Source organism: Pseudomonas japonica (assembly GCF_013522925.1).
Taxonomy (GTDB): Bacteria; Pseudomonadota; Gammaproteobacteria; order Pseudomonadales; family Pseudomonadaceae; genus Aquipseudomonas; species Aquipseudomonas japonica_A.
In genome coordinates this window covers 288358-399287 of sequence record NZ_JAAMQU010000005.1, presented here as the reverse complement: position 1 = coordinate 399287, position 110930 = coordinate 288358, and the positions used below count along the sequence as shown (strand labels likewise).

At 62.1% G+C, this 110930-nt stretch carries 110 protein-coding genes and 1 tRNA gene (2 of these 111 only partly in view); 65 read left to right on the top strand and 46 right to left on the bottom strand.

What is annotated here, in order from left to right; translation table 11 throughout:
* The 4 genes in view from G7016_RS10935 to G7016_RS10920 are tightly spaced (at most 11 nt apart) and all read left to right on the top strand, a layout consistent with a single transcriptional unit that may run on beyond the window.
* A protein-coding gene (locus G7016_RS10935; protein ID WP_181113937.1) for a cytochrome ubiquinol oxidase subunit I crosses the window boundary here: on the top strand, positions 1-1079 show its 3' portion. It extends 520 nt beyond the left edge of the window; only the last 1079 of its 1599 coding nucleotides appear in the window; its start codon lies off the left edge, out of view; the stop codon is at positions 1077-1079.
* A gap of 10 nt (positions 1080-1089) precedes the next feature.
* Positions 1090-2232: a cytochrome d ubiquinol oxidase subunit II gene (gene cydB / locus G7016_RS10930; protein ID WP_181113935.1), complete on the top strand. Its 1143-nt coding sequence runs from the start codon at positions 1090-1092 to the stop codon at positions 2230-2232.
* Positions 2233-2243: 11 nt separating this feature from the next.
* Positions 2244-2360: a cytochrome bd-I oxidase subunit CydX gene (gene cydX / locus G7016_RS10925; protein WP_181113934.1), complete on the top strand. Its 117-nt coding sequence runs from the start codon at positions 2244-2246 to the stop codon at positions 2358-2360.
* Positions 2350-2637, top strand: a complete 288-nt coding sequence (locus G7016_RS10920; RefSeq protein ID WP_181113933.1) for a cyd operon YbgE family protein — start codon at positions 2350-2352, stop codon at positions 2635-2637. The genes cydX and G7016_RS10920 overlap by 11 nt, the downstream gene beginning before the upstream one ends.
* Positions 2638-2691: 54 nt before the next feature.
* Here the strand turns inward: G7016_RS10920 and adhP are convergent, their stop codons facing one another.
* Positions 2692-3717 (bottom strand): alcohol dehydrogenase AdhP, encoded by a 1026-nt coding sequence (gene adhP / locus G7016_RS10915; protein ID WP_181113931.1) that lies wholly within the window; start codon positions 3715-3717, stop codon positions 2692-2694.
* Between the two features lie 286 nt (positions 3718-4003).
* Between adhP and G7016_RS10910 the strand changes: the two genes are divergently transcribed.
* Positions 4004-5479, top strand: a complete 1476-nt coding sequence (locus G7016_RS10910; RefSeq protein WP_181113929.1) for a YdgA family protein — start codon at positions 4004-4006, stop codon at positions 5477-5479.
* Between the two features lie 260 nt (positions 5480-5739).
* Here G7016_RS10910 and G7016_RS10905 read toward each other — a convergent pair.
* Positions 5740-5816: transfer RNA gene (locus G7016_RS10905), tRNA-Arg, on the bottom strand.
* A 256-nt stretch (positions 5817-6072) separates the two neighbouring features.
* On the opposite strand from G7016_RS10905, the gene gabD reads away from it, so the two are divergent.
* The 3 genes from gabD to G7016_RS10890 all read left to right on the top strand — a co-directional run bounded on the left by gabD (position 6073) and on the right by G7016_RS10890 (position 10249).
* On the top strand, positions 6073-7515 hold the full coding sequence (gabD, locus tag G7016_RS10900) for an NADP-dependent succinate-semialdehyde dehydrogenase (protein ID WP_181113927.1): 1443 nt from the start codon (positions 6073-6075) through the stop codon (positions 7513-7515).
* Positions 7516-7635: 120 nt separating this feature from the next.
* Positions 7636-8913 (top strand): 4-aminobutyrate--2-oxoglutarate transaminase, encoded by a 1278-nt coding sequence (gene gabT, locus G7016_RS10895; RefSeq protein ID WP_181113925.1) that lies wholly within the window; start codon positions 7636-7638, stop codon positions 8911-8913.
* 127 nt (positions 8914-9040) lie between these two features.
* Positions 9041-10249 (top strand): HDOD domain-containing protein, encoded by a 1209-nt coding sequence (locus G7016_RS10890; RefSeq protein ID WP_181113923.1) that lies wholly within the window; start codon positions 9041-9043, stop codon positions 10247-10249.
* A 9-nt stretch (positions 10250-10258) separates the two neighbouring features.
* On the opposite strand, the gene G7016_RS10885 is transcribed toward G7016_RS10890, so the two are convergent.
* Together G7016_RS10885 and desA are read right to left on the bottom strand one after the other, a co-directional pair.
* The gene (locus tag G7016_RS10885; protein WP_181113921.1) at positions 10259-11251 is read right to left on the bottom strand and encodes a GGDEF domain-containing protein; all 993 of its coding nucleotides are present in this window, start codon (positions 11249-11251) and stop codon (positions 10259-10261) included.
* 150 nt (positions 11252-11401) lie between these two features.
* The gene (desA, locus tag G7016_RS10880; RefSeq protein ID WP_181113919.1) at positions 11402-12586 is read right to left on the bottom strand and encodes a delta-9 fatty acid desaturase DesA; all 1185 of its coding nucleotides are present in this window, start codon (positions 12584-12586) and stop codon (positions 11402-11404) included.
* Positions 12587-13027: 441 nt separating this feature from the next.
* Between desA and oscA the strand changes: the two genes are divergently transcribed.
* From oscA to G7016_RS10855, 5 genes are all read left to right on the top strand, one after another.
* A complete protein-coding gene (gene oscA, locus G7016_RS10875; RefSeq protein ID WP_181113917.1) occupies positions 13028-13210 on the top strand; it encodes a sulfur starvation response protein OscA in 183 nt (60 codons plus the stop codon).
* Between the two features lie 138 nt (positions 13211-13348).
* A complete protein-coding gene (locus G7016_RS10870; RefSeq protein ID WP_181113915.1) occupies positions 13349-14359 on the top strand; it encodes a sulfate ABC transporter substrate-binding protein in 1011 nt (336 codons plus the stop codon).
* 69 nt (positions 14360-14428) lie between these two features.
* Positions 14429-15247: a sulfate ABC transporter permease subunit CysT gene (gene cysT, locus G7016_RS10865; RefSeq protein ID WP_181113913.1), complete on the top strand. Its 819-nt coding sequence runs from the start codon at positions 14429-14431 to the stop codon at positions 15245-15247.
* Between the two features lie 12 nt (positions 15248-15259).
* A complete protein-coding gene (gene cysW / locus G7016_RS10860) occupies positions 15260-16132 on the top strand; it encodes a sulfate ABC transporter permease subunit CysW (RefSeq protein ID WP_181113911.1) in 873 nt (290 codons plus the stop codon).
* A gap of 3 nt (positions 16133-16135) precedes the next feature.
* Entirely contained in the window at positions 16136-17107 is a 972-nt protein-coding gene (locus G7016_RS10855) for a sulfate/molybdate ABC transporter ATP-binding protein (protein ID WP_181113908.1), read from the top strand.
* Positions 17108-17156: 49 nt separating this feature from the next.
* Here the strand turns inward: G7016_RS10855 and G7016_RS10850 are convergent, their stop codons facing one another.
* Positions 17157-17642, bottom strand: coding sequence for an Mpo1 family 2-hydroxy fatty acid dioxygenase (locus G7016_RS10850; protein WP_181113906.1), 486 nt, complete (start codon positions 17640-17642; stop codon positions 17157-17159).
* 106 nt (positions 17643-17748) lie between these two features.
* Between G7016_RS10850 and G7016_RS10845 the strand changes: the two genes are divergently transcribed.
* The 6 genes from G7016_RS10845 (at position 17749) to G7016_RS10820 (ending at position 25538) form a co-directional block, all read left to right on the top strand.
* Positions 17749-18330 carry an RBBP9/YdeN family alpha/beta hydrolase gene (locus tag G7016_RS10845; RefSeq protein WP_181113903.1) on the top strand — a complete coding sequence of 194 codons (582 nt, stop codon included), beginning with the start codon at positions 17749-17751 and terminating at the stop codon, positions 18328-18330.
* Positions 18331-18367: 37 nt separating this feature from the next.
* Complete coding sequence (locus G7016_RS10840; protein ID WP_181113900.1) at positions 18368-19315, top strand: sigma 54-interacting transcriptional regulator; 948 nt, start codon at positions 18368-18370, stop codon at positions 19313-19315.
* 95 nt (positions 19316-19410) lie between these two features.
* On the top strand, positions 19411-20196 hold the full coding sequence (locus tag G7016_RS10835) for a MetQ/NlpA family ABC transporter substrate-binding protein (RefSeq protein ID WP_181113898.1): 786 nt from the start codon (positions 19411-19413) through the stop codon (positions 20194-20196).
* A 169-nt stretch (positions 20197-20365) separates the two neighbouring features.
* Positions 20366-21439 carry an efflux RND transporter periplasmic adaptor subunit gene (locus tag G7016_RS10830; protein WP_181113894.1) on the top strand — a complete coding sequence of 358 codons (1074 nt, stop codon included), beginning with the start codon at positions 20366-20368 and terminating at the stop codon, positions 21437-21439.
* Positions 21436-22500, top strand: coding sequence for an efflux RND transporter periplasmic adaptor subunit (locus G7016_RS10825; RefSeq protein WP_181113892.1), 1065 nt, complete (start codon positions 21436-21438; stop codon positions 22498-22500). Before G7016_RS10830 ends, G7016_RS10825 begins: the two co-directional genes overlap by 4 nt.
* Positions 22497-25538: an efflux RND transporter permease subunit gene (locus tag G7016_RS10820; RefSeq protein WP_181113890.1), complete on the top strand. Its 3042-nt coding sequence runs from the start codon at positions 22497-22499 to the stop codon at positions 25536-25538. The genes G7016_RS10825 and G7016_RS10820 overlap by 4 nt, the downstream gene beginning before the upstream one ends.
* 171 nt (positions 25539-25709) lie before the next feature.
* On the opposite strand, the gene G7016_RS10815 is transcribed toward G7016_RS10820, so the two are convergent.
* The 7 genes from G7016_RS10815 to G7016_RS10785 form a co-directional block, all read right to left on the bottom strand.
* Positions 25710-26354, bottom strand: coding sequence for a methionine ABC transporter permease (locus G7016_RS10815; RefSeq protein WP_181113887.1), 645 nt, complete (start codon positions 26352-26354; stop codon positions 25710-25712).
* On the bottom strand, positions 26344-27459 hold the full coding sequence (locus G7016_RS10810; protein ID WP_181113884.1) for a methionine ABC transporter ATP-binding protein: 1116 nt from the start codon (positions 27457-27459) through the stop codon (positions 26344-26346). The genes G7016_RS10815 and G7016_RS10810 overlap by 11 nt, the downstream gene beginning before the upstream one ends.
* A gap of 3 nt (positions 27460-27462) precedes the next feature.
* Complete coding sequence (locus G7016_RS10805; RefSeq protein ID WP_181113881.1) at positions 27463-28272, bottom strand: MetQ/NlpA family ABC transporter substrate-binding protein; 810 nt, start codon at positions 28270-28272, stop codon at positions 27463-27465.
* A gap of 139 nt (positions 28273-28411) precedes the next feature.
* Positions 28412-29155 (bottom strand): L-cystine ABC transporter ATP-binding protein TcyN, encoded by a 744-nt coding sequence (tcyN, locus tag G7016_RS10800; protein ID WP_181113878.1) that lies wholly within the window; start codon positions 29153-29155, stop codon positions 28412-28414.
* A 3-nt stretch (positions 29156-29158) separates the two neighbouring features.
* On the bottom strand, positions 29159-29827 hold the full coding sequence (gene tcyL / locus G7016_RS10795; RefSeq protein ID WP_181113876.1) for a cystine ABC transporter permease: 669 nt from the start codon (positions 29825-29827) through the stop codon (positions 29159-29161).
* Positions 29824-30615: a cystine ABC transporter substrate-binding protein gene (gene tcyJ / locus G7016_RS10790; protein ID WP_181113874.1), complete on the bottom strand. Its 792-nt coding sequence runs from the start codon at positions 30613-30615 to the stop codon at positions 29824-29826. The genes tcyL and tcyJ overlap by 4 nt, the downstream gene beginning before the upstream one ends.
* A 28-nt stretch (positions 30616-30643) precedes the next feature.
* Positions 30644-31642, bottom strand: coding sequence for a D-cysteine desulfhydrase (locus G7016_RS10785; RefSeq protein WP_181113872.1), 999 nt, complete (start codon positions 31640-31642; stop codon positions 30644-30646).
* 220 nt (positions 31643-31862) lie between these two features.
* Here G7016_RS10785 and epsC point away from each other — a divergent pair, with 220 nt between their 5' ends.
* Together epsC and betT are read left to right on the top strand one after the other, a co-directional pair.
* Positions 31863-32810 carry a serine O-acetyltransferase EpsC gene (epsC, locus tag G7016_RS10780; RefSeq protein ID WP_181113870.1) on the top strand — a complete coding sequence of 316 codons (948 nt, stop codon included), beginning with the start codon at positions 31863-31865 and terminating at the stop codon, positions 32808-32810.
* 156 nt (positions 32811-32966) lie between these two features.
* Positions 32967-34931, top strand: coding sequence for a choline transporter BetT (gene betT / locus G7016_RS10775; RefSeq protein WP_181113868.1), 1965 nt, complete (start codon positions 32967-32969; stop codon positions 34929-34931).
* Between the two features lie 15 nt (positions 34932-34946).
* Here the strand turns inward: betT and G7016_RS10770 are convergent, their stop codons facing one another.
* The 6 genes from G7016_RS10770 to tauA all read right to left on the bottom strand — a co-directional run bounded on the left by G7016_RS10770 (position 34947) and on the right by tauA (position 40320).
* Entirely contained in the window at positions 34947-35687 is a 741-nt protein-coding gene (locus tag G7016_RS10770; protein WP_181113866.1) for an SDR family oxidoreductase, read from the bottom strand.
* A 73-nt stretch (positions 35688-35760) separates the two neighbouring features.
* Positions 35761-36771 (bottom strand): hypothetical protein, encoded by a 1011-nt coding sequence (locus tag G7016_RS10765; RefSeq protein ID WP_181113864.1) that lies wholly within the window; start codon positions 36769-36771, stop codon positions 35761-35763.
* Positions 36772-36825: 54 nt separating this feature from the next.
* Positions 36826-37659, bottom strand: a complete 834-nt coding sequence (gene tauD / locus G7016_RS10760) for a taurine dioxygenase (RefSeq protein ID WP_181113862.1) — start codon at positions 37657-37659, stop codon at positions 36826-36828.
* A gap of 36 nt (positions 37660-37695) precedes the next feature.
* Positions 37696-38523 (bottom strand): taurine ABC transporter permease TauC, encoded by an 828-nt coding sequence (gene tauC, locus G7016_RS10755; RefSeq protein WP_181113860.1) that lies wholly within the window; start codon positions 38521-38523, stop codon positions 37696-37698.
* Positions 38520-39308 carry a taurine ABC transporter ATP-binding subunit gene (gene tauB / locus G7016_RS10750; protein ID WP_181113858.1) on the bottom strand — a complete coding sequence of 263 codons (789 nt, stop codon included), beginning with the start codon at positions 39306-39308 and terminating at the stop codon, positions 38520-38522. Before tauB ends, tauC begins: the two co-directional genes overlap by 4 nt.
* Before the next feature lie 28 nt (positions 39309-39336).
* Entirely contained in the window at positions 39337-40320 is a 984-nt protein-coding gene (tauA, locus tag G7016_RS10745) for a taurine ABC transporter substrate-binding protein (protein WP_181113856.1), read from the bottom strand.
* A gap of 273 nt (positions 40321-40593) precedes the next feature.
* Between tauA and G7016_RS10740 the strand changes: the two genes are divergently transcribed.
* Together G7016_RS10740 and G7016_RS10735 are read left to right on the top strand one after the other, a co-directional pair.
* Entirely contained in the window at positions 40594-41232 is a 639-nt protein-coding gene (locus tag G7016_RS10740) for a peroxiredoxin (protein WP_181113854.1), read from the top strand.
* A gap of 262 nt (positions 41233-41494) precedes the next feature.
* Positions 41495-41797, top strand: a complete 303-nt coding sequence (locus G7016_RS10735) for a helix-turn-helix domain-containing protein (protein WP_181113852.1) — start codon at positions 41495-41497, stop codon at positions 41795-41797.
* A gap of 44 nt (positions 41798-41841) precedes the next feature.
* Here G7016_RS10735 and G7016_RS10730 read toward each other — a convergent pair whose 3' ends face one another.
* On the bottom strand, positions 41842-43446 hold the full coding sequence (locus G7016_RS10730) for an inorganic phosphate transporter (protein ID WP_181113849.1): 1605 nt from the start codon (positions 43444-43446) through the stop codon (positions 41842-41844).
* A gap of 201 nt (positions 43447-43647) precedes the next feature.
* Between G7016_RS10730 and ssuE the strand changes: the two genes are divergently transcribed.
* The 7 genes from ssuE to G7016_RS10695 all read left to right on the top strand — a co-directional run bounded on the left by ssuE (position 43648) and on the right by G7016_RS10695 (position 48990).
* Complete coding sequence (ssuE, locus tag G7016_RS10725; protein ID WP_181113846.1) at positions 43648-44241, top strand: NADPH-dependent FMN reductase; 594 nt, start codon at positions 43648-43650, stop codon at positions 44239-44241.
* A 74-nt stretch (positions 44242-44315) separates the two neighbouring features.
* Positions 44316-45278: a sulfonate ABC transporter substrate-binding protein gene (locus G7016_RS10720; RefSeq protein WP_181113844.1), complete on the top strand. Its 963-nt coding sequence runs from the start codon at positions 44316-44318 to the stop codon at positions 45276-45278.
* A 43-nt stretch (positions 45279-45321) separates the two neighbouring features.
* Positions 45322-46470 carry an FMNH2-dependent alkanesulfonate monooxygenase gene (gene ssuD, locus G7016_RS10715; RefSeq protein ID WP_181113841.1) on the top strand — a complete coding sequence of 383 codons (1149 nt, stop codon included), beginning with the start codon at positions 45322-45324 and terminating at the stop codon, positions 46468-46470.
* A gap of 9 nt (positions 46471-46479) precedes the next feature.
* The gene (gene ssuC / locus G7016_RS10710) at positions 46480-47271 is read left to right on the top strand and encodes an aliphatic sulfonate ABC transporter permease SsuC (RefSeq protein ID WP_181113838.1); all 792 of its coding nucleotides are present in this window, start codon (positions 46480-46482) and stop codon (positions 47269-47271) included.
* Positions 47268-48074 carry an aliphatic sulfonates ABC transporter ATP-binding protein gene (gene ssuB / locus G7016_RS10705; protein WP_181113834.1) on the top strand — a complete coding sequence of 269 codons (807 nt, stop codon included), beginning with the start codon at positions 47268-47270 and terminating at the stop codon, positions 48072-48074. Before ssuC ends, ssuB begins: the two co-directional genes overlap by 4 nt.
* Before the next feature lie 20 nt (positions 48075-48094).
* A complete protein-coding gene (locus G7016_RS10700; protein WP_168085268.1) occupies positions 48095-48310 on the top strand; it encodes a TOBE domain-containing protein in 216 nt (71 codons plus the stop codon).
* Positions 48311-48405: 95 nt separating this feature from the next.
* Entirely contained in the window at positions 48406-48990 is a 585-nt protein-coding gene (locus tag G7016_RS10695) for a TerD family protein (protein ID WP_181113831.1), read from the top strand.
* Between the two features lie 30 nt (positions 48991-49020).
* Here the strand turns inward: G7016_RS10695 and G7016_RS10690 are convergent, their stop codons facing one another.
* Both G7016_RS10690 and G7016_RS10685 read right to left on the bottom strand, forming a co-directional pair.
* On the bottom strand, positions 49021-49659 hold the full coding sequence (locus tag G7016_RS10690) for a TetR/AcrR family transcriptional regulator (RefSeq protein WP_181113828.1): 639 nt from the start codon (positions 49657-49659) through the stop codon (positions 49021-49023).
* Positions 49660-49709: 50 nt separating this feature from the next.
* Positions 49710-51086, bottom strand: coding sequence for a glutamine synthetase family protein (locus G7016_RS10685; protein ID WP_181113825.1), 1377 nt, complete (start codon positions 51084-51086; stop codon positions 49710-49712).
* A gap of 745 nt (positions 51087-51831) precedes the next feature.
* On the opposite strand from G7016_RS10685, the gene G7016_RS10680 reads away from it, so the two are divergent.
* The 8 genes from G7016_RS10680 to G7016_RS10645 all read left to right on the top strand — a co-directional run bounded on the left by G7016_RS10680 (position 51832) and on the right by G7016_RS10645 (position 61120).
* Complete coding sequence (locus G7016_RS10680; protein ID WP_181113823.1) at positions 51832-53190, top strand: glutamine synthetase family protein; 1359 nt, start codon at positions 51832-51834, stop codon at positions 53188-53190.
* A 46-nt stretch (positions 53191-53236) separates the two neighbouring features.
* Complete coding sequence (locus G7016_RS10675; RefSeq protein WP_181113821.1) at positions 53237-54601, top strand: aspartate aminotransferase family protein; 1365 nt, start codon at positions 53237-53239, stop codon at positions 54599-54601.
* A gap of 131 nt (positions 54602-54732) precedes the next feature.
* Positions 54733-55830, top strand: coding sequence for a polyamine ABC transporter substrate-binding protein (locus tag G7016_RS10670; RefSeq protein ID WP_181113819.1), 1098 nt, complete (start codon positions 54733-54735; stop codon positions 55828-55830).
* 178 nt (positions 55831-56008) lie between these two features.
* Positions 56009-57103 carry a polyamine ABC transporter substrate-binding protein gene (locus G7016_RS10665; RefSeq protein WP_181113817.1) on the top strand — a complete coding sequence of 365 codons (1095 nt, stop codon included), beginning with the start codon at positions 56009-56011 and terminating at the stop codon, positions 57101-57103.
* A 55-nt stretch (positions 57104-57158) separates the two neighbouring features.
* The gene (gene potA, locus G7016_RS10660; protein WP_181113815.1) at positions 57159-58301 is read left to right on the top strand and encodes a polyamine ABC transporter ATP-binding protein; all 1143 of its coding nucleotides are present in this window, start codon (positions 57159-57161) and stop codon (positions 58299-58301) included.
* A 32-nt stretch (positions 58302-58333) separates the two neighbouring features.
* On the top strand, positions 58334-59215 hold the full coding sequence (locus G7016_RS10655; RefSeq protein WP_181113984.1) for an ABC transporter permease subunit: 882 nt from the start codon (positions 58334-58336) through the stop codon (positions 59213-59215).
* Complete coding sequence (locus G7016_RS10650; protein WP_181113813.1) at positions 59212-60108, top strand: ABC transporter permease subunit; 897 nt, start codon at positions 59212-59214, stop codon at positions 60106-60108. Before G7016_RS10655 ends, G7016_RS10650 begins: the two co-directional genes overlap by 4 nt.
* 73 nt (positions 60109-60181) lie before the next feature.
* Positions 60182-61120, top strand: coding sequence for an alpha/beta hydrolase (locus G7016_RS10645; RefSeq protein WP_181113810.1), 939 nt, complete (start codon positions 60182-60184; stop codon positions 61118-61120).
* A 14-nt stretch (positions 61121-61134) separates the two neighbouring features.
* On the opposite strand, the gene G7016_RS10640 is transcribed toward G7016_RS10645, so the two are convergent.
* Positions 61135-61869 carry a DUF2059 domain-containing protein gene (locus G7016_RS10640; RefSeq protein WP_181113808.1) on the bottom strand — a complete coding sequence of 245 codons (735 nt, stop codon included), beginning with the start codon at positions 61867-61869 and terminating at the stop codon, positions 61135-61137.
* 137 nt (positions 61870-62006) lie between these two features.
* Between G7016_RS10640 and G7016_RS10635 the strand changes: the two genes are divergently transcribed.
* Positions 62007-62630 carry a 2OG-Fe(II) oxygenase gene (locus G7016_RS10635; protein WP_181113806.1) on the top strand — a complete coding sequence of 208 codons (624 nt, stop codon included), beginning with the start codon at positions 62007-62009 and terminating at the stop codon, positions 62628-62630.
* A complete protein-coding gene (locus G7016_RS10630) occupies positions 62627-63118 on the top strand; it encodes a DUF523 domain-containing protein (RefSeq protein ID WP_181113804.1) in 492 nt (163 codons plus the stop codon). Before G7016_RS10635 ends, G7016_RS10630 begins: the two co-directional genes overlap by 4 nt.
* Positions 63119-63150: 32 nt before the next feature.
* On the opposite strand, the gene serA is transcribed toward G7016_RS10630, so the two are convergent.
* Entirely contained in the window at positions 63151-64380 is a 1230-nt protein-coding gene (gene serA / locus G7016_RS10625; RefSeq protein WP_181113802.1) for a phosphoglycerate dehydrogenase, read from the bottom strand.
* A 202-nt stretch (positions 64381-64582) separates the two neighbouring features.
* Here serA and G7016_RS10620 point away from each other — a divergent pair, with 202 nt between their 5' ends.
* From G7016_RS10620 to G7016_RS10610, 3 genes are all read left to right on the top strand, one after another.
* Positions 64583-65248, top strand: coding sequence for a fumarylacetoacetate hydrolase family protein (locus G7016_RS10620; RefSeq protein ID WP_181113800.1), 666 nt, complete (start codon positions 64583-64585; stop codon positions 65246-65248).
* An 88-nt stretch (positions 65249-65336) separates the two neighbouring features.
* Positions 65337-66275: an SdiA-regulated domain-containing protein gene (locus G7016_RS10615; protein ID WP_181113798.1), complete on the top strand. Its 939-nt coding sequence runs from the start codon at positions 65337-65339 to the stop codon at positions 66273-66275.
* A 55-nt stretch (positions 66276-66330) separates the two neighbouring features.
* The gene (locus G7016_RS10610) at positions 66331-67242 is read left to right on the top strand and encodes an SdiA-regulated domain-containing protein (RefSeq protein ID WP_181113796.1); all 912 of its coding nucleotides are present in this window, start codon (positions 66331-66333) and stop codon (positions 67240-67242) included.
* A gap of 3 nt (positions 67243-67245) precedes the next feature.
* Here the strand turns inward: G7016_RS10610 and rpiA are convergent, their stop codons facing one another.
* A complete protein-coding gene (gene rpiA / locus G7016_RS10605; protein WP_181113794.1) occupies positions 67246-67917 on the bottom strand; it encodes a ribose-5-phosphate isomerase RpiA in 672 nt (223 codons plus the stop codon).
* Positions 67918-68061: 144 nt separating this feature from the next.
* On the opposite strand from rpiA, the gene ilvA reads away from it, so the two are divergent.
* Entirely contained in the window at positions 68062-69576 is a 1515-nt protein-coding gene (gene ilvA, locus G7016_RS10600) for a threonine ammonia-lyase, biosynthetic (protein WP_181113792.1), read from the top strand.
* Between the two features lie 34 nt (positions 69577-69610).
* On the opposite strand, the gene G7016_RS10595 is transcribed toward ilvA, so the two are convergent.
* A complete protein-coding gene (locus G7016_RS10595) occupies positions 69611-70267 on the bottom strand; it encodes a histidinol-phosphatase (RefSeq protein WP_181113789.1) in 657 nt (218 codons plus the stop codon).
* 140 nt (positions 70268-70407) lie between these two features.
* Between G7016_RS10595 and G7016_RS10590 the strand changes: the two genes are divergently transcribed.
* A complete protein-coding gene (locus G7016_RS10590; protein ID WP_181113787.1) occupies positions 70408-70887 on the top strand; it encodes an RNA pyrophosphohydrolase in 480 nt (159 codons plus the stop codon).
* Positions 70888-70909: 22 nt separating this feature from the next.
* Entirely contained in the window at positions 70910-73189 is a 2280-nt protein-coding gene (gene ptsP, locus G7016_RS10585) for a phosphoenolpyruvate--protein phosphotransferase (protein ID WP_181113785.1), read from the top strand.
* 51 nt (positions 73190-73240) lie between these two features.
* Here the strand turns inward: ptsP and G7016_RS10580 are convergent, their stop codons facing one another.
* On the bottom strand, positions 73241-73990 hold the full coding sequence (locus tag G7016_RS10580; protein ID WP_181113783.1) for an NRDE family protein: 750 nt from the start codon (positions 73988-73990) through the stop codon (positions 73241-73243).
* Between the two features lie 119 nt (positions 73991-74109).
* On the opposite strand from G7016_RS10580, the gene G7016_RS10575 reads away from it, so the two are divergent.
* The 3 genes from G7016_RS10575 to G7016_RS10565 are packed head-to-tail and all read left to right on the top strand — an operon-like array spanning position 74110 to position 76729.
* Positions 74110-74892, top strand: a complete 783-nt coding sequence (locus G7016_RS10575) for a sulfite exporter TauE/SafE family protein (RefSeq protein WP_181113781.1) — start codon at positions 74110-74112, stop codon at positions 74890-74892.
* A 13-nt stretch (positions 74893-74905) separates the two neighbouring features.
* Complete coding sequence (lgt, locus tag G7016_RS10570; RefSeq protein WP_181113779.1) at positions 74906-75715, top strand: prolipoprotein diacylglyceryl transferase; 810 nt, start codon at positions 74906-74908, stop codon at positions 75713-75715.
* Between the two features lie 42 nt (positions 75716-75757).
* Complete coding sequence (locus G7016_RS10565; protein ID WP_181113777.1) at positions 75758-76729, top strand: thymidylate synthase; 972 nt, start codon at positions 75758-75760, stop codon at positions 76727-76729.
* Between the two features lie 294 nt (positions 76730-77023).
* Here the strand turns inward: G7016_RS10565 and cadR are convergent, their stop codons facing one another.
* The gene (gene cadR / locus G7016_RS10560; RefSeq protein WP_181113775.1) at positions 77024-77473 is read right to left on the bottom strand and encodes a Cd(II)/Pb(II)-responsive transcriptional regulator; all 450 of its coding nucleotides are present in this window, start codon (positions 77471-77473) and stop codon (positions 77024-77026) included.
* A 78-nt stretch (positions 77474-77551) separates the two neighbouring features.
* On the opposite strand from cadR, the gene G7016_RS10555 reads away from it, so the two are divergent.
* Positions 77552-79831, top strand: coding sequence for a heavy metal translocating P-type ATPase (locus G7016_RS10555; RefSeq protein WP_181113773.1), 2280 nt, complete (start codon positions 77552-77554; stop codon positions 79829-79831).
* Here G7016_RS10555 and G7016_RS10550 read toward each other — a convergent pair.
* Positions 79798-81171 carry a GTPase/DUF3482 domain-containing protein gene (locus tag G7016_RS10550; protein ID WP_181113771.1) on the bottom strand — a complete coding sequence of 458 codons (1374 nt, stop codon included), beginning with the start codon at positions 81169-81171 and terminating at the stop codon, positions 79798-79800. The genes G7016_RS10555 and G7016_RS10550 overlap by 34 nt on opposite strands.
* Positions 81164-82534, bottom strand: a complete 1371-nt coding sequence (locus G7016_RS10545) for a DUF2868 domain-containing protein (protein ID WP_308812155.1) — start codon at positions 82532-82534, stop codon at positions 81164-81166. The genes G7016_RS10550 and G7016_RS10545 overlap by 8 nt, the downstream gene beginning before the upstream one ends.
* An 81-nt stretch (positions 82535-82615) precedes the next feature.
* Here G7016_RS10545 and G7016_RS10540 point away from each other — a divergent pair, with 81 nt between their 5' ends.
* Positions 82616-83134: a dihydrofolate reductase gene (locus G7016_RS10540; protein WP_181113766.1), complete on the top strand. Its 519-nt coding sequence runs from the start codon at positions 82616-82618 to the stop codon at positions 83132-83134.
* 39 nt (positions 83135-83173) lie between these two features.
* Here G7016_RS10540 and ilvD read toward each other — a convergent pair whose 3' ends face one another.
* On the bottom strand, positions 83174-85012 hold the full coding sequence (gene ilvD, locus G7016_RS10535) for a dihydroxy-acid dehydratase (RefSeq protein ID WP_181113764.1): 1839 nt from the start codon (positions 85010-85012) through the stop codon (positions 83174-83176).
* 480 nt (positions 85013-85492) lie between these two features.
* On the opposite strand from ilvD, the gene mgtE reads away from it, so the two are divergent.
* Positions 85493-86821: a magnesium transporter gene (gene mgtE, locus G7016_RS10530; protein ID WP_181113762.1), complete on the top strand. Its 1329-nt coding sequence runs from the start codon at positions 85493-85495 to the stop codon at positions 86819-86821.
* On the opposite strand, the gene G7016_RS10525 is transcribed toward mgtE, so the two are convergent.
* On the bottom strand, positions 86799-87989 hold the full coding sequence (locus G7016_RS10525; RefSeq protein ID WP_181113760.1) for an MFS transporter: 1191 nt from the start codon (positions 87987-87989) through the stop codon (positions 86799-86801). The two genes, mgtE and G7016_RS10525, sit on opposite strands and share 23 nt — an antisense overlap.
* A 254-nt stretch (positions 87990-88243) precedes the next feature.
* Positions 88244-89440, bottom strand: a complete 1197-nt coding sequence (locus G7016_RS10520; RefSeq protein WP_181113758.1) for a class I SAM-dependent rRNA methyltransferase — start codon at positions 89438-89440, stop codon at positions 88244-88246.
* Positions 89441-89578: 138 nt separating this feature from the next.
* Here G7016_RS10520 and G7016_RS10515 point away from each other — a divergent pair, with 138 nt between their 5' ends.
* The 3 genes from G7016_RS10515 to G7016_RS10505 all read left to right on the top strand — a co-directional run bounded on the left by G7016_RS10515 (position 89579) and on the right by G7016_RS10505 (position 91702).
* Positions 89579-90445: an HDOD domain-containing protein gene (locus G7016_RS10515; protein ID WP_181113756.1), complete on the top strand. Its 867-nt coding sequence runs from the start codon at positions 89579-89581 to the stop codon at positions 90443-90445.
* Between the two features lie 21 nt (positions 90446-90466).
* Positions 90467-91279: a bifunctional DNA-formamidopyrimidine glycosylase/DNA-(apurinic or apyrimidinic site) lyase gene (mutM, locus tag G7016_RS10510; RefSeq protein WP_181113754.1), complete on the top strand. Its 813-nt coding sequence runs from the start codon at positions 90467-90469 to the stop codon at positions 91277-91279.
* Between the two features lie 81 nt (positions 91280-91360).
* Complete coding sequence (locus tag G7016_RS10505; protein WP_181113752.1) at positions 91361-91702, top strand: multidrug transporter; 342 nt, start codon at positions 91361-91363, stop codon at positions 91700-91702.
* 6 nt (positions 91703-91708) lie between these two features.
* On the opposite strand, the gene G7016_RS10500 is transcribed toward G7016_RS10505, so the two are convergent.
* The 3 genes from G7016_RS10500 to G7016_RS10490 form a co-directional block, all read right to left on the bottom strand.
* Positions 91709-91960 (bottom strand): YfhL family 4Fe-4S dicluster ferredoxin, encoded by a 252-nt coding sequence (locus tag G7016_RS10500; protein ID WP_181113750.1) that lies wholly within the window; start codon positions 91958-91960, stop codon positions 91709-91711.
* Positions 91961-92053: 93 nt separating this feature from the next.
* On the bottom strand, positions 92054-92533 hold the full coding sequence (gene coaD / locus G7016_RS10495) for a pantetheine-phosphate adenylyltransferase (RefSeq protein WP_181113748.1): 480 nt from the start codon (positions 92531-92533) through the stop codon (positions 92054-92056).
* A 95-nt stretch (positions 92534-92628) separates the two neighbouring features.
* Entirely contained in the window at positions 92629-92847 is a 219-nt protein-coding gene (locus G7016_RS10490; RefSeq protein WP_181113746.1) for an acyl carrier protein, read from the bottom strand.
* A 186-nt stretch (positions 92848-93033) separates the two neighbouring features.
* Between G7016_RS10490 and G7016_RS10485 the strand changes: the two genes are divergently transcribed.
* The gene (locus tag G7016_RS10485) at positions 93034-93753 is read left to right on the top strand and encodes a TetR/AcrR family transcriptional regulator (RefSeq protein WP_181113744.1); all 720 of its coding nucleotides are present in this window, start codon (positions 93034-93036) and stop codon (positions 93751-93753) included.
* 30 nt (positions 93754-93783) lie between these two features.
* Positions 93784-94659, top strand: a complete 876-nt coding sequence (locus G7016_RS10480; RefSeq protein WP_181113741.1) for a sulfurtransferase — start codon at positions 93784-93786, stop codon at positions 94657-94659.
* A 9-nt stretch (positions 94660-94668) separates the two neighbouring features.
* Here the strand turns inward: G7016_RS10480 and G7016_RS10475 are convergent, their stop codons facing one another.
* Genes G7016_RS10475 through G7016_RS10460 form a run of 4 tightly spaced genes read right to left on the bottom strand, consistent with a single transcriptional unit; the run spans position 94669 to position 99059 of the window.
* Positions 94669-95661, bottom strand: a complete 993-nt coding sequence (locus tag G7016_RS10475; RefSeq protein WP_258195134.1) for a hydrolase — start codon at positions 95659-95661, stop codon at positions 94669-94671.
* Positions 95662-95669: 8 nt separating this feature from the next.
* Entirely contained in the window at positions 95670-96263 is a 594-nt protein-coding gene (rsmD, locus tag G7016_RS10470; RefSeq protein ID WP_181113739.1) for a 16S rRNA (guanine(966)-N(2))-methyltransferase RsmD, read from the bottom strand.
* Positions 96263-97711 (bottom strand): M16 family metallopeptidase, encoded by a 1449-nt coding sequence (locus G7016_RS10465; RefSeq protein WP_181113737.1) that lies wholly within the window; start codon positions 97709-97711, stop codon positions 96263-96265. The genes rsmD and G7016_RS10465 overlap by 1 nt, the downstream gene beginning before the upstream one ends.
* Positions 97704-99059 (bottom strand): M16 family metallopeptidase, encoded by a 1356-nt coding sequence (locus G7016_RS10460; RefSeq protein WP_181113735.1) that lies wholly within the window; start codon positions 99057-99059, stop codon positions 97704-97706. The genes G7016_RS10465 and G7016_RS10460 overlap by 8 nt, the downstream gene beginning before the upstream one ends.
* A gap of 230 nt (positions 99060-99289) precedes the next feature.
* On the opposite strand from G7016_RS10460, the gene ftsY reads away from it, so the two are divergent.
* From ftsY to rpoH, 4 genes are all read left to right on the top strand, one after another.
* Positions 99290-100711: a signal recognition particle-docking protein FtsY gene (ftsY, locus tag G7016_RS10455; protein WP_181113733.1), complete on the top strand. Its 1422-nt coding sequence runs from the start codon at positions 99290-99292 to the stop codon at positions 100709-100711.
* Positions 100708-101379 carry a cell division ATP-binding protein FtsE gene (gene ftsE / locus G7016_RS10450; protein ID WP_181113731.1) on the top strand — a complete coding sequence of 224 codons (672 nt, stop codon included), beginning with the start codon at positions 100708-100710 and terminating at the stop codon, positions 101377-101379. Before ftsY ends, ftsE begins: the two co-directional genes overlap by 4 nt.
* The gene (gene ftsX, locus G7016_RS10445; protein WP_181113729.1) at positions 101376-102401 is read left to right on the top strand and encodes a permease-like cell division protein FtsX; all 1026 of its coding nucleotides are present in this window, start codon (positions 101376-101378) and stop codon (positions 102399-102401) included. The genes ftsE and ftsX overlap by 4 nt, the downstream gene beginning before the upstream one ends.
* 107 nt (positions 102402-102508) lie before the next feature.
* A complete protein-coding gene (gene rpoH / locus G7016_RS10440) occupies positions 102509-103363 on the top strand; it encodes an RNA polymerase sigma factor RpoH (protein WP_181113726.1) in 855 nt (284 codons plus the stop codon).
* 68 nt (positions 103364-103431) lie between these two features.
* Here the strand turns inward: rpoH and mtgA are convergent, their stop codons facing one another.
* Positions 103432-104187, bottom strand: coding sequence for a monofunctional biosynthetic peptidoglycan transglycosylase (gene mtgA / locus G7016_RS10435; RefSeq protein WP_258195133.1), 756 nt, complete (start codon positions 104185-104187; stop codon positions 103432-103434).
* Between the two features lie 39 nt (positions 104188-104226).
* Here mtgA and G7016_RS10430 point away from each other — a divergent pair, with 39 nt between their 5' ends.
* The 4 genes from G7016_RS10430 to trmB all read left to right on the top strand — a co-directional run bounded on the left by G7016_RS10430 (position 104227) and on the right by trmB (position 106447).
* Positions 104227-104598, top strand: a complete 372-nt coding sequence (locus tag G7016_RS10430; RefSeq protein ID WP_181113724.1) for a DUF423 domain-containing protein — start codon at positions 104227-104229, stop codon at positions 104596-104598.
* Between the two features lie 78 nt (positions 104599-104676).
* Complete coding sequence (gene thiS, locus G7016_RS10425; RefSeq protein ID WP_181113722.1) at positions 104677-104877, top strand: sulfur carrier protein ThiS; 201 nt, start codon at positions 104677-104679, stop codon at positions 104875-104877.
* A 44-nt stretch (positions 104878-104921) separates the two neighbouring features.
* Positions 104922-105716 (top strand): thiazole synthase, encoded by a 795-nt coding sequence (locus G7016_RS10420; protein WP_181113720.1) that lies wholly within the window; start codon positions 104922-104924, stop codon positions 105714-105716.
* An 8-nt stretch (positions 105717-105724) separates the two neighbouring features.
* Positions 105725-106447 carry a tRNA (guanosine(46)-N7)-methyltransferase TrmB gene (gene trmB / locus G7016_RS10415; RefSeq protein ID WP_181113717.1) on the top strand — a complete coding sequence of 241 codons (723 nt, stop codon included), beginning with the start codon at positions 105725-105727 and terminating at the stop codon, positions 106445-106447.
* A gap of 139 nt (positions 106448-106586) precedes the next feature.
* Here the strand turns inward: trmB and G7016_RS10410 are convergent, their stop codons facing one another.
* The 6 genes from G7016_RS10410 to G7016_RS10385 all read right to left on the bottom strand — a co-directional run.
* The gene (locus G7016_RS10410; protein ID WP_181113715.1) at positions 106587-106910 is read right to left on the bottom strand and encodes a DUF3392 family protein; all 324 of its coding nucleotides are present in this window, start codon (positions 106908-106910) and stop codon (positions 106587-106589) included.
* A gap of 9 nt (positions 106911-106919) precedes the next feature.
* On the bottom strand, positions 106920-108059 hold the full coding sequence (gene hemW, locus G7016_RS10405; protein ID WP_181113979.1) for a radical SAM family heme chaperone HemW: 1140 nt from the start codon (positions 108057-108059) through the stop codon (positions 106920-106922).
* Between the two features lie 5 nt (positions 108060-108064).
* The gene (rdgB, locus tag G7016_RS10400) at positions 108065-108661 is read right to left on the bottom strand and encodes an RdgB/HAM1 family non-canonical purine NTP pyrophosphatase (RefSeq protein WP_181113712.1); all 597 of its coding nucleotides are present in this window, start codon (positions 108659-108661) and stop codon (positions 108065-108067) included.
* A gap of 99 nt (positions 108662-108760) precedes the next feature.
* Positions 108761-109381 (bottom strand): methionine biosynthesis protein MetW, encoded by a 621-nt coding sequence (gene metW / locus G7016_RS10395; RefSeq protein WP_181113710.1) that lies wholly within the window; start codon positions 109379-109381, stop codon positions 108761-108763.
* Positions 109382-109388: 7 nt separating this feature from the next.
* Positions 109389-110528 carry a homoserine O-succinyltransferase MetX gene (gene metX / locus G7016_RS10390; RefSeq protein ID WP_181113708.1) on the bottom strand — a complete coding sequence of 380 codons (1140 nt, stop codon included), beginning with the start codon at positions 110526-110528 and terminating at the stop codon, positions 109389-109391.
* A 111-nt stretch (positions 110529-110639) separates the two neighbouring features.
* Positions 110640-110930: the end of a YggT family protein gene (locus tag G7016_RS10385; RefSeq protein WP_181113706.1), read on the bottom strand. The gene runs 300 nt beyond the window's last position; 291 of the gene's 591 nt are visible here — the last part of the coding sequence; the start codon falls outside the window, past its right edge — the gene reads right to left on this strand; its stop codon occupies positions 110640-110642.

Sequence of the window (110930 nt, the reverse complement as noted above, 5' to 3'; positions counted from 1 at the left end):
CGGCGCTGGTATTCAACCCGGTGGCTCAGGTGAAGTTCGTGCACACCGTCGCCTCCGGCTATGTCACCGGTGCGGTGTTCGTGCTGGCTATCTCCAGTTTCTACCTGCTCAAAGGCCGCGACGTTGCCTTTGCCCGCCGTTCGTTTGCGATCGCTTCAGCGTTCGGCCTGGCCTCCATCCTGTCGGTGATCGTGCTGGGCGACGAGTCCGGTTATGAGATCGGGGACGTGCAGAAGACCAAGCTTGCCGCAATCGAAGCCGAGTGGGAAACCGAGCCGGCGCCGGCGGCGTTCACGCTGTTCGGGCTGCCGAACCAGGCCGAGCAGCGCACCGACTATGCGGTAAAGATCCCGTACGTGATGGGCATTATCGCGACCCGCTCGGTGGACACGCCGGTCACCGGTATCAAGGACTTGGTCATCGAGCATCAAAGCCGCATCCGCAACGGCATGACCGCTTATGAACTGTTGAGCAAACTGCGCGCCGGTGACCGCAGCACTGAAACTCGTGAAGCTTTCGACGCGGTGAAGGGCGACCTGGGTTATGGCCTGCTGCTCAAGAAATACACCGATAAGGTAGTGGATGCCAACGACGAACAGATCAAGCAAGCAGCCCTGGATTCGATCCCGGGTGTGGCCTCGATCTTCTGGACGTTCCGGCTGATGGTGCTGAGCGGCGTATTGATGCTGGCATTGTTCATCGTCGCGTTCTGGGCCTCTGCTCAAAAAGCTGAGCATCGCCGCCGGTGGTTGCTCAAGTGGGCGCTGTTCAGCCTGCCACTGCCGTGGGTAGCGACGCAGACTGGCTGGTACGTGGCCGAGCATGGCCGCCAGCCGTGGTCCATCGGCGAAGTGCTGCCCACGCATCTATCTGCCTCTACGCTCACCGCTGCGGACGTGTGGGGCTCGCTGCTGGCGCTGGTGGCCTTCTACACCGTGCTGCTGGTGATCGAGATGTACCTGATGATCAAGTTCGCTCGCCTGGGCCCAAGCAGCCTTCACACCGGGCGCTATCACTTCGAGCAGGGGCACTCGCCCGCGCCTGTGCCTACCCCGACCGACACGCTGGCTGCTGCCTGAGGAGCCGATCATGTTTGATTACGAAACGCTGAAGCTGCTGTGGTGGGTGATCGTAGGGGTATTGCTGATCGGTTTCGCGGTAGCCGACGGTTTCGATCTGGGCGCCATGCTGTTGCTACCGCTGGTGGGCCGCAACGATTGGGAACGGCGCGTGGTCATCAACGCCATCGCCCCCCACTGGGATGGCAACCAGGTTTGGTTGATAACGGCAGGCGGCGCGCTGTTTGCTGCCTGGCCGCTGGTGTATTCGGCGGCATTCTCGGGCTTCTACTGGGCGCTGCTATTGGTGCTCTTCGCATTGTTTGTACGGCCGGTCGGCTTCGACTACCGCAGCAAGGTGCAGAACACCCGGTGGCGGCAAAGCTGGGACTGGGCGCTATGCGCAGGGGCCGTGGTGCCTTCGCTGGTGTTCGGCGTCGCTTTCGGCAATTTGCTGCTGGGCGTGCCGTTCCGCTTCGATGACACACTGCGAGCCAGCTACCACGGAACTTTCTGGCAACTGCTGAGCCCCTTCGGCTTACTGGCCGGCGTAGTCAGCCTGGCGATGCTCGCCGCACATGGCGGTAGCTGGCTGATGATCCGCACGGATGGCGTGATGGCCGAGCGCGCACGCCGCGCGGTATTAGGGTTCGGCGCGCTGTATATGGCGGCCTTCATTGGCGCAGGCGTGTGGTTGGCGATGGGCTCGATCCACGGGCTGGTGTTAGGTAAGGGCCTCGACCTGGGCGCCGCGCTCAACCCAATGGCGAAATATGTACAAAGCGGCAACCCCGGCTGGATGGCCAACTACCGGCTATATCCCTACACCGCGGCGGCGCCCTTGCTGGGTGTACTGGGTGCTTGCCTGGCGCTGCTGTCTGCCACATTGAGGCGAGGGGCCATGGCCTTCCTCGGCACTACCCTCACTATTGTCGGCACCTTATGCACCGCCGGGTTCGCACTGTTCCCCTTCGTGATGCCTTCCAGCATCGACCCCGCCTCCAGCCTTACCGTGTGGGACGCGGTATCCAGCCGCACCACGCTCAGCATCATGACCGTCGCGGCGGGGATCTTCGTGCCGGTCATCCTGATGTACACCCTGTGGTGCTATTGGAAACTCTGGGGGAAAGTCACTCCCGCGCACATCGACCGTAACCCCCACGGCCTTTATTGAGGAGCCTGACCATGTGGTATTTCGCCTGGATGCTTGGCGTACTGCTCGCCTGCAGCTTTGGAATCATCAATGCCCTGTGGCTGGAGGGGGCGGGTTGCCTGGAGCGGGATGCACAGGATGAACGCTAGGTCGCTGGTTGCCCGCAGCCTGGCGTCCACGCCCAGCCGTGTACTGTCGTTGCTGCTGGCAGTGCCGCTTAGCCTGGTAATGCTGCTGCACCCGCTGGCGCTGCTCGACGCGGATGGCCGCTATAGCCATGGCCTGCTGGCCTTGGCGATGTGGGGTATCAGCGCAGGCTTTGTGCACGGTGTGGGCTTTGATCCACGGGCACTGGTTTGGCGTGGGTTGTTCAGCCCCGTGGTGGCTTGGCCGTTGATGCTGATGGGTTACCTGCTGCTTACCTGAACGGCTTGCGGGCGCCGCGGTTATTCAGCCGCAGCGCCGGTACAGCGGCAGGGGTCACTGCATATCGATCACCACGCGGCCCTCGATCTTGCCTTGGCGCATCTGCTCGAAAACATCGTTGATATTCTCCAGGCGGTCAGTGCTCACCGTCGCCCGCACCTTGCCTTCGCCAGCAAAATCCAGCGCCTCTTGCAGGTCCTGTCGGGTGCCCACGATCGAGCCCCTTACCGTGGTGCCATTAAGCACCATGTCGAAGATCGAAAGGGGGAAGTCACCGGGCGGCAGGCCGTTGAGCGCAATGGTGCCACCACGGCGCGTCATCCCCATGGCCTGCTCGAAGGCCTTTGGCGACACCGCCGTGACCAATGCCCCATGGGCGCCGCCGATCTGCTCCTTGAGGTAGCGCGCCGGGTCCAGCTCACGGGCATTCACGGTCACCTCGGCACCCAGGCGGCGAGCGAGCTCCAGCTTGCCGTCGTCGATATCCACAGCCGCTACGTTCATCCCCATGGCCTTGGCGTATTGCACCGCCATATGGCCAAGGCCACCAATGCCGGAAATCACGACCCACTGCCCAGGCTTGGTTTCGGTCATTTTCAGGCCCTTGTACACCGTGACGCCCGCGCACAGCACCGGGGCTATCTCCACAAAGCCGACGTTGTCGGGCAAGCGGCCCACGTAGTTGGCATCAGCGAGGGCGTATTCGGCAAAGCCACCGTTCACCGAATAGCCGGTGTTCTGCTGGGTTTCGCACAACGTTTCCCAGCCCCCCAGGCAGTGCTCGCAGTGGCCGCAGGTGGAATACAGCCAAGGTACGCCAACGCGGTCCCCTTCTTTCACGTGCTTGACCCCGGCGCCTACCGCCACCACATGGCCCACGCCTTCGTGGCCCGGGATGAACGGCGGGTTGGGTTTGACCGGCCAGTCCCCTTCGGCGGCATGCAGGTCGGTATGGCACACGCCGGATGCGGCGATCTTCACCAGCAACTGCCCTGGGCCCGGCTGGGGCACGGGAACTTCCCGAATGGACAGCGGTTGCCCGAAGGCATGAACGACGGCGGCTTTCATTGTTGTAGTCATGGATCGTTCCTTTGGAAGGGATCTGAAGAACAACGCGCGTCTCGACGCACTGCCTGTCGAGCAAACCCTGAGCCAGCTCCATGGAAGGCTCTGGCGCGGGCGGGGTAGGGGCAAGGGTAGTGATCGCTGTGCCAACGCCGCCACGCCTCGCCGCCACACTGTGCCGTTGTTGACACATCCTGTTATTGATCCAGGGCAGTAATTGCCCCGAATCGATACGCCGTTCGTGCCTTCCGGTCGCTTTCATGGAAAGCTGTGCGGCTTAACGCAAGGAGCAGCTTTTCCCATGAGCAAAACCCTACCTATCGCCGTTGGCGCCCTGATCATCATCGCCGCAGGCACCACCGGCGTGGCGTGGTACACCGGTACGCAAGTCGAGCCTTTGCTGCGCCAGCAGGTGGTCGACGGCAACAAGCAGTTCAAAGAGGCGCTGGCGGGCTATGGCGCCACAGGCACCCTCGAGATGACGAGTTTCGAGCGCAGGCTGTTCACCAGTACCGCCCACTACGTGATGACCGTGCAAAGCCCGGGTTTCAACGGCGGGCAGCCTTTGCAGGTCGATTCCGTGGCGGACATCGAGCACGGCCCGTTCCCATGGTCCCGCGTGAAGCAGCTGAAGTTGCTGCCGGTGATGGTTGCGATGAATGTACGCGTGCAGGGAAGCGACGGCCTGGCTCAACTGTTTGGCACGCCGCCGGGCGAATCCCCGGTCCAGGCGCACGCCGCTATCAGCTATAGCCGTAACCTGGAAAGCCAGGTAAACATACTGCCCGGCCAATGGCAGGCGCCGCAGGGCACGTTCAAGTTTTCCGGTATGCAAGGGGTGCAGCGCGGCAGCCTCGATGCGAAGAAGCTGGAGGTGGACGTTCAAACGGACAGCCTCGAATTCACCGCCAGCGACCCTGCACGGCCGATGACCTTGTTGATGCAAGGCTTCAAATTCCACACCGGTGGTATCAAGGGCGCTTCGGACTTCTATCTGGGCAACAGTTCGCTGCGCATCGACAGCATGGCCGCTACCGCGCCCGGCAAACCATTGTTCAAGGTGAACAACCTCACCGCCGAGGGCTCGCTCGAAGAGCTGAGCGGCAAGCTCAAGGGTTCGGGAGACTACCGCTTCGAGGCCGTGAGCATTGGCGACAAGCCCATCGGCAGTGGGCAGATGCGCTGGGTGTTCGATAACCTGGACATCGAAGCCAGCCGCAACCTTACGCATTTTTATCAGTACGTGGTCGCGCCCCAGGCAGCGGCGGCGTCTCAGGCGCAAGTGCCGCTGCGGCTGCAACTGACGCCAACGCAGCAGGCGGAACTGCAAACCAACCTCGAAAAGCTTCTGGATGGCCGGCCTCATGTGGAGCTGCAACCGCTGGGGCTGAAAACCGCCACGGGCGAGAGCCATCTCAACGTTTCCCTCGACCTCGCGCGCCCCGCGAACCTCGACCTGCCGGGTGAGTTACTGGCGCAACAAATGGTCTCCAAGGTCGACGCGCAGCTGTCCGTGGCCAAAGGCACCATCCGCGACCTCGTTACCGTTCAAGGCCATCTGGGCGGCCTGACGGACCCTGTGGCTCTGAAGCAGAACGCCGACGGCGCCGCCAACCTTGCTTCCACCATGGCCACGCTGCAAGGGCTGGCAAAACTTGAGGGCGAAAACATCGTCTCGTCGCTGCGCTACGAAGCCGGCAACGTAGACTTCAATGGGCAGAAGATGACAGTCGAGCAGTTCGCGCAGTTTTTGATGGGGGCGGTTGGGCGGCATTGAGGGGGTAGGCGATAAAAGGGCCTGGGTTTTGTCTGGGCTCTTTTGGAGGCAATGGCGTCGCGCGACTCCTCTCGCCGCATGGAACGACGCGTTTCGGCTCGTTTCTCCTAGAAGGCGACTTGGTCCCTACTTGGTCCCTGCTTAGTCCCGAGAGCGTCCCGCTCTCAACGGGTTGCTGAACTAGTGAACACGCTTCTATCAGAGCGCGAACCCCGGACACAAAAAAAGCCCAGGTTTTCACCTGAGCCTTTTGAAGAAGATGGCGCACTCGACGGGATTCGAACCCATGACCCCTGCCTTCGGAGGGCAGTACTCTATCCAGCTGAGCTACGAGTGCAACGCGGGCGCCATGATACCCATGTCAGCGGTGCCCGTCTATGCTGACGAGCTACGCATCGTTTCGCGGTGTGTAAGCGCTGCCGGTTAAAGGGAAAGCCACTTACCTGTGCACGCGCATGTTCTTTTTTTCGAACAGCTATTGTCCTTTTACGCCCCAGATCCTACGATGCGTTTGAGATTTCAAACGCCCATACCTCGGGCAACCCCCGTCCACTTCGGGTTTCGCCAAGGTGAAACCAGCCAAGGGAGCCGACATGCAGCTTAAAGACGCCCAACTGTTCCGCCAACAGGCCTACGTAGATGGTGCCTGGGCGGACGCCGACAGCGGCCAGACCCTCAAGGTCAACAACCCGGCTACGGGTGAGATCCTCGGCAGCGTGCCGAAGATGGGCAAGGCCGAAACCCGCCGCGCCATCGAGGCGGCTGACCGTGCGCTGCCGGCGTGGCGTGCCCTGACGGCCAAGGAACGTGCGGCGAAGCTGCGCCGCTGGTACGAGCTGATGCTCGAAAACCAGGAAGACCTGGGCCGTCTGATGACCCTTGAGCAGGGCAAGCCGCTGGCCGAGGCCAAGGGCGAGATCGCCTATGCCGCTTCCTTCCTGGAATGGTTCGCTGAAGAAGCCAAGCGCGTGTATGGCGACGTGATCCCTGGCCACCAGCCAGACAAGCGCCTGATCGTGCTCAAGCAGCCCATCGGCGTAACCGCTGCTATCACTCCGTGGAACTTCCCGGCGGCAATGATCACCCGCAAGGCCGGCCCGGCCTTGGCCGCAGGTTGCACCATGGTGCTCAAGCCTGCGTCGCAAACCCCTTACTCGGCGCTGGCCCTGGCCGAGCTGGCTGAGCGCGCTGGCATTCCGAAAGGCGTGTTCAACGTGGTCACCGGCAGCGCTGGCGAAGTGGGCAGCGAGCTGACCAGTAACCCGATCGTTCGCAAGCTTTCGTTCACCGGCTCCACCGACATTGGCCGCCAGCTGATGGCCGAGTGCGCCGCAGACATCAAGAAGGTGTCCCTGGAGCTGGGCGGCAACGCACCCTTCATCGTGTTCGACGACGCTGACCTGGATAAGGCAGTAGAAGGCGCGATGATTTCCAAGTACCGCAACAACGGCCAGACCTGCGTGTGCGCCAACCGCATCTATGTACAGGATGCCGTCTACGACGTCTTCGCCGAGAAGCTCAAGGCCGCGGTTGCCAAGCTGAAGATCGGTAACGGCCTGGAAGAGGGCACCACTACTGGCCCGATGATCGACGAGAAAGCCGTGGCCAAGGTCAAGGAACACATCGCCGACGCGCTGAGCAAAGGCGCCACTGTGCTCACTGGCGGCAATCAGATGGAAGGCAACTTCTTCGAACCCACCGTGCTGCTGAACGTACCGGCTACCGCCGCCGTGGCGAAGGAAGAGACCTTCGGCCCGCTGGCCCCGCTGTTCCGCTTCAAGGATGAGGCCGAAGTGATTGCGGCGGCCAACGACACCGAGTTTGGCCTGGCTTCGTACTTCTATGCCCGCGACCTTAGCCGTGTGTTCCGTGTCGCCGAGGCACTGGAGTACGGCATGGTGGGCATCAACACCGGCCTTATCTCCAACGAAGTAGCGCCGTTCGGTGGCGTGAAAGCCTCGGGCCTGGGACGCGAAGGTTCCAAGTACGGCATCGAAGATTACCTGGAAATCAAATACCTCTGCCTGAGCGTATAACGCCGGCAGCCACAACTGGGCACTGAGTACCGCTGGGCAGTCGATCATCGCATGCTGCCCAGGCTTGTCGCGGTGCCATCCTGATCAGCGCCGCCGATGAGCGGCGATTGAGGAGTTTTCATGAGCAAGACCAACGAATCCCTGATGCAGCGCCGCATGGCCGCTGTTCCCCGCGGCGTAGGGCAGATCCACCCGATCTTTGCCGATCACGCGAAAAACTCCACCGTTACCGATGTTGAAGGTCGCGAATTCATCGACTTCGCCGGCGGCATCGCGGTGCTGAACACCGGTCACCTGCACCCGAAAATCATCGCAGCGGTCGAAGCCCAGCTGCACAAGCTGACCCACACCTGCTTCCAGGTACTGGCCTACGAGCCTTACGTCGAGCTGTGCGAAAAAATCAACGCCAAGGTGCCAGGTGATTTCGCCAAGAAAACCCTGCTGGTGACCACCGGCTCCGAAGCCGTTGAAAACGCCGTGAAGATTGCCCGTGCCGCTACTGGCCGTGCTGGCGTGATCGCCTTCACCGGCGGCTACCACGGCCGCACCATGATGACCCTGGGCCTTACCGGCAAGGTTGTGCCGTACTCTGCCGGCATGGGCTTGATGCCAGGCGGCATCTTCCGCGCTCAGTTCCCGTGCGAGCTGCACGGCGTGAGCGTTGACGACTCCATCGCCAGCATCGAGCGTATCTTCAAGAACGACGCCGAGCCACGTGATATCGCCGCGATCATCATTGAGCCGGTCCAAGGCGAAGGTGGCTTCTATGTAGCCCCGAAAGAGTTCATGAAGCGCCTGCGCGCGCTGTGTGACCAGCACGGCATTCTGCTGATCGCCGACGAAGTGCAAACCGGCGCTGGCCGTACCGGTACCTTCTTCGCCATGGAACAGATGGGTGTAACCCCGGACCTGACCACCTTCGCCAAATCCATCGCCGGTGGTTTCCCCCTGGCCGGCGTTTGCGGCAAGGCCGAAATCATGGACGCCATCGCTCCCGGCGGCCTGGGTGGCACCTATGCCGGTAGCCCGCTGGGCTGCGCCGCTGCCCTGGCGGTAATGGAAGTGTTCGAGGAAGAGAAGCTGCTGCAGCGCTGCCAGGACGTTGCCGAACACCTGACGTCGCGCCTGCGCGCCATTCAGGCCAAGTACCCAGTGATCGGCGATGTGCGCGGCCTGGGTGCGATGATCGCCGTAGAGCTGTTCGAAGGCGGCGATAGCCACAAGCCTAACGCTGCTGCAGTGGCCCAGGTTGTGGCCAAGGCGCGTGAAAAAGGCCTGATCCTGCTGTCGTGTGGTACCTACGGCAACGTGCTGCGGATTCTCGTGCCGCTGACCGCGCCGGACGAGCAACTGGAGAAGGGCCTGGCCATTCTCGAAGAGTGCTTCGCCGAGCTGTAAGGCAAGCCTTGCTCGTACTGTGAAGAACCCGCCAAAAGGCGGGTTTTTTACTTGGAGAACCGAGGATAGGCGCCTATAAATCTCTAGTGGCCGGGTACCGCAGTACCGCCCATTGGAGAGATGTTCGATGACTGGACCATCAAATGCCGTGCCCCGGGTGCTGATCGCCGAAGCAGACCCCTGGAGCCGTGACCTGCTCATGCAACTGCTGCTCAGCGTGCGTTGCGACGCGAGGGTAGAGGTGTATGAAGATGGCAAGCAGGCGATGCAGGCGCTGGGCACACCGCCAGACCTCATCATCGCCAGCCGTGAGCTGCCGGGCACCGACGGCCTGGAGCTATTGCGCCACGTACGTCGCGGCAATAAAAGCGTGCCTGGCTTGCCCTTTATCCTGCTCAGTAGCCGCGGTGACAGCACCAGCGTGCGCGAGGCAGTGCCCCTGGCCCCAACCGCCTACCTCACCAAACCGGTGAATTTCGAAGCCCTGCGCGAACGCTTGAGTGCGCTGCTGCTGGATGAGGGTGAGCACGTAATCTGCGAAATCCCGCCCGTATTACCGGGGCTCAAGTTGGACAGCTTTCTTGAAATGCGCCGCGAGGCCTCGGATGGCGCACCGGTGATGAACGAGGTCCATGATGCCGTTGTGCGCAGCCTCAAGGCCCGCACGCTGAACCTTCGGTTGCTCGAGGAGGATATCCGTACCGACCCGCAAATCACCGCCGTGCTGCTAGCCGCGGCCAACAGTGCCGCTCGCCATCGTGAAGGCCCGGTTACCACGTTGATGCAGGCGCTGACACGATTGGGCGCGACCCAAAGCATGAACCTTATTCTGGGAATGGCGCTCAAGCGCAGCGCAAGGCTGGACGACCCACAGCTGACAGACCACGCCCAGATGTTCTGGAAGCGTTCCCTGGCTACGGCGGAGCTGGCGCGAACCCTGGCTCGCCAACAGGGTATCGACCAGGAGATTTGCTATTGCGCCGGCCTGTTGCATCGGTTGGGCGAGCTGGCGCTATTGCGCACGCTCCACGAATGGAAGCTGGCCGGCGGCAAGCTGGAAGAGGGGCAGGTTGAAAGTGTTATCCAACGGTTCGGCGCGAACTTTGGCTCGGCGCTGCGCGCCCGCTGGCGGCTGCCGCTTGACCTTCGCGAGCTCATTGCTTCGGTTTACGCATTGATGGGGGTATACGGCAAGCCGGCGCTGGTGATGAACCTCTCGGGCCAACTGGCGAGCCTGGCTGCAGAGGACGACATCAAGCCTGTAGCGGAGAGCAAAGCAGCGCGCCTGCTTGGCATGGATGCCGCAAGCCTTGCGGCATTACGCAAGAACGGCTGAACGCGAAGCTCAGGACATGATGATCTGGTTCTTGCCCTGCCGTTTGGCCTGGTACATGGCCGCGTCCGCACGCGAATAGAGGTTGTCCAGCGCCTCGTCGTCGGCCTTCAGGTTAGTCAGCCCCTGGCTCACGGTCACGCCGTAGGTTTTTCCGTTCTGGCTGAAGCTCAAGCGCTGCACTTCGCGTTGCAGCCGTTCGGCGATCTGCCGCGCCATGTCCGGCGCGCAGCCAGGGAATACCGCCGCAAACTCTTCGCCGCCGATACGCCCGAACAAATCACCCCGGCGCAGCGCGGCCTTCCCGCTTTCCGCGATGCGCTGCAGCACCAGGTCGCCGTCCTGGTGGCCGTAGGTATCGTTGATCATCTTGAAGTCATCGATATCCAGCAATAGGAACGCCATGGGCGTGTCATTTAGCCGGGACTGCTCGAATTCGCGGTGGGCACACTCGAAGAAGTGGCGCCGGTTGCTGCTTTGCGTAAGCACGTCTGTGGTGGCGAGGCGCTGAAGCTCTCCTTCCAGATGCTTCTTTTCGGTAATGTCCTCAGCGATGCCAACCACGATCACCCGCTGGCCGGATTCCGGGCGATGGCTGATGAAGCATTTGTCGCTGAGCCAGCGGATCTGGCCGTCCGCGCGGATAATTCGATACTCCCGGTCTTCTATCGAGCCTTTTTCCAGCACCTCGGCCAGGCTGCGCTCGGCATAATCCAGGTCGTCGGGATAAATGCTGTCTCGCCACTCGTTGTAATCGGCCAGCAGCAGCCCGGCGGAGCGACCGAAGATCCGCTCATAAGCCGGGCTTACGTAGATCATCTGCTGGGTTTCCCAGTCGAACGCCCAAAGTACGGCGTTCACGCTCACCAGCAAGGCGCTGAAGAGCTCTTCCCTTTCCTTCAGCCGCGCGACTTCGCCCTGGGCATGCATCAATGCCAGCAAGGTTTCGGCTGCCTCGGGAATTTGCTCAAGGGATGTGGACGGAGCTTGTGTGTTGGCCATCATCACGGCTTCTTTCGGAACACGGCGAGGGTTGGCCCACCGACAGTGGCCACGATAGGGCCCGCTGAACCAGCGAGTATCTGCCTAAGATTCAAAACGGTGCCTTAAGTTCCCTGCCTGCGGGCCCTGCTGCAGGGCTCGCAGGCATTTGCCTCAGGCAGCGGCGGGCCGGAGGGAATAGGTTTTCAAGCTGTCGGCAAAATCACGCAGGGACTGGATGCCGCTTGCCTCGGCCTCGTGTACCCATTCTTTCATTGCGGCCAGCATGTCGTGGCCATTCGCGCTGGTACGGGTCCAGATCTGCTGTAGCGCCAGCTTCTTTTCGTAAATCACCTTCAGCGCCTGGCTGGTTTCAAGCATGCGGTTGATCCGGTCATGGTGACGTTCATTGAGCAGGCTTGGCTCTCGTGACAGCAGCCGCTTGGCGCGCCGCAGCCGATAGCGCAGCGAATGATCCACCCGGGCAAGTTCCTGCTTCACCAGCGGGCCAATCACATGCTTGCGGTATTGGGCCATGATCTGGAAACGGTTGTTAAGGATCGCCATGGCGGTGTCCATGTCCATGGAGCCCTTGCCGGGAATCCGGTGGGCCACCGGTGCCACCCGGTTGACGCGCGCCAGGCGTAGCGCGCTGAACACTCTAATCCATAGCCAGCCCATGTCGAATTCCCACTTGCGCACGGAGAGCTTCGCCGAGTTGGGATAGGTGTGGTGATTGTTGTGCAGCTCCTCACCGCCAATGATGATGCCCCAGGGCACAAGGTTCGTGGCGGCATCGCGGCATTCGAAGTTGCGATAGCCCACCGCATGACCAAGGCCATTGACCACGCCTGCGGCCCAGAAGGGTATCCACACCATCTGCACGGCCCATACGGTAATGCCGATAACCCCGAACAGCGCCAGGTCGATCACCGCCATCAACGCGATACCGCCCATGGTGAAGCGGCTGTAGAGGTTTCGCTCGATCCAGTCGTCCGGGCAGTTCTTGCCGTAGATGCGCAGTGTTTCCGGGTTGTTTGCCTCTGCCCGATACAACTCCGCCCCGGTGCGAAGAACCGTGCCAAGGCCTTTGACTACGGGGCTGTGCGGGTCTTCGGCGGTTTCGCACTTGGCGTGATGCTTGCGATGGATAGCGGTCCATTCGCGGGTGTTCTGGCCTGTGGTGAGCCATAGCCAGAAACGGAAGAAATGCTTGAGCCCGCTGTTAAGCTCCAGCGAGCGATGCGCTGAATACCGGTGCAGGTAGACCGTTACGCCAACGATGGTGATGTGAGTCATCAGCAGCGTTGCGCCGACTACCTGCCAGGCGGTCAGGTTCAGGAAACCGTTGTACCACATAGGCGAGAAGGCCTCGGTTGAAGTAATGGATAGCTGCGAAGAATCTATCGGTAAACAGGGTTGATCGACCAGTCGGCGTTTTTGATGGGTAAGGGGCCAAGACGCCGGCTTGGCCGCAGGCAACATGGGGCCATCCCCCAAGGAGACGCAGGCGTCAACGCTGCATGCCACAGCGCGCGCTGCTTGCGGCAGGCGATGCCCAGTGCCAGTAACTGCGAGCCCCTTACTAAACAGAGCAAGGTTTTCGATACATTGGATGGCTTGGGTAGGCCGCAGTTTAGTAAGTAGATGTTTCGCATGATGCGAAGGCCGATCATTAGCCCTACATATTCGATTCGGGTCTATAAAAGTGCCCAAATATTATTTCTGAGAATAAATCGCCGCTCTTATAGTAAGCCCAAGCCAGGTACCGCACCCGGCAACCTTCACAGGAGCTGAACCATGAGCGCACCACTGCGTAGTGTCGACGGGCAGGATGAAACCGCGATCCTTCGAGAAATCCAGAGCGCGTTGCGTGACCTGCGTTTCGGCGCGGTGGAGATCACCGTGCACAACGCTCAGGTCGTGCAGATCGAGCGCAAGGAAAAATTCCGACTGCAGCAGTCGGCGTCCAAGCCGAACTGAGACAGCCTACGTTGACCGACCGGGCGACCGGAGGCCGCAGCAGCACCTTGCCGCTTGTTGCCCAGTCACGAGCGAGCAGCGCCAGCGGGCCATAAGAAAAAACCAACACAGAAAAAAGCCGCCATCAGGAGCACCACCATGTCCACCCGCCGTTATGCGCTGGCTGCCATTGCCGCCGCGTTGTTCGCTGGTTCCGCAGTCGCGAAGGATTACGAGCTGTTGAACGTTTCCTACGACCCTACGCGCGAGCTGTATCAGGAATACAACACTGAGTTCGCGAGCTACTGGAAGCAGCAGCACCCTGATGACACGGTGAAAATCCAGCAGTCCCATGGCGGCTCGGGCAAGCAGGGGCGCTCGGTCATCGACGGCCTGCGCGCCGACGTGGTAACCCTGGCGCTGGCAGGCGACATCGACGAAATCGCCAACCTTGGCAAGTTGCTCCCTGCCGATTGGCAAAAACGCCTTCCCGAGGCGAGCACGCCGTACACCTCAACTATCGTTTTCCTGGTGCGCAAGGGTAACCCCAAAGGCATCAAGGACTGGGGCGATCTGGTGAAGGACGGCGTATCGGTGATCACGCCCAACCCTAAAACCTCGGGCGGCGCACGCTGGAACTTCCTGGCAGCCTATGCCTATGGCCTCAAAGCCAACAACGGCGACGAAACGAAGGCCAAGGCCTACGTCAAAGAACTGTTCCAGCACGTACCGGTGCTGGATACCGGTGCCCGCGGTTCGACCATTACGTTCGTGAACAACGGCCAGGGTGATGTGCTGCTGGCCTGGGAAAACGAAGCCCACCTGGCGCTGAAAGAAGACGGTGGTGCCGACAAGTTCGACATCGTAGTGCCTTCGTTGTCGATCCTGGCCGAGCCTCCGGTTGCGGTGGTAGACAAAAATGCCGAGAAGAAAGGCACTACCGCTATCGCCACGGCTTACCTGGAACACCTGTACAGCCCGGCTGGGCAGGAAATCGCCGCGAAAAACTTCTACCGCCCGCGTAATGCCGAGGTTGCGAAGAAGTACAAGGCCAGTTTCCCTGAATTGAACCTTGTGACTATCGACAAAGACTTCGGTGGCTGGAAAACTGCCCAGCCCAAGTTCTTCAACGATGGCGGGGTCTTCGACCAGATCTACCAGGCCCAGTAACGCTCCAGGTATTGGCAACAACGAGCCCGGGTACCCACCCGGGCTTGGTTCGTTCAAACAAGGACCTCTATGTCGCGCCGTATATCCCCCGTCATACCCGGCTTCGGGCTGACGCTGGGCTACACCCTGGTGTACCTCAGCCTGATCGTGCTGATACCCCTCGCAGCCATGTTCGTCAACGCCGCCCAGCTGAGCCTCGAGCAACTGTGGGCCATTGTGACTGCGCCTCGAGTGCTGGCGGCGCTGAAGCTGAGCTTCGGTACCGCGCTCTATGCCGCCGTGCTCAACGGCATGATCGGAACCCTGCTCGCCTGGGTACTGGTGCGTTACAGCTTCCCGGGCCGGCGTATCATCGACGCCATGATCGACCTTCCTTTTGCGTTGCCCACCGCCGTTGCGGGCATCGCCCTCACCGCGCTGTATGCCCCGGCTGGGCTGGTTGGGCAATTTGCTACGGACCTGGGTTTCAAGATTGCCTACACCCCGCTGGGGATCACCCTTGCGCTCACCTTCGTGACGCTGCCGTTTGTGGTTCGCACGGTGCAGCCGGTACTGGCTGATATCCCGCGCGAAGTGGAGGAGGCCGCGGCCTGCCTTGGCGCTCGCCCTTGGCAGGTATTCCGCCATATCCTCGCGCCCGCCTTGTTGCCTGCGTGGCTTACCGGCTTTGCCTTGGCCTTTGCCCGGGGCGTGGGCGAATACGGCTCGGTGATCTTCATTGCAGGCAACATGCCGATGAAAACCGAAATCCTGCCGCTGCTGATCATGGTCAAGCTGGACCAGTACGACTACACCGGGGCAACCGCCATCGGCGTATTGATGCTGGTGGTGTCCTTCATCCTGTTGCTGCTGATCAACCTGCTGCAGCGCCGTATCGAAACCCCTTGAAGGAAGGCCTTTATGTCCAGTTCGACCGTTTCGGCCGCGCAGGCGGCCAATGCTGCCCGGCGCGGTAGCCCCATCGCTCGGCGCGTGCTGATTACCCTGGCGTGGGTAATTTTTGCGCTGTTTCTGCTGCTGCCGCTGTTTATCGTGGTATCCCAGGCGCTGAAATCCGGCCTGGGTACGTTCTTCACGGCCATTCTGGAGCCTGATGCGCTGAGTGCATTGAAGCTCACCGTATTGGCGGTGGTAATCTCGGTGCCGCTGAACCTGGTGTTTGGCGTGAGTGCCGCGTGGTGCGCCAGCAAGTATGAGTTTCGCGGTAAAAGCCTGCTGGTGACGCTGATCGACCTGCCGTTTTCGGTGTCGCCGGTCATCGCGGGGCTGGTGTATGTGCTGATGTTCGGCGCCCGCGGCCTGTTTGGGCCATGGCTGTCGGATCACGATATCCAGATCGTTTTTGCGCTGCCCGGTATCGTGTTGGCGACCATTTTTGTGACCGTGCCTTTCGTGGCCCGCGAGCTGATTCCGTTGATGCAGGAGCAGGGTACTCAGGAAGAGGAGGCCGCCCGGTTACTGGGCGCCAATGGGTGGCAGATGTTCTGGCACGTTACCCTGCCCAATATCAAATGGGGCCTTACCTACGGCGTGGTGCTGTGTACCGCTCGAGCCATGGGCGAGTTCGGCGCGGTCTCGGTCGTGTCCGGGCACATTCGTGGCGTGACCAATACCTTGCCGCTGCACGTGGAAATTCTCTACAACGAGTACAACCACGTGGCTGCCTTCAGCGTAGCCAGTTTGCTGCTGGCCCTTGCCCTGTTCATTCTGCTGCTCAAGCAGTGGAGCGAAAGCCGCCTTGACCGCTTGCGCCATAGCGCCGCGGAGGAATAATTCATGTCGATCGAAGTACGTAGCGTAAGCAAGCGTTTCAACCAGTTCCAGGCGTTGAACGGCATCGACCTGGACATTCGCAGCGGTGAACTCGTTGCGCTGCTCGGCCCATCCGGTTGCGGTAAAACCACTTTGCTGCGGATCATTGCCGGGCTGGAAACGCCGGACCAGGGCAGCATTGTGTTCCACGGGGAGGACGTATCCGGCCATGACGTGCGGGACCGCAACGTGGGGTTCGTGTTCCAGCACTATGCGTTGTTCCGGCATATGAGCGTGTTCGACAACGTCGCCTTCGGCCTGCGCATGAAAAGCCGTGAGCAACGCCCGAGCGAAGCGAAGATTGCCGAAAAAGTGCACGAACTGCTGAACATGGTGCAGCTGGACTGGCTGGCTGATCGCTATCCGGAGCAGCTGTCTGGCGGTCAGCGGCAGCGTATCGCCCTGGCACGCGCCCTGGCCGTGGAGCCTAAGGTGTTGCTGCTCGACGAACCCTTCGGTGCGCTGGACGCCAAGGTTCGCAAGGAGCTGCGTCGTTGGCTGGCTCGCCTGCACGAAGAGATCAACCTGACCTCGGTGTTCGTGACCCACGACCAGGAAGAAGCCATGGAAGTGGCGGACCGCATCGTGGTGATGAACAAGGGCGTGATCGAACAGATCGGCTCACCGGGCGAGGTGTATGAGCAGCCTGCCAGCGACTTCGTTTACCACTTCCTGGGAGACTCCAACCGCCTGCACCTGGGCGAGGAGCACCCGCTGCAGTTCCGCCCTCATGAAGTGTCGCTTTCCCGGCTGGCCTTGGACGCGCACCATGCCGCTCAGGTGCGCGACATCCGCCCCCTTGGCGCTACAACGCGGGTTACCCTCAAAGTGGAAGGGCAGGATGAGCTGATCGAAGCTGAAGTGGTCAAGGACCATGACAGCCTCACCGGTTTGAGCAAGGGCGATACGCTGTTCTTCAAGCCCAAGGCGCAGTAGGACCGGCGGGGCCGGCCTTCCGGCAAGGCCCGGGAAGGGCAGCAGAACGTTACGGCAGGGGCGTACCCGTCTCGATCCGCGCCTTCAGCTCATCCCCCAGCCCCAGCAGGAACCCGAACTCCACCACCACGAACAGCGGGCCGATGATCAGCCCGCTGATGTCGTCGATGAACGCAGGCTTGCGCCCCTCATAGTGATGGCCCAAAAACTGTATCGCCCAGCCGACCACGAACAGCCCAACGCCAATGGACAGCCAGCTGGTGGTCGACAGCGAGGCCACCGCATGGCCAAACCATAGGCTCAGGGCGAGCAGGGCAGACATCAACAGCCCTAGCTGCCTGTCCAGGCGTAAGTAGAAGACGCAGGCGGCAAGCGTAGCCAGCAGGGCCGGAGTGATGCCGTACCAGTTCGGGCGCGATAGCAGAATCGCGACCGCCAGTACGATAAAGGGAATGCCAATGAAATGCGTGGCGATGTTACGCGGGTCACGGTGGTAAGCGGCGTACTGGCCAAGGTACTCGGTCAGGGTTTTCATGGTTAGCATTCCCGGTTATTAATAAATAGCTTCTTATTCCTTAACGTATATATGGCGGGTCCCTATACTTTCACCATGAAAGCAGACAGGGGCAGGAGATGCCATCATGCGCACAGATTCCATTCGATACCTGATCGTACCCGGTTGGCAAGGCTCCCCTCCTGGCCACTGGCAACAGCATTGGCATGCCAGCCTTCCCAACAGCCACTGGCTGGAGCAGGAAGACTGGATGAACCCGCGCCGGGAAGACTGGATCGCCTCGCTGGACCACGCCATTGCTCAAAGCAGCAAGCCTACAGTCATCATTGCCCACAGCTTGGGTTGCATTACGGTGGCCCATTGGGCGGAACACGCACCGGTTCATTTGTTGCGGCGTGTTCAAGGCGCATTGCTGGTAGCGCCCGCCGACGTGGAAAGGGCGAACCGGCCGGCGGCATTGGCCGATTTCGCCCCGGTTCCACGCAGCCCCTTACCCTTTCCCAGCCAGGTCGTGGGGTCTGACAACGACCCGGCCGCGACAGTGGCGCGGGCGCTGGAGATGGCCCGCGACTGGGGCGCCGAGGCCGGCATTCTCACAGGCGCTGGCCATATCAATGTGAAGTCCGGGCACCGTCGCTGGGAGCAGGGTTTCGCGTACCTTTATCGCCTGCAAGGCCGGGCACAGAGAAACGGGCTTCGTCGCGCCTGATGCAGCCATCGCCATAACGGCGGGGCGGGAGTAGAACATGAGTTTGAGTGGTACCGCCGGGCAACCCTTGCTGACCTTTCCGGACGCCGACCGAAGCCCCTTGAGCATCCGCGCCAAGGCGCTGGTATTCGTCGACCCTCGTTCGCAAGCGTTGCGCGAGCGCATGGACGTATTGGCCCCCAGCGCGCTGCCGGTGCTGATACACGGTGAAACCGGCACCGGGAAAGAGTTGCTTGCCCGCCATTTGCACAAAGCCAGCGACCGGCCAGGGCTGTTCGTTTCAGTCAATTGTGGTGCCCTTAGCCCCACCTATGCCCAGGCCGAGCTGTTCGGCCACACGCCAGGGGCCTGGTCGGGGTCGGCAGCCAGCCGGGCCGGCTGGTTCGGCTCCGCCAACGGTGGCACGCTGTACCTGGACGAAATCGCCGACCTCCCATTGCCGATCCAGGCAGCCTTGTTAGAGGCACTGGAAAACCACGAAGTGGTGCGGCTCGGTGCTTCACAGCCCACCCCGGTGGATGTACGGCTGGTGGCCGCATCCAGTATCGACCTCAGCCGTGCGGTTGCGGCCGGCAAGTTCAATGAGCGGCTATGGCGGTATCTGGACGAGGGCAGGGTGGAGTTGCCGGCCCTGCGAGAGCGGCCTGGCGACATCCTTTCCCTGGCCGAATACTTTCTCGGCGTGTACAGCCAACGGCTGAGCCTGCCCGTACCCACGTTCAGCGAAGCTGCGGCGCGGGTGCTGATTTCCCATGCCTGGCCCGGCAACACCCGCGAACTGGAGAACGTCGTTCACTTCGCATTGCTGGTAAGCGAGGGCACAGACATTTTGCCAGAGCACCTCAATCAGGCAGGCGTAGGCAATCACCTCACCGCGCTGGAGCGGCAGTTGGCGCTGTGCTTGAGCGGCTTGGGGCCGAACGACCGAGATGCAGCCCTCTCGGTGATCCACCGCTATACCCACGCACTTGAAAAAAATTCATAAGCAGCTAGAAAAAAGGTATTTCATTGGCATAAGGGAATTGAGTATTGTCCCCGCCATGCCAGACTGCTGGCACTTTGATAAAACAAGGATCTTCCATGAAAAAGGCTCTGCTGTTCTCGGCGTTCACCGCTGCGCTGTCCCTTGCCGGTTTTACCCACGCGGGCGAAAAGCTTGTGGTCGCGGCCACTCCGATCCCTCACGCCGAGATCCTCGAGCTGGTCAAGCCTACCCTGGCCAAGGAAGGCGTAGATCTGGAAATCAAGGTATTCACCGACTACGTGCAGCCTAACGTGCAGGTTGATCAGAAGCGCCTGGACGCGAACTACTTCCAGACCCTGCCCTACCTGAAAAACTTCAACGAAGGTAAAGGCACGCACCTGGAAACCGTGATCGGTGTTCACGTCGAGCCCTTCGGCGGTTACTCCAAGAAAGTCAAAAGCCTGGCTGACCTGAAAGACGGCGCAACCGTGGCCATCCCCAACGAGGGCAGCAACAGCGGCCGCGCCCTGCTGTTGCTGCAAAAGGCCGGGTTGATCACCCTGAAGGACCCGACCAACGCCCTGGCCACGCCTAAAGACATCGCCACCAATACCAAGAACCTCAAGTTCAAGGAACTGGAATCGGCCATGCTGCCACGCGTGCTCAATGAAGTTGACCTGGACATGATCAATACCAACTACGCTCTGGAAGCAGGCCTGAACCCCGCCAAGGATGCGCTGGTGATCGAAGGCAGCGACTCGCCTTACGTGAACTACCTGGTTGCCCGCCCGGACAACAAGAACAGCGACGCCATCCAGAAGCTCGCCAAGGCCCTGACTTCCCCCGAAGTGAAAGCCTTCATCGAGAAAAAATACAACGGCGCAGTACTGCCAGCGTTTTGAGCCTGACCTGAAACAACGCCTGGCTGATGACTGATCAGTCAGGCGCTCCCGCCTGTTCATTCCCCTCCCGGCACTACGTTTTTTTCCCTCCGCGGCACTCTAGCCGTAATGAACCACTCACAATCGGTTACAGTCGCATCACGAGATTCAGCGTGCAAAAGGAGTGTGCATGACGCGTGTGTGGGGTAGAGGAGCGGCCTGGGTGGTCATCGCGATGCTGTGGGGCTGTGGCGAAAAGCCGGCCTCGCAGCCCGAGCGGCCACGGGTCAACGTGCAGACTGTACAGGCCGTTGATTTCGCCCCCAAGGTCGAGGTGACCGGGGATGTCCAGGCCCGCGTCCAGACACAGCTTTCGTTTCGGGTGGGCGGCAAGGTTATCCAGCGTATGGTGGATGTAGGCGATCGGGTCACTCCGAGGCAAGTGCTCGCCCGGCTGGACCCTAAAGACCTGCAAACCAGCGTGGACTCCGCCGCTGCCGCCGTAGCGGCCGAACAGGCTCGCGTTACCCAAGCCAGTCTGGCCTTCGAGCGCCAGGCCAAGCTGCTCCCCAAGGGCTATACCAGCCGCAGTGAATACGATTCTGCCCAGGCTTCGCTGAAAAGCAGCCAGAGTGCCCTCGCTGCCGCCCGTGCCGAGCTGGCGAACGCGCGTGAGCAGCTGGGCTACACCGACCTGGTAGCAGACGCCGCCGGCGTGATTACCGCGCGCCAGGCAGAAGTGGGCCAGGTCGTCCAGGCCACCCAACCCATGTTCAGCCTAGCGCGAGACGGCGAGCGCGACGCAGTGTTCAACGTGTATGAGGCCCTGTTCATCAAACCTACCGGTGAGGCGCCCATCACGGTACGGCTGCTGGAAGATCCCAGTGTGACCGTGCAAGGCAAGGTCCGCGAAGTCACGCCTACGGTGTCGGCGCAAACGGGCACGCTTCAGGTCAAGGTCGCCCTGGAAACCCTGCCGACCAGGATGCACCTGGGCTCGGTGGTCAGTGGTTCTCTGACCGCGCCTTCAAAGCCTGCGATCGAACTGCCTTGGGCAGCGCTGACCAAAGACATGCACGACCCAGCCGTGTGGCTGATCAAGGACAACAAGGTCAGCCTTCACAAGGTGACGGTGGGCCGCTACCTCACCGCCAAAGTGGTGATTACCGATGGCTTGTCCGCCGGGGACCGTGTGGTGATTGCAGGTGGGCAATTGCTGCACCCGGACATGGAGGTCGAAGTGGCCCAGGAGGCTGCGCAATGAAGCTGTGGCATGCGCTGCCGCTGTTACTGCTTGCGGGCTGCGGCGAGGATGCTCCGCCTCCCGAACCTGTCCGCCCGGTGCTGTCCGCGCCGGTGGTGGCTGTGAATCAGCAGGAGCTGGGGCGCTTCGCCGGTAACATCGAGCCCCGTTATGAAAGCACTCTGGGCTTTCGGGTGAGCGGGCGCATCGCGCGCCGGCTGGTCGATGTGGGCAACGAAGTGAAGGCCGGCGACCTGCTTGCGGTGCTGGACCCGACCGATCAGCAGAACCAGTTGCGTTCCCGCGAGGGCGACCTCAGCCGTGTCGAGGCGCAGTGGATCAATGCTCAGGCGAACAGCCGCCGACAACAGGAACTGTACGATCGAGGCGTGGGCTCCGCGGCGCTGCTGGACCGCGCCACGGCCGACCTGAAAACCTCTCGCGCCTCGCTGGAACAAGCCAAGGCCGCGGTAAGCCAGGCCAGGGACCAGGTGGGCTACAGCGAATTGCGCGCCGACCACGATGCGGTGGTCACCGCGCTCAGCGCCGAAGCGGGTCAGGTGGTAGCGGCGGGCCAGGAAGTAGTGACCCTCGCGCGGCCCGACGTGAAGGAAGCGGTGATCGACCTGCCCGCCACGTTGGTTGAGGAACTGCCCCGCGACGTGGACTTCTACGTGCAAGCGCAACTGGACCCGACCGTGGCCAGCCACGCCACCCTGCGCGAAATAGAACCCCAGGCCAACAGCACCACCCGCACTCGCCAGGTTCGGTTGAGCCTCGCACAAACCCCACCGGGCTTGCGGCTGGGCACCGCCATCAGTGTGACCCTGACCCACAAGGTAGCGCCGCGTGGCGAAGTGCCGCTTCGCGCATTGCAGGAAGCCGACGGCCACACCCGCGTATGGGTGATCGACGACCAGGCCCATACCGTGGCCCCCCGCACAGTGAATGTGCTGGAACGCAAGGCTGATACCGCGATCATCGACGCCAGCGTGCGACCTGGTGAGAAGGTCGCCATTGCCGGGCTCAATAGCCTCAAGCCGGGGCAACAGATCAAGACAGACCAAGGAAAGGCCCAATGAGCGGCAGCAAGTTCAACCTCTCGGACTGGGCGCTGCGGCATCAGTCGTTCGTGTGGTACCTGATGTTCGTTGCCCTGCTCATGGGCGTGTTTTCCTACATGAAACTGGGTCGCGAGGAAGATCCGGCGTTCACCATCAAAACCATGGTGATCCAGAGCCGCTGGCCCGGCGCGACCCAAGATGAAACCCTCAAGCAGGTCACGGACCGCATCGAGAAAAAGCTCGAAGAGCTCGACTCACTGGATTACACCAAAAGCTACACGCGGCCGGGTGAATCCACGGTGTTCGTGTACCTGCGCGACACTACCAAGGCAGGCGCCATTCCGCACATCTGGTACGAAGTGCGCAAGAAGATCGACGACATCCGCGGGGACTTTCCCCAAGGCTTGCAAGGACCGGCCTTCAACGACGAGTTCGGCGACGTGTTCGGCTCCATCTACGCGTTTACCGCCGATGGCTTGAGCATGCGCCAGCTGCGCGACTACGTAGAGCAGGTGCGCGCGGGCATCCGCCAGGTGCCCAACCTGGGCAAGGTGGAAATGATCGGCGAGCAGGACGAAGTGATCTACTTGAACTTCTCCACGCGCAAGCTGGCGGCCCTGGGGCTGGACCAGCGTGAAGTCGTACAGGCGCTGCAGGCACAGAACGCCGTCACGCCAGCGGGTGTGATCGAGGCGGGGCCGGAGCGGATCTCGGTGCGCACCAGTGGCCAGTTCCATTCCGAAGCGGACCTGCGCGAGCTGAACCTGCGCGTGAATGACCGTTTCTACCGGCTGGCGGACGTGGCGGAAATCACCCGGGGCTACGCCGAGCCTCCTGCGCCGCTGTTTCGCTTCAATGGCCAGCCAGCCATTGGTTTGGCCGTGGCGATGCGCGACGGCGGGAATATCCAGGAATTTGGCGAAAACCTTCACGGCCGTATGAGTGAACTCACCGCTGAGCTGCCGGTTGGCGTGGGCGTCCACACGGTTTCTGATCAGGCTGCCGTCGTAGAGAAAGCCGTTGGCGGCTTCACCAGTGCGTTGTTCGAGGCCGTGGTGATTGTGATGCTGGTGAGCTTCGTCAGCCTGGGCATCCGCGCCGGGCTGGTGGTGGCATGCTCGATTCCGTTGGTGCTGGCCATGGTGTTCGTGTTCATGGAGTACAGCGGCATCACCATGCAGCGGATTTCCCTCGGTGCACTGATCATTGCCCTGGGCCTGCTGGTAGACGATGCCATGATCACGGTAGAGATGATGGTCACCCGGCTTGAGCTGGGGGACAGCCGCGAGAAAGCCGCCACCTTTGCCTACACCTCCACGGCCTTCCCCATGCTGACTGGCACGCTGGTGACGGTGGCCGGTTTCACGCCTATCGGGCTGAACGCCAGCTCCGCGGGCGAATACACCTTCACTTTGTTCGCAGTGATCGCGATTGCCATGCTGGTGTCGTGGGTGGTGGCGGTGTTCTTTGCACCCGTGATCGGCGTGCATATCCTCAGCGAGAAAGTCGCCAAGAAGCATTCCGACGAGCCCGGGCGCGTGGGCCGAGCGTTCAACAATGCGCTGGTGGGCTGCATGCGCCACCGCTGGCTGACCATCATCGGTACCCTGCTGCTGTTCGCGCTGTCGCTGTTCTGCATGCGTTTCGTGCAGAACCAGTTCTTCCCGTCCTCGGACAGGCCCGAGCTGCTAGTGGACCTTAACTTGCCGCAGAACGCTTCGATTCACGAAACCGCCAAGGCCGTGGACAAGCTGGAAGGCTTGATCAAGGACGACCCGGACATTCTGCGCTGGAGCACCTACATCGGCGAAGGCGCGATCCGCTTTTACCTGCCGCTGGACCAGCAACTGCAAAACCCCTATTACGCTCAGCTGGTAATCGTCAGCAAAGGCCTGGAACAGCGCGAAGCACTGGCCCAGCGTTTGCGAGAAAAACTGCGCACGGACTTCGTGGGCATCGGCACCTATGTGCAACCCCTTGAGATGGGCCCGCCGGTAGGGCGGCCGTTGCAATACCGTGTAAGCGGCCGTGACCTGGATGAGGTGCGCCGGCACGCTATCGACCTGGCCACGCTGCTCGATAAAAACCCACACGTGGGTGATATGATTTTCGACTGGAACGAGCCGGGCAAGGTGCTGCGCATCGACATCGCCCAGGACCGCGCACGGCAGCTAGGGTTGTCTTCCGAGGACGTGGCCAAGCTGATGAACACCATCGTCACGGGCACCACCATTACCCAAGTGAACGACGACATTTACCTGGTGGATGTGATCGGGCGGGCCGAGGACGCCGAGCGGAACTCACCCGAAACCCTGCAGAACCTCCAGATCGTTACGCCCAGCGGCGTGTCCATCCCCTTGCTGTCGTTCGCCACCGTACGCTACGAGCTGGAGCAGCCACTGGTGTGGCGCCGAGATCGCCTTCCCACCGTAACGCTCAAGGCAGCGGTACGTGACGGCATTCAGCCTACCGACCTGGTCACCCAGCTCAAGCCCGACATCGACCGCTTCTCGGCCGACCTGCCCACAGGCTACAAGGTCACCACCGGCGGCACCGTCGAGGAAAGCGGCAAGGCCCAGGGCCCGATCGCCCAGGTTGTGCCGTTGATGCTGTTCCTGATGGCGACCTTCCTGATGATCCAGCTGCACAGCGTGCAGAAGATGTTCCTGGTGGCTAGCGTCGCGCCCTTGGGGCTGATTGGCGTAGTGGTCGCGCTGGTACCGACCGGCACGCCGCTGGGTTTCGTGGCGATCCTGGGTGTGCTGGCGCTGATCGGGATCATCATCCGCAACTCGGTGATCCTGGTGACCCAGATCGACATCTTCGAGCGCGATGGCTACAAGCCGTGGGATGCGGTAGTGGAAGCGACCCAGCACCGGCGCAGGCCGATCCTGCTCACGGCGGCCGCGGCAAGCCTGGGCATGATCCCCATCGCCCGGGAAGTGTTCTGGGGGCCCATGGCCTACGCCATGATCGGCGGCATCATCAGCGCCACGCTGCTCACGCTGCTGTTCCTGCCGGCGCTCTATGTGGCCTGGTATCGGGTGAAGGAGTAGGTGTGATACGTGCGCTGAACTGAACCCCTTAGGGTATTAACGCGAACCTTGTGGGAGCTGAGCGGAACCGAAGGCGTAGCTCGCGAATAAGTGCGATAACGGCGTATCACTGATGTGAAGCCTGTCGCAAGCAAGCTTGGCTGCTACAAACAGGCTCCGGCAGGCTGGATATCAGCGCTTGTTCAGCCGCTGCGCCAGCCTGTCGCCACCCAACTGGATCACCGCCACCAACGCCACCAGCAGCACGATCACGGTGAGCATTACCTGGGTGTCGAAGCGCTGATACCCATACCGGTAGGCGATATCCCCCAGGCCACCGGCACCGACCGCGCCGGCCATGGCTGAACTGTTGATCATGGTGACCAAGGTAATCGTGAAGCCCCCGACAATGCCGGGCCGGGCTTCGGGCAGCAGTACGTGCCAGATGATGTGCCAGCGGCGGCAGCCCATGGCCTGGGCGGCTTCGATCAGGCCGTGGTCCACCTCACGCAAGCTTACTTCGGCGATACGGGCGAAGAACGGCGTAGCGGCGAGTGTGAGCGGTACCACTGCGGCCCATACCCCATAAGTAGTGCCGACGATCCACCGGGTGAAGGGGATCAGCGCCACCATCAGGATCAAAAACGGAATGGACCGGAACAGGTTCACGAAGCCACCCAGCAAGCGGTTCACCACGGGCGCTTCGAAGATGCCGCCGCGGTCACTGGTCACCAGAATCACCGCCATGGGAATGCCCACCAGCAGTGCAATCAGGGAGCTCAGCCCTACCATCAACAAGGTATCCAGCGCACCTTGCAGCAAGCGATCAATCCACATAACCCAGTACCTCTACCTGTTCGGCCCACTGGCCGGCGCGCTCGATCAACTGAGCAGGTTCCAGCGGCGACTGGGCCACCGAAATCACCAGCTGGCCCAGCGTGTGCCCTTGGATTTGCCCGATGCCGCCGTGCAGCAGCCGTACATGCCCGCCCAAGGCACGGAACAGCCCGGACAAGTCCGGCTCGGTCGCACTGGCGCCGGTGAAGCGTAACGCCAGCACCAGCGACGCGCCGGGGTGCTGAACGGGTTGCAGGCGACCTGCGAGCGCGGCGGGCAGGCCATGTTGTAGCGGGGCGAGCAAGGTACGGCTTACCTCATGGCGTGGATTACCGAATACCTGCCACACCGGCCCTTGCTCTACCACCTCGCCCTGTTCGAGCACTACCACGCGATCACAGATATCCCGGATGACCGCCATCTCATGGGTGATCAACACGATGGTGAGGCCAAGGCGCTGGTTGATATCGCGCAGCAGGTGCAGGATGGAGGCGGTGGTTTCGGGGTCCAGCGCGGAAGTCGCTTCGTCGCACAGCAATACGGCGGGGTCATGCACGAGCGCGCGGGCAATACCCACGCGCTGCTTCTGGCCGCCGGACAACTGCGCGGGGTAAACATGGTGCTTGCCCTCCAGCCCCACCAGGGCCAGCAGCTCGGCGACCTTGCGCTCCCGTATCGCCCGAGACACGCCAGCGACCTTCAGGGGCAGCTCCACGTTCTGCGCCACTGTTTTTGCCGACATCAGGTTGAAGTGCTGGAAGATCATACCAATGCCGCGGCGCGCTTCTACCAGTTGATCTTCGTTCAAAGTCCTCAGGTTGATCTGGTCCAGGATCACGTCGCCGGCCGTCGGCGACTCCAGGCGATTCAATGTACGCAACAGGGACGATTTGCCAGCGCCACTTCGCCCGATAATGCCGAAGACCTCGCCCCGCTGAATCTCCAGGTTGATATCCCGGAGCGCTTGCACGGGCCCGAGCGGGCCTTGATACACCTTGCTCACGCCCTGAAGGCGGATCTGCGGTGCGGCCCGAGCAGGGTCGGGTGCTTGGCTGGTTTCGGCCAGGCACGTGTTATCGATCAAGCGTAGCGAAGGGGCACTCATGGCTTACCCCTTCCAGCCGACCTGGTACAGCGTGCCCAGAGACTTGTCCAACGCCGCCTTCACCACTGGCGAGTGCTGGTAGATATCAATGAATCTGGCCAGCCGGGGGTCGTCTTTCTTCTGGGGCTGAATCACAAACTGAATCACGTATTCCGGATGGTCCAGGCCGTCGAAGAGCAGCGCGGACTCGGGGTCGAACGTCTTGGCCAGGCGAATATAGGCCGGGTAGCCCTGCACCAGATCGGCGTCGTCATACGCCCTTACCAGCTGCACCGCCTCCACCTGAAGGATTTTCAGCTGCTTGGGGTTGCTGACGATATCGTCTTCGGTGGCCTTGTAGCCCACACCTGGCTTGAGCCCGATAAGCCCGGCCTTGGCCAGCAGCTGAAGGCCCCGACCGCTGTTGATCGGGTCGTTCGCAATTGCAACCGATGCGCCCTGTGGCAAGTCGTTGAAGCTTTTGAAACGCTTGGAGTACAGGCCCACGTTGTTGATGATGCCGGGCGCGTAAGGCACCAGGTCGAACCCTGCCGCCTGCTTCGCATTTTCCAGGAAGGGGATGTGCTGGAAGTAGTTCACGTCGATGTCGCCAGCGGCCAGGCTCACGTTGGGCGCGATCCAGTCGGTGTACTCCACCAGCTCCACCTTGAGCCCTTGCTTCTCTGCCTCCGCCACAGCGGCTTCGAGGGGAATGGCAAAGGCGGCGGTGGTGCCTACCTTCAAAGGCGCATCGGCGGCATGAGCGGCGCCGGCAATCAGGCCGGCACTGAATAGCAGTACCCGTAGCGGGGTAAACAGGGAAGCGCGAACCATACCGTCCTCACGAAATAGATACCGCACAAAGGCGGAGTGCATGTGGTGGTCCGGTGGTCCGGTGGTTATACCCTAAAGGAGCTTGAAGACGATTTGAAATAACCGTTTGTGCTTGGATTAGAAGCGGAATGTCAGCGCTTTACCCCAGAAACTTCCCCAAAAACTGCCGGGTGCGCTCATGCTGAGGCGAGGCAAACAACGCCTTGGGATCGCCCTGTTCAACGATCCGGCCCTTGTCGAAGAAAACCACCCGGTTGGCCACGTCGCGTGCAAAGCTCATTTCGTGGGTCACGATCACCATGGTGCGTTTTTCTTCGGCAAGCCCGCGAATGGTTGCCAACACTTCGCCAACCAGTTCCGGGTCCAGCGCCGAGGTGGGCTCGTCAAACAGAATCACCTGCGGCTCCATCGCCAATGCCCTGGCAATGGCGACGCGCTGCTGCTGGCCCCCGGAAAGCCTGCGCGGATAAGCGTCTTCCTTGCCCGCCAGCCCTACCTTGGCCAGCAGTGAACGACCCAGGGCCTGGGCTTGGTCCAGAGGCATCTTTTTAACCACCACAGGCCCTTCGATCACGTTTTCCAACGCGGTGCGGTGGGGGAAGAGGTTGAAGTTCTGGAACACGAACCCTACCTGCTGGCGCAGTTGCCGAACCGCCGCCTGCTGCCGGGCGATAGGCTGGTCGGCATCGATGTGCACTGCGCCAACCTGTATCTGGCCGGCGCTGGGTGTTTCCAGCAGGTTAAGGCAGCGCAGGAAGGTGGTTTTCCCCGAGCCACTGGGCCCGATGATCGCCACCACTTCCCCTTCGTTCACCTTCAGGTCCACATCGTCCAGCACGGTGGTGTCGTCGAATCGCTTTGTCAGGTGTTCCACCACAATCATTGCTTAACGCTCCAGGTCGTGGCGGTTGGCACGCTGTTCCAGGCGGTTCTGGAAGTGCGCGAGGATGCTGGCCAGCACCCAGTAGATCAACGCGGCCGTAAGGTACATGGCGAAAATTTCAAAGGTACGCGCCGTTACCAGCTGCGCCTGGCGGAACAGCTCCGGCACCTGGATGGTAGCGGCCAGGGCCGTGTCCTTTACCAGCGAGATAAAGCTGTTGCCCAGCGGTGGCAGGGCCGTGCGAGCGGCCTGGGGCAGGATGGTGCGGCGCAGGGTTTGCGCACGGGTCATGCCGATACTGGCAGCCGCTTCCCATTGGCCACGGTCGATGGAACTGATGGCCGAACGCAGGATTTCACACGCATAGGCAGCCATGTTCAACGAGAAGCCGATCAAGGCCGCCGTGAGCGGGCTCAGTTCCAGCCCTATGGAAGGCAGGCCGTAATAAATCAGGAACAGCTGCACCAGCAGCGGCGTGCCCCGAAAGAACGACACATACACCCGCGACACCGCGCGCAGTGCCACCAGCCGGGACAGGCGCATCAGTGCCAGCGCAAAGCCGAGCAGCAGGCCGAAGAACATGCCGCCCAGGCTGAGAATCACGGTAAACCAGGCGCCCTGGAGCAGGAAGGGTAGTGACTCCAGGGCAACGCGCAAACTTTCCTGATTCATTGCGTTACATCAGCGCCGAACCACTTCTGCGACAGCTGGGCAAGGGTGCCGTCCTTGCGCAGTTTGGCCAACGCATCGTCCACCGCCTTGAGCAGCTCGGGCTCACCCTTGCGCAGGGCAATGCCGGCTTCCTGCCGTGAGAAGGCATCGCCAGCCACGGCCAGGCGGTCACCGGTTTTTTTCACGGTATCCAGCGCGGCCAGGCGGTCCACCAGAATCGCGTCGATGCGTTTGTTCATCAGGTCCTGGAACTTGGTTGGGTCGTCTTCGTATGTGCGCACGTCCGCCTGCGGTACGTTCTGCTTGAGCCACTGCTCGTAGTTGGTGCCCAAGCCTACGCCCACCTTCTTGCCGGCCAGGTCCGCCGCTTTGCTGATCGAGCTTGCGTCTGCCTTACGGGTCAGGGCCTGAATGCCGGACACGGTGTAGGGGACCGAGAAGTCGTATTTTTTCTTGCGCTCATCGGAGATGGTCACCTGGTTGATCACCACATCCAGCCGCTTGGATTCCAGGGCGGCGAGGATACCGTCCCATTTGGTGGGCTGAACGTCTGCCTTTACGCCCAGTTCCTTGGCCAGTGCCTGCGCCAGTTCCACTTCGAAGCCAGTCAATTTGCCGCTTTCGTCCACAAAGCTGAACGGCGGATAGGTGCCTTCGAGGCCTACCTTGATCGCACCGTGGTCCTTGATTTGCTGGAGTTGCTCGCCAGCCTGGGCCTGAGCCCCGAAGGCGGTGGCAAACACCAGGGCAGTGAGGGCGAACTGGCGACGCAGTGCGTTCAAGCGCATGGAAATATCCTTTTTGTAAGAGGAGGGGTCAGGCTGACCAGGCATCGGTGTAGGCAAAAAGCGCGGGAGCGCCGCCGGTGTGCAGGAACAAGATCGGGCCGTCGTCGAAGCGCTGGCGGCCTACGCCATCAAGCAGGCCTGCCATGGCCTTGGCGGTGTACACGGGATCGAGCAGGATGCCTTCCTGGCCCGCCAGCAGCTTGATCGCGGCCAGCCCGCCCGCGTTCGGCTCGCCGTAGCGAGGGCCATAGTATTCGTCCCAGAGGTGAACCTTGAAGTCCGCTGGCAGCGGCACACCCAGCAGCTCGGCGGTGGCCTCGACCAATTGGCGGACCTTGGGCCGCTGCTGGTCTTCATCGCGCGAAACCGTCACACCAATCACCGGCAAATGCGGGAGCTGTTCACTCAGGGCCAGGGCAAGGCCGGCATGGGTCCCGGCACTGCCACTGGCCAGCACCACGGCGGAAAATTCAACACCGCTGGCGGTGATCTGCTCGGCAAGCTCAAGCCCGGCGCGCACGTAACCGAGCGTGCCCACTGGGCTGGAGCCGCCGATGGGCACGATATAGGGCTGCTTGCCAGCGGTACGCAGGCGCGCCGCCAATGCTTCGAGCGAAGCCTGAGCATTATCGAGGTTATCCACAAGCTCGACCCGGGCGTCGAACAGGTCCAGCAGCAGGCGGTTGCCGTTATGCAGGTAATCGGCCTGGGTGGTGCCGGTGGGGTTTTCCAGCAGGGCGAAGCAGGCCAGCCCCAGGCGGGCAGCGAGGGCGGCGGTTTGCCGAACATGGTTGCTCTGGATCGCCCCGGCGGTTACCAGGGTATCGGCGCCCTGCGCGAGGGCGTCGGCCGCGAGATACTCCAGCTTGCGCAGCTTGTTGCCGCCCAACGCCAGTGGCGTAAGGTCGTCGCGCTTGATGTAGACGTCACGGCCCAGCCAGGTGGAAAGCCGGTTGAGCTTTTCCAGCGGCGTAGCGGCAGGCATCAGGTCCAGGCGGGCGAAACGGGAAAGCTGCTCGGTGATCATGAAGTATCCGATAAGTGGACGAACCGCGACTATAGGCATGGCACCACGCCCAGGCAATACGTTCTCGACCCCACTTTAGCGAGGTTGTTACATATTCCTGACCGCAGGGTAGCGTGCAAAAACGGTTATTTTTTGATACGTCGGATTTCCCGTACAGTAGGCGCCGGAGCGGCGCATACCCGAGCCGTATGCACCGCCCTTAACCGCAGGAGAAGCGACCGTGAGCGAAAATGGGCAAGGGTGGGGCCAGAACGGCGGCCACTGGCAACTGAAAAGCATTGTCGGTGAGCTGCGTGCCGCGCGTGAGCAATGGCGCCGGCAGAACGGCCGCAGCTGCGGTTCCACCGGCGGGCGCGAGCTGCCTTCGCGGGAAGCCATGGCAACCATTCTCGAGCTGCTGTGCGGCGCACTGTTCCCGATGCGCCTGGGGCCGGTGGACCTGCGCGAAGAAAGTGAAGACTTCTACGTGGGGCACACGCTGGATGCCGCACTCAATGGGCTGCTGACCCAGGCGCGCCTGGAGCTTCGCTATGCCGGGCGCCATGGCCCGTGCAATACCGAGGCACTGGACGCCACCGCTTTGCGCCTCACGCAGGGCTTTGCCGCCGCCTTGCCAGGCATTCGGCAACTGCTCGATACCGACGTACTGGCCGCCTACCAGGGCGACCCTGCGGCGCGCAGCGTGGATGAAGTGTTGCTGTGCTACCCCGGCGTGCTGGCAGTCATTCACCACCGCCTGGCCCACCACCTGTATCAGGCAGGGCTGCCACTGCTTGCCCGTATCGCTTCGGAGCTGGCGCATTCCACCACAGGCATTGATATCCACCCTGGCGCCCAGATCGGGCCAAGCTTCTTCATCGACCATGGCACGGGCGTGGTGATCGGCGAAACCGCGATCATCGGCGAGCGGGTGCGCATTTATCAGGCGGTGACATTGGGTGCCAAACGTTTCCCGGCCGCGGAAGACGGCACCCTGCAGAAGGGCTTGCCGCGCCACCCCATCGTGGAAGACGACGTGGTCATCTATGCCGGGGCCACCATCCTGGGGCGGATCACCATCGGCAAAGGCTCGACTATCGGGGGCAATGTGTGGCTCACCCGTAGCGTGCCGCCAGGCAGCAACCTCACGCAGGCCAGCCTGCAGCAGGATGAAGGCAGTACGCGCTGAATCGGGTATCGCCACGGGCACCGGTCGGCCGTGGCGGTTTGGCCTCAACGGATAAACATGTTTAAATTGAACGCTCGTTCAACTTAAACATGTTCGCATGCTGCGTTCATCCGGAGGCCCGACCTGTCCGTGAGCAGTCTTTCCGCACCTGTTCGTATGAACCCGCCAGTATTCGCTTTTGCCGCGGGTGCCATCCTTCTCTTCGCTGCCGTTGTGCTGGCCTTCCCTGCCCAGGCCGGGGCCTGGTTGCTCGCCGCGCAGAGCTGGGCCGCCAATACCGTTGGCTGGTATTACCTGCTGGCCATGACCCTCTACCTGGTGTTCGTGGTGGTCACTGCCTTGTCGGGGTACGGGCGGATCAAGCTGGGCGCTGACCACGACGAGCCAGAATTCAGCTATTTGTCCTGGGCCGGCATGCTGTTCGCCGCCGGTATCAGCATCACGCTGTTCTTCTTTTGCGTATCCGAGCCCCTTACCCACTTTTCCCAGCCACCTGTGGGCGAAGGGGGTACCGCAGCCGCCGGGCGCCAGGCCATGCAGCTACTGTTCCTGCACTGGGGCCTGCATGGCTGGGGCGGGTTTGCGTTCGTGGGCATGGCGCTGGGGTATTTCGCCTATCGACACAACCTGCCGCTTGCACTGCGCTCTGCGTTGTATCCGTTGATTGGCAAGCGCATCAATGGCCCGATCGGCTATGCGGTGGATGGTTTCGGCATCATCGCGACGGTGTTCGGCCTGGGCGCGGACATGGGCTTTGGGGTACTGCACCTCAATGCCGGGCTGGATCAGCTGTTTGGGGTGCCCCATAGCCAATGGGTACAGCTGGGGTTGATTGCGCTGATGATGGGTGCGGCGATCCTGGTAGCCGTGTCGGGCGTGGACAAGGGTGTGCGCCTGATGTCCGACCTGAACATGCTGCTCGCCTGCGGCCTGTTGCTGTTCGTGCTCTTCGCCGGGCCTACCCAGCACTTGCTGAACACCCTGGTGCAGAACATTGGCGACTACCTGTCGGTACTGCCTGCCAAAAGCTTTGACCTCTATGCCTACGGTGACGCCGGCGGCTGGCTGGGCGACTGGACGGTCTTCTACTGGGCGTGGTGGATTGCGTGGGCCCCGTTCGTAGGCCTGTTCATCGCGCGTATTTCCCGTGGCCGAACCATCCGCGAGTTCGTATTCGGGGTGCTGTTCATCCCGCTGGGCTTCACCTTGGCGTGGATGTCCATCTTCGCCAACAGTGCGCTGGACCTTCAACTGCACGGCGTACTGGACCTGGCAGGTTCAGCGGTCGCCGACCCCTCCCGCACCCTTTACCTGATGTTGCAGCAATACCCCTGGAGCCGCACGGTTATCGGGGTAACGGTATTCGTAAGCTTCGTGTTCTTCGTCACTTCGGCGGATTCAGGCACCGTGGTGCTGTCCACCCTGTCGGCCAAGGGCGGTAGCCCGGATGAAGACGGGCCCAAGTGGCTGCGGGTGTTCTGGGGCAGTGCCACGGCGCTGGTGACGGGTGGCCTGCTGTTCGCTGGCAGCATCGATTCGCTGAAGTCGGCGGTGGTACTGACGTCGCTGCCGTTTTCGTTGATCCTCCTGCTGATGATGTGGGGCCTGCACAAGGCGTTCTACATGGAGTCCCAGCGGCAGATCGCTCAACTTTACTCGCTGGCCCCCACCACATTGGCCGGGCGTGCCCGCGGCCGTGGCGGCTGGCGCCAGCGCCTGAGCCAGGCGGTGCACTTCCCGTCGCGCGACGAGGTATACCGTTTCATGGAAGGTTCGGTGCGCCCCGCCATGCAGGACGTTTGCGCCGAGTTTGTAGGCAAGGGCCTTAATGCACGGGTGGAAGAAGACACGGGCCATGGGGCCGAAAGCCTGATCGTGACCCACGGCGAGGAGCGCCCGTTCGTGTACCAGGTGCGCATGCGCGGGTATTTCACCCCTTCGTTCGCCCGGGGCAGCATGGGCAACCGGGAGCTGAAGAACCGCCGCTATTACCGCGCCGAAGTGCATCTGGCCGAGGGTAGCCAGGATTACGACCTGGTGGGCTACCACAAGGACCAGATCATCACCGACATGCTCGACCAGTATGAGCGGCACATGCAGTTCCTGCACCTGGTGCGGTAAGTGAATGGGCGGCGTTTAAACGATGCCGCCGTTCGCCCGAAGCACTTGCCCGTTGATCCAGCCGCCTTCCGGCCCCACCAGGAAGGCGACCACGCTAACGATGTCGTCGGGCTCGCCCAGGCGTTCCAGAGGCGGGCGCTTGGCCAGGGCCTGTACCTGCTCGTCGCTTTTGCCTTCGAAGAACAGCTCGGTCGCGACCGGCCCTGGCGCCACAGCGTTTACAGTGATCTGGCGGCCGCGCAGTTCCTGGGCGAATACCTTGGTGAAGGATTCCACCGCCGCCTTGCTGGCGATATAGATCGAGTAGTTGGGCAGGTTCATGCCCACGGTGCTGCTGGAGAAATTCACGATACGGCCGCCGTCGTTCATGCGGCGCGCGGCCTCGCGCAGGGTATTGAACGTACCGCGGGTGTTGATGTTGAACGTGTTTTCGTAAAGCTCATCGGTGCTGTCAGCCAACGAAACCATTTTCAGCACGCCAGCGTTGTTCACCAGCACGTCCAGCTTGCCGAGTTGGTTCTCGGTTTCGTCGAACAGGCGTCGCACGTCTTCGCTCTTCGACACGTCTGCTTGAATGGCAACGGCCCGGCCGCCCTCGTCGGTAATCCGCTTTACCAGTGCCTCGGCTTCTGCTGCGCTGCGGGCATAGTTGATAGCGACGGCATAGCCCTCATCCACCAGGCGCAGTGCCAGCGCGGCGCCTATTCCGCGGGACGCCCCGGTGACGAGGGCAACTTTTTGACCAGGCTTGACCATCACACGCTCCTTCGAAAAATAAGAAATCCAGGCAAGCAACCATAGCCCAGCGCGCCCCCACGGTGGATGAAAATCAGTGGCTGCTGCCATTGGCCAGCAATTTGAGCGTTACCGGCGAGGCGTAGAGGCCTTCGGCGTTATGGCCCACCCCCGGCACCTCGGCCTGCGCGTGTGCAACAGAGGCATGCCATTGCTGGCCAAGCAGCCGTTCATAGGCAAGGAAATGCCGTTGGCGGTCCAGGCGCGAGCTGCCTTGCGCTTCGGCTGCGCAGGTTTTGTCCAGCAACCGGTGCCCCGGATCGTTGTCCGCCGCGCCTACCAGATACGTGATGTGCTGCTTCGCGTAGCGCTCGAACAGCGCATGCGCCGCTATGGGCTGGGCTGCCAGATAGCCTGGCACGCCCTCAAGGCCATAGCGGTAATGGTTTACCTCAGGGCAATGAGCGACTGCGGCTTCATCGAAGCCAGCTCCCGAAGGGCGGCGGTCATCGAAGTAGAGGTAGCTCGACGGGCTGGAGATCACGTAGTGCACCTCAACCTCTCGGGAGGAAAGGCGCTGCTCGGCATTCCCGAATACGGCATAACGCTGCAGCAACTGGCCGCCCGCCGAATGGCCGATCAGCAGGATGCGCTTGAGCCGAGGATAGCGTTCACCATTGCCCAACCACGCCAGCAGGTCGTCCAGGGCCTGCACCGGGGTAATACCAGCCTGGCCCTGTACCGACGGGCTGCCTTGCATCCATCGCCGATCCCACAACGGAACGTCGGCAGCGTTCGGGTTATCCCGAGCGGTGAAGAACCCTGGCGCCAATAGCAGCGTTTGGGCATCAGTCCAGTGCTCGGCGGCCAGTATCTGCTGGCCAATATGGAAGTAATCCTGCGGATTGCGCCGAACCCCATGCAGGATAATCACCGCCTGTTCCACCTCGGGTGCCTGCTCGGCCGCCGTCACCGATTGGTTGGCGAACGCGGCCAAGGCATATCCGGGGCTTATCGGCACCACCTGGAGGGCGTCGTCAGCCTTCGCAGGCGCGGTTAAAACGCAGGCCATGCACAGCAGGGCGGCAAGGTAGCGAGGGGGCATTGGCAAACTCCATTGCTGGGCCTTTGCCAAGTACGAAGCACCGGCAAGCCCGTTTCAGTACGGGGCGTCACCCAGGATAGTCGCCCGGTGCATCACCCGACGGGCCGGTCGGTAATCATCCACCGCATAGTGCTGGGTAACCCGGTTATCCCAGAAGGCTACATCATCGGCTTGCCATTGCCAGCGCACGGTGAATTCCGGCCGGGTGGCATGGGCGAACAGCATCGGCAGCAGGGCAGCGCTTTCCTGTTCGGACAGCTCATTGATCCGGGTAGTAAAGCCGTCATTCACGAACAGCGCCCGGCGCCCGCTGACCGGATGCGTACGCATCACCGGGTGGCTTACGGGCGGATGGCGCCGACGGGTGTCCTCCCAGCGCGCGAGATCCTCCGGCGTGCTGCCGAACCGCTCAAGCGGGAAAGATTTGGTGAAGTCATGGGTGGCGGTCAGCCCTTCGAGCAAGCGTTGCATGGGCGCCGACAGCCCTTCCCAGGCAGCGATGCCACTGGCCCAGAGGGTATCGCCACCGTAGGCCGGCACCTGTTTGGCCGCCAGCACCGCGCCCATGGCGGGCGTAGGGAGGAAGGTCACATCGGTGTGCCAGATGGCGTTATCGCGCACGTCTGTGATTGCGGTATCCAGAACCAGCACTTCGGGCTGCTCGGGCACGTTCGGGTAAATCGGATGAGTGTGCAGCTCGCCGAACTCCATTGCCAGGCGCGCTTGCTGCCGAGGGGTAAGGGGCTGGTTGCGGAAGAACAGCACCTGATGGTCAAGCAGGGCGCCTTCGAGCACCTGCTGCTGTGCGGGGCTGATGGGCGAGGCCAGATCGATGCCCTCGACCCGCGCGCCAATGGCCGGGTTGAGGGGGGTTACGGTAAATGTCATTTCAGTTCGCTCGGTTGACCAATACGAAAGTGCGGATCAGTGACTCTGGCCGTGCCATGGCACCAGCTTGCGCTGCAACGCGCGCAGCCCCAGCTCCAGCGCGAAAGCAACCACCGCGATAATCAGGATGCCCAGTACCACCACATCGGTGACCAGAAATTGCGCCGCCGATTGCACCATGAACCCCAGCCCACTGGTGGCGGCAATCAGCTCGGCGGCCACCAGCGTGGACCAGCCCACGCCCAGACCAATGCGAACACCGGTAAGGATGTCCGGCAGGGCGCTGGGCAGTATCACGTGGCGAACCAGTTGTGCCCGGGAGGCGCCCAGCGATTGCGCAGCGCGCAAGCGGGCGGGGTCGACCGTGCGCACCCCGGTGGCGGTGGCTATAGCGATCGGGGCAAAAATGGCGAGGTAAATCAGCAGCACCTTGGAGAATTCGCCAATGCCGCACCAGATCACGATCAAGGGCAAGTAGGCCAACGGCGGTATAGGGCGGTAGAACTCGATCAGCGGATCGAGGATGCCCCTGGCAATACGGTTGCGCCCGATAGCGATGCCCACCGGGATTGCCGTGAGAATGGCCAGGCCCAGCGCGATGCCGATGCGTTGCAGGCTGGCGCCTAGGTGCTGCCAGAGGGTGGAGTCCATGTAGCCCGTGGTTGCCAGCAACCAGCCTTTTTCCGCGACCGACGCGGGGGCGGGCAGGAACAACGGATCAATCAGGCCAAAATGGGTCGAGGCCCACCAGGCCAGCAGCAGGCTAGCTCCGGTCAGCAGGCTGATCGTCCGCGTACCTACGTGCCAGCCCTTGGTGGGGGCAGGGGAGCTAGTGGCTTCAAGGGCCAGGTCGACGCTGCTCATACGGCCTCCTCGATCACGCTGCGCTGAGAGAACACACGGGAAAGCACATGCTCGCGGGTTTCAATGAAGCGGGGGTCGGATTTGATCGCCCGCGCCGGTTCTCCGTTGGCGTACCGGCGGCCGAAATCCAGCGACAGCCGTTCCACGATCCGTCCAGGGTTGGGTGCGAGCAGGATCAGCTCGGTCGCCAGGAATACGGCTTCCTCGATGTCGTGGGTGATCAGGAAAACCGGCTTGGACGTGCGTCGCCATACGTTGAGCAGCAGTTCTTGCATCTGCTCGCGGGTGAATGCGTCGAGCGCACCGAAGGGCTCGTCCATGAGTAATACGCGCGGGTCGGCGGCCAAGGCGCGGGCAAGGCCGACGCGTTGCTTCTGGCCACCAGAGAGCTCCCATACCCGGCGCTCGCGGAAATGGGCAAGGCCGACCAACCCCAGCAGCTCTTGAGCACGGGCCTCGCGCAACGGGCGGCTGGTACCGGCCAGCGCAAGGCCAAAGGCAACGTTCTGTAGCACGTTTTGCCATGGCAGCAATACGTCATCCTGGAACACCACACCGCGGTCCGCGCCCGGCCCAAGCACAGCTTCACCGTCCAGGCGGATGCTTCCCGCGCTAGGGGGCACGAAGCCCGCAATCAGGTTGAGCAACGAGGTTTTGCCGCTGCCGGAAGGGCCGAGCGCCACGGTCAGCTGGTCTGGCCCCAAGCGCAGGGAAATGTCCTGTAATACCGGCAATGAAGCACCGGGGTACTGCGCGCTGACACGATCGAGCTCCAGCTGTGCCATGGGTTCGGCCCTCTATGAACGGTGCGGCTTATTTGATGTAGGTAGCGCTGACGTAGGGGCTGTAGTCCGGCAGAACCGCCTCTACCTTGCCTTGCTCCTTGAGGAATTTCGCGGTTTCGCTGATCGCCTTGGCCGTGCCGCCTTCCAGCAGTTGGGCAGAGGCCTGAGCACTGGCATCAGGGAACGCAGAGCCGGCGAGCAGCTCAGGCACATCGCTGGCGTTGGAGCCGGTCAGCTTGGCAATCTTCTGCACGGGCGCGGAATCGGCAGTCCAGCTGTCCTTGTGCGCGGCATAGTTGGCGTAGGCATCCAGCGTGACATGGGCAAACTTGGCGATCACGTCCGGATGCTTCTCGGCGTAATCCTTGCGCGCTACCCACACTTCAAAGGTGGGCGCGCCCCACTGGCCTACTTGCGCGGCATCGGTGAGCACCGTGCCGGTCTTGCGAATTTCACCCAACGCCGGCGACCACACGAACGCGCCGTCGATGTCCCCGCGCTTCCACGCAGCGGCAATCTCGAGCGGCTGCAGGTTGACCACCTTCACTTTGGTGGTATCCAGGCCCCAATGCTTGAGTGCCCCCAACAGGCTGTAGTGAGACGTCGAGACGAAGGGGGTGGCGATGGTTTTGCCCACCAGATCTTCCGGCTTGGAAATACCGCTGCCGTTGCGCACTACAAGCTGTTCGGACGAGTTGATTTGCGCGGACACGATAAACGCCACGATCGGCAGTTTGCGCGATGCGGCTGCAGCGAGTGGGCTGGAGCCCAGGTTGCCGATCTGTACGTCTCCGGAGGCCAGCGCTGTGACCACTTCCGGGCCGCTGTTGAAACGGCGCCAGTCGATTTTTTCACCGATAGCCTTTTCATAGGCGCCGTCAGCCTGAGGCACTTTGCTCGGGTCGATACCGGTCTGGTACCCCACGGTCAGGTTCGCGGCCTGCGCAGACAGCGCAACAGCGGTGAGGGCAATAGCGGTGAACAGTGCGCGAGGAGCGAAGGGGCGTGCCATAAGGAGTGCCTTAGGTGAGAGAGCGAATGGCACCTAGATTATCGTTATAAAAAATTGCGTATAAATACTATTTGGGCATTAGCTTATGGCGGTTCGTTACGCTTTTTCCAACCGGCCAAGGACACATTTGAGCTACACCTTAAGGGGCGATATCGGCAGGTAAGCAAGCGGCAGGCATAACGCTGACGGTTATAACCACAGCATTATTCATTCTTTTTTAATTCCCGTCCGGCCATGCACCATGGCCTCAATACATCCCAAGGAGCTGACAACATGGGCCTCAAGCTTGGCGACATCGCCCCTGACTTCGAACAGGAATCCAGCATTGGCCGCATTCATTTCCATGAATGGTTAGGCAACAGTTGGGGCGTGCTCTTTTCCCATCCCGCAGACTTCACCCCGGTGTGCACGACCGAACTGGGCTTTACCGCCAAGCTCAAGGATGAGTTCGACAAGCGTAGCGTGAAGGCCATAGCCCTGTCCGTGGACCCAGTGGACTCCCACATCAAGTGGATCGAGGACATCAACGAAACCCAGAACACCACGGTCAACTTCCCGATCCTGGCCGACGCCGATCGCAAGGTTTCGGACCTCTATGACCTGATCCACCCCAATGCCAATGACACCCTCACGGTGCGCTCGCTGTTCGTGATCGACCCGAACAAGAAAGTGCGCCTGACGATTACTTACCCGGCGAGCACCGGCCGTAACTTTAATGAAATCCTTCGGGTGATAGATTCGTTACAACTCACCGACAGCCACAAGGTGGCGACCCCCGCCAACTGGCAGGACGGGGATGAGGTAGTGATCGTGCCGTCGCTCAAGGACGAAGCCGAAATCGCCCAGCGCTTTCCCAAGGGCTACGGCGCCGTGAAACCCTACCTGCGCCTCACGCCGCAACCCAACCGCTGAACCGAATGCCTAAGCAGGGCTTTGGGGGGCCATCGACTTGGCCCCCCTTTTTTATGCAAGCTGCCGCACCCCCCATATGCGACGCTATAGCTACCACCCGTTTCTGCAATATCTATTAGCAATGTTGCCCCCATCAACGCCCTGCATTTAGCGACGGTGACGCACCCGACTGGTAGGGTGTGCCCGAAACGGGTAAGGATCTTTCACCCGGTAGGAAGCGGGCGAAAGCTCGCGAAGAAAAATCCGCCCTGGGTATCGTGCAATGAGCGAGATCATTGAATCCCTTCGCGGTGACCTGGCCGCGCTAGAGAAAGCAGGTGCTATCGATAAAGTCACAATGCGGGACTTCGATACGAGCTATCCGGCGCCTGTGCGTGCTTTCACGGCAGCTGATATCAAACATCTGCGTGAATCGCTTCTGTTCAGCCAGCCTGTGTTTGCTCACCATCTACACACCACTGCGTCCACAGTGCGTAAATGGGAGCAAGGGGAAACCTGCCCAAGCGGGCCTGCGCTGAAGCTGCTCAATATTATTGCTAGCAAGGGGCTGCAAGTGCTGCTCTAAACGCTTAATGCAGAGTTAGAACCCAGGGCCCTGTTTGCCCTTCCTTAAACAAACTGCCTGAATAACCAGTACAGCCCAGCCGACAGCGCAATAGCCGCCGGCAGGGTAAGCACCCACGCCATGAGCAGGTTGCGCACGGTGCGCATCTGCAGGCCCGAGCCATTGGCGGCCATGGTGCCTGCTACTCCGGAAGACAGCACATGTGTGGTGGAGACGGGCAACCCGTACATGTCCGCCGCGGCAATAGTGAGCATGGCCACCGTCTCTGCGCTGGCGCCCTGGGCGTAGGTGAGGTGGGTCTTGCCGATGCGCTCGCCTACCGTCACCACAATGCGCTTCCAGCCCACCAGTGTGCCCATGCCGAGCGCCAGCGCCACGGCAACCTTGACCCACGGCGGTATGAAGCGCGTGGCCTCGCCGATGTAATCCTGGAAGGCCTTGAGCTTGTCGCGGGTGTCGGCGTCAAAGGTGCCGATCTTTTCTTTTTCCATCACCCGAATCGCTTCGGACGCCAGGTACATGTCGTTGCGCACGTTGGAGCTGGCGCGGGCGGGTACGCGGTCCAGCGAGCCGTACGACCTCACTTGGTCGCCGATACTGCCCACCACTGCCGCCAGCGCCGGCACCAGCCCGGCGCTTGGCTTGTGGTCGATCAGGAAGGCTTCCAGATGCTGGCGTGGGTCTTGGGTCAACGGTTGCGGCTCCGCCTTTACCAGTGCTTGTTGGGTCACCTGGGCCAGCGCCGCGAACCGTTGCGTTTGTTGCTCGGGAATCGCCCGGTTCAGGGCGTAGGCCATGGGCAGGGTACCGATCAGGATCAACATGATCAGCCCCATGCCCTTTTGCCCATCGTTCGAGCCATGGGCGAAGGACACGCCCGTGCAGGTAAGTATGAGCAAGCTGCGAATCCAGAACGGCGGCGGCGCGCTGCCTTCGGGGGCCTGGTAGAGCGCACGGTTCTTCACGAAGTGGCGCAAGCCAAGCATCAGCAACCCTGCACACGCGAAGCCGATCAGCGGGGACAGCAGCAAGGCATAACCCACCTTGGCGGCTTGGCCCCAATCCACGCCTGATACGCCATCGCGGCCATTCATCAACGCATTGGCCACGCCCACCCCGATGATGGAGCCGATCAGCGTATGCGAGGAGGAAGCGGGCAAGCCGAGCGCCCAGGTGCCCAGGTTCCAGAGGATTGCAGCCAGTAACAGGGCGAAGATCATCGCAAAGCCGGCCGACGACCCTACCTGAAGGATCAGGTCCACCGGCAGCAGTGCAATGATGCCGAAGGCCACCGCGCCGCTGGAGGCGAGCACGCCCAGAAAGTTGAAGCAGCCCGACCACATCACAGCCACATGAGCCGGCAGCGAGTGGGTGTAGATCACCGTTGCCACAGCATTTGCCGTGTCATGGAAACCGTTCACGAACTCGAACCCCAACGCAATGATCAGAGCCACGCCCAGCAGTATGTAGGGCGTCCATGTGGTACTCGATGCATTGCTCGTGTCGAGATCCTGGCTGAGGCTCCAGAACATGTAGCAAAGCCCGGCGATTAATACTGCGTAGAGAATGGCCTTGCTCAAGGGAGAGGCGCGGCGATCGAGAACCGGCCCGGTTCTGACAGCTCCCGCGTTCAGGGGAGGGGTGGTCATGGGGCAGCTCCGAGTGAGGGGGACCTGACCCATGATCCGCTTTAAATATGACAGAAAGTTTCCAAGTGTTTCAGTGCAGTTGAAAGCCGATGGCCGGCAATGCCGTTTAGGCATAAGCAAATGAATAAATATGATTTATGGATATAAACCATCCGCTGTACTCTCGCTTTACGTTTACACAGCGACCCTAAGGAAGCCCGAATGCTAGTTGTCTCAATCGGAGGAAGCCCCAGCGTACGCTCTCGCTCCAACGTGATACTCGAACGCGCCCGGCACCTGCTACAGCAACGCGGTGTGGAAGTAGTGAGCTACCAGGTACGTGAATTTCCTGCCGAAGATTTGTTGCACGCCCGCTTCGATAGCCCTCAGGTGGTGGACTTTCAACAGAAAGTAGAACAGGCGGACGGCCTGATCGTTGCTACCCCTGTGTATAAAGCGTCGTTCAGCGGCGCGCTGAAAACCTTGCTGGACCTGCTGCCCGAACGCGCGCTCAGCCATAAGGTGGTTTTGCCAATCGCCACAGGGGGCAGCATCGCCCACATGCTCGCGGTCGATTACGCGCTCAAGCCCGTGCTCGCGGCCCTCAAGGCCCAGGAAATGCTGCAAGGGATATTCGCCGAAGACAGCCAGATCACCTATGCACAGGGATCGGCCCCGGCGGGCCTCGCGCAGGCACTGGAGCAACGGCTTGAAGCCGCACTGGAAGATTTCCATCAAGCCCTGGTGCGGCGGCCTCGCCCGCTGGCACCCGGGCAACTCAGCCGCAGCCTGATCGAGGCGCGCTGGAGCATCTGAACACCTTACGTACTTACTGACCCGACCACGGGAAGCAGGTACCGGTACCCCCGACATTTCTCAAGGAGAGCGCCATGCGCCCGTTTACCTTGCGTCGAGGCCTGGTCGCCCTGTTTGCCGCGACCCTTGCCTTTGGCGCCCTCAGCCAGGCCCAGGCCGACACCCTGCGCATCGGCTATCAGAAGTACGGCACCCTGGTGCTGCTCAAAGCCAAGGGCACCCTTGAACAGCGCCTGGCCGACCAAGGCATTACTGTTCAATGGACCGAGTTCCCTGGCGGCCCGCAACTGCTGGAAGGGCTGAACGTTGGCTCGATCGACTTCGGCGTCACCGGTGAAACCCCGCCTGTGTTCGCCCAGGCGGCAGGTGCCGATCTGCTGTACGTGGCCCATGAGCCTCCAGCGCCAACCAGCGAAGCGATTCTGGTACCCAAGGATTCGCCGGTTACCAGCGTGAAGGACCTCAAGGGTAAGAAAGTAGTGCTGAACAAGGGCTCCAACGTTCATTACCTGCTGGTGCGGGCCCTGGAAGACGCCGGCCTGAAGTACAGCGACATCCAGACCATATTCCTGCCGCCAGCCGATGCCCGCGCGGCATTCGAGCGTGGCAGCGTGGATGCCTGGGTGATCTGGGACCCCTACCAGGCCGCCGCGGAACAGCAGCTCAACGCCCGTACGCTGCGTGACGGCACCGGCCTGGTGGACAACAACCAGTTTTACCTGGCTACCCGGCCGTATGCACAAGCGCACCCGGATGTAGTTGCGGCCCTTGTGGATGAAGTGCGCAAGACCGGTGAATGGTCGCGCGCCAACCCTGACGAAGTGACGCAGCAGGTAGCGCCGTTGCTGGGCCTGCCCGCGCCGATCGTATTGACCTCGGTGAAACGCCAGGGCTTCGGCGCAGCGTACATCTCGCCTGAAGTGATAAATGCCCAGCAGAAGATCGCCGACGCCTTTTACCAGCTGAAGTTGATTCCCAAGCCGTTGAGCATCAAGGACGTCATCTGGACGCCGCCGGCAGGCATCGCAAGCAAATAATCTTGCGCCGGCCGCGCCGGCGCTCACTCTGGAGACAACTCCCATGAGCCTGAACATTTTCTGGTTTCTACCTACGCATGGCGACGGCCACTACCTGGGCACGTCGGATGGCGCCCGCGCGGTTGACCATGGCTATCTGCAGCAGATTGCCCAGGCAGCGGACCGCCTGGGCTTTGGCGGGGTGCTTATCCCTACCGGCCGCTCCTGCGAAGACTCCTGGCTGGTCGCGGCATCGCTGATCCCGGTGACTCAACGCTTGAAGTTCCTGGTGGCGTTGCGCCCGGGGATTATCTCGCCAACCGTAGCGGCGCGTCAGGCGGCTACGCTGGACCGCCTGTCCAACGGGCGTGCCCTGTTTAACCTGGTCACCGGGGGCGACCCGGATGAGCTCGCCGGCGATGGCCTGTTCCTCACCCATGAAGAGCGTTACGAAGCCTCGGTGGAATTCACCCGCATCTGGCGCCGCGTGCTGGAAGGGGAGACGGTGGATTACGACGGCAAGCACCTGAAGGTCAAAGGCGCGAAGCTGCTGTACCCGCCTATCCAGCAACCGCGACCGCCGCTGTACTTCGGTGGCTCGTCGGACGCCGCGCAGGACCTCGCCGCCGAGCAGGTCGAGCTGTACCTCACCTGGGGCGAGCCGCCTGCCGCAGTGGCCGAGAAGATTGCCCAAGTGCGCGAGAAAGCCGCCGCCCAGGGCCGCACCGTACGCTTCGGTATCCGCCTGCATGTAATCGTTCGGGAAACCAACGAAGAGGCCTGGCGCGCGGCTGACCGGCTGATCGCTCAGCTGGACGACGAGACGATTGCCAAGGCGCAATCCGCATTCGCGCGCTTCGACTCGGTTGGCCAGCAACGCATGGCAGCCTTGCACGGCGGGCGCCGCGATCAACTCGAAGTCAGCCCCAACCTCTGGGCGGGCGTAGGGCTGGTTCGTGGTGGTGCGGGTACCGCTTTGGTGGGCGACGGGCCAACCGTTGCAGCGCGTGTGAAGGAATACGGCGACCTGGGCATCGACACCTTCATTTTCTCCGGCTACCCCCACCTGGAAGAGTCGTACCGCGTGGCGGAGCTGCTGTTCCCACATCTGGATTTAGAGCGGCCCCAAGCCGCAGGCGGCACGGGGTACATCAGCCCGTTCGGGGAAATGGTCGCCAATGACATCCTTCCCAAAGCCGCAGCGCAGAGCTGAGGGGGCGAGATGAGCATTTCGCGTAGAACCGCCGACCGGCTGGCGCCATGGGCCTTGCCCGTGCTGCTGCTCGCCGTCTGGCAACTGGCAGTGAGCGCGGGCTGGCTTTCCACCCGCATTCTTCCCGCGCCCAGCGCCGTACTGGAGGCGGGTGTACAACTGGTGCGCTCTGGCGAAATCTGGACCCACCTGGCAATCAGTAGCTGGCGCGCAGCGGTGGGCTTTGCCATCGGCGGCAGCATCGGCCTGGCGCTAGGCTTTATCACGGGGCTGTCGCGGTGGGGCGAACGGTTACTCGACAGCTCGGTACAGATGATTCGCAACGTTCCGCACCTGGCGCTGATTCCGCTGGTGATCCTATGGTTCGGCATCGACGAGTCGGCCAAGATTTTCCTGGTGGCGCTGGGCACGCTGTTCCCGGTCTACCTCAACACCTACCACGGCATTCGCAACGTAGACCCGGCTTTGCTGGAAATGTCGCGCAGCTATGGGCTGTCGGGGTTCGGGCTGTTCTGGCAGGTGATCCTTCCCGGCGCGCTCCCCTCGATCCTGGTGGGTGTTCGCTTCGCGCTCGGCTTCATGTGGCTGACGCTCATCGTCGCCGAGACGATCTCTGCCAGCTCCGGCATCGGTTACCTGGCAATGAATGCCCGCGAGTTTCTGCAAACCGACGTGGTGGTGCTGGCCATCGTGCTGTACGCCGTGCTGGGCAAGCTGGCAGACCTCGCCGCGCGTGGCCTGGAGCGGGTGTGGTTGCGTTGGCACCCTGCCTATCAAACCGCGAAGGAGGGCCGCGCATGAGCGTCTTGAACGAAACGCCGCATTTCCTCCGGGGCATCAGCCTGGATGTGAACAGCCTGACCAAGACCTTTGGCGAACGGCAGGTGTTGCAGGGCATTGATTTGCATATTCCCGCAGGCCAGTTCGTCGCCGTGGTGGGCCGCAGCGGGTGCGGCAAAAGCACCTTGCTGCGCCTGCTGGCCGGGTTGGACAAGCCGAGCAGTGGCCGGCTCGGCAGTGGCGAAGACACGCTGGCAACCGTACGCGAGAACACCCGGTTGATGTTCCAGGAACCGCGCCTGTTGCCGTGGAAAACCGTGATCGAAAACGTAGGCTTGGGCCTCAAGGGTGACTGGAAGCCCAAGGCGCTCGAGGCGCTGGAGGCCGTGGGGCTCGCCGAGCGGGCCAAGGAATGGCCGGCCGCGCTCTCCGGTGGGCAAAAGCAACGCGTGGCCCTGGCGCGGGCGTTGATCCATGAGCCTCGCCTCTTGTTGCTGGACGAACCACTCGGCGCGCTCGATGCGCTGACCCGTATCGAAATGCAGCAGCTGCTCGAGCGGCTCTGGGCCCGGCACCGCTTTACCGTGCTGCTGGTGACTCACGACGTGGCGGAAGCTGTCGCGGTAGCGGACCGAGTGATTCTCATTGAAGAAGGCCGTATCGGCCTGGATGTGGCTGTAGACCTGCCACGTCCGCGGCAGCGCGGCTCTCATGCCTTGGCAGAGATAGAAACGCGCATTCTGGACCGGGTGCTCTCGTTGCCCGGGCAGGATATCCAGGAACCCCCATCCCCCCTGCCCACGCAACTGCGTTGGGCTTATTGACGCCATCCGAGGAAATCACCATGACCATCAAAGCCATCAACGTTCGCAACCAGTTCAAAGGCACTGTGAAGGAAATCATCGAAGGCCCCGTACTGTCGGAAATCGATGTGCAAACCGCCTCCGGGATCGTGACCTCGGTCATTACCACGCGCTCGGTCAAGGAACTCGAACTGGGCGTGGGCAGCGAGGTCATTGCCTTCGTGAAGTCCACTGAAGTCTCCATCGCCAAACTCTAACCCTGACATTTCCTACGAAGGTTAAGGAATCGGCTGGCTTACACCCTCTGGGGGGCGCTCTACAGTAGCGCTTTTCCCCAGCGGGCAGCCCTCCTATGACCCTTTCGCTCAGCAAGCAACAAAGCGTGTCTCTCGACAAGGCCAGTGGTGGCCCCCTTGCCCGAGTTACCCTCGGGTTGGGCTGGGACCCTATCCGAACCGGCTTCCTCGGCAAATTCATGCGCGCCGGCGAGATCGACCTGGACGCGTCCTGCATCGTTTTCGATAACGCGCTCAATCGGCTCGACCTTGTCTGGTTCCGTCAACTGGCGTCGAAAGACGGTGCCATCGTCCATTCGGGCGATAACCGCACCGGCCAGGGCGATGGCGATGACGAAACCCTGGAAATCGACCTCCTGCGGCTCCTCCCCGAAGCAGCGAAGCTGGTATTCACGGTCAACAGCTTTACCGGGCAAACCTTCGAAAGCGTGCAGAACGCCTATTGCCGCATCCTGGACGCAAGCACGGGAATGGAACTGGCCCGTTTCGATCTTTCTGAAAAAGGCCGGCATACCGGTATCGTGATGGCGTGTCTCAGCCGTGAGGCTGGTGGTTGGGCATTCAAGGCATTGGGCGCGACCACTGACGGGCGCACGGCCGAGGATCTGGCAAGCGCTGCGGCCAAGGCGCTCCGTAGCTGACGGGCCCCCCATTTGGCGCGGGGAGTCGGTTTATACGGCAGGCGCGCGCTTCGCCATGTAAGGCGGCAGATAAAGGCCCAGGTAGGCGTCGAACACTCGCATGCCTTCCTCGGCCAGGCGGGGTGTAATCTCCCCGTGTAACTGCACCGACCGCGCATACACCCGATCCCCCAGCTCCATGGCCAGTGTGAACACGTCCACGTCGTCGGGCAGCTGCGGTAACACGAAGTGGCGGGCGAATACGTCCCGCATCAGCGCTCCCAGCTCGATGTCATGGCGCCGGTCTGCTTGGGTCACTTCGCTCAGGCCATGCTGCGCCAGAATCAACTGCCGTGCCGCGGCGTCCTCGTTGTACAGGCTGAGCATGCGCTGCTCGACCAGCCGCGATAGGTCGTGCCAGTTGTACAAGGCTGATGAGTCGATGGGGGCTTCGAGGCATGCGCGAAACGCCGCGTGAATATCGGCGGTAAGCCCCTCGAGCAAAGAAGGAACGCTTGGGAAGAAGTGATATACCGAAGAGGGTGGAATCTGCGCCAGCTCTGCTACGGCATACACCGACAGCCCGGCTACCCCATCCCGAACCAGCAACGTACGGGCAGCCGCCAGGATCGAGTCGATCCTCGCCTGGCTGCCTGGGCGGGGTTTGCGGCTGGTGACAGTACGAGGCATGAAACGGGCTCCCTGAAGGCAGCCCGCATTCTAGCCTGAACCTTGCTGCCCTACACCGTGTGCAAGTACCAGTTGTACTCGAGGTCCGAGATGGAGTGCTCGAATTCCGCCAGTTCGCTTTCCTTGCAGGCCACGAAGATGTCGATGTACTTCGGGTCGATGTACTTCGCCATGATTTCGCTGTCGTCCAGCGCCCGTAATGCGTCCCGCAGGTTGTTCGGCAAGCTGGGCTCGGTCTGCTCGTAGGCGTTGCCTTCCAGCGGCGCACCCGGGTCGCACTTGCTGGTCAAGCCATGGTGGATACCCGCCAATACGGCCGCCATCAGCAGATACGGGTTGGCGTCCGCACCCGCGACGCGGTGCTCGATGCGTACGGAATCCGGCGCGCCGGTTGGCACACGCAGCGCCACGGTACGGTTGTCCAGGCCCCAGGTAGGCGAGTTCGGTACATAGAACTGCGCGCCAAAGCGGCGGTAGGAGTTCACGTTCGGGCACAGGAAGGCCATGGAGGCCGGCAGGGTCTCGAGCACACCGCCGATTGCGTTACGCAATGCGGCGTTCTGCTCGGGATCCTCGCTGGTGAAGATATTCTTGCCGTCCCTGTCCAGGATCGAGATATGCACGTGCAGGCCATTGCCTGCCTGCCCTGGGTAGGGCTTGGCCATGAAGGTGGTGTCCATTTCATGGTCGTAGGCAATGTTCTTGATCAGCCGCTTGAGCAGTACCGCGTAGTCGCAGGCCTTAAGCGGGTCGGCAACGTGGTGAAGGTTCACCTCGAACTGTGCCGGCGCGCTTTCCTTCACGATGGCGTCGGCAGGAATGTGCTGCTCCTTGGCGCCTTCGAGAATGTCCTGCAGGCAATCGACGTATTCGTCCAGATCGTCGATCAGGTAAACCTGGGTCGATTGAGGGCGTTTACCGGAGATAGGCGAGCGGGGCGGCTGAGGCCGGCCATTCACGTTTTCCTGGTCGATCAGATAAAACTCGAGTTCGAACGCGGCGCAGATGGTCAGCCCCAGGTCGTCGAACTTCTGTACTACCTGGCGCAACACCTCGCGAGGGTCCGCGAAGAAGGGTTCGCCTTCAAGCTCATGCATGGTCATCAGCAGCTGCGCGGTTGGGCGCTTCTGCCATGGCTCATTGCTGAGGGTATTGGGAATGGGATAGCAGATCCGATCCGCATCGCCGATATCCAGGCCCAGGCCGGTGCTTTCCACCGTGGAACCGTTGATATCCAGTGCAAACAACGATGCCGGGAGGTTGATGCCTTTTTCGTACACTTTGTGCAGGCTGGTGCGCTCGATGCGCTTGCCACGCACTACACCATTCATATCTGCAATCAGAAGGTCGACGTACAGAACCTCAGGATGATCCTTAAGGAATGCGTTCGCTTCATTAAGCTGAACGGCACGCGGGGGTACCGACATGATGCAACACCTTTGTTGTTAAAAATTTCAATCATTGGCTTACAAGCGTCTCAGTCAATCCGAAAGCCAACACGAAGTCAAGCTGACCCATTTTTGCACTAAATGAGTGCGATTTGGGTGTTTTCGCACTGTCAGGGGGCGTTTTCCGCTGAGTTTTCCGTCATGTTCTGAATCTCCTTTTTCGCCGTGCTGAATTTTTTACGGAGTGTTGTATAAAAAATTGAACGGCGCTAAGCTCGGTTGCATCCCATAACAGCAACAATAACGGGGAATATCATGGCACGCCTGCTATGTACTGGCGCGAATGCCTGGCTCGCACGGGCGTTTCACGCCTTGCGTCAACTGGCATCGACTGGCCAGAACTGCACCGAACATGCTGCAAAGGCCTTGCCGACCCGGCCGGCTGAAGCTCGGATGTCTAGCGCTCGCGGCTGGGCGGACAACGCAGGGCACGTAACACCCTATCATTACAAAGCCTCTGGCTCGACTGGAGCGCTCCACGAACTTTCACAGGTTCGTATTACCATACTGCCAGAAGTCGCTTCGACGTACCTGCCCGGCTTGCCGCCTGGCCGTTCTCGAGGGCGCGCGTCCGTTGTTGCCCGGTATTGGGCCACAGGCGAGTCGCCTGGCCCGAGGCAACACCGCGTGGCACGTTCAAGCAGCATGCTCCACCATACTCTGACGCGTACACGTCAAAAACCCCCGGCTCCGCCGAGCCTGGGCCTTGCCTCCTGAGGTATTTATGAGTACCAACCTCGACCAGCTCACCGATTGGTTGAAAAAGCACAAGATCACCGAAGTTGAATGCCTGATCAGCGACCTGACCGGCATCACCCGCGGCAAGATCTCGCCTACGAACAAGTTTATCGCCGAAAAGGGCATGCGCCTGCCTGAAAGCGTATTGCTGCAGACCGTAACGGGCGACTACGTAGAAGACGACATCTATTACGAGCTGCTCGACCCTGCAGACATCGACATGCTCTGCCGGCCGGACGAGAACGCCGTTTTCCTTGTACCTTGGGCGATCGAGCCTACCGCCCAGGTGATTCACGATACCTACGACAAGCAAGGCAACCCGATCGAGCTGTCGCCCCGTAACGTGCTCAAGAAGGTGCTCAAGCTCTATGCCGACCGCGGCTGGCAGCCGATCGTGGCGCCGGAAATGGAGTTCTACCTGACCAAGCGTTGCGACGACCCGGACTTCCCGCTGCAGCCACCGATTGGCCGCTCTGGCCGTCCGGAGACAGGCCGGCAGTCGTTTTCCATCGAAGCCGCGAATGAGTTCGACCCGCTGTTCGAAGACGTGTACGACTGGTGCGAACTGCAGAACCTGGACCTCGACACGCTGATTCACGAGGACGGCACGGCGCAGATGGAAATCAACTTCCGTCATGGCAGCGCCCTGGCTCTGGCAGACCAGATCGTGGTGTTCAAGCGCACCATGCGCGAGGCGGCGCTCAAGCACAACGTGGCTGCCACCTTCATGGCCAAGCCGATGACTGGCGAGCCCGGCAGCGCCATGCACTTGCACCAGAGCGTGGTGAGCGTGGACACCGGCCGCAGCATCTTCTCCAACGAAGACGGTTCCATGAGCCAGCTGTTCCTGCACCATGTGGGCGGCTTGCAGAAGTACATCCCGGAGCTGCTGCCGTTGTTCGCCCCGAACGTGAACTCGTTCCGCCGCTTCCTGCCGGATACCTCTGCGCCTGTAAACGTGGAGTGGGGCGAGGAAAACCGCACCGTAGGGTTGCGCGTGCCGGATGCTACCCCGCAAAACCGCCGCGTGGAAAACCGTTTGCCGGGCGCGGATGCCAACCCCTACCTGGCCATCGCTGCCAGCTTGCTGTGTGGCTACATCGGCATGGTCGAGGGCATTCCTCCCAGCGCCCCGGTCCACGGTCGCGGTTACGAGCGGCGCAACCTGCGCCTGCCGCTGACCATCGAGGACGCGTTGGAGCGCATGGAAACCTGCAAGACCATCGAGAAATACCTGGGTCGCAAGTTTGTGACCGGGTATGTGGCGGTGAAGCGGGCGGAACACGAAAACTTCAAGCGCGTGATCAGTTCGTGGGAACGGGAGTTCCTGCTGTTCGCGGTCTGATCGTTACCGGCCTGGCCTTGAGGGCCTGCCGGCTCAGGAGATGAAAATGAGCAATAACAATCCACAAACCCTGCAGTGGCAATCCCTCAGTGGCGACCATCACCTGGCGCCTTTCAGCGACTACAAGCAGCTGAAGGAAAAAGGCCCGCGCATCATTACCAAGGCGCAGGGCGTGCACCTGTGGGACAGCGAGGGGCACAAGATCCTCGACGGCATGGCCGGCCTGTGGTGCGTGGCGGTGGGTTATGGCCGCGAGGAGCTGGTGGAGGCCGCCGCTGCCCAGATGCGCGAGCTGCCTTATTACAATCTGTTCTTCCAGACCGCTCACCCGCCTGCGCTGGAGCTGGCGCGCGCGATTGTGGAGGTGGCGCCCGAAGGCATGAGCCATGTGTTCTTCACAGGTTCCGGCTCGGAAGGGAACGACACCGTATTGCGGCTGGTTCGTCATTACTGGGCACTGCAGGGCAAGCCAGGCAAGAAAACCATCATCAGCCGTATCAACGGCTACCACGGCTCTACCGTGGCTGGCGCCAGCCTGGGCGGCATGTCCGGGATGCACGAGCAGGGCGACCTGCCGATCCCCGGCATTGTGCACATTGCGCAACCGTACTGGTTCGGTGAAGGCGGGGACATGAGCCCCGAAGAGTTCGGGGTGTGGGCCGCGAACCAGCTCGAAGAAAAGATTCTCGAGCTGGGCGAAGACCAGGTAGGCGCCTTTATCGCCGAGCCTATCCAAGGGGCGGGCGGTGTGATCATTCCGCCAGAAACCTACTGGCCGCGCATCAAGGAAATCCTCGCCAAATACGACATTCTGTTCGTGGCCGATGAGGTGATCTGTGGTTTCGGTCGCACGGGTGAGTGGTTCGGTAGCGACTACTACGACCTCAAGCCAGACCTGATGACCATCGCCAAGGGCCTTACCTCCGGGTACGTACCCATGGGTGGCGTGATCGTTCGGGACCGGGTGGCGCGGGTGATCAGCGAGGGCGGCGATTTCAACCACGGCTTTACCTATTCCGGGCACCCCGTTGCCGCTGCGGTTGGCCTGGCCAACCTGCGCCTGCTGCGTGAAGAAAAAATCATCGAAACGGTGAAGAGCGAAACGGCACCATATTTGCAGAAACGCCTGCGGGAGCTCGAAGACCACCCACTGGTGGGCGAGGTCCGAGGGTTAGGCATGCTGGGCGCGATCGAGCTGGTGAAAGACAAGGCAACCCGGGCGCGGCATGAAGGGCGTGGGGCCGGGATGATCTGCCGGCAGTTCTGCTTCGATAACGGCCTGATCATGCGAGCGGTGGGTGACACCATGATCATCGCTCCGCCTTTGGTGATCAGCCGCGATGAAATCGATGAACTGGTGACCAAGGCGCGCTTGTGCCTGGACCTGACCCTTAATGCGCTGAATGGCTAAATGCTAGTCTGTGCAGCGGCGCGCTTGTATCGAGCGCGCTCACAGGCAAGCCTGCGTTCCGGTTTACCGCCTCGCTGGTGAGGCACCGGCGCCCTTAAGGTGGTTTTTCAAAAAAATTTGGAGCATTACGCATGAAGAAATTTGGCAAGACGCTGCTCGCCATGTCGATGATGGGGGCCGTGGTCGGGGCAGTTCACGCTGATGACAAGGTTCTGCACGTGTACAACTGGTCCGACTACATCGCACCAGACACCGTGAAGAAGTTTGAAGACGAGTCGGGCATCAAGGTCGTGTATGACGTGTTCGACAGCAACGAGACCCTGGAAGCCAAGCTGCTTGCAGGCAAGTCCGGCTACGACATCGTAGTGCCGTCCAACAACTTCCTGGCCAAGCAGATCAAGGCAGGCGTGTACCAGGAACTGGACAAGTCCAAATTGCCAAACTGGAAAAACCTGGACGAGTCGCTGCTCAAGGCCGTTGGTGATGCCAGCGACCAGGGCAACAAGCATGCGTTCCCGTACATGTGGGGCACCATCGGTATCGGTTACAACCCCGAGAAAGTGAAGGCCGCGCTGGGTGTGGACAAGATCGACTCGTGGGACGTCCTGCTCAAGCCCGAGAACATCGCCAAGCTGAAATCCTGCGGCGTAAGCTTCCTGGATTCGCCAACCGAAATGCTGCCGGTAGCGCTGCATTACCTGGGCCTGCCAACCAACAGCCAGAAGAAAGAAGACCTCAAGCAGGCTGAAGAACTGTTCCTCAAGGTTCGCCCAAGCATCACCTACTTCCACTCTTCCAAGTACATTTCCGACCTGGCCACGGGCAACATCTGCGTGGCGGTAGGCTACTCGGGTGACGTGCAGCAGGCCAAGTCCCGTGCCGAAGAAGCCGGTGGCAAGGTGAAGGTCAGCTACACCATTCCCAAAGAAGGTGCGGGTACCTTCTATGACATGGTCGCCATTCCGAAGGATGCCGAAAACGTGGACGGCGCCTACAAGTTCATGAACTTCCTGCTCAAGCCGGAAGTGATGGCGGAAATCACCAATGCCGTGCAATTCCCGAACGGCAACAAGGCGGCCACCGAGTTTGTTGACGATGCCATCAAGTCGGACCCGAACATCTATCCGTCGGACGAAGTGAAGGCCAAGTTCTATGCGATCTCTGACCTGCCGGCGGCCACTCAACGCGAGATGACCCGCAGCTGGACCAAGATCAAATCGGGCAAGTAACTCGCCCTGCCCGGGCACCTGTCTGGCCATAGATCTGGCAGGTGCCTGGGGTTTATCGACAGGCTTTTAACGAATTCATTTTGCCCGGCAGGTTTATCGAAGGTAAGTTGCGCCCCGGTTTTGTATCCCGGTCGGTTGATTGCCGTCTGAAAAAGATCACTTTCGAGAGGATTTCCACTTGGCTGACTCCCTGATTGGCAAGGCGCTGTTGCTCACCGCCGGGCTTGCACTCACGGCCGGCGCCCACGCGGCCGGCACGGTGAAGATCTACAACTGGTCCGACTACATTGGCGAGACCACGCTGGCCGACTTCGAGAAAGCGACTGGCATCAAGCCGTCGTATGACGTGTTCGATTCCAACGAGACGCTTGAAGGCAAGCTGCTGGCTGGCCATACCGGCTACGACGTGGTCGTGCCGTCGAACCACTTCCTCGGCAAGCAGATCAAGGCTGGCGTATTCCAGAAGCTGGATCGCAGCCAACTGCCGAACTGGAACCACTTGGACCCGGCCTTGATGAAGCGCCTGGAGGCTAACGATCCTGGTAACCAGTACGCCATTCCCTACTTGTGGGGCACCAATGGCATTGGCTACAACCCCCAGAAGGTGAAAGCCGCACTGGGTGTAGACACGATCGACTCCTGGGCCATGTTGTTCGAACCGGAGAACATGAAAAAGCTGCAGAAGTGCGGCGTGGCGTTCCTCGATTCGCCAGACGAGATGATGCCTGCGGTACTTCAATACCTCGGGCTGGACCCCAACAGCACCAACCCGGAAGACTACAAGAAGGCCGAAGCCAAGTTGCTGGCTGTGCGCCCTTATGTTCGCTACTTCCATTCTTCCAAGTACATCACCGACTTGTCCTCGGGGAACATCTGCGTGGCGGCTGGCTTCTCGGGTGATGTGTTCCAGGCGCGCAACCGCGCCAAGGAAGCGAAGAACGGCGTGAACGTCGCCTACGCTGTACCCAAGGAAGGCGGCAACCTCTGGTTCGACATGCTGGCTATTCCGGCCGATGCCAAGGACGTGAAAGAAGCCCATGCGTTCCTCAATTACCTGTTGGAGCCCAAAGTCATCGCCCAAGTGAGCGATTACGTCGGTTATGCCAACCCCAATCCCGAGGCCAAGACCGACATGGACGAGGCCGTGAGCGAAGACCCTGCGGTGTACCCGCCGCAGGACGTGCTCGACAAGGCGTATGTCAGCCACGAGCTGCCGCCTAACATTCAGCGCTTGATGACCCGCTCCTGGACCCGAATCAAGACGGGCAAGTAATTAACCTACGCCCGCCGGAGACGGCGGGCACGTGAAAAAAGTTGGGAGTTCGTTGATGGCCGTTGCCTCCAGTGCCTATAAGAAAGCCCTCGAAGGTGGCCAACACCCCAAGCAGGTGTTGGTCAAGATCGACCGGGTAACCAAAAAGTTCGACGAGACGATCGCTGTGGACGACGTGTCGCTGCAGATCCACAAGGGCGAAATCTTCGCCTTGCTGGGCGGATCGGGCTCGGGCAAGTCGACCCTGCTGCGTATGCTCGCGGGCTTCGAGCGGCCTACGGAAGGGCGGATTTTCCTCGACGGCGAGGACATCACCGACATGCCGCCCTACAAGCGGCCCATCAACATGATGTTCCAGTCCTATGCATTGTTCCCACACATGACCGTTGCGCAGAACATTGCCTTCGGCCTGAAGCAGGACAGGATGTCCAGCGCCGAGATCGACGCCCGGGTGGCCGAAATGCTCAAGTTGGTGCACATGACCCAGTACGCCCGGCGCAAACCGCATCAATTGTCCGGTGGCCAGCGCCAGCGGGTTGCACTGGCCCGTTCCCTGGCCAAGCGGCCCAAGCTGTTGTTGCTCGATGAGCCCATGGGTGCGCTGGACAAGAAGCTGCGTTCGGAAATGCAACTGGAACTGGTGGAAATCATCGAGCGCGTAGGCGTGACCTGCGTAATGGTGACCCACGACCAGGAAGAGGCCATGACCATGGCCCAGCGCATCGCGATCATGCACCTGGGCTGGATCGCTCAGATCGGCAGCCCTGTGGATATCTACGAAACCCCGACCAGCCGGTTGGTGTGCGAATTCATCGGCAACGTCAACCTGTTCGACGGTGAAGTCATCGAGGACATGGAAGGCTACGCACTGATCAGCTCGCCTGAGCTGGAGCGCACTATCTACGTGGGCCACGGTGTGAGTACGGCCGCGCAGGACAAGAGCGTGACCTACGCGATCCGCCCGGAAAAGCTCCTCGTTACGGTCGAGCAACCCTCCACCGAGCACAACTGGTCGCGCGGCAAGGTGCATGACATCGCCTACCTGGGCGGGCACTCGGTGTTCCACGTCCAGCTGCCCAGCGGCAAGATCGTGCAGTCGTTCGTGGCTAACGCGGAGCGTCGTGGCGCGCGGCCGACCTGGGACGACGAAGTGTTCGTGTGGTGGGAAGACGACAGCGGCGTGGTGCTCCGGTCATGAACAAGAAGCTCAAGCGTATCTATAACCGCTGGATGCCGGGCGGCCGGCAAGTGGTCATCGGGATTCCCTTCCTGTGGCTGTTCCTGTTCTTCATGTTGCCGTTCTTCATCGTTCTGAAGATCAGCTTTGCCGAAGCGGATGTGGCCATTCCGCCGTATACCGATATCTGGCAGTACGCCGAAGGCAAGATCGACATCGCGCTGAACCTGGCCAACTACTTGCTGCTGGGCGACGACGAGTTGTATTTCTCGGCGTACCTGGGCTCGTTGAAGATGGCGTTCTTCAGCACGTTGCTGTGCGTACTGATCGGTTACCCGATGGCCTACGCGATGTCGGTGGCCAAGAAGGAAACCCAGACAGTGCTGCTGCTGCTGATCATGATGCCGACCTGGACGGCCATCCTGATTCGGGTGTACGCCTGGATGGGCCTGCTGAGCAACAATGGCTTGCTCAATGGCTTCCTGATGTACCTGGGCGTGATCGACCAGCCCCTGCAGATCCTGAACACCAACCTGGCGGTGTACATCGGCGTGGTGTACTCCTACCTGCCGTTCATGATCCTGCCGCTGTTCGCCAACCTGGTGAAGCATGACCAAAGCCTGTTGGAGGCCGCATCGGACCTGGGTTCCAGCCGCTTCAACAACTTCTGGAAAATCACCGTGCCACTGTCACGCAATGGCATCGTCGCCGGTTGCATGCTGGTGTTCATTCCTGTTGTGGGTGAGTTCGTGATCCCCGAACTGCTCGGCGGCCCGGAAACCCTGATGATCGGCAAGGTGCTGTGGCAAGAGTTCTTCAATAACCGCGACTGGCCCGTAGCCTCGGCGCTGGCGGTGGTGATGCTGGCACTGTTGATCGTGCCCATTCTTCTCTTCAACCGTAGCCAGGCCAAAGAGATGGAGGGCAAGGTATGAATTCCCGGTTCCGATTTTCAACCTTCATGCTGTGGGCGGGCTTGACCTTCATCTACGCGCCCATGCTGATCCTGGTGATCTTCTCGTTCAACGCCTCGCGTCTGGTAACGGTGTGGGGCGGGTGGTCGGTGAAGTGGTACGTGGGGCTGATGCACAACGATCAACTGATGAGCGCAGTGTTCCGCTCGCTGGAGATCGCCACCTACACGGCCATTTCTTCGGTGATATTGGGCACCCTGGCAGCGTTCGTGCTTACCCGTGTGGCAAGGTTCAAGGGCCGTACCTTGTTCGGTGGCCTGGTTACCGCACCGCTGGTAATGCCTGAAGTGATCACCGGCCTCTCGCTGCTGCTGCTGTTCGTGGCAATGGCGCAAGTGATTGGCTGGCCGCAGGAGCGTGGTGTACCCACCATCTGGATCGCTCACACCACCTTCTGCGCCGCCTATGTGGCAGTGGTGGTGTCGGCACGCTTGCGCGAGCTGGACCTGTCCATCGAGGAAGCGGCCATGGACCTGGGCGCGCGGCCGTGGAAGGTGTTCCTCTTGATCACCATTCCAATGATCGCGCCGTCACTGGCGGCGGGCGGAATGATGTCTTTCGCCTTGTCGCTGGATGACCTGGTGCTGGCCAGCTTCGTGGCGGGGCCTGGCTCCACCACCCTGCCAATGGAAGTGTTCTCTCAGGTGCGTCTGGGTGTGAAGCCGGAGATCAATGCCATTGCCAGCCTTATCCTGCTGGTAGTGTCGATCTTCACCTTCTTCGTGTGGTTCTTCAGCCGCCGTGCCGAGGAGCGCCGCCGCCGGGCTATCCAGCAGGCGATCGAGGAGGCCGCCGTGGCCAACTCGTCCCAGCCAGACCCACGTCGCGCCAGCGCCGAAGCCGTTTCGGCCTGAGGCGCCAGCAAGCAAGGCCTTGTTTGTCGGCGGGAAGAGGGGGTAGGGTTACCTGTATAACCGGGTAGCCCACATGACTTCGACGTTCCATCCCGACCGGCTGCGCGCCAGCCTTTCCTCACTGAACGACGCCCGCCCCTTGTGTGAGCAGGGGGTGGCGTATCAGCGTTTCTACGGGCTCGACCTTCCTGGTTTCGCGGTACGGTTCGATACCCATCTAGGCCTTTTTGAAGCCGAAGGGTTCGAGCTGGTGTGCCAGGCCTGGGTGCCTCGACAGCCCCGCGGCACCCTGGTGCTGCTGCACGGTTTCTACGACCACATGGGCCTGTTCCGTCACGTGATCGAATGGGCACTCGGGTGCGGGCTTGCGGTGGTGTCCTGCGACCTGCCAGGCCATGGCCTGTCCAGTGGCCCGCGCGCCAGTATCGAAGACTTCGCTCACTACCAGTCAACGCTCGACGGCCTGCTGGCGCAAGCAATGAGCTTGCACCTGCCCAGGCCTTGGCATGTGCTTGGCCAAAGCACGGGCGGCGCCATTGTGATTGACCACGCCTTGCACCGGGGCGATAACAGCCTTATCGACGGGCGCCTGATATTACTGGCGCCGTTGGTGCGGCCGCGCGCATGGGCCCGCTCGAAGCTCAGCTACCGGGTGCTTAGCCCTTTTGTGGATGGCATCGCCCGGCGGTTCAGCGAAAACAGCAACGACCCCGCGTTTCTGCCGTTTCTGCGCGCCGACCCCCTTCAGCCGCTGCGCTTACCCACCGCATGGGTGGGTGCGCTGGCGGAGTGGATCAACCGCATCGAAGCCGCCCCCGCTTGCAAGCATACGCCCGTGATTGTGCAGGGTGAGCAGGACATGACAGTGGATTGGCGATACAACCTTCGAGTGCTGGAGCGCAAGTTCAGGCAACCGGAAATACTACGCATACCCGCTGCGCGTCATCACCTGGCCAATGAGGCGGTACACATTCGCGAGCAGTACCTGCGGTTTCTGGAGAGGTATTTCTAGCGCTTGCTCCTAGCTTAGCGCGCGCCTACGGCCAGACCAGCCTTCACGGCCGCCAGCGCGGCCTTGTAGTAAGCCTGGCCTTCCGGAGACTCGGCAAAGGCCACAAACTCTTCCAGTTCAGGATCGCTCAGTTCGCGATAAACGTAGAGCAGGGTGTTGTCCAGGTCTACGCCAATCTGCTGCTGCAAGCGTTCACGCTGCCCATCCAGCAGGCTTTGCGCCGAGCTGCCGCCCAGCAAGCCCGGAATCATCGAGCTGAGGCTGTCGGCGGCCACACCGGCAATGGCCAGGCTCACTTCGGCACCGGCCTCTCGAGCCGGAAGCGCCCGGGCCAAGTGGCCGATCAGTAACTGACGGGTATCACTGGCCTGCATTTTGGGCAGGCCCTGCGCGTTGCGGGCAAGTTGGTCCGAACGGGTTGCCAGCAATTCAGCGGCAACGATCTTGCGCCCTAACGGAGATTGAAAGAACGCCAGTGCGGGTTGTGGGTTGGCCAGTGCCTGGCGCAGGCTGCCTTCGGCACGCTGGTCTACCGCCTGAGGGGCGAAGCGCTGATTGCTGTTGTTGACCAATGCCTGGAACACTGCCGGCGGCAGGCTGTTCTGATAGCGCTGCTGCGCGGCGCGCAGCGCGTCGGTGAAGTGCACGCGTTGCTCTGGCCAACCGGCTGCCTTATAGAGCTCGTCGTGGATGTCTGCCCACGCCGGCAAGGCGCAGCACATCAACACAACGGAAAGAAAACGACGCATGAGGGACTCCTGTCGGCAGGGCGCTATTGTCCGTGTCGTCAGCGGCATTTGTCGAGAGAGGCGAGGCGGTGACCGATGAAACTCGCGTTTCGCCGGGGGGATCTGTTGGTTTATGCGGCGGGTCGCTACCATGTGCCATGAACATTTCTCTCGATCATCCGCTGTTTGCCCGAATCGCTTCTGACCTCGCCAGCCACGGGTGGTCGCAGCAGAATATTTTTCTCCCCAGCGCGCTTACCGAGGAGCTGTCGCGGGACTGCCTCGAACGCGCCCGCCTTGGCCAGCTCAAGCCGGCGGCCACAGGGCGCGGTGTGACGGCGCAGGTGCGAGAGGGCATCCGGGGGGATGCCATCGAGTGGGTGGAGCGGGGCCAGAGCGCGCCAGTCGATCGGTATCTGGGCCTGATGGACAGCCTGCGGCGAAGCCTCAATCAGTCCCTGTTCCTCGGGCTTGAAGATTTCGAGAGCCACTTCGCCTCCTACCCGCCCGGCGCCTACTACCTGCGCCATCTGGACCGCTTCAACGACGACGACCGGCGCAGTGTGTCTACCGTTGTGTACCTGAATCAGGCCTGGTTGCCCGAAGACGGCGGGCAGCTACGGCTCTACTTGCCAGGCGAGCGAATTCACGATGTGGTACCCACCGGTGGCGCGCTGGTGGTGTTCTTGTCGGACCAGATTCCTCATGAGGTATTGCCTGCCCAGCGGGAGCGCTTGTCACTCACGGGCTGGTTCCGGCGCCGGGGCACCAGCCCGCTATGATCGCCAAAGTGCTGGTAAGCCGTTGCCTGCTGGGCGAGCGCGTGCGGTATGACGGCCAGGCTTCGGGTGATTGGGGCCTGTTACGCGCGTGGCAGGCCGAAGGTCGGGTAGTGCCGCTGTGCCCCGAGGTGGCTGGCGGCTTGCCCACGCCGCGCCCGCCCGCGGAAATTCAGGGTGGGCAGGGCATTGAGGTTCTGAGGGGGGAAACGCGCATCATCGCCAGCACTGGTGCGGATGTAACCGCCCCCTTTCTGTCCGGTGCACGCCTGGCCCTCGCGCTTGTGGAGGCTCACGGCATTCAGGCTGCGGTGCTCAAGGCCAATAGCCCCTCTTGCGGCAACGAACAAACCTACGACGGGAGCTTCAGCGGGCGGAAGGTGGCGGGAGAAGGGGTGACCGCGGCGCTGCTGACGCAGCACGGCGTGAAAGTGTTCAACGAAGGGCAACTGGCCGAGGCTCAGGCGTTTCTGGAGGCCATGATCGGTTGAAAAGGCCGCCCCGAACGAGGCGGCCGAGCGGCTTAGAACAGCACGCGACTGCGGATGGTGCCTTTGATGTGCTGCAGCTTGGCTTGCGCCAGGTCGGAGTACTCGGCGTCAACGTCAATGACCACATAACCAACCTTTTCGTTGGTTTGCAGGAACTGGCCAGAGATGTTGATGCCGTTCTCGGCAAACACCTTGTTGATTTCGCTGAGCACGCCCGGGATGTTTTCGTGGATGTGCAGCAAGCGGTGCTTGCCCGGGTGCGCCGGCAGGGCCACTTCCGGGAAGTTGACCGAGGATACCGAGGTACCGTTGTCGCTGTACTTCACCAGCTTCTCGGCCACTTCCAGGCCGATGTTGGCTTGCGCCTCGGCGGTGGAACCACCGATGTGCGGGGTGAGGATCACGTTGTCCAGGCCACGCAGCGGGCTTTCGAAGATATCGTCGTTCGAGCGTGGCTCCACCGGGAACACGTCGATGGCGGCGCCGATCAGGTGCTTGTCCTTGATCGCCTCAGCCAGGGCCTCGAGGCGAACCACGGTGCCGCGGGCAGCGTTGATCAGGATGCCGCCCTTTTTCATCGCGCGGATTTCTTCTTCGCCGATCATCCACTTGGTGGACGGCAGCTCGGGCACATGCAGCGAGACGATGTCGGCCAGGCCCAGCAGCTCCTTGAGCGTAGGCACCTGGGTAGCGTTACCCAGCGGCAGCTTGGTCAGCGGGTCGTAGAAGAACACTTGCATGCCCAGGCCCTCGGCCAGGACCGACAGCTGGGTACCGATGGAGCCATAACCGACGATGCCGAGCTTTTTGCCACGAATCTCGAACGAGTTGGCCGCGCTCTTGATCCAGCCGCCACGGTGGCAGGAGGCGTTCTTTTCCGGAATGCCGCGAAGCAACAGGATGGCTTCGGCCAATACCAGCTCGGCGACCGAGCGGGTATTGGAGTACGGCGCGTTGAACACCGCGATGCCGCGTTCACGGGCAGCGTTGAGGTCAACCTGGTTGGTGCCGATGCAGAAGCAGCCGACCGCGACCAGCTTCTTCGCGCGGTCGAAGAGCTCTTCGGTCAGATGAGTGCGCGAGCGGATGCCGATGAAGTGGGCGTCGGCGATCTTTTCCTTCAGCTCTGCTTCCGGCAGGGAACTGGAGTGATACTCGATGTTGGTGTAACCGGCCGCCTTGAGCGTGTCCACGGCGGTTTGGTGTACGCCTTCGAGAAGAAGGAACTTGATCTTGCTCTTGTCGAGAGAAGTCTTGCTCATCTGCTTAAACCTGGTTCCGGAAAAATGGCAGGGAAAGGAACGCCCGCTGCGCTCGGGCTGCCCGTCTGCAGCCTTGTAGCGGGGGCGTATGCTAGCATGTTCGCCTTCCCTGGAACCCGCCCCAGACGTGAATATGGCTCAGGCGCCGCATGAGCGGCTCGCGGGTTCGCTTACTTTTCCGCGTTCCTTCGAGGTGTCGATAATGAGCTACCAGCACCAGTACGCCGACGGTACCCACATTCATTTCCCACTGGGGAAAGTGGTGTGTATCGGCCGCAACTATGCCGAACACGCCCATGAACTGAACAACCCGGTACCGGCCGAGCCGCTGCTGTTCATCAAGCCGGGTAGCTGTGTGGTGCCCGCAGCAGGCGGATTCAAGATCCCGGCCGAACGAGGCTCGGTACACTACGAAACCGAAATCGCGGTACTGCTGGGCAAGGCGCTTTCCACTCAGCCCAGCGAGGAAGAAGTACTGGACGCGATTTCAGGCTTTGCACCGGCGCTGGACCTGACCCTGCGTGATGTGCAAGCCAAGCTCAAGGAAAAGGGGCTGCCCTGGGAGCTGGCCAAGTCGTTCGATGGCGCTTGTGTGCTGGCGCCTTTCGTTGCGGCCAGCACCTTCGAGGACCTGACGGACATTCCCGTACGGCTCACTCTCAATGGGGAAGTGCGGCAGGATGGCAGCAGCGCCTCCATGCTCAACCCGATCGTGCCGATGATCCAGTACATGGCCGCGCATTTCTCGCTGCACGCCGGTGATGTGATTCTCACTGGAACCCCGGCAGGCGTGGGGCCGCTGGCCAGCGGGGACCAGCTCGTACTGGAATTGCCGGGCGCAACCCGGGTAGAAACCCACGTGGTGTGAAGCGGTTGGCGAGGCGGCTGTTTCCCATTTTTTTCACATAGCGTGCGGATAATGCGCTGGCCCTTCAGCCCTGACCGCAGGTATTCCCATGCCCACAGCCGCCTTGCCTTCCGCCACCACACCGCGCCGCTCGGCCCGGCGGCTGCGCCTGTGGCTGATCGGCGCCGCGGCGGTTGCCATTGCCTACACCGTAGCGGCTATCCTGCACTGGGATGATCGCGGGCTGCTGTGGCTCAAGGAGCGGTTCACGTCTCCAGCGGCCCAGGCGCAGGCGATCTGGCTGCCAGGCTACCGCGCTACCGTCGATGCCAAGCCGCTGCCGGGCATGGAAGACGACGAAGCGTCCGACCTTACTTACGACCCCGCCAGCCGCACACTTTATTCGGTAATGGGCAAACATCCCTTCCTGGTTCAGCTGACGCTGCAAGGGGATGTGCTGCGCAAGTTGCCCCTCGTCGGCTGGAGCAACCCTGAAGGCGTCGCCATGCTCGGAGATGGCCGAATGGCGATCACCGACGAGCGCTTGCATACCGTGACGGTGGTCAAGGTAGAGCCCAACACCACGGCGCTGAATTACGCGGATTTCCCGAAGATCGACCTTGGTACTTCACCAAGTGCCAACAAAGGGTTCGAAGGCGTGGCCTGGGATCCCCGCCACCAGCGGCTGCTGGTTGGGCAAGAGCGGCCGACTACGCTGTTCAGCCTCAAGCTAGGCGACAACGGCAGCTTCGTACCAGGCCGGGTGCTCGTGCCTAACAACGCCATGGACATGCGCAACCTGTCAGCAGTAGGCGTGGATCCCCGCACGGGCCACCTGTTGTTGCTTTCGGCCGATTCCCATCTGCTGATGGAGGCGGACAACAACGGGCAGCCAGTGAGTTTCATGGCGCTGCTTGGGGGCTTCAATGGCATCGCCAATACCATCCCGCGCGCCGAAGGGGTGGCCATGGACGAGCAAGGCACCTTGTACATGGTCAGTGAGCCCAACCTGTTCTACGCCTTCAAGAAAAATCAGGGCGGCTCTTAAGTCCGGGTTCAGCCGGCTGTGGTTTCATGAGCGGATCTTCCACCGGTGATCGCTCATGTACCTTTCTCTCAATGCCCGCACGGTTCGCATGGGGCTGTTGCTTCTGATACTCGCCCTTGGCGCCAGTGCCGCTTGCTTCTCTCGAGTGCCCGCCAGCGCGTGGTTCGCGATCAGTCAATGGTTGTCCCCCGGTCGCTCTGCGCTAGGGCTTGCGGACTATCAGGCCGCGCTTCAGGTACAGCCGATCGAGGGGCTGAGCGGGGATGTTTCGGCACTGACGTACGATCCGGATCGCAACACGCTGTTTACGGTGACCAACAAAACCCCCGAGCTGGTAGAGCTATCCCTGAACGGGGACGTACTTCGGCGCATTGCCTTGATTGGGTTTTCCGACCCGGAAGCCGTGGAATACATCGCCCCCGGCACTTATGTGATCAGTGACGAACGCCAACAGCGCCTGGTGCAGGTGGAAGTCAGCGACGCAACGGCCAGCGTGGACATCGCAAGCGGCCATCAGTTGGCCCTGGGCCTGGGGTTGAACGGCAACAAGGGCTTCGAGGGCCTGGCCTATGACCTTTCAAGCAAGCGCTTGTATGTGGCCAAGGAGCGGGACCCGGTACGTATTTATGAAGTGAGCGGTTTCCCGCTGGGAAGTAACGGCCCTGTGGCCATCAGCGTGTCGGAAAACAGGCAGCGGGATCGCGCCATGTTCGTGAAGGACCTTTCCAGCCTGCAGTTCGATCCCGGCAGTGGGCACCTGCTGATCGTTTCCGATGAATCCCGGGTGGTGGTAGAACTGGACCCCGATGGCAAGCCCATCGCCAGCCTTTCGCTGGTCGAAGGGGCCGCCGGGCTGAAGCGCGCAGTGCCTCAACCCGAAGGCGTTGCCATGGACACTGCAGGCAACCTGTACATGGTCAGCGAGCCGAACCTCTTCTATCGCTTCGAACCCCGGCCCGCTCAGTAACAGTCAGCGGGTGTAGGTTTTCACACCCTCAGGCGTGCCCAGCAGCAGCACGTCAGCGGGGCGGGCGGCAAACAGGCCATTGGTGACCACGCCGACGATCTGGTTGATGCTCGCTTCGAGGCTTACCGGGTCAGTAATGTGCAGGTTGTGCACATCCAGGATGATGTTGCCGTTATCGGTCAGCACGCCATCACGGTAGACCGGGTCCCCGCCCAGCTTGACCAGCTCCCGGGCCACGTGGCTACGCGCCATGGGCACTACTTCCACGGGCAGCGGGAACTGCCCGAGCACCGGCACCAGTTTGCTGGCATCGGCAATGCAGATGAAGCGAAGAGCGACCGCGGCCACAATCTTTTCCCGAGTAAGTGCCGCACCGCCGCCCTTGATCAGGTGCAAGCGCTCGTCGCTTTCATCGGTGCCGTCCACGTAAAACTCCAGCTCGCCGACGGTGTTGAGGTCGTAGACCGGAATGCCATGCCCCTTCAAGCGCGCAGCGGTCGCTTCGGAGCTGGCCACTGCGCCGTCGAAGGCCCCCTTGTGGCGCGCAAGCGCATCGATGAACAGGTTGGCGGTCGACCCTGTGCCCACCCCGACAATGCTCTTGTCCGTAAGGCTGGGCAAAATGTGGTCGACGGCTGCCTGGGCCACGGCCTGTTTGAGTTGATCCTGGGTCATGCTGGCGCTCCGCAAGGGGCTGGTGATCGAAAAGGGGCCGCATTATAGCCATACGGGCGGTGGAAACCTTGCCCCGATGTGGTGGGCGGGCAGAGCCGTGGGGTAGACTCGCGGGTCTGGTTCTCTGGCAGTGACTGTGCGCCCATGCTCGAACAGTACGTTAAAAAGATTCTCACCTCGCGCGTTTATGACGTGGCGGTTGAAACCCCGCTCCAACCGGCCAATCAGCTGTCTCGCCGGCTGCATAACCATGTGCTGCTAAAGCGCGAGGATCTGCAGCCGGTGTTCTCGTTCAAGGTGCGCGGGGCTTACAACAAGCTCTCGCAACTCACCGATGCTGAGCGCAGCCGTGGTGTGGTTACCGCTTCAGCGGGCAACCATGCCCAAGGGCTGGCGCTGGCGGCACGCGAAATGGGCGTGCAGGCCGTGATCGTAATGCCCAAGACCACGCCGGAGATCAAGGTAGAAGGCGTGCGCTCGCGTGGCGGCAAGGTCGTGCTGCAGGGTGACTCCTTCCCCGAAGCCCTGGCCTGGTCGCTCAAGCTGGTAGAGGAAAAGGGCTATGTGTACATCCACCCCTACGACGACCCGGACACTATCGCTGGCCAGGGAACGGTCGCGATGGAAATCTTGCGTCAGCACCAAGGCCCTCTGGATGCGATCTTCGTTCCGGTGGGCGGCGGCGGGCTGATCTCCGGCATAGCGGCCTATGTGAAATACCTGCGCCCGGAGGTGAAAATCATTGCCGTAGAGCCTGACGACTCCAATTGTCTGCAGGCGGCCTTGGCAGCCGGCACGCGGGTGGTGCTGCCGCAGGTGGGGCTGTTCGCGGACGGCGTAGCCGTTGCGCAAATCGGTGAACATACCTTCGAGATCTGCCGCCGTTATGTTGACGAGGTTATTACCGTCAGCAGCGATGAAATCTGCGCTGCGATCAAGGATATCTACGACGATACCCGCTCGATCACCGAGCCAGCCGGGGCGCTGGGCGTAGCTGGCATCAAGAAGTACGTGGAAAGCCGGGGCGTGACGGGGCAAACCCTTATCGCGATCGACTCCGGCGCCAACGTGAACTTCGACCGCCTGCGCCATGTGGCCGAGCGCGCCGAGCTAGGGGAAGGCCGAGAGGCCATCATCGCTGTCACCATTCCCGAGCGCCCGGGCAGCTTCAAGGCCTTCTGCGAGGCGGTGGGCAAGCGGCAGATCACTGAATTCAACTACCGGTACCACACCGGCGCTGAGGCGCACATATTCGTAGGGGTTCAAACCCACCCGGAAACCGACCCGCGCGCTGCGTTGATAGCAAGCCTCACTGCGCAGGGGTTCCCTGTTCAGGACCTGACCGACAACGAGCTGGCCAAGCTGCATATCCGCCACATGGTAGGCGGCCACGCGGTCAAGGTGAGCGACGAAATGGTGCTGCGCTTCGAGTTTCCGGAGCGGCCAGGCGCCCTGTTCAACTTCCTCAACCGGCTGGGCGGGCGCTGGAACATCTCGATGTTCCACTATCGCAACCATGGCGCGGCGGACGGCCGAGTGGTAGCCGGGCTTCAGGTGCCAGTCGTCGAGCGCGATCAGGTATATGCCGCGCTCGAAGAAATCGGCTATCCATTCTGGGATGAAACGGACAACCCCGCGTATCAGCTGTTTCTGGGGTAGTGGGACCGGGGGGCGGCCTCAGCGTCCCCAGTGATCAATCCCGCAGCGAAATCACCTTCCAGCCCCGGCGCATCGCCTCGCCATGCAGCACGGGGTCTGGGTCCACCGCAACCGGATGTGCCACGCGCTCGAGCAACGGCATGTCGTTCATCGAGTCGCTATAGAAGTAGCTGTCTTCAAGGCTGAGGCCGGTTTCGGCAAGCCAGCGTTCCAGCCGCGTGACCTTTCCTTCACGGAAGCACGGCACATCTATGCTCCGGCCGGTGTAACGGTCACCCTCCATTTCGCACTCGGTGGCCAGCAAGGTTTCCACCCCCAGGCGCTCGGCGATGGGGCCGGTGACGAAGCGGTTGGTCGCGGTAATGATCACCAGCTTGTCGCCTGCCTGGCGATGTTGTTCGAGCAATGCCAGTGCCTTGGGAAGGATGATCGGCTCCACGCACTCGCGCATGAACGCGGCGTGCCATTCCTTCAGTTGGGCCGGCTCGGTGGCCGCGAGAATTTCCAGGCTGAAGTTCAGGTATGCCTGCAGATCCAGCTTCCCGGCCAGGTAATCCTGATAGAACGCGTCGTTGCGCGCCTTGTATTGCACCGGGTCCAGTATGCCCTTGGCGCAGAGGTAATCGCCCCAGGCATGGTCGCTGTCGCCGCCTAGCAGCGTGTTATCGAGGTCAAAAAGGGCCAGACGCATGAATTCACTCGTATTAACGGCGGAGATGCTTCACAGAATACGGCCTTTTATTAATGCTGCACATAACGCTATAACCCTCGTTGCTGCTCTGCCGGGCTTTGTGGAACAATGCCCGAACATGCGTTTGCGAGGTTGCCGCCGTGATCGACCCCGATGGATTCCGCCCCAATGTAGGCATCATTCTTACCAATGATGCAGGCCAGGTGCTATGGGCGCGCCGGATCAATCAGGATGCCTGGCAGTTTCCCCAAGGTGGCATCAACCCCGAGGAAACGCCGGAGCAGGCGTTGTATCGCGAGCTGAATGAAGAAGTAGGCCTTGAGCGCCAGGACGTGGAGATTCTTGCCTGCACCCGCGGCTGGCTGCGCTACCGTCTACCCCAGCGGTTGGTGCGTACCCACAGCCAGCCGTTGTGCATCGGGCAGAAGCAAAAGTGGTTCCTGCTGCGCCTTGTGAGCAACGAGCAGCGCGTGCGGATGGACCTTACCGGCAAGCCGGAATTCGACGGCTGGCGGTGGGTCAGTTATTGGTATCCGCTCGGGCAGGTAGTGACGTTCAAGCGGGAAGTGTATCGCCGGGCCTTGAAAGAATTGGCGCCACGCCTCTTATCGCGCGACTGACGACGGAGTTCGACCCCGAGCCATGCTCAATACGCTGCGCAAGATCGTCCAGGAAGTCAACTCCGCCAAGGATCTGAAAACGGCGTTGGGGATCATCGTCATCCGCGTACAGGAGGCGATGAGCAGCCAGGTATGCTCGGTGTACCTGCTCGATCCCGAAACCAATCGCTTCGTGCTGATGGCGACCGAGGGGCTGAACAAGCGCTCCATCGGCCGTGTCAGCATGGCCCCCAACGAAGGCCTGGTAGGCCTTGTGGGTACCCGTGAAGAACCCCTCAACCTCGAAAACGCCGCCGATCACCCCCGGTACCGCTATTTCGCCGAAACTGGCGAGGAGCGCTATGCCTCCTTCCTCGGCGCGCCGATCATCCATCACCGCCGCGTAGTCGGCGTGCTGGTCATTCAGCAGAAGGAGCGCCGGCAATTCGACGAGGGCGAAGAAGCCTTCCTCGTGACCATGAGCGCCCAACTGGCCGGCGTTATCGCCCATGCCGAGGCTACCGGCTCCATTCGTGGGCTGGGGCGCCAGGGCAAAGGTACCCAGGAGGCACGCTTCGTGGGTGTGCCCGGTTCGCCCGGCGCGGCCGTGGGCACCGCAGTTGTGGTGCTGCCGCCAGCGGACCTGGAGGTGGTTCCGGACCGCACGGTGACCGACGTGGACGCCGAAATGCAGTTGTTCGAGACGGCCCTTGAAGGCGTGCGCAACGACATGCGCACCCTCTCGGCGAAGCTCGCAACCCAACTGCGGCCAGAGGAGCGCGCGCTCTTCGATGTGTACCTGATGATGCTCGACGATGCCTCCCTGGGCAGCGAAGTGCGTAACGTCATCAAGACCGGCCAGTGGGCACAGGGTGCTCTGCGGCAGGTGGTCAGCGAGCACGTCAACCGTTTCGAGCTGATGGACGACGCCTATCTGCGCGAGCGCGCTGCAGACGTGAAAGACCTGGGCCGACGCTTGCTTGCCTACCTTCAGCAGGCCCGTCAGCAAACGCTGGTGTATCCGGATAACACCATTCTGGTCAGCGAAGAGCTGTCCCCGGCGATGCTGGGCGAAGTCCCGGAAGGCAAGCTGGTCGGGTTGATCTCCGTCATGGGCTCGGGCAACTCCCATGTGGCGATCCTGGCGCGTGCCATGGGCATCCCTACCGTGATGGGCCTGGTAGATCTGCCGTATTCGAAGGTCGACGGCATTCAGATGATCGTCGATGGCTACCACGGCGAGGTCTTCACCAACCCCAGCGAGATCCTCACCAAGCAATACGCCGCAGTGGTGGAAGAAGAGCGGGAATTGGCCAAGGGCCTGGACGCGCTACGGGAACTGCCTTGCGTGACCCTCGACGGGCATCGCATGCCGCTTTGGGTGAACACCGGGTTGCTGGCCGATGTTGCCCGTGCCCAGCAGCGCGGCGCCGAAGGTGTTGGGCTGTACCGCACCGAAGTGCCGTTCATGATCAACCAGCGCTTTCCGTCCGAAAAAGAGCAGCTGGCCATCTACCGTGAGCAACTGGCGGCCTTCCACCCGTTGCCGGTCACCATGCGCAGCCTGGACATCGGTGGCGACAAGTCCCTGAGCTACTTCCCCATCAAGGAAGAGAACCCCTTCCTGGGCTGGCGTGGCATTCGCGTAACCCTCGACCACCCCGAGATTTTCCTGGTGCAGGCCCGGGCGATGCTCAAGGCCAGCGAGGGGCTGAATAACCTGCGCATTCTCTTGCCGATGATTTCGGGTACCCATGAGCTTGAAGAAGCTTTGCACCTGCTGCACCGTGCCTGGGGCGAAGTGCGTGACGAAGGTACCGATGTGCCTATGCCGCCGATCGGTGTGATGGTCGAAATCCCGGCGGCGGTCTACCAGACCCGCGACCTGGCCCGGCAGGTAGACTTTTTGTCAGTTGGCTCCAACGACCTTACCCAGTACCTGCTGGCCGTGGACCGTAACAACCCGCGGGTGGCCGACCTCTACGACTACCTACATCCGGCGGTACTACAGGCCCTGCAACACGTGGTGACCGAGGCGCACGCCGAGGGCAAGCCTGTGAGCATCTGCGGCGAAATGGCCGGTGACCCCGCTGCCGCTGTTTTGCTGATGGCCATGGGCTTTGACAGTTTGTCGATGAACGCCACCAACCTGCCGAAAGTGAAGTGGATGCTGCGCCAGGTGAGCCATGAGAAATCCTGCGAACTGCTGGCCCAGTTGATGAAAATCGACAACCCACAGCTGGTTCACAGCACCCTGCAGTTGGCGCTGAAGAATCAAGGCCTGGCGCGAATGATCAACCCGGCCGCCCCGAAAAGCCTCTAGCCCGCCGCGGCCGGGCCGGTGATCGGCCTGGCCCGGACCCTATTGGAAGGGCTATCGCGGCACCTTGATCGCGACTTCGCCCAGGTGCCCGCCGCCAGGCCCGAAACTTCGCTCTATTATTTCCCGACGCCCATCCGCGTGTGCGATCACGACGGTGCTCGCCCGGGTGCCATAGCTGGGGCTGGCGATGAATACGCTCGACAGCAAACGCTCGGTCGCCAGGCCCACGCCGGTCTCCGGAAGCTCGGCATCGTGGGCTGGGGCGGGGTCGGCAAGGGCTTCAAGCAGGTTGCCTGAAGGGCCGTCGAGCTGAGCGGCAAAGGCCTTGCGGGCTTTCATAAGCTTGGGCCACGGCGTGTTCAGTGCCGCGTTGGATAGCCCGTACACGCCCTCTGCAAGCGCTTCGGGCACCGGGCTCTCGCTGTTCAGGTAATAGAGCTGCTGGCCATCTCCTAGCAGCAGATTGAAGCCGGCATACTCCCGGGCGCGGCTGCATACCGCTCGGGCGTAGGCATCCAGGGATTGTTCTCCGGTCAAGTAGGCTGCGCACAGATCGCCCCGGGAGCGCTTGCCGGGCATGGCACCGCCCTTGCGAATGTTCGTTACCGCGGCGAATCGCCCGCCAGGCCCCAGGCCCAGCCAGGTGCCTCCCGCCTCCAGATCCCTTCCTGCGAATACTCCTGGCGCGTCAGCCCACTGGGCCAGTGGCGCGGTAGGGCGGGCATAGAACTCGTCCCGGTTGGCAGCAACGACAAGCGGGCGCTCGTGGCCAGGCCGCCACGCAAATACAATCAGGCACATAGGGGGAAGGGTCCTCTTTTTCTGAAACTGTACACGCCAACGAAGGTTCGCTTCCATCGTGATAGCTGGAGCCGACAGGGGTGATCCGGTACCATGCGCCCTCGCTCGAGGGAACTCACATGGAATATGCGCTCTACCTGGCCCTGGGGGCTTGTGCCGGTGTGCTGGCGGGCCTGTTCGGCGTAGGCGGCGGCATCATCATCGTGCCAGTGCTGGTGTTCAGTTTCGGCCTGCAGGGCTTTTCGCCCGATGTGCTGACACACCTGGCGGTAGGTACCTCGCTGGCAACCATCGTCTTTACCTCGTTCAATGCCATCCGTGCTCATCACAAGCGTGGCGCGGTGCGATGGCCCATCTTCGCGTGGATGGCCCTCGGGATTATCCTCGGTAGCGTGCTGGGTGCGAAAACCGCCTCGCTGATCCAGGGCCCGCATTTGCAGAAGATCATCGGCGTGTTCGCGCTGCTGGTGAGCCTGCAGATGGCGATCGACTACAAGCCGAAAGCCAGCCGAGAGGTCCCCGGCAAGGCCGGGCTTACCGTGGCGGGTGTGGTGATCGGTTGGGCGTCGGCGATTTTCGGCATCGGCGGCGGCTCGCTGACGGTGCCCTTCCTCAGTTGGCGCAGTGTGCCCATGCAACAGGCAGTGGCTACCTCGTCGGCCTGCGGCTTGCCGATCGCGCTTTCGGGTGCACTAAGTTTCATCTTGCTGGGCTGGCACGATCCTTTGCTGCCAGCGCATAGTTTCGGGTTCGTTTATGTGCCGGCACTTGTGGGCATTGCCATCACCAGCATGCTGTTCGCCCGTTTCGGCGCGGCGCTGGCGCATCGGCTTTCACCACGGTTGCTCAAGCGGCTGTTTGCTTTGCTGCTGTTCAGTGTCGGCCTGAGTTTTCTGCTTTGATCGAGGAATAAAGATGCTGCCTTACCCGCAGATAGATCCCGTTGCCCTTAGCCTGGGGCCGCTGAAGATTCACTGGTACGGCTTGATGTACCTGGTGGGCATTGGCAGCGCGTGGCTGTTGGCGCCACGCCGGATGAGCCGGTTCGACCCTACCTGGAACCGCGAAAAACTCTCGGACCTGGTGTTCTGGGTCGCGATGGGCGTGATACTCGGCGGCAGGCTGGGTTATGTGTTGTTCTATGACCTGCCTGCCTACATCGCCCATCCCGCGCTCATCTTCGAAGTATGGAAAGGCGGTATGTCCTTCCATGGCGGCTTGATCGGGGTGATGCTGTCCACCTGGTGGTTCGGCAAGCGCAACAACAAGACCTTCTTCCAGCTGATGGATTTCATCGCCCCGTTCGTGCCCTTGGGCCTGGGCGCCGGGCGCATTGGTAACTTCATCAATGCCGAGCTGTGGGGCAAGCCGACCGACGTGCCCTGGGCCATGATCTTCCCGCCGTTCAGTGATCCTGCCCAGCTGCCGCGCCATCCGTCGCAGCTCTACCAGTTCGCGCTGGAAGGTGTGGCGCTGTTCGTTATCCTGTGGCTTTACTCCAGCAAGCCGCGCCCAACCATGGCCGTCTCGGGCATGTTCGCGCTGTGCTACGGCATTTTCCGTTTCCTGGTGGAGTTCGTCCGTGTACCGGACGCCCAGCTCGGCTACCTGGCCTTCGGCTGGCTGACCATGGGGCAAGTGCTGTGCCTGCCCATGATCATCGGCGGCGCGGCCCTGATCTGGTACGCCTACCACCGCGATGCTGCACCGCGGCAGACCGCCTAATTTTGCAGGCGGGGCTTGGGCCCCGCCTGATTCAGGATACTCATGAAGCAATATCTCGATCTCGTCGCCCAGGTGATTCAGCAGGGCACTCGCCAGGCCAACCGCACAGGCGTGGACACCATCAGCCTGCCCGGGGCCATGCTGAAGTTCGACCTCAAGGACGGTTTTCCAGCCATTACCACTCGCAAACTGGCGTTCAAGTCGGCAGTAGGCGAAATGGTGGGGTTCCTTCGAGGTGCCAATAGCGCGGCGGATTTCCGTGCCCTTGGGTGCAAGGTGTGGGACCAGAACGCAAACGAGAACAGCCAGTGGCTGAACAACCCCTTCCGCCAGGGCACCGATGACCTGGGCGAAATCTACGGGGTGCAGTGGCGTAAATGGCCGGCCTACAAGCGGGTGCCCCTGAGCAACGGCGCCGCTATCGAGGCCTGCCTGGCCCAGGGTTATCGCAGCATTGCCGAGGATCAGGAAGGCGGCGAAGCCTTTGTGGTGCTGTACAAGGCCATCGATCAGGTTCGCCAGTGCCTGGACACCATCGTGAACGACCCGGGGAGCCGGCGCATTCTGTTCCATGGCTGGAACTGCGCCCAGCTCGACGAAATGGCCCTGCCGCCGTGCCACTTGCTGTATCAGTTCCACCCCAATGCCCAAACCCGTGAGCTGTCCCTTACGCTTTATATCCGCTCGAACGACCTTGGCCTGGGCACGCCCTTCAACATCACCGAAGGCGCTGCCATGCTGTCGCTGTTCGGCCGCCTCACCGGCTACACGCCGCGCTGGCTGACCTACTTCGTAGGCGATGCCCACGTGTACGTGAACCACCTGGACATGCTCAACGAACAGATGCGCCGCGAGCCCTTGCCCGCGCCGAAGCTGGTCATTTCCGACCGCGTACCCGCCTTCGCCGACACGGGCGTGTATGCGCCGCAATGGCTGGAAAAGATCGAGCCGAGCGATTTTTCACTTGAAGGGTACGAGCACCACCCGCCGCTCACGGCGCCGATGGCGGTGTGAGCGTAGGCCCATACGGGCTCGGTCGGGTCATTGCTGCGCGGTAGAGGTTACTAAATACACGTGCTGCTACCGCGCTGGACCTACGTTTGTAGCAGCCGGGCCACGCTGGCTTGCCCGCGACTGATCCGCTGCCGGACCTGCGGGCCTGTCGGCCCGGTCGCCGCCAAGGCGTGCTGCTACCGTGTTGGGCCTGCGTTTGTAGCAGCCGGGCCGGGCCGGCTTGCCCGCGACTGGTCCGCTGGCGACAGGTCGTGCCCGAAATGGTTGAACGTGAAATCCGGATCTTGGGGTACCTCAATGCCCATGACTACGCCCCACATGGCTCGCTTCCGCTGTTGGCAATTCAACCGCGCCGTTCACTTCCAGCCGTTCGAGAATGCCGCAGTGTGAAGTTGTATCACTGGCGTAGCAGCGCTCGCGCAGGGCAATCAATTGGGCTTCAAGCGCGAGCAGCCCGTTGATCCGGGCTCGCACGTGCGCGATGTGCTCATCTACCAGCGCGTTAACGCTGGCACAGGGCGAACTGGCGTTGTCACGCAGGGCGAGGAGGGCGCGGATTTCGTCGAGCGTCATGTCGAGCGTGCGGCAATTGCGTATGAACGTCAGCCGCTCCACATGGGCGTGGGTGTACTCCCGGTAGTTGCCTTCAGTACGTGAGGGTGCGGGCAGCAGGTTCTCCCGTTCGTAGTACCGGATAGTCTCCACCTGGCAGTCGGTGGCCTTGGCTAACGCGCCGATCTTCATGCTGATCTCCCAACAGTGCTTGACCCTATAGTGGCTACAGGGTGTTGACTAAGCAACAGTCAATATCTGGAGCCGACCATGGACCGTAGTACCGAGCCGCTGCGCGACGCTGCCCACCCCGCGACCTCGCCGTGCACCCATACGGCTGGGCACGACCATGGTCACCACGATCACCACCACGATCACGCAGGCCCACGGGAAAGCCATGTGAGCTTTGATGGCGCCGGGGAAGGGGCCTGGAGCCGTTTTCGCATCGAGGCCATGGACTGTCCCACCGAGCAAACGCTGTTGCAGAAGCGCCTGGGCACGGTCGCCGGTGTGCACGGGCTCGAATTCAACCTGATCAACAGGGTACTGGGCGTTCGCCATTCCCTGCCAGATACGGCGCCAATCGAGGCGGCGATCGCCGAGACAGGCATGACTGCCGTTCCTCTTGCGCAAGCTCAGGCAGAAGAGGCGCAAACCCCTGCCCCCAGCAAGCGCGGCCGCATCACGCTAGTCGCAGGGCTGGTTGCCGCCGCCGCAGCTGAACTGTGCCACTTGTACCAGGCAGGGCCGCCATGGCTGGTTATTGTGCTGGCATTGCTCGCCATCTGCACCAGTGGCCTTGGCACGTATCGCAAGGGCTGGATCGCACTGCGCCAGCTGAACCTGAACATCAATGCGCTGATGAGCATCGCCGTAACCGGTGCCGCGCTCATTGGGCAATGGCCCGAAGCAGCCATGGTCATGGTGCTGTTCGCCATCGCCGAGCGGATCGAAGCACGCTCTCTGGAGCGCGCCCGCAACGCGATTGGCGCGCTGATGCAATTGGCCCCTGCCACTGCCACGGTGCGTGAGGCCGACGGCCAATGGCACTCACGCGAAGTGGCTGCAATCGAAGTCGGCAGCCTGCTGCGTGTCCGGCCTGGAGAGCGTATCGCCCTGGATGGCGAAGTCACGGCGGGGCGCTCGACAGTGAACCAGGCGCCCATCACCGGTGAAAGCCTGCCTGTGGATAAAACCATCGGCGACACGCTATTCGCCGGCACGGTCAATCAGGAAGGGGAGCTTGAGTATCGCGCAACCCAGCTTGCGAGCGACTCGACACTCAGCCGTATCTTGCGGGTTGTGGAGCAGGCCCAGGGCAGCCGTGCGCCAACGCAGCGTTTCGTCGACCGGTTTTCGCGCATCTACACCCCCGCAGTGATCGTGCTGGCCTGCGTCACAGGGCTGGTTCCGCCTTTGCTTGGGCTTGGCACGTGGCTGGAGTGGGCATACCGGGCGCTGGTGCTGCTGGTGGTCGCATGCCCCTGCGCGTTGGTTATATCCACGCCAGTCACTTTGGTCAGCGGGCTCGCGGCGGCAGCACGGCGGGGGATTCTGGTAAAGGGTGGCGCCTACCTGGAAATGGCTCACAGCCTTGAATGGCTGGCCCTTGATAAAACCGGCACCCTTACCCGGGGCCTTCCAGAACTTACGGACGTTCTGCCCTTGCATGGCGATCCATCGCATCTCAAGGCTATTGCGGCAAGCCTGGCCTTGCGGTCCGACCATCCGGTATCGAAGGGGCTGGCCGTTGGCCTGGGGAATGTAGCTGAAATGGGAGTGACGGAATTCCAAGCCTTGCCAGGCCGGGGCAGCCAGGGGCGAATAGGCGAAACGCTGTTCACCTTGGGCAATCACCGGCTGGTTGAAGAACAAGGGCTGTGTGATGAAGCGCTTGAGATCACCCTGGCCGGCCTGGAGCAGCAAGGCAAAAGCGTTGTAGTGCTGTGCGATGCCAGACAACCCCTGGCCGTGTTCGCGGTTGCCGATACATTGCGCGGCACCAGCGCCGCGGCCATTACGCGCCTGCACGATCTGGGTGTGAAAACACTCATGCTCAGTGGGGACAACCAGGCAGCGGCTGCAGCGATCGCGGCTCAGGTTGGCATCGATGAGGCGCGTGGCAACCTGCTGCCCGAGGACAAGCTGCAGGCCATCGAAGCCCTCGCCAGCAAGGGCCATGTGGTGGGCATGGTGGGCGACGGTATCAATGACGCGCCTGCTCTGGCCCGTGCGCACATTGGTTTCGCCATGGGCGCCGCCGGTTCACATACGGCGATCGAGACCGCCGACGTGGCCCTGATGGACGATGATTTGCGCAAGGTCGGCGAATTCATTGCCCTGTCGCGGCGCACACGCCGGCTGTTGATCCAGAACATCGCACTGGCCCTGGGGATCAAGGCTGTGTTCCTGGCCCTTACCTTCCTGGGTATGGCAACGCTGTGGATGGCGGTATTCGCCGACATGGGCGTAAGCCTGCTGGTAGTGTTCAACGGCCTGCGGCTGCTAAGGCCCAATCAGAGTGCATCCGCCAACTCGGCTACCGCATGATCCCGCTCTGCCTGGCTCGATGCGCCTCGCTTGTTGCGCAGGGCCGGGTTCAAGCTGGACCACTCCGGATGTGCGCGGGCTCGCTTGAGCGCGGCGGGCAGGCGGCCCTGACGCCAGTGCTCCGGGTCCTGATCCGGTAGTTGCAACTGTTCCCGAGCCGCATGGCCGCGACGGGCAAGCGCCAATAGCAACGCATGCTGGCGAAGCGCAAGCAGCCGCAGCACCGGGTCGTCCACACTGAGTACCTGCTCGCCTCGCCATTTGCCTATCAGGCGGCCCCCGTAGCCTCTTGCCGTTTGCACCGCTCCACCGGCAATAGCGCCGGCCAGAGCGGCCAGGCCCAGGGTCATGCCGCCGGCCATCAGGTCTACCCCTGCACCCGCCGCGGCGCCTGCCGCCATTCCGCCGCCCAGCTTGATACCCAGCTGGCGCAGCGTTTCGGGGTTGAACAAGTCATCACCCCAGCGGCCGTCCAGCAATGGCAGGCTTGCGGCAGCCGCATCCTGCGGGCGGAAGCCGAACAGCTTCAGCAGGGCGACGACGCACACCTGTTCTCGATCGCGCACCTGCTGGCGAAGCGCTTCGATTTCCGGTTCTTGATTAGCGGGCGGCACCAACCGACGGGCCGCCGCGCAATCGACCAGCAGGTCTGCGACCAACGCACGCCCGGCCTTCAGTCGCCGTGCATGCTGGGCCTGGAGGTCGGCTACAAGGCGCTCCAGTGCCGGCCGTGCTCGCTCGATCAGCAATGCCAGGCTTTCATACAGGCGCTGCTCGCCGTCGTCTGGCGGCGCCACGCTATCAAACGCAACCTGGGCATGTAAGCCGAGCCGAGCAAGGGCAACCTGCCAATCATCGCGGCGCGCATTGGGCGCACTGACGAAATTGAGCACGGGAAGCAGCGGTTTTCCGCAACTGGCCAGGATCTGCAGTTCGTCCCGGTATTTGGCCAGGATAGGCTCACGGGCATCGATCACATACAGGCCGGCATCCGAGGCGCTGAGCTGACGTACAACCTTTGCCTCCTGCTCGAAGCGCTGGCGTGCCTCGGCCGAACCCAGAAAGGCTTCGATACGCCCGGGCCCATCGAGGCGCACTATCCCGCCACCCAAGCGCTCCAGGTATTCAAGCAGGGCCACGGCATCTTCCAGGCCGGGTGTATCGTAAAGCTCCATCAGGGCTTCGCCGTTCACCGACAGGCGTGCGCCTTCCACATGGCGGGTGGTGCCGGGGCGGTCGGAGACTTCGCCGAACGCTACATCGCGGGTAAGCGTGCGCAGCAAGGAGGTTTTACCGACATTCGTGTGCCCTACCACGGCAAGCTTCAATGGATCAGGCATCGGCAGGCTCCAGCCAGCCAGACGGGAAACTGATCTCCCCTGGCAATTTCAGATCATCCAGTGCTTCTTGCCACGCCGCCAACCGTGAGGGGCTGCACGCCTCGCCCGAGGGTGGGGGCATCAACCACACGCGGGTCTCGTGCGCGTTGCGCGCCAGTTCAGAAAGCAGCGCCCGCGTGCCCCGGTCAGGTGAGCGGCGGGGGTCGCACACCAGGAGCAAGCGCTCTGCCGGTTGTGCGGCCAACGCCTCTAGCAAGCGCTGGCGTGACGCCCTGTCATCAAGAATGCCCGCATCGCGCATGAGGGTTCCCGCCACAGGAGGCCAAGGCAAATCGCCATCCAGTTCGATGCCGGCTATTACGCTTCCGCTACCCAGGCTTACCTGCATCGGGGCCGCCGCCACCCAGCCGGGCTCGGCTGGCCGGTCGGTCACGCCCAGCGGCTCGGCAGAGGGCATCAACCGTTCCCGCAAGGCCAGCGCCTCAGGGGTGTCCAGCTCAGGCGCCAGGCGTGCCACACCTCGTCGCCAGCACCCCCAGCAGTTGAGCGCTAGGAGTGCACGCGGCAGCAGGCCGTAACAAATGACCACACCCATCAACCATCCTGCCCAGGCCTGTCGGGCGCCATCGAAGCCGGCCGGGCCGTTGCCGCTGGCGCGGACGAGTTCAGGATCGGGTACGGGAAAGCCCAGCCAGGCTGGAAGGCTTCCAAGCAGCACGGTCAGGTTCACGAAGGCATCGCTGTGCAGCAACGTGGTTTCCCATACGAAATCGTAGCGGCGCGCGGCAAACATCAGCACCAGCGTCGTCAAGGTGGCCAGCATGCAGAGGGACCATAGCCCATTGATTACTGCGCCGAACAACCACCGGTTCAGCCGACCACGATGCAGCATCACCAGCAATGCGCCCCCCAAATGGGCCGCCTTGGCGTCGCGCGCAAGGCACTGGGTAATGCTCAGCCAGGCGCGACCCAGCCAGGAACCCTGATCGCCCCCGGCTACCAGACCCAGCAACCAACCTGCCAACAGCAGCACGTTCAGCCCCAGCAGGCTTCCCGTTGCCCAGAAAACGTTGACCGGCCGGGGCCCGCCAGCAAGGGCTGCGCCTGCCATGCCGATACCGCTGATTACCGCCAAGGCAGCAAGGGCCAGCAAGCCCAGCCGCGCACCGTGTTTCCAATGTTTCAAGGCGCTCACCAAGCCGTCGCGCTCGGCCAGCCAAATGGCGCGCGCCTGCCAACGGCTGGGGAAATCCGCGCCGGCCTGGCGAGCCTGGCGGTTGGCTTCGCTGTCCTCCAGTGGGCCGGTTTCCCGCTCGCGCAGGCTGATGGCCTCGGCCAGCCAAAGGGTGTCCAGTGTATTCACGCACACTCCTGTGAAGAGTTAGGGGCTGAGCATACCCCACCGTGGCTGCTGGAGCCGCATCGCTCTGCTATCCTCGCCGGCATGAAAAAGACCCTTACCCTGAGCCTGATTGCCGCCCATGCCGAGAATGGCGTGATCGGTATCGAAAACCGCATGCCCTGGCACTTGCCAGGGGATTTTCGCTATTTCAAGGCGACCACCTTGGGCAAGCCCATCATCATGGGCCGTAAAACCTGGGACTCGCTCGGCCGGCCATTGCCCGGCCGCTTGAACCTGGTGGTCAGCCGGCAACCCGGGCTGGCCCTCGAAGGCGCCGAGGTGTTTGCGTCCCTGGAGGCGGCCGTTGCCCGTGCGGAATCCTGGGCGAAAGAACAAGGGGGAGACGAGGTGATGCTTATCGGCGGTGCCCAGCTCTATGCGCTGGGGCTGCCATTCGCGGACCGCCTGTACCTGACCCGGGTCGCAGCCTCGCCCAAGGGGGACGCATATTTCCCCTCGTTCGATCAAGCCGGGTGGGTGAAGGTTTCGGATGTGAGCAATCCGGCTGAAGGCGAAGCGCCAGCCTATAGCTTTGAAGTATGGGAACGGGCGGGGAGCTGATCAGGGCGCGGCGAGTGCCGGCCCTGATTGACGCGGGTGTCAGCCGTCGAGCAACGCCTTGTCGCGAACGGCGCCTTTGTCGGCACTGGTGGCTAACAATGCGTAGGCCTTGAGCGCGGTAGTCACCTTGCGCGGGCGAACTTCAGCAGGCTTCCAGCCTTTTTCTTCCTGATCAGTACGCCGCGCGGCCAGCTCGGCGTCGTCCACCAGCAGGTTGATGCTGCGGTTGGGGATGTCGATCAGTACCTTGTCGCCGTCCCGTGCCAGGGCAATGGTGCCCCCGGCGGCAGCTTCAGGCGAGGCGTGACCGATGGAAAGGCCCGAGGTACCCCCGGAGAAGCGGCCATCGGTGAGCAGGGCGCAAGCCTTGCCCAGCCCCTTGGACTTCAAGTACGACGTGGGGTATAGCATTTCCTGCATCCCCGGGCCCCCTTTGGGGCCTTCGTAGCGAATGATCACCACGTCCCCGGCACTGACTTCGTCATTCAGGATGCCACGTACCGCGCTGTCCTGGCTTTCGAAGATCTTCGCCCGCCCTTCGAAGCGATGGATGGACTCGTCCACGCCCGCGGTTTTCACCACGCAGCCGTCCAGGGCAAGGTTGCCGTAGAGTACCGCCAGGCCACCCTCCAGCGAGAACGCGTGGTCGAGGCTGCGGATACAACCTTCTGCACGGTCGTCGTCGAGCGTTTCCCAGCGGGTGCTCTGGCTGAACGCTACCTGGGTAGGAATGCCCGCAGGGCCGGCACGGTAGAACTCCCGCACGGCTTCGTCGGTGGTGAGGGTAATGTCCCACTGCGCGATGGCGTCGGCCATGGTGCGGCTGTGCACCGTCGGTACATCGGTATGCAGCAGTTCGGCGCGCGCCAGCTCGCCAAGGATCCCGAAAATGCCGCCTGCGCGGTGCACATCTTCCATGTGGTACTTGGGGGTGTTGGGCGCCACCTTGCACAGCTGCGGTACCTTGCGGGACAACCGGTCGATGTCGCGCAGGTCGAAGTGCAACTCGGCTTCCTGAGCCGCCGCCAGCAGGTGAAGGATGGTGTTGGTGGAACCGCCCATGGCGATGTCCAGGGTCATCGCGTTTTCGAAGGCCTTGAACGAGGCAATGTTGCGAGGCAGCACTGACTCATCGTTGTCGAGGTAATACCGCTTGGTGATCTCCACGATAGTACGGCCGGCGCGCAGGAACAGCTGCTCCCGGTCGGAGTGCGTCGCCAACACCGAGCCGTTACCGGGCAACGCCAGGCCCAGGGCTTCGGTAAGGCAGTTCATGGAGTTGGCCGTGAACATCCCTGAGCAGGAGCCACAGGTAGGGCAGGCGCTGCGCTCGTATTCGGCAACCTTTTCATCCGAGGCAGAGCTGTCGGCGGCGATCACCATGGCGTCGACCAGGTCAAGGCCGTGGCTTGCCAGTTTGGTCTTGCCGGCTTCCATCGGCCCGCCGGAGACGAACACCACCGGGATGTTCAGGCGCAGGGCAGCCATCAACATGCCGGGGGTGATCTTGTCGCAGTTGGAGATGCAGACGATCGCATCGGCGCAATGCGCATTGACCATGTATTCCACGGAATCAGCGATGATTTCGCGGCTGGGCAGCGAATACAGCATGCCGTCATGGCCCATCGCAATGCCGTCATCCACGGCAATGGTATTGAATTCCTTTGCCACGCCACCTGCGCGCTCGATTTCCCGGGCAACCAGCTGGCCCAGGTCCTTGAGGTGCACGTGGCCAGGCACGAACTGGGTAAAGGAGTTGGCGATGGCGATGATCGGCTTTTTAAAGTCGTCGTCCTTCATCCCCGTGGCGCGCCAGAGGGCGCGGGCGCCGGCCATGTTGCGGCCATGTGTGGATGTTTTCGAGCGGTAGTCAGGCATGGAGCACTCCGGGCGGCAAATCAGGTTTCAGAAAGATCGAGCCTTGTGCGGTTCCGGGCGAGGCGGCCGTTGGGCTGGCCTTCGCGGAAGTGACCATCGGCTTCGCGGGATCGCCGCAAGCTCAGGCCTGGCTCATAAACCCGCCGGGGGATGTTGGCGATGGATAGACCGATTCTACACCGCTGGCGCGATGATGGAACCGGATAGCTGACAGCGGGCGTGATCCTCCAAAAGAGGAAAGCAAGCGTAGGACGTTTCTGAGAAACGTTTCAGCAGCCCACCGTCGGGTGGCCTTCCCGCCATTCGTTTTCTACTATGCCGCCGCCGCATATGCGGTGAACCGAGACCTGCATGAATGGACCCTTCCAGTTCATTGACCTTCAACTGCTCGACACAGGCGTGCCACCGCCTGGTCCGGTGAGCCGAGCGGCATAGTGCCGCGCGTTCTCCGGCCTGCGGCTGCACGCCCGGAGAACTGCCATGACCGATACCGTATTCCCACCTGCCCAGGCCCTTGGCCCTCCCGGCGATGCTGTTGCTGCCAAAGCCCAGCTCGCGGCGGATATTGCCCGCTACCTTGCCCTCATGACACCCACCGCCGCGGTTGAGAGCCTCGGCCAGGTGGACCTCGCCAAGCGTGCGGAGGTGTTTGGCTACCTGCCGCTGGCGCGCCAGGTGGCGCTCACCGCGCTGATGCCCAGGGCACAGCTGGCGCAATTGATGAGCGCCATGTCCGCCGACGAGCGGGCCGACCTCTTCAAGCGGCTCGGCGAGGGCATGCGGCTTCCGCTGCTGGCTGCCCTTGCCCAGGCCAAGCGGGACGATCTGCTCAGGCTATGTGCCCACGAGGAGGGTACAGCCGGGGCTATCATGACCAGCGACTACTGCACCGTAGACGCCGGCATGAGCGTAACCGAGGCCATCACCTCGCTTCGCGAGAGCGCTCCCGATGCCGAAACGATCTATCAGGCCTATGTGGTCGATGCGCAGCGGCGCCTTGTGGGCGTACTGTCGCTTCGCGACCTGGTGCTCGCAAATCCCGAAGCCCGGGTTGCCGATCTCGCCCGGCGGCAGGTCGTCAGCGCCTGGGTCGATACCCCTCAGGAACAGGCCGCCCGGCTGATCAGCGACTATGACCTGCTGGCCCTGCCAGTGCTCAATCACGACAAGGAGCTGGTGGGGATCGTTACCTGTGACGATGCCATGGATGTGATGGTGGTGGAAGCCACCGACGACTTCCACAAGGGCGCTTCCATTGTGACCCGCATTGGTAACCTGCGTGACGCTACCGTTGGGCTGCTGTACCGCAAGCGGGTGCTTTGGCTGGTTCTGCTGGTCTTCGGCAACCTGTTCTCGGGCGCGGGGATCGCAGCCTTCGAGGACGTGATCGCGGCGCATATCGCCCTGGTGTTCTTCCTTCCACTGCTAGTGGACAGCGGCGGCAATGCTGGCGCCCAGTCGGCAACCTTGATGGTGCGTGCGCTTGCAACGGGCGAGGTGGTGCTCCGGGACTGGGTCAAGCTACTCGGGCGTGAATGCATGGTTGCCCTTGCGCTGGGCCTCACCATGGCCGCGGCGGTAGCGTTGCTCGGTGCAATGCGCGGCGGCCCTGCTATCGCCCTGATCGTTGCCTCCAGCATGGTGCTGATCGTGATACTGGGCAGCGTAATTGGTATGAGCCTGCCGTTTTTGCTCAGCCGCTTCCGGCTCGACCCCGCCACGGCCAGCGGACCTTTGATCACCTCGATTGCGGACGCCGCCGGTGTGATGGTGTATTTCGCGATCGCTACTCAAGTGCTGGAGCTGTAGCGGCACCAACTGCGGGGGTTGGTTGCATTGCCGCCGCCCGGCACAGTGCGAAGCCTAGCCCGCTGATCACAAGCCAGGTGGTGGGCAACACCCACCTGGCTTCGATGGCGATCAGGCCGAGCAGAAAGCTGATAACCCCACCACCCATGAACGTCATTGCATTCAAACCCGCCGCGGCACTCCCTGAGCGGCCGGGGAGGGCATTCATGGCCAACGTGGTTGCGGCGGGGCGCATCAAGGTTACGCCGCAGGTCATCAGGCACGCTCCGCCCAGCAGGCTTGCACTGGTAATACTGGTAAACATATGAGCCGCGCCCATGGCGCCTCCGCCTACCGCAATCAGCGCCAGCCCAAGGCGGATCTGGGTAAATTCCATGGCCCGCCGTGCGACAGTTGCCGCGAGCATGCCACCGAGCAGGTAGGCAGCGCCGTAGCACAGCATGATCAGCCCGTAGCGGTTGGCAGGGGTCTGGAGCAGTTCCAGAAAGACCACTGGAGACAACACGATGAAACTGAAATGGGCGACAAAGCCAAGCATGGTGATGGCCGCGGCACAGCTGAAACGCACCGGGTTGGCAGGCGTTGAGTCTCCATTGGTGCTGAAGTTGTGACGTTTGCCGCTGCTCGGCAACGCCTTCGCCGACAGCAGCATGGCCAGGCTTGCGAGCAGTGCAAATACCCAAAAGCTTCCCTGCCATCCGGCGTGGGTTTGTAGAAATACCCCAAACAATGGCGAGATCGAAATAAACACACCGCCGGCGGTGCTGAGCCAGATCCGCTGGCGCGTTCGCTGCTCGGCGTCGAACAAATCCTGTACCAGGGCATGCGCCAGCACGAAACCGCCGCAGCCGATGGCCTGTATGGCGCGCCAGGCATGGAAGGCTGTAGCGGTTTGAGCGTAGGTACACCCGATCGAGCCTGCGATCGCTACCACGAGGCTGGCCAGTAGCAACGGTTTGCGGCCGTACCGGTCCGAAGCCCGGCCGATTACCAGTTGAGCGAGTGCCACCAGCACTGTCAGCAAGCCGATGCTGGCAGTGATCGACTGCGTTTGCGTACCCAGGTGCCGGGCCAGCGCAGGTATGGAGGGCAGGATGACGTCTATGGGGAAGACGCCAAGCATGGACATCAGTAACAGCAGTATGAAAACAGGCTTGATCGCCGCCATAAGGCTCTCGCTATTTCCGAAGCAGTTCTGAGCGTAACTGAAGCGCGGACGAGCAGGTGCGTAGAGTGGCGTAGGAAAGTTCTGGCACAACGGCCGATCTAGCGAAGTCACTGAAGAGAGGCCCTCTCGCCCCACGGCGCCATCACGTGCTTAGGACGACGAATCGTCCACGTCACAAAGGGGGATGGTCGCTGTACGAGGCGAGAGGGCCGGGGCCAGACCCCCAAATCTGAAGGGAAAAGAAAAGCCCCGGATCAGCTGTTAGGCAATAGCCGACAGGTGATGCTCTTGATGTAGCGGGTTTCTGGAATGGCAGGGTGAACCGGGTGGTCTGGGCCCTGGCCACCGCGCTCGAGCAGCTGGATATTACGGTCCAGGTGGCGTGCGCTGGTGAGCAGGATGTTCTGCAGGTCATCCTCGGGCAGGTGCATCGAGCAGGAAGCGCTCACCAGGATGCCGTCCTTGCTCAGCAAGCGCATGGCCTGTTCGTTCAGGCGGCGGTAAGCGCCTTCACCGTTTTTCAGGTCCTTCTTGCGCTTGATGAACGCAGGTGGGTCCGCCACGATCACATCGAAGCGCTCTTCAGCGGCCTTCAGCTCCTTGAGCGCTTCGAACACGTCTCCTTCCACGCAGGTGACCTTTTCGGCGAAACCATTGAGCGCGGCGTTGCGCTCTACCCCATCGAGCGCAAAGGCCGAGGCGTCTACGCAAAATACTTCGCTGGCGCCGAAGGCACCCGCTTGCACACCCCATCCGCCGATATAGCTGAACAGGTCCAGCACCCGCTTGCCTTTGACGTAGGGCGCCAGGCGTGCACGGTTCATGCGGTGGTCGTAGAACCAGCCGGTTTTTTGCCCTTGCATCACCGGGGCCTCGAACTTCACGCCGTTCTCTTCGAGTGCAACCCACTCCGGCACCACGCCGAACACCGTTTCAACGTAGCGCTGCAGGCCCTCGGCATCCCGCGCCGACGAATCATTCTTGAACAGCACGCCGCTGGGCTTGAGCACCTGGATGAGCGCAGCGAGCACGTCGTCCTTGTGAGCTTCCATGGTGGCCGAGGCCAGTTGCACCACGAGCACGTCGCCAAAACGGTCCACGACCAGCCCGGGCAGCAGGTCGGAATCCCCGTACACCAGACGGTAATAGGGCTTGTCGAACAAACGCTCGCGCAGGGACAGGGCCACGTTGAGGCGGTGCACCAGCAGGGACTTGTCCAGGGCCAGGCGCGGGTCCCGCGAGACCAGCCGAGCGCAGATCAGGTTGTTGGGGCTGACCGCCACCACGCCCAGGGGCTTGCCGCCGGCGGCTTCGAGAACCGCCTGGTCGCCAGCCTGAAAGCCGTGCAGTGGCGTTGCGGCAACGTCCACTTCGTTGCTGAACACCCATAGATGACCGGCGCGCAACCGACGGTCGGCGTTGGCTTTGAGGCGAAGGCTGGGCAAAGACATCTAAGTGCTCCGAACAAAAGAGCGCGATTATACCCTGCGCGAAGGTGCCAGGGCCTTCAGCCGATGAAAGCCTTCAGGCGGTTTCCCCAGCCGGGCAGCCAGGCGGTAGAATTGCGCTATCCCGGAGTATGTCCCCCTATGGCGCAAGCGCTAACCCCCGAACAACTCGAGCAAGCCCTTCAAGGCATCAGCGTCCCCCCGCAACCGCAGATCATGGTCGACCTACAGATGGAGCTGTACATGCCGGCCCCGGACCTTCCGGCCATCGCCCGGCTGATCGCCCAGGATCCGGGGCTGGCCGGTGCTGTGTTGAAGGTCGCCAATTCCCCGCTGTTCAGTGCTGGCGAGGCCTTGGCTTCGGTCCATCAGGCAGTCACCGTATTGGGGCCGCAGGCTGTGGTCACCCTCATCAATGCCCAGTCGATCAAGGGCGAGATGGCCGACGAGACCATCGTGACGCTTAACCGCTTCTGGGACGATGCCCAGGATGTCGCCACGGCAAGCGCAGCGCTGGCGCGCCACTTGGGTGCGCCTTCGCAGGATCAGGCGTACGCGCTAGGGCTGTTTCACGACTGTGGCGTGCCGCTGATGCTCAAGCGGTTCCCTGGCTACATGAACGTGCTCGAAGCCGCGTATGCGGGCGCCAGCGATGGCCAGCGGATCGTGGATACGGAAAACCGTGCGTTCAATACCAACCACGCCGTGGTGGGCTACTACACCGCTCGCGCCTGGCGTTTGCCGGTGGAGCTCTGCACGGCGATTGCCAACCATCACAATGTGCTTGCGGTGTTGGACGAAGAGCGCAGCCAGCATACGGCGCTGAAAAACCTGCTGGTGGTGCTGAAAATGGCCGAGCACATAGCGCATTCTCATCAGGTGCTGGGCGGCCAGGCCGAAGATCATGAATGGAACCGCATCGGCGCGCAGGTGCTCGACTACGTGGGGCTCACCGAGTATGAGTTCGACAACCTGCGTGAAACGCTCCGCGAACTGAGTGCCCATTAACCCTTATTACCGAGTGGACGCATGCCTGAGCTACCTGAAGTCGAAACCACGCGTCGCGGTATCGCGCCCCATGTCGAAGGCCAGCGCGTGGAGCGCGTGGTGGTGCGTGATCGGCGGTTGCGCTGGCCCGTCCCGGAGGACCTGGATACGCGGCTTTCCGGCCAGCGCATCCTCAGCGTGGACAGGCGGGCCAAATACCTGCTGATCAATGCCGAAGCCGGCACGCTCATCGCGCATCTGGGCATGTCTGGCAACCTGCGACTGGTGCCGGTGGGCCAGGCACCGCTCAAGCATGAACACGTGGATATCGAACTGGAGTCCGGCCTGGCGCTGCGTTACACCGACCCCCGCCGCTTCGGTGCCATGCTCTGGAGCAGCGACCCCCACGCTCATGAGTTGCTCACCCACCTGGGCCCGGAGCCGTTGACTGACGCCTTTGACGGTGATCGACTGTTCACCTTGTCGCGCGGGCGAAGCGCGGCGGTGAAGCCGTTCATCATGGATAACCAGGTTGTGGTAGGCGTAGGCAACATTTACGCGACCGAGGCGTTATTCGCGGCAGGCATCGACCCTCGACGCGCCGCCGGGGGTATTTCACGCGGGAGGTACCTCAAGCTTGCCGTGGAGATCAAGCGCATCCTGGCCTACGCCATCGAGCGGGGAGGAACCACCTTGCGGGACTTCATCGGTGGTGACGGCCAGCCGGGGTATTTTCAGCAGGAGCTGTTCGTGTACGGCCGTGGCGGCGAGTACTGCAAGGTATGCGGGAAGATACTAAGAGAAACACGCCTTGGGCAGCGGGCCAGCGTATATTGCCCGGGATGTCAGAAATAATTCGCCGGCTCACCGCGGGCGCCGCGCTGATATAGTGAATTGACCTTGCAGTCGCTTTCCCCGTGGGAAAAAGGAAGCCACATGAAGCCGTTCCGTGCCCTCTCATTTGCCGTTGCACTGGCCATGGCGCTGCCATTCGCGCCGGCCATGGCTCAGTCAACCCAAAGCAATTCCAGTGGCGACCCGGTCTACGACGTGCAGGCCCCGCCGGCGTACGCCATGATCGGTGACCTGGTAATCGCCCGGCCGCTGCTGATCGCCGCTACGGTGGTTGGCGCCGGCGTTTTTGTGATTTCGTTACCGTTCACTGCCCTGGGCGGTAACGTTGGGGCAGCAGGCAAGGCCCTGGTGGTAGACCCAGGCAAGGCGGCCTTTGTGCGGTGCCTGGGATGTACGGAAAGCGGCTACAACCGGCAAAACTGATGCCGGTCAGGCATTGCCGGTGATCCGCTGGTACTTGGCCATCAGTTGATCGTGGCTTTCCGGGTTGGCTTCATCCAGTGGGATGCAGTCGACCGGGCACACCTGTTGGCATTGCGGCTCGTCATAGTGGCCTACGCATTGGGTGCACAGGTTCGGATCGATGACGTAGATCTCTTCGCCTTGTGAAATCGCAGCGTTCGGGCACTCAGGTTCGCAGACGTCGCAGTTGATGCAATCGTCGGTGATGATCAGGGACATGAAAACTCCAGCCCGGGCTGGCGCCAGGGCGATCAAGAACAATGCGTGCATTTTGCCCCAATAACCGGCGCCTTGCACGCCGGCATGTGGGGCTCAGCCCTTGAAGCGCTCCTTCAAGGCATCGGCAACGGCAGGGTGCACGAACTTGCTGATGTCCCCGCCAAGCGCCGCGATTTCGCGCACCAGCGTGGAGGAGATGAACGAGTAGCGCTCCGAAGGCGTCAGGAACAGGCTTTCTACGTCCGGTGCCAGTTGCCGGTTCATGTTCGCCAGCTGGAATTCGTATTCGAAATCCGAAACGGCACGCAAGCCGCGTAGCAGCACATTGGCGCCTTGCTCCTTGGCGAACGAGGCCAGCAAAGTAGAGAAACCGACCACTTCGACATTGGGCAGATGGCCGGTCACTTCGCGTGCCAGCGCCACACGCTGCTCCAGCGTGAACAGTGGGTTCTTGCGAGGGCTCGCGGCGACGGCGATCACAACGGTGTCAAACAGGCGGGAGGCCCGCTCGACCAGATCGCCATGGCCCTTGGTAATAGGGTCGAAGGTGCCTGGATACAACACTCGGTTCATCGCGTCGTCCTGAGAGGGAAGCCGTTAGGGACTCGGATGGTAGCGCAGCCACCCGCACACGCGCCAGCCATGGCGCCCATCAGGCACCGAGGACATCAACAGGCAGTCGCGGCCAATAGCCCTGCCGGCGTGGGATCAGCGTAGAACCGGCGCACGTCTATGCCAGCGCTGTAATGAAGGCTTACTTCATATACCAGCCGCAAAACCTGGATCGAATCGCCACCCAACTCAAAAAAGTTGTCCTGATCGCCCACAACATCGACGTGCAAATGTTTTTTCCACAGGGCGACTACATCATCACGCGATAAATTCATTGCAGCCTCGTTGGCACGGGTGTTGGCTTACGGCTGCCAACGGCCTGTGTGTAACGCTAGTGGTGGCACAGCGCCACGTCAAGCAGAACCGTTGCTATCGGGGGCGCGCCCGGCAAATCCGCACGGCGGCGCATAGCTGTGTCACTATGGATAAAACAATGACAATCGGGCCGGGAGAGCCACACAGTGAAGGCGTCTACGAGAACCCGCGAGCGCATCGCCCGGATAAGCCTCCAACTGTTCAACGAACAAGGCGAGCGCAGTGTGTCCACCAATCACATTGCGGCGGCAGCGGATATTTCTGCGGGTAACCTGTACTACCACTTCAACAACAAGCAACAGATCGTTGCCGTGCTTTTCGCCGACTACCAGGCGCGCATTCTGGAGGCGCTGTTGGCGCGCCCACCCGCCGGCACTGATGTAGAGCCCCTGCGGCATTGCGTAAGCGTGGTGATCAATGCCATCTGGGATTATCGGTTCATCTACCGAGACCTTGAGCACCTTGTGGAAGTCGATCCCGAACTGGCTGCCCGTCATCGAACCTTTTCGGTGGGCTGCCTGCGCGAGGGGCGTGGTTTGCTTGACCATCTTTGCCAGGCGGGCGTGCTCGACATGAGCGCGGCGGAGCAACAAACCGTAGCGGTCAACGCCTGGCTGATCCTTACGTCCTGGGTGCGCTACCTCCACACCACCTTGCCATCCTCTGCGGCCATTACCCCCACTGCGGTACGTCGTGGTGCATGGCAGGCGTTGAGTTTGTTGCAAGCCTATGTAACGGCTGGAGCGGCAAGCTCGTTCGCTGCGCTGATGGATGAGTTCAAAGGAAGCAGCCGCGCCGAATGCGGCACAACCGAATGCGGCCCAACCGAGCGAAGTGTTTACCCGGAACTTCAGCCAGAACCGTGACTCAATCCTGCATTTCCCAGGGAACCTGCCATGCCCATCGCCCAACTGATTTCGCCCCTGCAACTTCACCAGCGGCTTGAAGAGCCGGGCCTGGTCATTCTTGATTGCCGCGCCTCGCTGGATGACCTGGATTACGGCCGCCGTAGCTACGCCCAAGGGCACATCGAAGGGGCGAGGCTGGCGGACCTGGAGCGCGACCTCAGTGGCAAGGTAGTGAAAGGAGTAACCGGCCGGCATCCCCTGCCCAGCCCCGGGCACTTGCTGGAGCGTTTTCAGGCATGGGGCATCAACGCCAATTCCGATGTGGTGCTTTACGACGACGGCCCAGGTGCCTTCGCCGCGCGGGCGTGGTGGCTGCTCGTGTGGTTGGGCAAGCGTAACGGCCTGTATATCCTCGATGGGGGCCTCAAGGCATGGCACGAGGCACGCCTGTCGCTGAGCCTGAACCCACCGCCCACCGAACGTGGGCATCTGAGCGGCAAGCCTGACAGCGAGCTGGTGGTCACTGCGCAGCAGTTGCATGAACGGCTGGGCGCAGGCGTGACGCTTCTGGATGCCCGCGCCGAGCCCCGGTTCAAGGGTGAGGCTGAGCCAATCGACCCTGTTGCCGGGCATATCCCCGGCGCGCATTGCCTGGACTTCAGCAAAAACTTGCAACCGAGCGGCGCATTCCTGCCGCCCGATCAACTTCGCGAGCGGTTCAGGCCGTATCTGACCCAAGCAGAAAGCGGTGGCCAGGTTGTAGCGTATTGCGGCTCTGGCGTAACCGCGTGCCATAACCTGTTCGCGATGTGCCTGGCGGGCCTGCCATTGGCCAAGCTGTACGCTGGCTCCTGGAGCGAATGGATCACCGATTCCCAGCGGCCGATCGCAACCGGGCCGGGCAGCAATGACCAAGGGCGTTAGACGCCCAAGCTACCCAAGGCTGGATAGCCATTGCGGAATGCGCCGCTCCAGATAGTATTCGGGGCGCCGCAGGCTGCCTGATACAAACCCTACATGCCCACCCGCCGCGTGCCGCTCGAATGTGGTACCCGGCGCCAGCTCGTCTGCCGATGGCAGGCTGTGGGGAAATACGAAGGGGTCGTCCTCGGCCTGGATCAACAGGCAGGGCCGCTGTATCTGCTTGAGGTAATAACGGCTCGACGCCTGGCGGTAGTAGTCCTGCGCGCCGTTGAAGCCATGTAGCGGGGCAGTAATGCGCCCATCGAAATCCCAGAACGTACGAATGCCGTCCAGCGGCCCTAGGGCCGATAGGGCTTCGATGTGCTGGACATGGCCTTCCTGTTCGAAGCGCTGGCGCTTGTGCTTGAGGTAGCCGAGCATCTCTCGCATGAAATGCGCCTGGTAGATTTTCGAAAAGCCCAGCCCTATACGGTCGGCGCACTGGTCGAGACGGAAAGGCACTGAAACGGCCGCCCCGGCGCGTAGCGGGCAGGCACTGCCTGTTTCTCCCAGGTATTTGAGCAGGATGTTGCCCCCGAGGGAGTACCCCACGGCATACAAAGGGGCCAGCGGCCGACGGGCCTGCACCAGCTGCACCACTTCGGCCAGATCCTCCGTGGCGCCGGAGTGGTAGCTGCGGGGCAACAGGTTGGGCTCCCCCGAGCAGCCTCGCCAATTGAGCGCGACACTTGCCCAACCCTGAGCTGCCAATGCGCGCTGCAGGCCGAGCACATAAGGGGACTGCGAGGAGCCTGTAAGCCCATGCAGAACCATCACCAACGGCGCGTCTGCCCTGTGAGGCCCATGCCAATCCACATCGATGAAATCGCCATCGGCCAGCCATAGCCGCTCGCGGGTTCGGTCCAGAGGCGGTTGCTTGCGCCACAACGGCCCCCACAACGTTTGCAGGTGCGGGTTGCCCAAGCCTCTGGCAGGGCGAAACACAGGTGCTGGCATCCCCATGATGACGCTTATCGCCCCTTCGCCCACAGCGCGTAATACACCTGGCCAGCCTGTTTTTCACGATGTAGCTGCCAGCTTGGCGGCAAGCCGAGCGTGGAAGGCGGTGCTTCGCTTTCGGTGTAGATCCAGGCCTGCTCCGCCAGCCAACCCTTGGCCTCGAGCAGCTCACACACCGGCTGCAGCAAGTTCTGGTGGAAAGGCGGATCCAGGAACACCAGGTCGAACGGGTGGGCCGGCTGGTTTTCGAGATAGCGAACGGCATCGCCCTGAACCAGCTGCCCTACCGGGCATTTGAGCAGGTCGAGGTTCCCTCGAAGGCTTGCGATGGCCACAGCGTTGTTATCGAGCGCCAGCCCCATGGCCGCGCCTCGGGACAGCGCTTCGAGATACAGCGCGCCGCTGCCGGCGAAGGGGTCCAGCACCCGGGCGCCGGCCACATAAGGCGCCAGCCAGTTGAATAGTGTTTCGCGAACCCGGTCCGGTGTAGGCCGCAAGCCTGGCCCGTCCGGGAAGGTGACGCGACGGCTGCGCCATTCACCACCGATAATGCGAAGTTGACCCTGGCCGCCATCGGGGCCGGATTTGGCAGGTTGAATAGCCATCAGTGCTCCGGAATACCGAGTGGAGGCTCGGTGGGATGATCGGTTGGAGGGGGCAGGGAATCCTGTGGCAGCGTTGGCCCTGCGGTAATCACAAGCATGTTGTCGGCATCCAGGTGTCGACGCATCGCATCTCTGACCTGCTCGGTAGTGAGCTGCTGGGACTGTGCCATGAAGTCCTCCAGGTACGAGGTGGGCAGGCCGTAGAAGCCCATGCTGCCCAGCTGGCCGACAATGCTTGCGTTACTGGCATTGGACAACGGGAAGCTTCCTGCAAGTTCCTTCTTGGCGGCGGCGAGCTCGGCTTCGGTGGGGCCGTCGCGCAGGTAATCGCGAAGCACCTGGCGCACCAACTCCAGCGTGCCCTGGCTGACCTGGGCACGCGTCTGCAGGCCGATGGTGAACGGGCCTTTGGCCTGCATGGGCGAGAAGCCCGAGTACACCCCGTAGGAGAGGCCGCGGCGCTCCCGCACTTCGGTCATCAACCGGGTGCCGAAGCCGCCGCCGCCGAGGATCTGGTTGCCCATGGTGAGCGCGGCGTAGTCGGGATCGCTGCGTTCGATGCCCAGCTGGCCAATCAGCAGATGGGTCTGCTTGGAAGGGAATTCGATATGGCGAGTGACTGCCGCAGGTGGCTTGGCCGCTTGAACAGGGGCAAGCGCCGGGCCCTTGGGTAGCGCCTGGGATACCTGCTCGGCCAGTGCTTCGGCCTGGGAACGGTCGAGGTCGCCCACCAGCGCGATCACCGCGTTCCCTGCCGCGTAGGCACGCTTGTGGAACGCACGCATCTGTTCGACCGTGATGGCCTTGATGGCGCTCGCATTGCCTTCGCTGTCATGCGCGTAGGGGTGGGCCCCGTAAAGCGCGGCCATGAAAGCCTCGTTCGCCAGGTGGCCCGGGTTCTGCTTCTGGTACTCGAAACCGGCGAGCAGCTGGTTCTTGATCCGGGCCACGGAGGCGGCGGGGAACGTGGGATGGCCGAGCACTTCGCTGAACAGTGCCATGGCCGGCTCGCGTTTGGCCGGCTCTACCAGGCTGCGAAGGCTCGCCACGGCCATATCTCGATACGAGCCATTGCCGAAGTCTGCACCCAGCCCTTCGAAGCCACGTGCGATGGCGTCGACGTCCTTGCCTGCCACCCCTTCGTTGAGCATGGCGTTGGTCATCAGCGCCAGGCCTGGAGAGTGCTCATCCCGGGCGCTGCCGGCTGCAAAGGTAACCCTCAGGTCAAACATGGGCAGCTCGTGGGCTTCAACGAACAGCACGCGCGCGCCGGCTTTTGTAACCCAGCGCTGAACGTTCAGCTGCCGGTACGCTGGCGTGGCGGCCTCGGCGCTGGCAAGTGTGGCCAGGTGTGGGGCGGTCGAGGGTTGCTCGTCGGCATGAAGCGAGGCGCTTGCGCCGAGCGTGAGCGCGATGAGAAGGGCCGCGAACGGGCGATGGTCAGTCATGTGGCGCTGCCTCCGGCAATACATGGGCAACCGTAAGGCGGCTGTGGGTGAAGTACGTGCGCGCGGCTTGCTGGATGTCTTGAGGCGTAACCTGGTTCAGCGCGTCCATTTCGGTGTCGAGCAGCGTCCATGGCAAGCCGACGGTTTCCAGCTGCCCGATGGCGGTTGCCTGGGCAGTGATCGAATCCCTGTCGTAAACCAGCCCCGCAATATATTGCGCGCGTACCCGCTCCAGTTCTTCCGCGGAGGGCGGTGTGCGCTTGAGGTCATCGAGCAGCCCCCACAACGCTTTTTCCGCGTCCGCGAGCGTTTTGTGTTTTTCAGCGTTCGGTGTGGCCGAGAGGGTGAACAGGCTGTCGCCGCGCTCATAAGCGTCATAGCTGGCCGATGAGCCGGACACCACCTCGGCGCCTCGCTCCAGCCGGGAGGCCATGCGCGCGCTGTAGCCGCCGTCAAGCAGGGCAACGGTGAGGCGCAAGGCCTGAACACTGCGCGGGTCCGCGGCCGTTGCCGCGCCTGGCACGTTGAAGGCCATCAGCAGGCTGGGCAACTGAGTGCGTACCGGTAGCATGAGGCGTCGCTCGCCGGGCTCGGCCAGCTCCACCGGCCGCTTGGCAACAGGGATGGGCCGCTGCGGGATGCTCCCGAAGAACCGCTCCGCCAGTGCCTTGACCTCGTCGGGTTGCACATCCCCAACCACCACCAGCGTGGCGTTGTTCGGCGCATACCAGGTGTGATACCAGTCGCGCGCGTCCTGAACCGTCACACGCTGAAGGTCGGCCATCCAGCCGATGGTGGGCGTGCGGTAACTGCTGGAAGGGTAGGCTGCGGCTTTGAACAGCTCGAAGGCTTTCTGCGAGGGCTTGTCATCGGTGCGCAGCCGCCGCTCCTCCTTGATGACTTCGATTTCCCGCGTGAACTCTGCTTCCGGCAGGGCGAGGGTGGCCATGCGGTCGGCTTCCATTTCCAGGGCGACCGGCAACCTGTCACGGGCCAGCACCTGGTAAAACGCGGTGTAGTCGTCGCTGGTGAACGCGTTTTCCTCGGCGCCGAGGTCGCGCAGTACCCGGGACGCCTCGCCCGGGCCCAGTTTGCTGCTGCCCTTGAACATCATGTGCTCAAGTACGTGGGACAGGCCGGTCTGGCCAGGCCCTTCGTAGCTGGAGCCCACCTTGTACCAGAGCTGGGAAACCACTACCGGCGCGCGATGATCCTCGCGTACGACCACCTTCAGCCCATTGGCCAGTACGTATTCGTGGGTAGGTTGCGCGGCCAGCGCGGTGGCGGCCATGGAGTAGCAGGCCAGGCCTGCCAGGAGCCCGGCGAGGCGGCGAGAGAGAGCGGTCATGTGATTATGGAACCTGTACGAATGCCCCCTTGCCTTAGCGTCGGCGGGCGAGGAGGTGCTAGGATACTGATCCGCCCGGCTGACGGCCACGCCTGTGGCCGCATTCGTCAGCCGTTATCGGCTCCAGATGTTGCACGAACCCGTCGGGCAAAAAAGGGTCTGTTCTGCGACCTTCGGATTTCCAGAAGCGCCCCGGCTGGCGCTTCGCTACCTTGAGATAGCCGCCTTCCATGTTTGGTTCCAGTGACGATAAGAAGACCCCGGCCCCGGCCGGCGAGAAAAAAGGCCTGTTCGGCTGGCTGCGGAAAAAGCCGCAGGAACCCGCTGTTCAGGAGCCTGAGGCGCCCCTCGAGCCGGAAACTCCCGCTCCCGCGCCCACCGCTGCAGAAACTACCGCCGAGCGAGCTGTAGAGCTGGCGCCTGAGCCGGTGTTGGCACCGGAGCCTGCACCCGAGCCCGAGCCCGAGCCCGAGCCCGAGCCCGCAAGCGAGCCCAGCCTGGCGCCACCGCCGGCGCTGGAGCTGCCGGTGCCCGAGGAGCCCGTTGGCATCCGGCCGGAGCCCGACCCCGCTCCGCTGCCGCCACCTACCGCTGCGCAAGCCGTTCAGGCGGCTCACGCCGTGGCTGCCAGCGAGCCCGCTGCGGTGGCAGAGCCCGTTACGGTAGCCGCGCCGGAGGTCGAGCCCGCCGTTCCGGTTCAAGTGGCTGAACCCGTTGCAAAGGCCGGCTTCTTTGCGCGCCTCAAGCAGGGGTTGAGCAAGACCAGCGCCAGCATCGGCGAGGGGATGGCCAGCCTGTTCCTTGGCAAGAAAGCCATCGACGACGACCTGCTCGACGAAATCGAAACCCGCCTGCTTACGGCTGACGTAGGCGTAGAAGCGACATCGGTAATCATCCGCAACCTCACCCAGAAGGTTGCGCGCAAGCAGCTGACCGACGCCCAGGCGCTGTACAAGTCGTTGCAGGGTGAACTGGCCGACATGCTTCGCCCGGTGGAGCAGCCACTGGTGATCGACAAGCAGCAGTCACCCTTCGTGATCCTGGTGGTGGGTGTGAACGGCGCGGGCAAGACCACCACCATCGGCAAGCTTGCCGCGCGCTTCCAGCGCGAAGGTAAAAAGGTGATGCTGGCAGCGGGCGATACCTTCCGCGCTGCCGCTGTAGAGCAGCTGCAGGTGTGGGGTGATCGCAACAACGTGCCGGTTATCGCGCAGCACACGGGCGCCGATTCCGCCTCTGTGATCTTCGACGCGGTCCAGGCGGCAAAGGCCCGCGGCATCGATGTGCTGATCGCCGACACCGCAGGGCGGCTGCACACCAAGGACAACCTCATGGAGGAGCTGAAGAAGGTACGCCGGGTCATCGGCAAGCTGGACGAAGCCGCCCCTCATGAAGTGTTGCTGGTGCTCGATGCCGGTACCGGGCAGAACGCGATCAACCAGGCCAAGCACTTCAACCAGTCGGTTGCGCTTACCGGCCTGGCGCTGACCAAGCTGGACGGTACAGCCAAAGGCGGCGTCATCTTCGCGCTGGCCAAGCAATTCGCCTTGCCCATTCGTTATATCGGCGTAGGCGAGGGCATCGACGACCTGCGTGCGTTCGAAGCCGAGCCGTTCGTTCAAGCCCTGTTTGCCGAGCGTGACCACTCATGATCCGCTTCGAACAGGTCGGCAAGCGCTATGCGAATGGCCACGTAGGCCTGCATGAGCTGAGCTTTCGGGTACGGCGCGGCGAGTTTCTTTTCGTCACAGGGCACTCTGGTGCCGGTAAAAGCACGCTTTTGCGTTTGCTGCTGGCCATGGAACGCCCAACCAGCGGCAAGCTGCTGTTGGCCGGGCAGGACCTTGGCCAGATAAGCAATGCCCAGATCCCGTTCCTGCGTCGGCAGATCGGCGTGGTGTTCCAGAACCACCAGCTGCTGTTCGACCGTACAGTGTTCAACAATATTGCCCTTCCGTTGCAGATTCTGGGGCTGTCCAAGGCCGAGATCGCCAAGCGGGTGGATGCCGCCCTGGATCGCGTATCGCTCGGCGACAAGGGTGATCTGTATCCCGGCGACCTGTCCACAGGCCAGCAACAGCGAGTGGGTATTGCCCGGGCGATCGTTCACAAGCCAGCCCTGCTGCTGGCGGACGAGCCCACGGGGAACCTCGACCCACGGCTGGCGGCGGAAATCATGGGCGTGTTCGAAGACATCAATCGGCTGGGCACCAGTGTGCTTATTGCCAGCCATGACCTTGCGCTTATCGCTCGCATGCGCCATCGCATGCTCACACTGCAGCGTGGCCGGTTGATCGGTGACGGGGAGGCTGGCCAATGAGTGCGACACGTAGCCCGAAGGTGTCCGATCGAGTGGCACCGAAGCCTGCCGAGGCGGCACCTAAAAAACCGCGACGCAACGACGATGACGATGGGCCGGACTTCAGCACCCTGTTCCGTGCGTGGCTTGAAAGCCACCGCGCCAGCCTGGCTGATAGCTTGAAGCGCCTGGGCCGGCACCCGATCGGCAGCCTGTTCACCTGCCTGGTGATGGCTGTAGCGCTCAGCTTGCCTATGGGCTTGTCCTTGCTGCTCAAGAATGTCGAGCGCCTGGGCGGCTCATGGCAGCGGGCGGCGCAGATTTCTCTGTATATGCGCATGGAAGCCGGCAGCCGGGAAGGCGACGCGCTGGTCGAACAGGCCAAGGCGCTGGCGGGTGTAGCGGACGCCGAATTCATCAGCCGTGAGAAAGGCCTGGACGCCTTCCAGCAACAGTCAGGCCTGGGTGAAGCCATCAGGGAGCTTCCGGACAACCCGCTGCCGGGCGTTGTGGTGGTAACCCCGCGAGAAGTCGACAAACCGGCCCTGGAAGCGCTGCGCGAGCAGTTGTCACAGTTGCCCAACGTGGAACAGGCGCAGCTGGATCTGGTATGGGTCGAGCGCCTCGCGGCCATTCTCAAACTGGGGGACCGTTTCGTCTTCGGCCTGGCAGTGCTGTTGATCTCGGCGTTGCTGCTGGTGATCGGCAATACCATCCGGCTGCATATCGAGAACCGCCGAAACGAGATCGAGGTCATAAAGCTGGTCGGTGGCACCGATGCCTATGTGCGTCGCCCCTTCCTTTATATGGGTGCCCTCTATGGCTTCGGCGCGGGTGTGCTGGCCTGGGCGGTACTTGCCTTCGGCCTGGATTGGCTCAATGGCGCGGTGGTCAACCTTGCTGGCCTCTATGGAAGTGATTTTGCGCTGGGCGGGGTTCCTGGCTCGGACGGGCTGTCCCTCTTGCTTGGTGCGGTATTGTTAGGGTATATCGGTGCGTGGATTGCAGTGGCGAGGCACCTCAGGGAGCTGGCGCCGCGTTAACCACATTTCTGGCGCCAAGGAACGCGCGCCCGGAACTCATCCCGGGCAGCGCGGTCTATTGGGGTCGGCGCTCACAAGGCGCACATCTGTTTGTCGGAGGTTTTTGAATGACCACTTCATTGCAACCTGCGTATACGCTGGTTCCGGGGGCAAACCTCGAGGCCTACGTGCATGCGGTGAACAGCATTTCGCTGCTGACACCGGAGCGGGAGCGCGAACTGGCCGAAAAGCTCTACTACGATCAGGATCTCGACGCAGCGCGGGAGATGGTACTTGCCCACCTGCGCTTCGTGGTGCACATCGCACGCAGCTATTCCGGCTACGGGTTGGCCCAGGCCGACCTTATCCAGGAAGGTAACGTTGGCCTGATGAAGGCCGTCAAGCGCTTCAACCCTGAAATGGGCGTACGCCTCGTGTCCTTTGCCGTGCACTGGATCAAGGCGGAAATTCACGAATTCATCCTGCGCAACTGGCGCATCGTCAAGGTGGCTACCACCAAGGCGCAGCGCAAGCTGTTCTTCAACCTGCGCAGCCAGAAAAAACGCCTGGCCTGGCTGAACAACGACGAAGTACACCGTGTGGCGGAAAGCCTGGGCGTTGAGCCACGCGAAGTGCGGGAAATGGAAAGCCGCCTGACCGGGCAGGACATGGCGTTCGATCCGGCGGCGGAGGCGGATGACGACAGCGCGTTCCAGTCGCCTGCCAATTACCTTGAAGATCACCGTTACGACCCGGCGCGTCAGCTCGAAGACGCAGACTGGGCGGACAGTTCCACCAGCAACCTGCACGAGGCGCTGGAAGTACTGGACGAGCGCAGCCGCGACATTCTTTACCAGCGCTGGCTGGCAGAAGAGAAAGCCACGCTGCACGAGCTTGCCGCCAAGTACAACGTGTCGGCCGAACGTATCAGGCAGCTGGAAAAGAACGCGATGACCAAGCTCAAGGGCGCTATCGCCGCTTGATGCCCGGGCTTGGGCCCCTCCAGATCTGGCGGGGCCCGGCCATCCTCTTCAGATACCCTCAGGTGCCGTCAATCCGCCCACGGCGCCGACCGGGCCTTGCTCAGGTTCATCAGGTAATCACTTCCACCCAGTTGGCTCATCTGTTGGCGAATCCATGCGGCCCTTCTCAGCACATAAGGGCTGGGGCGTGCCGCGCTCCATTCCCGGGGCGCGGGCAATACCGCCGCCAGCAGGCTGGCCTGTTGCCGGGATAGATTGGCCGCACTGGTATTGAAATGGTGCCGCGCCGCTGCTTCCGCGCCAAATACCCCGTCATCCCATTCGGCGCTGTTGAGGTACACCTCAAGTATCCGCTGCTTGGGCCAGAGTACTTCGATCAGCACGGTAAACCAGGCTTCCAGGCCCTTGCGCAAATAGCTGCGCCCCGACCACAGAAAGAGGTTCTTGGACACCTGCTGGCTGAGCGTACTGGCGCCGCGGAGCGAACCGCCCCGTTCGTTATGAGTGAACGCAGCGCGGATCGCCGGAAGGTCGAACCCCCAATGGAATGGAAACTTCTGATCCTCGCCGGCAATGACCGCCACCTTGAGGTCGTCTGGCAGGGCGTCCCAGCCGCGCCAGGAGCGCTGCAGGTCAATCGGTTGCCCATCGACCCAGGATTGCACCTTGCGCTCCACCATCAACGCGGTACCCGGGGGTGGCACCCAGCGCAACACCAGTACCAATGCCGCGCTGCCAATGGCGAACCACATCAGGAAGCGGCGAATGCGCTGCAGTAGAGTACCTAGCATAGTGAGCTTGGCCCGGCCGTGAGAGCGGGCCATTATACAGGCCCTGACGCTGTCGATCCGGACGGAGCTTTCATGTTGCGCAGTTTCCTGATGCTAGCCGCATTCTTTGGCTTCACTGGCGTAGGCCTTGGCGCATTCGCCGCCCACGGTCTCAAGGGCAGGCTTTCCCCGGATTACCTGGCTATCTTCCAGACCGGGGTGCAGTATCAATTGGTCCATACGCTGGCGCTGCTGGGCGTTGCCGTGCTCGCAAACCTCTTACCGGGGCGCCTTGTTGGCTGGGCAGGCCTGTTGTTTTGCCTCGGCATCGTATTGTTTTCGGGGAGCCTTTACGCGCTCACCCTCAGCGGCGTGGCGCGCCTGGGCATCATTACGCCCTTCGGTGGCCTGGCGTTCCTGGCGGGCTGGGCGTGCCTGGGGCTTGCCGCCTGGCGCCTGGGCTGACGCGCGCGGTCGCAGGCGCCTTGGTCGGCGTGCGTGATCGGGCTAGAATGCACGCCCCACTTTTCGATGGCGCCCCACATGCGCATTCAGTTGAACGGAGACACCTTCGAGCTGCCTGACGGCGAAACCGTCGCTGGCCTGCTGGCTCGCATGGAACTGGCCGGGCGTCGTGTCGCGGTCGAACTGAACCTGGACATCGTCCCCCGTGGCGAGCATGCCAGCACGCCGCTTAAAGAAGGCGACCAGGTAGAAGTGGTGCAGGCCATCGGCGGCGGTTAGGCGCCCCGTACCTGCAGCGCGTCTACCATCTACGAGGATCACCCATGAGCACATCCCGCAGCGACAAGCCGTTCGTTCTGGCAGGCCGTACCTATCAGTCCCGCCTGCTGGTAGGTACCGGTAAATACCGTGACCTGGAAGAAACCCGGCTGGCCATCGAAGCCTCTGGCGCCGAGATCGTCACGGTAGCGGTACGGCGTACCAATATCGGCCAGAACCCGGGCGAACCGAACCTTCTGGACGTACTGCCGCCGGATCGCTACACCATCCTGCCGAACACCGCCGGTTGCTACGATGCCACCGAAGCCGTGCGCACCTGCCGCCTGGCGCGGGAACTGCTCGATGGCCACAAGTTGGTGAAGCTCGAAGTGCTGGCTGACCAGAAAACCCTCTTCCCCAACGTGATCGAAACCCTCAAGGCCGCTGAAGTGCTGGTCAAGGAAGGTTTCGACGTGATGGTGTACACCAGTGATGACCCGATCATCGCCCGCCAGCTGGCTGAAATCGGCTGCATTGCAGTGATGCCGCTCGCAGGCTTGATCGGTACTGGCCTGGGCATCTGCAACCCGTACAACCTGCAGATCATTCTGGAAGAGGCCAAGGTACCGGTGTTGGTCGACGCGGGTGTGGGCACAGCCTCGGACGCCACCATTGCCATGGAGCTGGGCTGTGAAGCCGTGCTGATGAACTCCGCCATTGCCCATGCACAGCACCCCGTACAAATGGCGGAAGCCATGAAACACGCGATCATCGCCGGCCGCTTGGCCTGGCTGGCCGGTCGCATGCCGAAAAAACTCTATGCCAGCGCCTCTTCGCCGCTGGATGGCCTGATCAAGTAAGAGCCTTCATGACTGATTCGCACTCTACCCCGGCTGATGCCGAGGGCACCCCGGCGCACCACCGCACCATCAAAAGCTTCGTGATGCGTGCCGGGCGCATGACCGAAGGGCAGCAGCGTGGCCTCGACCAGGGCGGGCCGCTGTTCATCCTGCCGCTGGCTGACGCTCCGGTCGACTTCGACAAGGTATTCGGCCGTGTTGCGCCGCGTACGCTGGAGATCGGTTTCGGCATGGGCCATTCCTTGCTGGAGATGGCCGCAGCAGCGCCTGAGCAGGACTTCATCGGCGTCGAGGTTCACCGTCCCGGCGTGGGCGCGCTGCTCAATGGTGTGCTGGGCCAGGGGCTGAGCAACGTTCGGGTATTCGATTGCGACGCGATCGAGGTGCTCAAGCGCTGCGTGGCCGATGCCAGCCTGGATCGCCTGCTGTTGTTCTTCCCCGACCCTTGGCACAAAAGCCGCCACCACAAGCGCCGAATCGTACAGCCAGCGTTCGCCGAGCTGGTGCGCAGCAAGCTCAAGCGCGGCGGCGTGCTGCATATGGCGACGGATTGGGAAGCCTATGCCGACCACATGCTTGAGGTGATGAACGCAGCGCCCGGCTACCGCAACCAGGCCAGCGACGGCCGCTGGGTAGAGCGCCCGAGCGAGCGCCCGGTGACCAAGTTCGAACGCCGCGGCGAACGGCTGGGCCATGGTGTGTGGGATCTGAAATTCGAGCGGGTGGAATAACCCTTCGAGTCACTGTAGGAGGGGTCGAAGACCCCGAACCTGGCCCAGCCATTCCCTGGCTATCGCCAGGGCCCACGGGGATTGTAGGAGGGGTCGAAGACCCCGAACGGGCTTGGCCCCACAGTTAATCCCCCTGCTGCTACTTTTTGTCAGCTACCACGCCAATCAACACCAGCACCACAAGCAGCACGGGTGCCAGGCTGTAGTTGTTGAACTGCTGCAGCCCCTTGAGCACCCACGGCGTGGCATAGATGAGCGCCGCGCCGCTGCCTACCATGCAGGCCAATGCCATGGCCGGTATGCGCAATATTCCGCCCATGCTGCCGACTTTCTGTTCGCCCCAGGCTTTGACCTGGGCGCCGAACAGCACGAGCACGCAGCCGACCAGGGCCAGGGCGATTTCCGAGAGGTTACCTCGGCACCAGCGTGACATCGTTGAAAGCAGATCCAGAAGCATGTCCATCCGGGGTCCTCAGGTCAAAAACAGTTGCAGAAGATCATTCAGGAACAGCTGGCCCCGTTCCGTCGCCGCCAGCCGCTCCGGTTCGACGCGTAACAGGCCTTTTTGTTCGGCGGCCCGGCGGCCTTCTTCCAGCGCAGCCAGCGGCAACCCGGTGCGCTCGGGAAAGAGCGCCGCAGGTACGCCCTCGGTCAACCGCAGGGCATTCATCAGAAATTCGAACGGCAACTCTTCGGGTGCCAAAACCTTTTCGCCCGCCAGGTACGGCTTGGCAAGGTTCAGGTAGTCCTTGGGCAACCGGGTTTTCCAGGTGCGTCGCACACTGCCGTCCGCGCCGGTGAGCTTGCCATGGGCGCCAGCGCCGATGCCGATGAAGTCACCGAAGCTCCAGTAATTGAGGTTGTGCCGTGCGGGGCGCCCGGGGCGGGCGTAGGCCGAGACTTCGTACTGGGCAAAGCCTGCGCTGGCCAGCAACGCCTGGCCGGCCTCCTGGATGTCCCAAAGAATGTCGTCTTCGGGCAGCTGTGGCGGCTGATTCCAGAACACCGTGTTGGGTTCGAGCGTGAGCTGATACCAGGACAGGTGCGTGGGCGCCAAAGCGATGGCTTGGCGCAAATCGTCCAATGCTTCCTCCTGGCTTTGGCCGGGCAAGCCGTGCATCAGGTCCAGGTTGAAGTTATCAAAGCCGGCCCGGCGCGCCATCTCGGCGGCCCGCAGTGCCTCATCTCCGCTATGTATACGGCCCAGCGCCTCGAGCTTGTCGGCCTGGAAGCTTTGGATGCCGATCGACAGGCGATTGATGCCCAGCTTGCGGTAGGCAACGAATTTATCCTGCTCGAACGTGCCGGGGTTCGCCTCCAGGGTGATTTCCACGTCCGGCGCCATCGGGATCCGGGCGCGCAAGCCTTCCAGCAATCGCCCGAGCGCCGCCGCACTGAACAGGCTGGGCGTGCCGCCACCGAAGAAGATGGAAGTCAGGGGGCGCCCCAGCGCAGCGGGCAGGTCGCGGTCGAAGTCGTCCAGCAGTGCGCTGACGTAGGCGTCCTCGGGCAGCTCTGGCCCGGCTGCGTGCGAGTTGAAATCGCAGTAGGGGCATTTGCGTACGCACCACGGGATGTGGATATACAACGCCAGCGGTGGCAGCTCGATCATGGGTTTCACGCAAGGCCCAGGCGCTGGCGAAGCAGGGCCATCGCCCGGGCGCGGTGGCTGATCTGGTTTTTGTCTTCAGGCGAAAGTTCGGCGCTGGAGCAGTCGCGCTCCGGTACCCAGAACAGAGGGTCGTAACCGAAGCCGTTGGCACCGCTGGCGGCAGGCAGAATGCGCCCCTGCCACAGGCCTTCGCAAAGGATAGGCAGTGGGTCATCGGCATGACGCACCAGGGCCAGCACGCACACGAACTGCGCGCCACGCTCCGCATCAGGTACCCCTTCAAGGGCAGACAGCAACTTGGCGTTGTTCGCCGCATCGCCTTGGCCATCGGCATACCGCGCTGAATAAATGCCCGGCGCGCCGCCCAGGTAATCCACCGCCAGCCCGGAGTCGTCCGCCAGGGCCGGTAACCCGGACAGGCGCGACGCATTGCGAGCCTTGAGAATGGCATTCTCAACGAAAGACAGCCCGGTTTCTTCCGGCTCGACCTGGCTGAATTCGCCCACCGAGCGCAGCTGAACGCTGCTGCCCAACATGGCCTGAAGTTCTTTGAGTTTGCCGGCGTTGTGGCTGGCAAGTACCAACTGAGTGATGTTCATCATAAATAGATAGCTGCTTGATAAGCGGCCGGCGCCGAAGCGCCGGAAATAGCGGGAGCATGCCCCGGGGTGGCCGTGGCGGCAAGCGCATCGGCCGGGCGGTTACACGGCCACGTGTTCCGGGCGCAGCTGAGGGCTGCTGACACGATAGATACCGATCTCGCCCAGCAAGTTGGGCCACAGGCGGCTGGCCCAGCCGTGACGGTGCAGGCGGTCCACGGCCAGGCGGTCGAGCACCTGGGCATCGCGCTCGCGGCACAGGTTCTCGAAGTCTTCGAAGGTGCAGAAGTGGATGTTCGGGGTGTTGTACCACGTGTAGGGCAGGAACTCCGACACCGGCATGCGGCCTTTGGTGGCCAGGTACCACCGGCACCGCCAGTGGCCGAAGTTAGGGAACGTGATGATGCATTGCCGGCCAACCCGCAGCATCTCTTCGAGGATACGGTCGGGGTATTCCACCGCCTGCAAGGCTTGCGTCATCACCACCACATCGAAGCTGTTGCTGGCGAAATTGCCCAGCCCCTTGTCCACGTTCTGCTCGACAACGTTCACGCCCTTGCGCACGCATTCATTGATGTTGCTTGGGTCGATTTCCAGGCCGTAGCCGGTCACACCCTTGTGGTCGCGCAACCATGCGAGCAACTCGCCGTTGCCGCAGCCCAGGTCGAGTACCCGGCTGCCGGCCGGTATCCATTCCTGGATAATTTCCAGATCGGCTCTCATGGGCACCTCAAATCACAATACGGTTCATGTAGCTGGAAAACGCCTGCAGGTAGCGCGGGATAGGAATCAGGAACGCATCGTGGCCCTGAGGCGCGTCGATTTCGAGGTAGGACACGTTCTTGCGCGCCGCCATCAGGGCATCGACGATCTCACGCGAGCGTGCCGGCGAGAATCGCCAGTCCGTGGTGAACGACATGATGCAGAAGTCGGCGCGGGCGTTGGCCAGGGTTTTGGCCAGGTCATCGCCGTGCGCAGCGGCAGGGTCGAAGTAGTCCAGTGCCTTGGTCATCAGCAGGTAGGTGTTGGCGTCGAAACGCCCCGAGAATTCCTCGCCCTGATAGCGCAGGTAGCTTTCCACCTGGAAGGCAACGCTGTGGAAATCGTAGGCCAGTTGGTCGTGCTTGAGCTCGCGGCCGAATTTCTCACCCATGGAATCATCCGACAGGTAGGTGATATGGCCTACCATGCGCGCCAGCATCAGCCCGCGCTTGGGGATAACGCCTTCGGCCTGGAAGTCACCACCGTGGAATTCGGGGTCGGACAAAATCGCCTGCCGGGCCACTTCGTTGAACGCGATGTTCTGGGCAGAGAGTTTAGGCGCCGAGGCAATGGCCACACAGTGACGCAGCCGCTCCGGGTAGCTGATCGACCATTGCAACGCCTGCATGCCACCCAGGCTGCCGCCCACCACGGCGGCCCATTGGCGGATGCCCAGCAGGTCGGCGAGGCGCGCCTGGCTGTTTACCCAGTCTTCCACGGTAAGCACCGGGAAGTTGGCGCCGAACGGCTTGCCGGTAGCGGGATCGATGCTGCCCGGGCCGGTAGAGCCGTTGCAGCCACCGAGATTGTTCAGGGCCACTACAAAGAAGCGGCGGGTATCAATGGGCTTGCCAGGGCCGATGGCGCTGTCCCACCAGCCGGGTTTTCGGTCCGCTTCGCTATGGTAGCCCGCAGCGTGGTGATGCCCGGAAAGGGCGTGGCAGATCAGTACGGCGTTACTGGCGTCGCTGTTGAGCTGGCCGTAGGTTTCGTAAATCAGCTCGTAGGCCGCCAGCGAGCGCCCACATGCCAACGGCAGTGGCTCGCTGAATGTCGCTAGCTGCGGTGTGACCAAACCGACGGAATCTTCGGGGAAGACTGTGGACATCGACCCTGCTCTCACTCAAATGAGGCGTAAGGATAAGGAGGGGGGGCAGAGGGGGCAAGCGCCTTCGCCGCGGCGCTTGCCCGAGCGCACCGCGGCGAAGGGGGACGATGCTTAGATCAGCGTGCGAAGGATCTGTGGCATGCCGGTCATGGCGGCCAGGTTGTTGATCACCAGCATGTCCAGCAGCTTGAGCACCATGAACGCAAGGATAGGAGAAATATCCAGACCGCCGAGGTTAGGCAGCATGCGGCGGAAGGGTGCCAGCACCGGTTCGCAGATCTGATTGACCAGTTCCGCGCCTGGGTTATGGCTGGCCGGGGCCACCCACGACAGGATCACGCTGATGATCATGGCGAAGAAGAAGATATTCAGGAACAACGCCGTCACGCCGATGATGGACCA

Excerpts from the sequence above, each read along its gene's own strand:
- G7016_RS10420 (WP_181113720.1), top strand. The coding sequence starts at position 104,922 with ATGAGCACATCCCGCAGCGACAAGCCGTTCGTTCTGGCAGGCCGTACC.
- ssuE (WP_181113846.1), top strand. The coding sequence starts at position 43,648 with ATGCTAGTTGTCTCAATCGGAGGAAGCCCCAGCGTACGCTCTCGCTCC.
- G7016_RS10520 (WP_181113758.1), bottom strand. The coding sequence starts at position 89,440 with ATGTCTTTGCCCAGCCTTCGCCTCAAAGCCAACGCCGACCGTCGGTTG.
- G7016_RS10830 (WP_181113894.1), top strand. The coding sequence starts at position 20,366 with ATGACGCGTGTGTGGGGTAGAGGAGCGGCCTGGGTGGTCATCGCGATG.
- G7016_RS10840 (WP_181113900.1), top strand. The coding sequence starts at position 18,368 with ATGAGTTTGAGTGGTACCGCCGGGCAACCCTTGCTGACCTTTCCGGAC.
- G7016_RS10515 (WP_181113756.1), top strand. The coding sequence starts at position 89,579 with ATGGCGCAAGCGCTAACCCCCGAACAACTCGAGCAAGCCCTTCAAGGC.
- G7016_RS10920 (WP_181113933.1), top strand. The coding sequence starts at position 2,350 with ATGAACGCTAGGTCGCTGGTTGCCCGCAGCCTGGCGTCCACGCCCAGC.
- G7016_RS10480 (WP_181113741.1), top strand. The coding sequence starts at position 93,784 with ATGCCCATCGCCCAACTGATTTCGCCCCTGCAACTTCACCAGCGGCTT.
- G7016_RS10720 (WP_181113844.1), top strand. The coding sequence starts at position 44,316 with ATGCGCCCGTTTACCTTGCGTCGAGGCCTGGTCGCCCTGTTTGCCGCG.
- G7016_RS10890 (WP_181113923.1), top strand. The coding sequence starts at position 9,041 with ATGACTGGACCATCAAATGCCGTGCCCCGGGTGCTGATCGCCGAAGCA.
- G7016_RS10645 (WP_181113810.1), top strand. The coding sequence starts at position 60,182 with ATGACTTCGACGTTCCATCCCGACCGGCTGCGCGCCAGCCTTTCCTCA.
- rdgB (WP_181113712.1), bottom strand. The coding sequence starts at position 108,661 with ATGATGAACATCACTCAGTTGGTACTTGCCAGCCACAACGCCGGCAAA.
- G7016_RS10805 (WP_181113881.1), bottom strand. The coding sequence starts at position 28,272 with ATGGTTCGCGCTTCCCTGTTTACCCCGCTACGGGTACTGCTATTCAGT.
- cysW (WP_181113911.1), top strand. The coding sequence starts at position 15,260 with ATGTCCAGTTCGACCGTTTCGGCCGCGCAGGCGGCCAATGCTGCCCGG.
- G7016_RS10595 (WP_181113789.1), bottom strand. The coding sequence starts at position 70,267 with ATGCGTCTGGCCCTTTTTGACCTCGATAACACGCTGCTAGGCGGCGAC.
- G7016_RS10885 (WP_181113921.1), bottom strand. The coding sequence starts at position 11,251 with ATGATGGCCAACACACAAGCTCCGTCCACATCCCTTGAGCAAATTCCC.
- thiS (WP_181113722.1), top strand. The coding sequence starts at position 104,677 with ATGCGCATTCAGTTGAACGGAGACACCTTCGAGCTGCCTGACGGCGAA.
- tauD (WP_181113862.1), bottom strand. The coding sequence starts at position 37,659 with ATGACATTTACCGTAACCCCCCTCAACCCGGCCATTGGCGCGCGGGTC.
- mgtE (WP_181113762.1), top strand. The coding sequence starts at position 85,493 with ATGACCGATACCGTATTCCCACCTGCCCAGGCCCTTGGCCCTCCCGGC.
- G7016_RS10540 (WP_181113766.1), top strand. The coding sequence starts at position 82,616 with ATGAAAAAGACCCTTACCCTGAGCCTGATTGCCGCCCATGCCGAGAAT.
- hemW (WP_181113979.1), bottom strand. The coding sequence starts at position 108,059 with ATGATCGAGCTGCCACCGCTGGCGTTGTATATCCACATCCCGTGGTGC.
- G7016_RS10850 (WP_181113906.1), bottom strand. The coding sequence starts at position 17,642 with ATGAAAACCCTGACCGAGTACCTTGGCCAGTACGCCGCTTACCACCGT.
- G7016_RS10845 (WP_181113903.1), top strand. The coding sequence starts at position 17,749 with ATGCGCACAGATTCCATTCGATACCTGATCGTACCCGGTTGGCAAGGC.
- G7016_RS10410 (WP_181113715.1), bottom strand. The coding sequence starts at position 106,910 with ATGGACATGCTTCTGGATCTGCTTTCAACGATGTCACGCTGGTGCCGA.
- G7016_RS10655 (WP_181113984.1), top strand. The coding sequence starts at position 58,334 with ATGCCGGGCGGCCGGCAAGTGGTCATCGGGATTCCCTTCCTGTGGCTG.
- G7016_RS10870 (WP_181113915.1), top strand. The coding sequence starts at position 13,349 with ATGTCCACCCGCCGTTATGCGCTGGCTGCCATTGCCGCCGCGTTGTTC.
- G7016_RS10910 (WP_181113929.1), top strand. The coding sequence starts at position 4,004 with ATGAGCAAAACCCTACCTATCGCCGTTGGCGCCCTGATCATCATCGCC.
- G7016_RS10430 (WP_181113724.1), top strand. The coding sequence starts at position 104,227 with ATGTTGCGCAGTTTCCTGATGCTAGCCGCATTCTTTGGCTTCACTGGC.
- G7016_RS10765 (WP_181113864.1), bottom strand. The coding sequence starts at position 36,771 with ATGCCCCCTCGCTACCTTGCCGCCCTGCTGTGCATGGCCTGCGTTTTA.
- ssuC (WP_181113838.1), top strand. The coding sequence starts at position 46,480 with ATGAGCATTTCGCGTAGAACCGCCGACCGGCTGGCGCCATGGGCCTTG.
- G7016_RS10685 (WP_181113825.1), bottom strand. The coding sequence starts at position 51,086 with ATGTCGGTACCCCCGCGTGCCGTTCAGCTTAATGAAGCGAACGCATTC.
- tauC (WP_181113860.1), bottom strand. The coding sequence starts at position 38,523 with ATGAGCAGCGTCGACCTGGCCCTTGAAGCCACTAGCTCCCCTGCCCCC.
- G7016_RS10825 (WP_181113892.1), top strand. The coding sequence starts at position 21,436 with ATGAAGCTGTGGCATGCGCTGCCGCTGTTACTGCTTGCGGGCTGCGGC.
- coaD (WP_181113748.1), bottom strand. The coding sequence starts at position 92,533 with ATGAACCGAGTGTTGTATCCAGGCACCTTCGACCCTATTACCAAGGGC.
- metW (WP_181113710.1), bottom strand. The coding sequence starts at position 109,381 with ATGAGAGCCGATCTGGAAATTATCCAGGAATGGATACCGGCCGGCAGC.
- metX (WP_181113708.1), bottom strand. The coding sequence starts at position 110,528 with ATGTCCACAGTCTTCCCCGAAGATTCCGTCGGTTTGGTCACACCGCAG.
- lgt (WP_181113779.1), top strand. The coding sequence starts at position 74,906 with ATGCTGCCTTACCCGCAGATAGATCCCGTTGCCCTTAGCCTGGGGCCG.
- gabD (WP_181113927.1), top strand. The coding sequence starts at position 6,073 with ATGCAGCTTAAAGACGCCCAACTGTTCCGCCAACAGGCCTACGTAGAT.
- mutM (WP_181113754.1), top strand. The coding sequence starts at position 90,467 with ATGCCTGAGCTACCTGAAGTCGAAACCACGCGTCGCGGTATCGCGCCC.
- G7016_RS10505 (WP_181113752.1), top strand. The coding sequence starts at position 91,361 with ATGAAGCCGTTCCGTGCCCTCTCATTTGCCGTTGCACTGGCCATGGCG.
- G7016_RS10815 (WP_181113887.1), bottom strand. The coding sequence starts at position 26,354 with ATGTGGATTGATCGCTTGCTGCAAGGTGCGCTGGATACCTTGTTGATG.
- G7016_RS10630 (WP_181113804.1), top strand. The coding sequence starts at position 62,627 with ATGATCGCCAAAGTGCTGGTAAGCCGTTGCCTGCTGGGCGAGCGCGTG.
- potA (WP_181113815.1), top strand. The coding sequence starts at position 57,159 with ATGGCCGTTGCCTCCAGTGCCTATAAGAAAGCCCTCGAAGGTGGCCAA.
- desA (WP_181113919.1), bottom strand. The coding sequence starts at position 12,586 with ATGTGGTACAACGGTTTCCTGAACCTGACCGCCTGGCAGGTAGTCGGC.
- serA (WP_181113802.1), bottom strand. The coding sequence starts at position 64,380 with ATGAGCAAGACTTCTCTCGACAAGAGCAAGATCAAGTTCCTTCTTCTC.
- G7016_RS10855 (WP_181113908.1), top strand. The coding sequence starts at position 16,136 with ATGTCGATCGAAGTACGTAGCGTAAGCAAGCGTTTCAACCAGTTCCAG.
- mtgA (WP_258195133.1), bottom strand. The coding sequence starts at position 104,187 with ATGGCCCGCTCTCACGGCCGGGCCAAGCTCACTATGCTAGGTACTCTA.
- G7016_RS10690 (WP_181113828.1), bottom strand. The coding sequence starts at position 49,659 with ATGCCTCGTACTGTCACCAGCCGCAAACCCCGCCCAGGCAGCCAGGCG.
- G7016_RS10555 (WP_181113773.1), top strand. The coding sequence starts at position 77,552 with ATGGACCGTAGTACCGAGCCGCTGCGCGACGCTGCCCACCCCGCGACC.
- ftsX (WP_181113729.1), top strand. The coding sequence starts at position 101,376 with ATGAGTGCGACACGTAGCCCGAAGGTGTCCGATCGAGTGGCACCGAAG.
- G7016_RS10565 (WP_181113777.1), top strand. The coding sequence starts at position 75,758 with ATGAAGCAATATCTCGATCTCGTCGCCCAGGTGATTCAGCAGGGCACT.
- G7016_RS10635 (WP_181113806.1), top strand. The coding sequence starts at position 62,007 with ATGAACATTTCTCTCGATCATCCGCTGTTTGCCCGAATCGCTTCTGAC.
- G7016_RS10465 (WP_181113737.1), bottom strand. The coding sequence starts at position 97,711 with ATGACTGACCATCGCCCGTTCGCGGCCCTTCTCATCGCGCTCACGCTC.
- G7016_RS10490 (WP_181113746.1), bottom strand. The coding sequence starts at position 92,847 with ATGAATTTATCGCGTGATGATGTAGTCGCCCTGTGGAAAAAACATTTG.
- tcyL (WP_181113876.1), bottom strand. The coding sequence starts at position 29,827 with ATGAATCAGGAAAGTTTGCGCGTTGCCCTGGAGTCACTACCCTTCCTG.
- tcyN (WP_181113878.1), bottom strand. The coding sequence starts at position 29,155 with ATGATTGTGGTGGAACACCTGACAAAGCGATTCGACGACACCACCGTG.
- ptsP (WP_181113785.1), top strand. The coding sequence starts at position 70,910 with ATGCTCAATACGCTGCGCAAGATCGTCCAGGAAGTCAACTCCGCCAAG.
- ftsY (WP_181113733.1), top strand. The coding sequence starts at position 99,290 with ATGTTTGGTTCCAGTGACGATAAGAAGACCCCGGCCCCGGCCGGCGAG.
- G7016_RS10460 (WP_181113735.1), bottom strand. The coding sequence starts at position 99,059 with ATGACCGCTCTCTCTCGCCGCCTCGCCGGGCTCCTGGCAGGCCTGGCC.
- ftsE (WP_181113731.1), top strand. The coding sequence starts at position 100,708 with ATGATCCGCTTCGAACAGGTCGGCAAGCGCTATGCGAATGGCCACGTA.
- G7016_RS10670 (WP_181113819.1), top strand. The coding sequence starts at position 54,733 with ATGAAGAAATTTGGCAAGACGCTGCTCGCCATGTCGATGATGGGGGCC.
- G7016_RS10475 (WP_258195134.1), bottom strand. The coding sequence starts at position 95,661 with ATGGGGATGCCAGCACCTGTGTTTCGCCCTGCCAGAGGCTTGGGCAAC.
- cydX (WP_181113934.1), top strand. The coding sequence starts at position 2,244 with ATGTGGTATTTCGCCTGGATGCTTGGCGTACTGCTCGCCTGCAGCTTT.
- G7016_RS10500 (WP_181113750.1), bottom strand. The coding sequence starts at position 91,960 with ATGTCCCTGATCATCACCGACGATTGCATCAACTGCGACGTCTGCGAA.
- G7016_RS10730 (WP_181113849.1), bottom strand. The coding sequence starts at position 43,446 with ATGACCACCCCTCCCCTGAACGCGGGAGCTGTCAGAACCGGGCCGGTT.
- tcyJ (WP_181113874.1), bottom strand. The coding sequence starts at position 30,615 with ATGCGCTTGAACGCACTGCGTCGCCAGTTCGCCCTCACTGCCCTGGTG.
- gabT (WP_181113925.1), top strand. The coding sequence starts at position 7,636 with ATGAGCAAGACCAACGAATCCCTGATGCAGCGCCGCATGGCCGCTGTT.
- G7016_RS10680 (WP_181113823.1), top strand. The coding sequence starts at position 51,832 with ATGAGTACCAACCTCGACCAGCTCACCGATTGGTTGAAAAAGCACAAG.
- trmB (WP_181113717.1), top strand. The coding sequence starts at position 105,725 with ATGACTGATTCGCACTCTACCCCGGCTGATGCCGAGGGCACCCCGGCG.
- ilvA (WP_181113792.1), top strand. The coding sequence starts at position 68,062 with ATGCTCGAACAGTACGTTAAAAAGATTCTCACCTCGCGCGTTTATGAC.
- G7016_RS10695 (WP_181113831.1), top strand. The coding sequence starts at position 48,406 with ATGACCCTTTCGCTCAGCAAGCAACAAAGCGTGTCTCTCGACAAGGCC.
- G7016_RS10770 (WP_181113866.1), bottom strand. The coding sequence starts at position 35,687 with ATGGTCAAGCCTGGTCAAAAAGTTGCCCTCGTCACCGGGGCGTCCCGC.
- G7016_RS10835 (WP_181113898.1), top strand. The coding sequence starts at position 19,411 with ATGAAAAAGGCTCTGCTGTTCTCGGCGTTCACCGCTGCGCTGTCCCTT.
- G7016_RS10550 (WP_181113771.1), bottom strand. The coding sequence starts at position 81,171 with ATGCCTGATCCATTGAAGCTTGCCGTGGTAGGGCACACGAATGTCGGT.
- G7016_RS10735 (WP_181113852.1), top strand. The coding sequence starts at position 41,495 with ATGAGCGAGATCATTGAATCCCTTCGCGGTGACCTGGCCGCGCTAGAG.
- rpoH (WP_181113726.1), top strand. The coding sequence starts at position 102,509 with ATGACCACTTCATTGCAACCTGCGTATACGCTGGTTCCGGGGGCAAAC.
- G7016_RS10810 (WP_181113884.1), bottom strand. The coding sequence starts at position 27,459 with ATGAGTGCCCCTTCGCTACGCTTGATCGATAACACGTGCCTGGCCGAA.
- cadR (WP_181113775.1), bottom strand. The coding sequence starts at position 77,473 with ATGAAGATCGGCGCGTTAGCCAAGGCCACCGACTGCCAGGTGGAGACT.
- G7016_RS10525 (WP_181113760.1), bottom strand. The coding sequence starts at position 87,989 with ATGGCGGCGATCAAGCCTGTTTTCATACTGCTGTTACTGATGTCCATG.
- G7016_RS10740 (WP_181113854.1), top strand. The coding sequence starts at position 40,594 with ATGGGCCTCAAGCTTGGCGACATCGCCCCTGACTTCGAACAGGAATCC.
- G7016_RS10580 (WP_181113783.1), bottom strand. The coding sequence starts at position 73,990 with ATGTGCCTGATTGTATTTGCGTGGCGGCCTGGCCACGAGCGCCCGCTT.
- G7016_RS10650 (WP_181113813.1), top strand. The coding sequence starts at position 59,212 with ATGAATTCCCGGTTCCGATTTTCAACCTTCATGCTGTGGGCGGGCTTG.
- cysT (WP_181113913.1), top strand. The coding sequence starts at position 14,429 with ATGTCGCGCCGTATATCCCCCGTCATACCCGGCTTCGGGCTGACGCTG.
- oscA (WP_181113917.1), top strand. The coding sequence starts at position 13,028 with ATGAGCGCACCACTGCGTAGTGTCGACGGGCAGGATGAAACCGCGATC.
- rsmD (WP_181113739.1), bottom strand. The coding sequence starts at position 96,263 with ATGGCTATTCAACCTGCCAAATCCGGCCCCGATGGCGGCCAGGGTCAA.
- G7016_RS10700 (WP_168085268.1), top strand. The coding sequence starts at position 48,095 with ATGACCATCAAAGCCATCAACGTTCGCAACCAGTTCAAAGGCACTGTG.
- G7016_RS10820 (WP_181113890.1), top strand. The coding sequence starts at position 22,497 with ATGAGCGGCAGCAAGTTCAACCTCTCGGACTGGGCGCTGCGGCATCAG.
- betT (WP_181113868.1), top strand. The coding sequence starts at position 32,967 with ATGAACCCGCCAGTATTCGCTTTTGCCGCGGGTGCCATCCTTCTCTTC.
- ssuB (WP_181113834.1), top strand. The coding sequence starts at position 47,268 with ATGAGCGTCTTGAACGAAACGCCGCATTTCCTCCGGGGCATCAGCCTG.
- tauB (WP_181113858.1), bottom strand. The coding sequence starts at position 39,308 with ATGGCACAGCTGGAGCTCGATCGTGTCAGCGCGCAGTACCCCGGTGCT.
- G7016_RS10675 (WP_181113821.1), top strand. The coding sequence starts at position 53,237 with ATGAGCAATAACAATCCACAAACCCTGCAGTGGCAATCCCTCAGTGGC.
- ilvD (WP_181113764.1), bottom strand. The coding sequence starts at position 85,012 with ATGCCTGACTACCGCTCGAAAACATCCACACATGGCCGCAACATGGCC.
- ssuD (WP_181113841.1), top strand. The coding sequence starts at position 45,322 with ATGAGCCTGAACATTTTCTGGTTTCTACCTACGCATGGCGACGGCCAC.
- adhP (WP_181113931.1), bottom strand. The coding sequence starts at position 3,717 with ATGACTACAACAATGAAAGCCGCCGTCGTTCATGCCTTCGGGCAACCG.
- G7016_RS10640 (WP_181113808.1), bottom strand. The coding sequence starts at position 61,869 with ATGCGTCGTTTTCTTTCCGTTGTGTTGATGTGCTGCGCCTTGCCGGCG.
- G7016_RS10610 (WP_181113796.1), top strand. The coding sequence starts at position 66,331 with ATGTACCTTTCTCTCAATGCCCGCACGGTTCGCATGGGGCTGTTGCTT.
- G7016_RS10615 (WP_181113798.1), top strand. The coding sequence starts at position 65,337 with ATGCCCACAGCCGCCTTGCCTTCCGCCACCACACCGCGCCGCTCGGCC.
- cydB (WP_181113935.1), top strand. The coding sequence starts at position 1,090 with ATGTTTGATTACGAAACGCTGAAGCTGCTGTGGTGGGTGATCGTAGGG.
- tauA (WP_181113856.1), bottom strand. The coding sequence starts at position 40,320 with ATGGCACGCCCCTTCGCTCCTCGCGCACTGTTCACCGCTATTGCCCTC.
- G7016_RS10575 (WP_181113781.1), top strand. The coding sequence starts at position 74,110 with ATGGAATATGCGCTCTACCTGGCCCTGGGGGCTTGTGCCGGTGTGCTG.
- G7016_RS10620 (WP_181113800.1), top strand. The coding sequence starts at position 64,583 with ATGAGCTACCAGCACCAGTACGCCGACGGTACCCACATTCATTTCCCA.
- rpiA (WP_181113794.1), bottom strand. The coding sequence starts at position 67,917 with ATGACCCAGGATCAACTCAAACAGGCCGTGGCCCAGGCAGCCGTCGAC.
- G7016_RS10785 (WP_181113872.1), bottom strand. The coding sequence starts at position 31,642 with ATGATCACCGAGCAGCTTTCCCGTTTCGCCCGCCTGGACCTGATGCCT.